Source organism: Candidatus Methanoplasma cognatum (assembly GCA_009777615.1).
Lineage (GTDB): Archaea > Thermoplasmatota > Thermoplasmata > Methanomassiliicoccales > Methanomethylophilaceae > Methanoplasma > Methanoplasma cognatum.
This window is the reverse complement of the sequence record WRLM01000001.1, coordinates 478984-594326: the sequence shown is the minus strand read 5'-3', so window position 1 is coordinate 594326 and position 115343 is coordinate 478984. Positions and strand designations below refer to the sequence as shown.

Below are 115343 nucleotides of genomic sequence, written 5' to 3'. Positions count from 1 at the left end.
TATCGCTTCGGCATGGGGCGACCCCAGGCTGCCGGTCACAAAATCTGTCTGATAATCGACGACCACCAAAGCGCGGGGCATGAAGATGGATATGATAGGTCCGTATCTAAAAGTTGTGAAACGGCGACCGTGTTCCGATAATAAAGAAAATGATAAGGGTACGGCTTCACATGAAGCAGTACCGTTCTGTTTGCCTTTTGTTCTATCTTGCGATCACTCGACCGCTCACGCATCGGACAGTTTCTTCTCGGCCTCGAATTCCTTTGAGATTATCCTTATGATGAGGACCGCCCATATGGCGACGAACAGGGACCCTGTGATCTCCGAAAATGTGGAGCCCCACCATATATAGGTCAGGCCGGATGTGGTCAGCATTGCTACGTAACACACCGGTACCAGAAGGAAGTTCCTGAACAACGTCGATATCAGAGCTCTCGTTCCCATACCGAGGGCCTGGAACAGGGACTCCGCCGCGGCTCCCACCGCCACGAACGGCAGGAACAGCACCGATATCCGGAGGAACTCCGTCATCCCCTCCCTGAGATACTCCGTGCCGGAGTCATAAGTGAACACAACGAGAATGTTCGGCGCGAATATCATCGTGGCGGCGGCCACCGCGATCATCAGGATCACAGAGATCCTTATTCCGTACATGTAAGCGATCCTGACCTTGTCATACCGCCTCGCACCGTAAGCCGCCGCACAGACAGGCACGATGCCTGAAGCTATGCCCATCGTCGGTATCATCAACATGCTCAGTATCCTCCAGTCCGACGAATAGATGGCGACCCCGTCGTCACCGGCGGCTTGCAGCAGTATCATGTTCATGAACACCACCACAACGGATATGACCATCATCTGAAAAGCCGCAGGGATGCCTACTTTGAATATGTCCTTTATGATCGGGGATTCGAATCTGAATCCTTTGAACCTGAACTTCAGGTACAGATCCTTCTTGACGAAATACCAATAGAAAATGAAGACCAGTGCCACGCCCTCTGCCAGCACGGTCGCGAGGGCCGCGCCGGTCATCCCCAGCCCGAGCCCGTAATCATAGATGAAGAAGGGGTCCAGCACCAGGTTTATCACAGCCGCGATGATCAGTATGTACATAGAGCGTTTGGCCGCGCCCTCTGACCTCAGTATGCTCGACATGACGCCTACCAGCATGAAAACGGCTACGAACACCACTAAGGGAAACGCATAATTGATGCATTCTTGTATCGTACCCTCATCGGCCCCCGCCCCGATCAGCCTTATAATGGGCTCCAGTAACAGAAGGAACAGCACCATCATTATCACGCTTGCGATAAGTATGAGGACCATCGCATGAGCGGCCGTCCTGTCCGCCTCGGCCTTGTTCTCAGCGCCTATCCTCTTCGCTATGGCGGACGCGGCTCCGATGCCGATACCGTTGCTTATCCCTATGACTATGAAGAACAGGGGGAACACTATCCCGACCGCGGCGAGAGCGTCCCTGCCCAGCCCGGACACCCACATGGCATCCACGAGGTTGTTCACAGACTGCGCCACAAGCGCGATCGTTGTGGGAATGGCCATTGCGAGTATCGCCTTCTTGGGGTCCCCCAATAAGGTCTCCACGTCCTTGGTCTTCTCGAACTCCTCCACGGCATCCCCTTCGACCCGTCTATCTCTATAAACTATTTGACCCTTTCAGTATGTCAAAAGATAGCATGCATACTTTTCCCAAAGACGGACAGAACGGGGCACGGACCTTTTCAGACAGCCTTCCCGCCGCCTGTGAGAAAACTCAAAACGAACACCGGACGCCCTGCGCTCCCGGACGAGTGAGGAACTGTAACTTGGAATGATGGGGATCCCGCGATGCGGTCTGCCCAAATTCAAATACGGCCAGATCATTCCATACTGAGGTAACATGGAAAAGATCAGGTCTTTCATCTCATTCGATATACCTATGATGCCGGCGGTCGAGGATGCCAGGGTAAGGCTCAGAGGCATACCTGGGGTCAGCGTCCCTAAGGAAGTGCATCTGACCCTGAGATTCCTGGGGGACGTGGAAGCAAAGAAGATCGAAGAATTATCATCAGGGATGAGGTCCTTGGAAAGGTACCGTTCCTTCAGCGTGTCCCTGAAAGGGCTGGGGGCGTTCCCCAATAATAAGGATCCCCGCGTAATATGGATCGGCGCGGAACCCGGAGCTCCTTTCTACGATATCCTTTCCGACCTTGACGGGATACTCAGCGGCTCGTCCGTTGACTATGACAAGAAACCGTTCAAAGCGCACGTCACCGTAGGCAGGGTGAAGAGACCGTCGGCCGGCCTCACGGCCCTTCTCAATGAATGCCGGGACATGGAGGCCGGGTCCTTTGAATGCCGGCAGATATTCCTGATGAGCAGTCTGCTCACATCGGGCGGCGCGGAACATTCTGTGATCGACACGTTCCGTCTCGCCGACGGTTAAGGCTGCGTGGGAACGTCTGTTAAAGAAATGTCCCCAGCAATGCTTCGAAGCGATCCCTGGACCGCTCTTTTTTGTAGTCTGTCAGTATCTCTCTGATCCGGCCGTTATCTTCTCTCCCCAAGACCTCGCTGATCAGCATCCGCGCGTCGCTGTTCCCGAGGAAAAGATACTGACATACCGACGTGACATTCGAAGTTCTGCGCCTGACGCTTGCGGTCTCGAAGTCCACTATGAACGGCTTTCCCGATCCGTCCGCAAGGATGTGCCGCGGCGCGTTGCTAAGCTCGCCGTGGTCCAGGCCGGCCTCGTCGAGGCGCCAGCACTGCTCCAGAAGGTCCTCCAGGACCCTGCGGAAGGCGGCTTTTTCCATGTTGCACTCCATCCATTCGGCCAGCCTGCCGCCGTCGATCAGCTGGGAGAGAAGGAAGTTCCCGGTGACCGCTTTGAACCTCGGCCCCACGCCTATGCCGTTCGCTTTCCGCAGCATCTCCGCTTCATGAAAAGGGTCGCGTCTGATGCTGTCGGCCCTGCGCACCTTCAGCGCCAGCCGCTCTCCGTCCGCATACGCCGTAACCACGACGCCCTCGTGGCCTTTGCCCACCACGGGCAGGCCGGCGGCCAAAACGTTACCTTTGAACTCCACCGCCGTGACCCCTATCCCTCTTAACTCCGCGATCCTCCTGTCCGCTTCCTGCGGATCGGCATACGGATAGCAGAGGAGCGAGACGTACGGTTCCCTGTTCAGGTCTTCGATTGGCAATTTTACCGCTTGATTCACCCTTCTACCTCTTTTCCCGACACGATAAAATGGCTACCAGATATTAAGTTTTAACAGACGCTCCATTTCCGAGGGGCCGTAACGCAAACCGGAGCCTTTCGCCATATCTCAGGGGTCCGGCGACGGAGAGGATTTCGCTCCTGGGAATAGAGACGGGCCGGTCATTATTTCCAAAACTAATAAACGGATATATTGGTATTAACGTAGTGTGTTCGAAGCCAGGAAGATCAAGAAACTTGCGCAGAGCGGAAACCCGGGTGCACAGTTCGAACTAGGTTCGATGTACGAAACCGGGAAGGGGCTCCCAATTGATCATTCGAGAGCGGCGAAGTGGTTCGGGCTCTCTGCGGCACAGGGACACTCAGAAGCGCAGTATAAACTGGGTTCGATGTATGACAGCGGGAAAGGCGTCCCTCAGAGCGGCGAAGAGGCGGCGATGCTGTACAGGCTTGCCGCCAACGGGGGAAACGCCGACGCGCAAAGAAGCCTGGGTCTGATGTATTATTATGGAAGATGTGTGCCGCAAAGCGATGCGGAGGCGGCGAAGTGGTTCGGTCTCTCCGCCAGCCAGGGAGACGCATGTGCGCAAAGGGATCTGGGCTGGATGTACCGGAACGGAAAGGGCGTCCCCCAGAACGACGAAGAAGCGGCGAAGTGGTACAGGCTTTCCGCCGAACAGGGAGATGCATACGCGCAGAACAATCTGGGCTGGATGTACCGGAACGGAAAGGGCGTCCCTCAGAGCGATGAGGAAGCTGTCAGGTGGTGCAGGCTTGCCGCGGAACAGGGGAATGCGTACGCGCAGAATAATCTGGGCTGGATGTACAGGTATGGGAAAGGGGTTCCCCAGAGCGAGGAGGAAGCTGCGAAGTGGTTCAGACTTTCTGCTGAAAAGGGATACATCGAGGCAGGGTCCGACCTGGATGAGATGCGCCAGAATGAAGGGAACGCTCCTCATGACGATGCGGATACTCTGAAACGCTACGATCTTTCCAATGACCAAGAGGATGAGGACATACAGTATGAACAGGACGACATGCCGCACCAGCGCGATGATGTTCCTCAGAGCGAAGGTGAAGCTGCAATACAGCGGGGGTCTCCCGCCGGCGAGGGAGACGCATACCCTGATCCTGACATGATGTACCGGAACGGAATTGACATACCCTTAAACGAGGATGAAGCTGCAAAGTGGTACGAACCTCCCGCCGGCGAGGGAGACGCATACCCTGATCCTGACATGATGTACCAGAACGGAATGGACGTCCATCTGGACGAGGAGGGGCCAGCAACATGGCAGGGGCCTTCCGCCGATGAAGGAGACGCATACACACAGTATAATCTGGGCGTGATGTACCGGAACGGAACAGGCGTGCCGCAGAGCAATGAGGAGGCGGCGAGTTGGTTCCTGCTTTCCGCAGAACAGGGATATGCGGACGCGCAGAACAACCTGGGCGTGATGTACCAGAATGGGATGGGTGTTCCTCAGAGCGATGAGGAGGCGGTGAGATGGTTCCGGCTTGCTGCGGAACAAGGATGTGCAAAAGCACAATACAATCTGGGCAGGATGCACAGAAAGGGAAGAGGCATCCCGCAGAGCAACGAGGAGGCGGTGAGATGGTACAGGCTTTCCGCCGAGCAGGGGAACGCATACGCGCAGAACAATCTGGGCGTGATGTATCAGAACGGGATGGGCGTTCCTCAGAACGACGAGGAGGCGGTTAGATGGTACAGGCTTTCCGCCGAGCAGGGGAACACCGACGCTCAATACAATCTGGGCGGGATGTACAGAAGGGGGAAAGGCGTGCCGCAGAGCAATGAGGAGGCGGTGAGATGGTACAGGCTTTCCGCTGATCAGGGGAACGCGGACGCGCAGAGGGACCTGGGCTGGATGTACAGACACGGAAAGAGCGTGCCGCAGAGCAATGAGGAGGCGGTTAGATGGTACAGGCTTTCCGCCGAGCAAGGCAATGACGATGCGATAAAGGCCCTTGCAGAGATATTGGAAGAATAAAGATAGGGTGCGGTGAGCCATCGGCTCACCAGCTTCCCCTTTGCATTTATGATTTACTTTTTGATCTTCTTCACGAAATCATCCAGTATGCTCTCCAGGTCCGGTTTGCCGATCTCCTGCAGATCGTACCCCACACGGGTGCAGGGTTTACTGATCTTGATCACACGCTGCAGATCTATCGGAGTAGCAATGACAACGGAATCACAATCGGTCTTGTCAATGGTGGCCGACAGGTCCTTCATCTGCTGTTCGCCATAGCCCATCGCGGGGAGGAGCTTGCCGATGCCCGGATATATCCTGTAGGTTTCCGCAAGTTTCCCGACCGCATACTGACGGGGGTCGATGATCTCTGCGGCTCCGAACTTGTGGGCCGCGACCACCCCCGCGCCGATCTTCATTTCACCGTGCGTGAGAGTCGGACCGTCTTCGATCACCAGAACCCGCTTGCCTTTGATCAGTTTAGGGTCCGTGACGTTCAGCGTGGAGGCGGCGTCCACTACGATGGCCTTAGGGTTCACGCTTTCGATGTTCTTCCGCACGGTCTGGATGTTCTCAAAATCAGAGCTGTCGATCTTGTTTATCACAACTACGTCGGCCATGCGCAGCGTTACCTCGCCGGGGTAATATGAGAGTTCATGTCCGGGGCGGTGCGGGTCAACGATCGTCACCATCAGATCCGGCTGGTAGAACGAGAAATCGTTGTTCCCTCCGTCCCACAGTATCACGTCGCAACCGTCAGGGTCGTTCTCGGCTGCTCTGAGGATGGCCTCGTAGTCGACCCCGGCGTAGATGACGTTCCCCCTTACTATGTGGGGCTCATACTCTTCCATTTCCTCAATGGTGCATTTATGCTTGGTAAGGTCTTCGATAGTGGCGAACCGCTGAACCTTTTGAGCAACGAGGTCTCCGTAAGGCATCGGGTGGCGTATAGCGATCACTTTGAGGCCTTTCTTCATCAGGATCTCTGCGATCCTGCGGCTCGTCTGGCTTTTTCCGCAGCCAGTTCGTATTGCGCCTACTGCGATGACCGGCTTCGTACTCTTGAGCGCGGTGTTCTTGTGACCCATCATTGAGAAGTCTGCCCCGGCCGCGTTAATTTTTGCACCCATTCTCATCACGAACGGATACGGGACGTCGCTGTACGAGAACACACATTCATCAACATCTAACTTTTTGATCAGAGCTTCCAGCTCATCCTGGGCGTGTATGGGTATCCCGTCCGGATACAACGAACCCGCCAAAGCGGCCGGATATTTTCTGTCCGCGATATCCGGTATCTGTGCGGCGGTGAACGCCACGACCTTGTACAGGGGGTTGTCGCGGTAGAACGTGTTGAAATTATGAAAATCGCGCCCAGCTGCACCGATTATTATAATTTTTCTCTGTTTTTCTTCTTTCATTTTCCTGGTCTCCTTTCCCTTTATGGTATAGCTTAGGCTCCGTTTCGCCCTATGCTCTCTATCCATTATCAAATTTTCTGTTTGCGCCTATTTCACCTTTGATCTTCTGGGCTGGGGCCTCGTCTTATAAAACCATAACGTCGAGCAGGGGCGCCGACACAATATGTCCTGACGGCCTGTTTCCTGAATCTTACAAATTCGGGGAGTTATGTTCGATGTGCGGCGGATGACCAAGGTATCTGTATCCCAAAGATGCCGGTTACGTCATAAAACTGCGATATCCGTTGGAAAGAAGATGCTAAGAGGTGCCCGGTTACATCCAGCATAACCTATATATATTATACAGGTGGTTGTTAAAAAGACAAACTTTTTAAACAAAGGAGGAGGATTCTTAATGAAAAAAAGTGTTATGATAATTATCGCAGTGGTAGTGGTAGCCGCCGTAGTTTTAGTCGCGGCCTACTTCACCCTGTGGAATGATAAAGATGAGAATAATAACGTCCTTAGCAGCACTTCGCCCGGACACTATACCTACACATATGATGGGATCGCATATGATCTGGAGATCCCCAATGAGATAAAAGGGTTGGTCCTGGACGTGCATGGCATGACGATGGACGCCGATCAGGAGAACGACGGGACCAACCTGCGCGAGATCGGACCGAAATACGGATATGTCATACTTCAACCCTCGACACCTACAAGGTCGATCCTTACTGACTATGATGCGCGCTTGTTCGAGATGGTCAACATCGTCGTCGACGAGCTCGGCGTTGATACGGACCGCATACACGTGACCGGCTTCTCCAACGGAGGAAGGTACACGTGGCGCACCGTACTCGACCATTCCGACTTCTATGCGTCGGCGGCACCGGCGGCCAGCGGCATCGGCACCCTCCCGGACGGATGCACATTCTCGGGGGATGAGATGCCCGAGTATGAGATCCCGATCCTGTACATGTACGGAACGCAGGATTCAGGCTACCCGACGGGAATAGTCCAGAGGGATGCCGTAATTGCCGCATGGAACATGGGAGCAGGAGTGAACATCGCAACAGACAGCACATATACGCACACCCGATATACAAATGCGAACGGAACTGTATTCGAGTTCATATCTCACGACTACGCGTCCAACGCTCCCTTTGAGCTGACCGGAGGACTTGTCGGAGGACACTGCTTCCCCGGAAGCACGGTCTACTACGACCCGGCGGACCCGAAGCAGACCTTCGCTTGTGAGGGTGCCAATTCGTTCATCTGGGGTGAGGAGCTGATGAAGTTCTTCATTGCGCATCCAAAATCCTGAGGCAAAGCAAAGCTAGATGAACAAACAACATTAACAACGATAGTGATGTTCGCAATCGGACTCACTGTCAAATTTTTATATTATGTTTCGCTGGCGCGCCTATGTTTCATAATTCATCCTTTCACAATCATTATATACTATATAGGCAAATATTTAAATACAAACTTTAAAAGGAGGAGTTTTATTGAAAACAAGTTTTATGATTATTGGTGCAGTGGTGGTAGTGGCCGCCATAGTTTTAGTCGCGGCCTATTTTATCATATGGGATGATAAAGATGGAAATGATACCGTCCTTAGCGACACTTCCCCGGGGCACTATGTTTACACGTATAATGGGTTCACTTACGACTTAGAGATCCCTGAACAAATTCTGGATGGTCCGGTTGGATTGGTCGTTGATATGCATGGCGCAACCATGGATGCTAAACAAGAGAATGACGGGACCAACCTGCGCGAACTTGGACAGCAGTACGGATATGCCATACTTCAGCCTACTACTCCGACCAATAGGGTCCCCCCTGAGTTCGACGATCCGTTGTTTGAGATGATCAGTATCGTTATCGACGAGCTTGACATAGATCCGGACCGCATACATGTGACCGGCTTCTCCAACGGGGGAAGATACACGTGGCGCACCATACGCGACCACTCTGACCTCTTTGCATCAGCGGCCCCGGCTTCCGCCGGTATTGGCGGCACCGGATACCCAGGATGCACTTTCACCGAAGGAGACATGCCCGAATATGAGATCCCGATCATATATATATTTGGAATACAGGATACTGTAGCACTTTACGAATGGGGAATAGCCCAGAGGGATGCTGTGATATCCGCATGGAACATGGGAGCAGGAGTGGTCATCGCGCAAGACAGCACATACACGCACACCCGGTATACAAACGCGAACGGGACCGTGTTCGAGTTCATATCGCATAACTATTATTCCAGCGCTCCCTTTGGAGATAGGCCTGTCACTGGTCATTGTTTCCCGGGAAGCACAGTTTACTACGACCCGGAGAATCCGTTCCAGACCTTCGCTTGCGAACCCCCCAACTCATTCAACTGGGGCGAGGAGATGATGAAGTTCTTCATTGCGCATCCGAAATCCTGAGATCAAAGAGCAATATTAACAAACATCTTCCATAAACTTCTTACAAAGATCGGAGAATCATAGTGAACAAGAAGGTCGTAGTAGCCACCTTAGCAGTGCTTGTCATTAATACGGAGGTTCTGACCCCCTTCCCGGGTGGGGACTCTAGGAAAGACTATCATTCTGATCTCCTTTGTAGGTAAGGTTTAATAATCATATCATGATATGACATATCATAATATGAATTGGAGTGCTCAAGATGTTCATCGGAAGAGAACAGGAGATTCAGGCATTGAATGAGATGTATGAAAGCAGCAAACTCGAAGTTGCCGTGATATACGGCCGCAGGCGTGTCGGTAAAACAGAACTCATAAACCATTTCTGCAGAGATAAGAGAACAATCTTCTTCACCGGAGTGGAAAACTCCGCATCATATAATCTGAATGCGTTCACCGAATCTGTATACAAATTTCGATCAGAATCCAATAAAGGAATAACCGCAAAGATGGTACCGAGGGATTTTATGCAATTGTTAGATATGATCTCTGAAACAGCACAGCGTGAGAGGGTTGTTCTGGTGATCGATGAGTACCCCTATCTGGCGAAAGCGGAAAAAGCGTTCTCGTCACTTTTACAAAAATACATCGATGCAGATTTTAAGAACACAGACATGATGATGATCCTCTGCGGATCGTCCATGAGCTTCATGGAACGCCAGGTCCTCAGTTCAAAAAGTCCGTTGTACGGAAGACGCACCGCCCAGTTCAAGATCGAACCGTTCAATTATTACGACGCGATAAAATTTGTTCCGAATTATTCTAAAGAGGATAAACTGTTAACATACGGCATTTTCGGCGGAACTCCGTTCTACCTTGCACAGATAGACGATGAAAAAAGTCTGAGTGATAATGTAAGGAATTTATTCTTTAAACAGAACGGACTGTTGTTTGAGGAACCCAGCAATCTGATTAAACAGGAATTGAGGGAGCCGCAGATATATAACGCAATAATCACGGCGATAGCGAACGGCAGTACGAAAATGTCGGAGATCGCGAGCAAAGTGAATAAACCCTCGAACTTGTGCGATATCTATATTAAAAAACTCATAAGCCTAAGCCTGGTCGCTAAGGAAAAACCGCTTGGTGAAAAGACCGGCACAAAGAGCATCTACGTTCTGGATGACGAAATGTTCAAATTTTGGTTCAGATACGTTCAGGATAATCTGACGCTTGTCGCAAAGGGACAGGGACAAAGGGTCATTGATAACATATGGCCCGCGATAAACAATTTCATGGGAAGGGCGTTCGAAAGTGTCTGCACCCAATACCTGTGGGAACATTACGATTCATTACCTATTTCTCCGAAGGAAATAGGCAGATGGTGGGGCAGCAACCCTGCAGAAAAGCAGGAAGAGGAGATCGACATTCTTGCATTGGATAAAAATTCTGCCATTTTCGGCGAGTGTAAATTCAGGAATGAAAAGATGGGAACAGAAAGCTTTACGGACCTTAAGCGTAAAAGCATGCTCTTCCCCAAACAAACGACAAAATACTATTATTTTTTTAGTAAAGGGGGGTTCACGGGAGAGATGCAAAGACTTGCAAAAGAGAACGATAAGATAAGACTCATCGGACTTACCGATCTGATTCCGGAAGAGGCATGCTGAGGAAGAATAAGCGAACTTGGGCATGAATTATGGGCGGGAGGTTTGACCTTTCCTTATGATTTCACCAGAGCAGGAAGATGGTAAACTATCTATCTCTTGTGAGTTGGTGAATCACGAGTTGGTGAATCACGATTCAGGAAAGCAATGCAAGATGCCGAAAGCTACCCAGAAAAGACCCGGTGATGTGAACACTGTTCCTGTGAACGATCCGCCATAGGTTATTTAATTGACCCGGCGCGGCTGGAAAAGATTCGATCTTTCTCTGCTGAATTTTCAACGGTCTTCCTTCGGCGGTCTTTCTATCGACTGTATGCCGCCATCCTCAATTATCTTTCGGTAGAGCATCTCTACGGCCTCGGAAGGAGACAGATTCAGCTGCTGCAATATTCTCTCCGCCTCCACCTTGACGATAGAATCGACGCGTGCGTTTATGACTGAACCTCTGCCCTTTTTCTGCTCGGGGAAGAGTACCTCTTCGCACAGAGACGCGATATACTCATTGTAGTACAATCCCTTCTCCCTTGCCAGCACACGGACGATATCGGTTGTCCCGGAACCGTATTGTGAGGACTTCTTCTTCCTTGCGGCAATATACGGATATCCCAGGTCCTCTGCGATATCCCTCAGGATGGATTTCCTGGAGTCCATATCCTTTGGTCTCAGCTCATCCTGACCGAGCCCCCTGACGCCGGAGATGACATCTTCCGACATATACGGGTAGAGGAGCTCTTTTCCGAAGTGTTTGGCGATAGATAACTCGCACGGGATCGATACCTTGAGAAGTCTCTCCACAGCCGCATCCCTGTGCATCTCATAGTCATTGTCTGTCTGATCAACGAATTTTGCACAGCCCATGAAATACTCATCCGCACCTTGGCCTGTTACCACGATGTTCTCTTTCGCTTCCCTGCACACACAGAACAGCTGCAGCTCATAAGAGATCGTGAACGGGTCCGTTGTGCCTGTGGCGGAGATCATTTCCTTTATCAGCGGTTCGACATTCCTTTTTGATATCTCGGCCTGCGTCCACGGCAGTTCCAGCTTTTCGGAAAGATCCTTTGCCATGATCACATCATGCGCCTTGTTCGTTCCGCAGGTGTACAGATGAACGGAATTGGCATACTTTTTAGCAATTGCCGACATCAATCCGGAGTCCAATCCGCCCGAGAAGGCAACGGCGACATCCTTTCCTTCAACAGAATCCCTTACGGCGTTGATTATCGTTTTTTCCAATTCTGCATATTTGAAGGACATATGCGCCGATATTGCTCTTCAAATATAACACTTCAGCACAACGGAGATCCGCTGTCCCCGCTCTGATCTCATAATAGAAGTATTCCCGCATTCGAGTTTGCAACTCACCTTTAAAAGCAGCGATCCATGGTAATGGCAAGCGGGAGAGGATTCGAACACCGACGCTTATAGTTATTATTACGGCCCCAAACAGTCTATTGGCGCTTCCACTATCCCGTCTGGTCTGGTGTGCGCCACCCTGCCTGTCGCACTTATTATCATCAAAAAAGAGGGTTCTTCTGCACCAGCCGCCACCATTTTGTCCTTCACACGGGTCAGATTCGACGCCGCCTTTTCAAACTCAAAGGTTCCGAGTTTGACCTCCGCCGCGCCCCACCTGCCATCTTCCGTCTGAACGATCGCATCTACTTCAAGATCTGCGCCGTCTCTGTAGTGAAATACTCGTCCTCTTGATGCCAATGCATAAGCAGAAAGATCCCTATAACACAGCGATTCGAATAAGAATCCGGCTGTTTTTGTGTCTTTCAAAAGAATGTTTGGGCTTGCCCCGAGGGCGGCGGCGGCCAAAGACGGATCGATGAAGTGCCTTACCCCCGTCTTTCGAATACGCGTCTTTGAACGCACATAAGGGTGCCACGCCTCTTGCTCCTCGATAACGAATAATTTTTTGAGAACTTCTATGTAACTGCGTACTGTCTGTTCAGATATATCCTCCCCTGCACTGCGGATGTCCGCTGCAATAGTAGGTACGCTCGCTGATGTTGCATTGTTCCTTGCCAATGACCTCAGGACAAGTCCCATAACCGTGGAACTTCTCCTTACCCCGTCAACGCGGGAAGTGTCTACTTTTTTCAACGATTCGATGTAATCATACGACGTGCGGAACGCCTCTTTTTCATCGACCTCGAGCGCCCCTGGCCACCCACCTCTGCATATCAGATTGACGGCTTTTTTGAAGTCTAGATTTGAGCTGGCAACATCCGTCCTCCCAGAATCAAAAAGTTTTGACAGACTTACCGCACCGTTGCTGTCCCCCGACTCAAAAAGGGACATTGTCCTCATTTGAAGGCGGGCAAACCTGCCTATGCCGGTATGGAACGTTTTTTCATATGGAATCTGGGTCGATCCCGTGAAAATGTACATGCCTTTCTTGTTTTTGAAGTCAATATTCCTTCGCGCGATGTCCCATAGTTTAGGTATATCCTGCCACTCATCTACAAGATGGGGATATTCTCCTTCCAATGCGGCCTGCGGATTTAGTTCAACAGAGTTGTTTATTTCCTCTTCTCCCAAGAACATGTATGAATTTGAATGGAAAACCCCTGTCCACGATTTACCGCATGATTTAGGGCCGGTTATCTGTACTCCGCCAAACGCAGAAAGCTTTTCCTTTATCAGCTGATCTATGATCCTCGGACGGTAAAAATTGCGCACTTCTCCTATCATTTCCAAGTATTCTTCTGTCACGATATAAGATATGCCATGTAAATATTATAACGTTTGCAATGAAAATAATATAACGTTTGCAATGAAAATAATATAACGTTTGCAATGAAAATAATATAACGTTTGCAAAGAAAGAAACATTATATTTCAAAAACCCGCGAAGAGTTATGAATTAAAATTCGCCATTCGGATAAGAAAGCAACGAACCGCCGCCGCACACCATAATGCGCAACCTTGATTATACAGACCAACTTTTTGGAATAAGAGAGTGAAAGGGGGCGTATTTCCTGTGAGCCGTCCAGACAGCAGTCTTCGAAATCTTAAATGCCTGGTTTTTCGTCATATAGATATGGCGCCTTTTCAGCCGGAAAGTGGCATGTGTTATGAATATCCTTAATGAAGATGTGCCAACATCTCTCATCAACAAATAGTAAGTTTCGGTTGAAGACCTAAACTTCAATATGATTTCCTGAAAGCCTAGATGTTAATCAACTATTTATCTCAAGAAAACTATGAGTTCGTTATGAAAAAGAGGCTAAGTAGGGCGATTACTTGGCACATCGTTGTGTTTGCCACAATTACTGTGTCAGTTCTAGCCGCCTCTTAGTTTACAAAGCTCTCAGAAGAATTTATCATAGGCGTAATAGGTATAATTCTGGCGATTGCCGGCGCATCATCCGTTTACGTCATAATTTGGGTTGATTGCTGTATTAAAAAAGAAGATTGTATTAAAAACAAAAATAGACCGTTTTTTAATGAAAATCATACCTTTTTATCTAGTGACGGTGAATTTTACAAAGGAGAAAAAGAGCTCGTTGGAGGAAGGATAATCTGTATAGAAAATGTAGGCGGCAGATCTGCAAAGGTGATAAGCATTCGTCTATATCCTTTCGATGAGGAAAATGAGTTGATTCCTGTAAAACTCGATGCTATTAATGAAAAATACTCCAAATATCCTAAAGAGAGTTATATAGATGTATTCCCGGGAGGCTTCCTCTATTATTTGTCCGCTGGAGGATCTATAGGGATAGATGTAGAAAATTTGCAGATAAGAGTGGAGTATATAGATGCCGATGCTGAGAAGGATTTAGTGCAACCATATGTCCAACGCTTATCATTGATTGAGAAAAAATTTGAAATAGACATATGCGGAGTGGAGATTAAGGATTCAGTAAAAAGGCCGTTAATTCCCTAAATAAAAACATAAACAATGGTGTTCGCTATTGTCATTTTTTGGCGCAAACGTAAAATATAGACTCTGAAACGACTGACTGTTAAGAGTAACGTGCCGACTTTGGAATGGATTGGAAAAGTATTCGGTTCTTGTATTTTTCATTAATTTTTAGAATACGCCCCGCTGTTTTCTCTCCCTCGGATACATGCAGAATATGCTGTGTCAAAACAATTGGCAAGAGAATCCAGAACAGGCTTCATGGCTTGAACAATATCATTTCCTTCGTCCCATATACCTTCCTGAGAATGAATCATGTTACGATCCAATCGCCCCATGTACCTCATGTCATGCCTATTTTCATTTAAATAATCTTTTGCCCCTTGGATCGTGACCTGTATCAACCAAGGTTTCGGAACGGGTCCGTCCAAAATTTTTGTATTTTTCTCTACGATTTCGAAAAGCATCTCTTCAAATCTATCCCAGTTACATATGTATTTGTTAGGCGGGTTGTATAACAGATCTGCATTGTAGTATTCGATTATCCCATTTCTGAATAGTTGAATGTATTCTGAGTACCTCGGAGAGCATGGAATAACCTCTGAACATCCCTCCTTTCATGGCGGCGTTGGCGCCATGAGCGACAAGAACACCCGTAAACTGAAAGATTACGTCTGCACGGATGTTGGATTCAGATTCAATCTCCGCATTCTCCGGAGGACGTATGCGCAGTATCTTGTGGATGCCGACGTTACGCTTGATGTTGTTCAAGTTGCGCTCGGACACAGCAATCCGGAGCGCATAACATCACATATTTTCGAGAAAATAGGCAAAAGGAGGTCATGTAAACGAGACAGTCTAAAAAATTTAAGATTTTGAAAACGAAGTACTGGCTGGGGGAAGGAAGCGAACGGGAGGGGATTCGAACCCCCGACCTGCAGCTTAGGAGGCTGCTGCCATATCCAGACTAGGCCACCCGTCCAAGATTAATAAGTTTGGAAATAAGATGTTTCTTTATTCTTCTTTCTGGTCCTCTTCGTCCTGATCCTTCTTGCCGAGGGACCAGGTCTCGACGAACTCTACGGTGTCTACGCCGAACACATCCCTGAGATCTGATACGACCTTGAATCTGGCCGAGGACCATTCCGGGTGGAACTTTGTTATGTCCGGTAGGGATACCGTCACTTTGTCACCGGGGAATACGAATTCGAACCCTTCATTGGTGCCGAAGTTCACCTCAAGAATGGCCTTCGCCTTCTCGACGGGATCTTCGATCTCCTCGGTGACCGTGAATTTATACAGAAGGTCGAATCCCGCCAGAGAGCTGTTGAAATCCACCTTAACACGCCCGGCGCCTACGGACATGACATGTCCCGTGCGGTTCCCGAGAGTTACCTGAAGCCCGGGATGCGGGTTGATGTCCTGCTTGTAGAATTCCCTTATGGGATAGATCTCGATGAGCTTGGGGTCCCTTGCGCCCGCGGCGTCCTCCGCCGGGATGAGTATCTCTGTTTCTTTGCCCACTTCCGCATTCGATATTGCATCCTCGAGGGCGGCGAAGAGTTTACCGGACCCTATGATATATGCCATGGGCTCATAGGTGTACTTGTCATTGTAGATGTCTGCCTCTTTGGCGACGGCCTCGTTCGTTGTATCATAAAGTCTGCCGCTGTCCGCCAGGTATGCCTTGTAATCAAGGCGGATCATCTTTTTAGCGTCATTGTCTGCCATTTTCAATCACCATGACCTTGTCTCTGTTCCAATAGAAGGCGCGATTATCTCAAACCTATTAAAAGTGTCGGTCGTTTTTCTACAATAGCCACATGTCCTAGTGCATGAAAAGTAATAAAAGGAATGCCTACATACGGCAGATTCAAGCCACCTTTGCATAGCCCGGTAGTGCGGCTGACTTGTAATCAGCAGGTCCGGAGTTCGAATCTCCGAGGTGGCTCCACTTGACTTTGAAAAATGCAGAAGAACCCTTTAATCCCCTATTTCGATATATCGCCATGTGGATCAGTCGAGATCATCTCAACATCGGCCTCATGTTTGAGCGCTCCGTATACGATCTGATGGTCAAACACGGGTTCTTTCCTGCGCTGGACCCCAAGAGTTCGACCCAAAAACTGGATGAGAAAATAAAAGGAGTTCAGGAGCCGGACCTCATGCTGGAGTACAAAGGCATTCAGTTCTGGGTGGATTGCCTCTACCGGACCAGTTTCTCCGGGAACAGCCTGAGCCTTTACGACAAGCAGGAATATCAGGAAAGAGAGGCCACATATGCTGTGCTGACCGACCCTCTTTTCATCGCCGTGGGCATTGGGGGGACGCCTGAATGTCCCGATACCTTCCTTTTTGACTATCACACATATTTCAACATGACCCGCATGAGCAGGGACCAGTGCAGAAGAGTCACTACGCACTTCAGAGGCGATTTTATAGAGTATAAGGTCCGGGAAACCTTTCTGAAAAAGAAACTTCTCTGAGGGCGCCGTTACATTTCCCTTAAAAGTTTCTCTTTATTGGGAACATTGTCCCTCAATAAGAACTCCGCCCACGGCGTTTGAACAGTGTCAACGTTTGTTTCCCAGAACAATAACCGCTCGCATAATTTACCGCATTCCGCTTCGACCGCCGCTTGCGCATTATTTTGACCGCGCTCGTACACAATCGCCGTGAGAGCATAGATGGGTCCGCCGATGGCGTGGGTTTCCACATGTACTGTTGCGCAGCAATGTCCGACGGCGCGGACCATGGAGCAATAAACGATATCGTCGGATATCTCCGTTGCGGCATTGTGCGCCGCAAGGATGGCCTTCTTGGCGACCGGCATCTTGATCTCGCCGCGGGCCCATGACCTGCTGATCTCAACGGCCTCGCGCGGTCTGGTCTCGTCCGGGTATTTCGTTTCAAATTTATTCGTCAATTCCCCGGCATATTCGAGCGCCCACAATACCAATGTTCTATGCTTTTGCTTTTCGATCAGAGCCAATAGCGGCTGTAAACATTCGCTGTCTCTGCTGAACAGGATCCTTTTCATTTTTGATCTCCGGTCTTCTGTGCCTTTGCCGCAGCCTCCGTATCTTCCTTGGCTTGGTTGATCACGGTCATTACTCGATCAAGATCTTTTGAGCGATTCCTTTCGCTTTATCGTATCCTTCGTTCAAATATACGGCCGCGATCAGAGCCTCGAACACCGAAGACGTTATGCCTGCTCGATTTTTCTCGCTGACTTCGAGGCCGCTGCTAAAGGTACATAGTGAGAACAGATCGATCCTTTTCTCTTCCAGACGTTTCGCTATGGGTTCATTGCCGACTATTTTCTCCTTTTCTTTACTCATCTCGCCTTCTTCTGGCTTTTGGAGAAGATGGTACAGATATTCGGAGGCCACCAGACCAACAACGGCGTCGCCAAGGAATTCGAGACGTTCATACGGCTCATCGTCCTTTTTCACGCCGCCTCTTTCCAGTTCGTTGGAATAGCTGTCATGCGTGAAAGCCACTTTGTACAATTTCATATGTTCTTCATTGCATTCGAGGTCAAACGGCGCTTTGCTTAACAGAGCCTTGATGGCCTTCTCTTTCTCCGCATAACTCATTCACATCACCTCCCTGAGCCAATGAGGTCATATCATCTACGCGGATCAGTTGCTGACCATGTTCTCGGCTGAATGTATGCACTTGGTCAGCACGGAATATGCGTTGATCATGTCCCTCTCGCCTACGATGAAGATTGTGTCGGTGTGACAGCTCACGGTCTCCTCGATATTGATGCCCGCGTCGGAGAGGTTGGTTATCAGGTAAGCGATCACGCCGCTGGTGTCCACTATCTTTTCCGGGGACTTGACTGCTATCTCGACGAGATTCTCTCTTATCTTAATGATATTGAACCTTCCGACGGTGTCGATGATCCTCTCCTTCAGCATGCTGTCCGCGATGATCGTTACCGCTGAAGCGGACTGCACGCACTGCATTATGGAGTTCTCGTTCCAGAGGTCTTTGAAAAGGTTGTCCATTTTATGAAGGACCGTCCAATCGTTCTTCGCCGTAACTATGCAGGTCTTTGTCCTCATCTCAAGCCTGCTGTCCCTCAGTATCCTCAGTATGCTCAACTCGTGATCGCTGGTGGTGTTGAGCCTGCTTGCGTAGCGGCGGCATGCTATCATCACCGCTTCCTCGTTGTCGACGCCCAGGTCCTTCATGATCATCCTTGCAAGGGAAGAATAATTTATCAGGCCTTTTGCTACGCAGTCCTTTATGCTCGGGTGAGCATCGATATATGCTCTGGTCCTTTCAGCGAGACTTTCTTTTGAGATACCGTTGGACATGCGTTCGTATCTCATTCCAAGTATTTATGTCCTATTCTGAACATTAAGTCTGAAAAAGTTTGGAAAAAGATGCGCCTGTGTCCGATATCAGATAATACTTTTGAAAGCTGACATGAACGCATCTTTTTGCTCAGAGTTTAGTATCAGAGGCGGGATCAGCCGCAGCACGTTGCCGTGGCAGATGTTTACGAGTATCCCCTTCTCCAGCATTGATCTCTGGACGGCGGCGGCCGTCTCCTTCGAATCGAGCTCCGCGCCGATGATGAACCCGTACCCGCGGACGTCTTTGATCTTCTCCGAACCGACGGATCTCAATTCGTCCATCCACTCTCTGCCGATCTTGTCTGCGTTTTCGACGAGGCCTTCCTTCTTGATTATGTCCAATACGGCGCATGCGGATCTTGTCACCAGAGGATTCCCTCCGAAGGTCGTCCCGTGGCTGCCGGGCGTCAGGACCTTTGAAATCTCGTCTGTCGTGACCACGGCTCCGATGGGCACTCCTCCGCCAAGGCCTTTCGCAAGCGTCACTATGTCCGGGACCACGCCGAAGTTATCCATACCGAACCACTTGCCCGTGCGTCCGACGCCGGTCTGGACCTCGTCGGCCACCATCAGCACCCCTTTGTCCGAACAGAGGTCGCGGACGCCCTTGAAGAATTCTTTACCTGCGGTGACGACGCCGCCCTCCCCCTGGACAGGTTCGACCAGAAGGGCAGCGGTGTCTTTGTCTATCATATCTTTGACGGACTCCAGGTTCCCGAACTCATAATAGCGGTATGCGTTGCTTATCAGAGGTTCGAACGTTTCCTGATATTTGGTCTGGCCGGTCGCGCCGAGCGACGCAGAGGTGCGCCCGTGGAACCCGTTGTATGCGGACATTATCTTGCCGCGCTTTGTGTAGCGGACCGCGAGCTTCATCGCCCCTTCGTTGGCCTCCGCGCCGCTGTTGACGAACAGCGAGCGCTTAAGGCCGCCTGGGGATATCGACGCCAGTTTCTCTCCGAGTTCCGCCTGCTCGCCCACATGGTACAGGTTCGAGACGTGTATCAGTTTGGATATCTGCTCCTGCATTGTCTTTACCCACTCGGGATGCGCGTGGCCGACGGAGTTGACCGCTATCCCGGCCACCAGATCGAGGTACTCTCTTCCTTCCGCATCATACAGGTATGCTCCCTTTCCGTGAGTGAATGCTATGTCCATGCGCCCGTAGTTCTGGAACAGATATTCAGAACTGAGGTCCTTTATCTCTTTGAAATTCATCTTCATCCCTTCGTTATTATTGTTCCGTGGGGTACGTTCTTCATCAGCTCGGTCAGGATGCTGCACGGGTCCTTGCCGTTCACCATGCGTACCGTCCCGGCGCCGGCATCCAGGGCGCTGCGGCAGGCGTCCACTTTTGGGATCATGCCTCCGGATATCACCCCTTTTGATATCAGTTCGTCAACTTCCTTCAGGGTGAGCTTGTTCACCAGCGAGGACGGATCGTTCACGTCCAGAAGTATTCCCGGAACATCGGTTATCATTATCAGTTCCTCGCAGCCGACGCCGGCCGCTATCCCCGCGGCCATCGTGTCCGCGTTAACGTTAAGACGGGTGCCTTCCCCGTCCTCTCCGATGGGGCATATCACCGGCGTTACGCCTCCTCCCAGAAGGTCCAGAAGGGTATCGGAGCGGACGTCTATGACCTCCCCCACAAGCCCCAGGTCCACCGTTATCTCCTTTCCTTCCTCGGTGATCGTGTACGGCTCCTTCTTCTTGCAAAGGGTGCACATATAGCCCGGCATGCCGATCGCGTCAACGGACGCCTCTTTCAGACGATCCGCCACGTCTTTGTTGATCGCCCCCAATACCTCCTCGGCGACCTTCAGAACTCTGTCGTCCGTTATTCTGAGCCCGGCCGCTTTTTTCGGGATGAGACCTCTTTTCTCCATCTCGGCCGAGATCTCGGGACCTCCGCCGTGCACCAGTATGACCTTTATATCATTGCGGATGAGCTCTGCCACTTCTCCGGACAGACGCATCATGTCCTCCTTGCCGCGGATCGCGTTGCCGCCGAATTTCACAACGAATATCTTCATTTCCATCACGAAGCGTATTCGGCGTTGATGCGCACATAATCGTACGTTAGGTCGCATCCCCAGCCTGTCGCCGATTCCTTACCGGAGGCGAGGTCCACTGCTATTATTACCTCTTTGTTGTCCATGGCCATCCGGACCACCTCCACCGCGCGCTCCTCCTGGAACACCGGCGCTCCGGAATCGAGTATGGGGACCTCCATGTCCCCTCCCTTTATCGTAAGGCGTACGTCCTCGACATTGAACTTGCATCCGCTGTTGCCCAGGGCCATCATTATGCGTCCGTAGTTGGGGTCCGATCCGAATATGGCTGACTTCACGAGGGGCGAGTTCATTATCTTATGAACGGCCTTCCGGGCGTCCTCCTTCGTATCGGCGCCCGTCACCTGTACCTCAATGAGTTTTGTCGCGCCTTCCCCGTCCAGTGCGATAGTTTTTGCGATCTTCATCATCACCGTTTCCAGAGCGGCGATGAATTCTTTGTCTTCATCCGCAAAGGAACCGCCGGCCTTGCCGTTCGCCATGAGTAACGCCGTGTCGTTCGTCGATTGGTCCCCGTCCACCGACACCATGTTCAGGGTGTCGTCGAGGATCTCCTGCCATTTGGCTTTGAAGGCGGGCGACAGCGAAGCGTCGGTCGTCACGATCGTCAGAGTGGTGCCGTGGATCGTCTTGAGATGCGGGGCTATCATGCCGCTGCCTTTCGAGGTCGCCGATATGTACACCAGCGTTCCGTCCTCCTGGCGGACGCGGACGGAGAATTCTTTTTTTATCGTGTCCGTGGTCATGATCGATTCCGCGAAGAGGCCGTCGGCCTCGCGTCCCTGGTCGAGATCGCGCGCGGCGCGGCTTATACCGTAGCGAACCTTATGCATGTCTACGAAACGCCCTATCAGGCCGGTGGACATTATCCCGACCTCGATCGGGTCGATGTTGAGCTCCAGCGCGGCGGTCTGTTTCATTGCCATGACATCCTCGATCCCGCGGCGCCCCGTCAGCGCGTTGGCGTTGCCGCTGTTTATGACCACCGCCGAAAACTTCGGCGAGTTCTCTTTTATCATCACCTGCACCGGCGCGGCCTTCACTTCGTTGCTGGTGTAACCGACGAACGCAGATGCCGGCACCTCGGAGAACACCATCCCCAGGTCCAGCGCGCGATATTTGACGCCGCTGTGCACTCCCGCGGCCTTGAACCCCTGAGGGGTCGTTATGCCTCCTTCTATCTCTTCTATCATTTCACACACCCAATCCCGGAGTGTCTATTCCTGCTGTTTCTTTTATGCCGAGCATCAGGTTCATGCACTGTACGGCCTGACCCGACGCGCCTTTGACAAGGTTGTCCAGAACTCCGAACGCCGCGACCTTGCCGCCGAGGACATTGGATGAAACGTGCGCGTGATTGGATCCGACCACCGCGCGTATAGAGGGCTCTTTGACATAGTGGACAAAGCGCTCTCCGCCGTACTGTTTCTCGTATATCTTTGCTATCTCCTCATCGGACATGCCCTTCTTCAGGTTCATGTAACAGGAGGAAAGTATCCCGCGCACGATAGGAATCAGCTGGGGCACCATCGTCACGCTGGTCTCGGCGCCGGCGAACATTCCGATGGCATCCTCGACCTCCGGCGCATGGCGGTGCGTTCCTACGCTGTACGGGATCACGGATTCTCCGCAGAAAGGATGGTGAAGGCGGGGGGACGGCACCATTCCGGCGCCGGACGTCCCGCTCTTCGCATCCGCTATGATATCATTATCAACTACGCCCGCTTTCACCAGCGGAGCGCACGCCAGTATGATGGACGTGGCATAGCAGCCGGGGTTAGCTACGAGGTCTGCGCCCTTTATATTTCCGCGGAACAGTTCCGGGAGTCCGTAGACCGAGCGCTTGAGGTTCTCCGTATCGGTGTGGTCGTGCCCGTACCATTTGGAGTATTTTGCCGCGTCATGCAGACGGTAGTCCCCGGAAAGATCGATCACCTTTATCCCGGCCTCGGCGAGCGGGGGGACCTCTCCCATCGCCACGCCGTGAGGAGTGGCAACGAACACCAGGTCCAGATCCTTTGCGTCGCCGATCTTCTCAGTGAAAATAAGATCGGAATAACCTTTTAGGAACATTTGAGAATCTGATACCTTCTTGCCTGCGTTCTGACGGGAAGTGAGCGCTGCCAGCTCTACCTCCGGGTGAGTGCAGAGCAAACGTGACAGTTCGCTTCCCGTATATCCTGTGCCTCCGATTATGCCGACTTTGTACATATGCGTACTTCCGATGATACAAGGGCAGAATAGTTTAGTATTTAACCATGATAGATAAGTGTTGTCTGAAACAAGACAGTCAATGTCGGGAAAGTTGCCCAAGTGACAGAAAAGGCGATGTGAAAACGTAATGTGGGTGCGGTGACAATACTGTCGAAACATAAATCCGGAAAGAATGGGACAAGCGAGAGTAAGACTTCTTCAAGAAAAATAATAAGACGGAGGTCCGCTGCGCTCCGTCTGAAAAAGGTTTGAAGGGAGGAGAAACTGTTTTCTGTTCAGCGGACCTCGATGGTAAGCGTGTCGGTCACATCGTTCTTGGGTATGACGTACTCTCCGCCCGGCCCGGACGGGACGGGCTTCCACACGCCGTCCTCTCCGACGCGGTAGGCCGCCTGCCCTGAGCCTTCCACGGTGAACTCGTATGGCTTATTCCTGCGGGCCTTGTCCTTGCCGATTATGCTGGCCGAGGACTGCACCTTGATGACATCATATGCCCTCCTCCAGAAAAAGAGGAACCAGAACAGGGCGCCGGCCGCCAGCAGCAGGATCGCTGCCGCGGCGATCCACCAGAGAGCGCTGTCCGCGCCGCCGAAGAGGCCGCCACCTGCGGAGCCTCCGCTCCCATCTTTCTCAAAGATCAGATAGACAACCATGGATTCCATTACGTTATCGAAGGATATCGTCGAATCGGGCGACTCCTGCGACCCGACCTTCCATCCAATGAATTTGTACCCCTCGACGGGATACGCCGTCAGGGTCAGGTCGGAGAATTGAGTAAGGAAGACGGGCTGGCCGTATACTGCGAACGGCGCTCCGTTCACGCTGTATTCGGCATGGCCGCTGCCTGTTATGCGTATTTCCAGAGTGATCCCGCCTTCGGCGCTCCTCACTTCTATGGAGTGGCTCATGTTCACATTGCGGAAGGTATAGTATCCGAGATCTATCTCAGCCTGAGAGAGACCCATACCATCCACTATGACCTCACTTATGTGGTATCCGGCGGCGGCAGCGAAATGGAAGGTCTGGCTCGCCCCCCGCGTCACCGCCACAGTACCCGACGGAGATATTGTAGATCCGGCGTCGGAGGTCGCTTTGATGTTGTAGCTGCTGGTCGAAGGCGGTACCGGCGGCGCATAGGTGAACACTGCGGTCACGCTCATGTCGCCGGTTATGGAGACATTGGCTGGGTTCAGCAGATTATCTGCCGAATCGATGACGTACTTCTCGAACTCGTATCCGATTCCGGGGAACGCTTCAATTGAGATGGATAGTACAGACTGCGGTATATTGATGATGGTCGACGGAACGTTCACCGTATGGGCATTTGTCCCGTCGTCTATCTCCACTATGCCGTTGCCAGCAACGGTCACGTCCACCGCATAATAATTGAACAGGGCCCCGTTGAGGAAGTTAGCATCAACTGTCATATCTGCCGATATGGGCCACTTCACTGAACTTACAAAGATGACATTCCCTGAGTCGATATCAGAGTACTCGAACACGTCGGTCCCGGTGACCGCAGTGATCGTTATCTCGCCGACGGTGTCTGGAACAAACACAATGGTACTCCCTGGCCCTGTCACTACATGGGTTGTGGTTCCGTCGTATATCTCCACATCTCCGCTGCCAATTATAGTGACGAACACATCATAATAGCCAGCGGAGCTGACGAACGCCGCCGCGACGGTGAGATCCGAGGATGCGGAATGTGTGTATGTGTCGCTTGCTTCGACTACGCCTATCCAGTACGAGAATGTCCATCCGCTGTTGGGGGCCGCCTTGAGGTAGACAGATGTAAGTACAGGGAAGGTCTTGCCGCCTGCCGGTATGTCGTAGTATGCGGTTCCGTCGATCGACCATTGGACCTTTCCGTCACCAATATTGGTTCCTTCTGTGATAGTGAAGTGCGCTCCGGTGAAGAACCTGACCTCGATCTCCATGTCGGAACTTATCGAGGCGGTCAGCACATCGCTGTAGTATGTGGACGGCGTTCCGCCATCCGGAGTGATGATGAACTTCTCAAACCAATACGCTCCTGCGGAAACCGCCGTGAATGTCACGGATGTGGTCGTGGTGGGCACGAATATACTGTCGGATGCTGTGAACGGCCCATACATGGTCGTTCCGTCATTGACAGTGACTGAACCTGTGCCCGTCACAATTATATCGATCGCATAGCCCGGAGTGATCGTAAGGGTAACCGTTACAACAGGCGCCCAATAGCCCGTAAGATCCAATACAACTTCAACGCTGTATGTTCCGATATCTGTAGGGGGGGTTATGCTCGGGCCGTATGTGGTCGCACCTGTTCCGGTGTATGTGATCACGATATCGGAAGATGTTACGCTCAGAGGAAGGCTTGTTTCATCATCCGTTACCGTCGGCGTGTCTATTGCCTGCGGGGAGCCGTTCCAATCTACTACCTTATTAGAAGCATTTATCGTAGCGGTGTCAAAGAAAAGGAATTTCATGATGATCGCGTCACCGCTGCCATTGTTGCCGACAGACCAGCCGGGGCCGCTGAATGCTGACGTAGAATGACCGATCACTATACAGCCGCCGTCGGTTGTCGCCGTTACGCGACCGAAGGAATCCCCATTTGTTCCGCCGTAATTGCTTGCCCACTGCACGTTCCCTGCGCTGTCGAATTTGAAGATGATTAAATCAGCCAAACCATTGTTGCCGACAGACCAGCCGGAGCCGCTGAATGTTGAGTTTGAATTACCGACCGCTACACAGCCCCCGTCGGTTGTCGCAGTTACGCCACTGAACTCATCCCCATCTGTTCCGCCGTAATTGCTTGCCCACTGCACGTTCCCTGCGCTGTCGAATTTGAAGATGATTAAATCAGCCCAGCCATTGTTGCCGACAGACCAGCCGGAGCCGCTGAATGTTGAGTCTGAACTACCGACCGCTACACAGCCCCCGTCGGCTGTCGCCGTTACGTCAGAGAAGTAATCCGAATTTGTTCCACCATAATTGTTTGCCCACAGCACGTTCCCTGCGCTGTCGAATTTGAAGATGATTAAATCAGCCCAACCATTGTTGCCGACAGACCATCCGGAACCGCTGAATGGTGATTGAGAATTACCGACCGCTACAAAGCCCCCATCGATTGTCGCCGTTACGCTGGCGAAAGTATCCGTACCTGTTCCGCCGTAATTGCTTGCCCACAGCACGTTCCCTGCGCTGTCGAATTTCATGATAAGCGCGTCTATGCTGCCATTGTTGCCGACAGACCAGCCGGGGCCGCTTAATGCTGACGAAGAATAACCGACCGCTATACAGCCGCCGTCGGTTGTCGCCGTTACGTCACTGAAGATATCAAGATTTGTTCCGCCATAGTTGCTTGCCCATGATACATCACCTATCATTTCCCCTGAGCTGTCTGTGTCCGTGTGCAGGAGCGGCAGCGCGGCGACCATAACCATGATGGCGACCGCAATTATCATCATAGGTTTTGCGGCGCGTTTAGAAAGGATGCGTTTCGTCTCGGACGATGTGCCCTTCTTCTTTTCGGACGCCGTTTCATATTTCATTTTACTTTTAGGTCTCATTTTAATTACCTGCCTTATTTTATTCATTGAGATTGCTTCCGCCCGCCGTCCGCGGCGGGCGGAAGATTGACTGTGAATAGACGGAGGTCCGCTGCGCTCCGTCTGAAAAAGGTTTGAAGGGAGGAGAAACTGTTTTCTGTTCAGCGGACCTCGATGGTAAGCGTGTCGGTCACATCGTTCTTAGGTATGACGTACTCTCCGCCCGGCCCGGACGGGACGGGCTTCCATACGCCGTCCTCTCCGACGCGGTAGGCCGCCTGCCCTGAACCTTCCACGGTGAACTCGTAAGGCTTCTTCCTGCGGGCCTTGTCCTTACCGATTATGCTGGCCGAGGACTGCACCTTGATGACATCGTATGCCCTCCTCCAGAAAAAGAGGAACCAGAACAGGGCGCCGGCCGCCAGCAGCAGGATCGCTGCCGCGACGACCCACCAAAGGGCGCTATCCGCGCCGCCGAAGAGGCCGCCGCCTGCGGAGCCTCCGCTCCCCTCTTTCTCAAAGATCAGATAGACAACCATGGATTCCGTTACGTTATCGAAGGATGTCGTCGAATCGGGTAGCTCACGCAACCCAGTATTCCATCCTACAAGCTTGTACCCCTCGCCGGGATGCGCCGTAAGGGTCAGGTCGGAGAATTCAGAGAGGAAGACGGGCCGGTCGTATACTGCGAACGGCTCCCCGTTCACGCTGTATTCGGCATGGCCGCTACCTGTTATGCGTATTTCCAGAGTGATCCCGCCTTCGGCGCTCCTCACTTCTATGGAATGGTTCATGTTCACATTGCGGAAGGTATAGTATCCGAGATCTATCTCAGCCTGAGAGAGACCTATACCATCCACTATGACCTCGCTTATGTGGTATCCGGCGGCGACAGCGAAATGGAAGGTCTGGCTTGTCCCCCCTGTCACCGCCACAGTACCTGACGGAGATATTGTCGATCCGGCGTCGGAGGTCGCTTTGATGTTATAGCTCTTGGTCGAAGGCGGTACCGGCGGGGCATAGGTGAACACTGCGGTTACGCTCATGTCGCCGGCTATGGGGGTGTTGGTCGGATTCAGGATACTGTCTGCCGAATCGATGACGTACTTCTCGAACTCATATCCTGTTCCCCGGAACGCTTCAATTGAGATGGACAGTACGGACTGTGGTATATTGACCACTGCCGACGGAACGTTCACTGCATGAACATTTGTCCCGTCATCTACCTCCACTATGCCGTTGCCGATAACGGTCACGTCCACCACGTAATAATTGAACAGGGCTCCGTTGAGGAAGTTAGAATGAACTGTCATATCTGCCGATATGGGCCACTTCACTGAACTTACATAGATGACGTTCCCTGAGTCGATGTCGGAGTACTCGAACATGTCAGTTCCGTTGACCGCAGTGATCGTTATCTCGCTGACGGTGTTCGGAACATATACGATGGTGCTTCCCGGTCCTGTCACTACATGGGTTGTAGTTCCGTCATAGATCTCCACATCTCCGCTGCCGATTATAGTGACGAACACGTTATAATAACCGGCGGAGCTGACGAACGCCGCCGCGACGGTGAGATCCGAGGATGCGGAATGTGTGTATGTGTCGCTTGCTTCGACAACGCCTATCCAGTACGAGAATGTCCATCCGCTGCCCGGAACCGCCTTGATGTAGACAGACGTGGGTACAGGGAAGGTCTTGCCGCCTGCGGGTATGTCATAGTATGCGGTCCCGTCGATCGACCACCGGACCTTTCCGCTGCCGATGTTCATTCCTTCGGCAACGGTGAAGAAGTCCACTCCCGTGGTTCCGGTGCTGTCGTAGAATGCGGCAGCGATCGTCAGGTCTGCAGGTGTTGCATAAGCATAGGGATTGGATTCGCCTGCGCCTATTCCGATCCAGTAGGAGAATTCCCAGTCAGTGTCGGGTACCGCCTTGAGGTAGACCGTCGTCGGTACGGGGAAGGTCTTGCCGCCTGCGGGTATGTCATAATAGTAGGTGTTGTCCACAGACCACTGGATCTTTCCGTTGCCGATGTGGGTTCCTTCGGTTATCGTGAAGAATTCCACTCCCGTGGTTCCGGTGCTGTCGTAGAATGCGGCTGCGATCGTCAGGTCTGCAGATGCCGTATGTGTGTGCGGGTTCGCCTCGCCAGCACCAATTCCGATCCAGTATGAGAATGCCCATCCGGTATCGGGGACTGCCTTGAGGTAGACAGATGTAGGTACAGGGAAGGTCTTGCCGCCTGCGGGTATTCCGTAGTAGTCCACATCGTTGATAGACCACTGTACCGTTCCGTTACCGATGTTGGTTCCTTCGGTTATGGTGAAGAATTCCACTCCCGTGGTTCCGGTGCTGTCATAGAAGGCTGCCGCAATTGTCAGGTCGGTTGATGCCGCATAGGTATACGGGTTGGCCTCGCCTGCGCCTATTCCGATCCAGTAGGAGAATGCCCATCCGGTATCAGGGACTGCCTTGAGGTAGACAGATGTAGGTACAGGGAAGGTCTTGCCGCCTGCGGGTATGCCGTAATAGTGGGTGTTGTCCACAGACCACTGGATCTTTCCGTTGCCGATGTGGGTTCCTTCGGTAATTGTGAAGAATTCCACTCCCGTGGTTCCGGTGCTGTCATATAAGGCTGCCGCAATTGTCAGGTCGGTTGATGCCGCATAGGTATACGGGTTGGCCTCGCCTGCGCCTATTCCGATCCAGTAGGAGAATGCCCATCCGGTATCAGGGACTGCCTTGAGGTAGATGGTCGTTGGTGCTGGGAAGGTCTTGCCGCCTGCGGGTATGTCATAGTAGTCCACATCATCGATCGACCATTGGACCTTTCCGTCGCCGATGTTGGTCCCTTCGGTAATTGTGAAGAAGTCCACTCCTGTGGTTCCGGTGCTGTCGTAGAAGGCTGCCGCAATTGTCAGGTCGGTTGATGCCGCATATGTGTACGGATTGACTTCGCCTGCGGGTATTCCAATCCAGTAGGAGAATTCCCAGTCCGTGTCGGGGACCGCCTTTAGGTAGATGGTCGTTGGTGCTGGGAAGGTCTTGCCGCCTGCGGGTATGTCGTAGTAGTCCACATTGTTAATGGACCACTGGACCTTTCCGTTGCCGATGTTTGTTCCTTCAGTTACCGTGAAGAAGTCGGTACCGGAAGTTCCTGTGCTGTCATAGAAGGCAGCTGCAATTGTCAGGTCGGTTGATGCCGCATAGGTGTATGGGTTCATCTCGCCTGCACCAATTCCGATCCAGTAGGAGAATTCCCAGTCAGTATCGGGTACCGCCTTGAGGTATACAGACGTTGGTACAGGGAATGTCTTGCCGCCTGCGGGTATGTCGTAGTAGTCCACATTGTTAATGGACCACTGCACATTTCCGTTGCCGATGTGGGTTCCTTCAGTTACCGTGAAGAAGTCAGTGCCGGAAGTTCCGGTGCTGTCGTAGAATGCGGCAACAATCGTCAGGTCTGCAGATGCCGTGTGCGTGTATGGATTCGCCTCGCCTGCACCTATTCCGATCCAGTACGAGAACGCCCATCCCGGGTCCGGTACCGCTTCCAAGTAGACGGTTGTCGGTACAGGGAATGTCTTGCCGCCTGCGGGTATGTCGTAATAGTCCACGTCGTTGATGGACCACTGGACCTTTCCGTCACCGATGTTTGTTCCTTCGGTAATGGTGAAGAAGTCGGTACCGGAAGTTCCGGTGCTGTCGTAGAATGCGGCAGCGACCGTCAGATCTGCGGATGCCGTGTGCGTGTATGGATTCGCCTCGCCTGCGCCTATTCCAATCCAGTACGAGAATTCCCAGTCCACATCGGGTACCGCCTTGAGGTATACAGACGTTGGTACCGGGAAGGTCTTACCGCCTGCGGGTATGTCGTAGTATGCGGTTCCGTCGATCGACCACCGGACCTTTCCGTTACCGGTGTTGGTCCCTTCGGTTATCGTAAAGAAGTCCACTCCTGTGGTTCCGGTGTCGTCATAGAATGCCGCCGCTATTGTGAGGTCTGCGGATGCCGCATAAGCGTAGGGGTTAGATTCGCCTGCGCCTATTCCGATCCAGTAGGAGAATTCCCATCCCAGATCCGGTACCGCTTCCAAGTAGACGGTAGTCGGTACAGGGAATGTCTTACCGCCTGCGGGTATGTCGTAGTAGTCCACATCGTTGATGGACCACTGGACCTTTCCATCACCGATGTTGGCTCCTTCGGTTATAGTGAAGAAGTCCACTCCTGTGGTCCCGGTGCTGTCGTAGAATGCGGCAGCGACCGTCAGGTCTGCGGATACTGAATAAGTGTAGGGATTAGATTCCCCTGCGCCTATTCCGATCCAATATGAGAACGCCCATCCCGGATTCGGTACCGCTTCCAAGTATACGGTAGTCGGTACAGGGAATGTCTTGCCGCCTGACGGTATGTCGTAATATGCGGTTCCGTCGATCGACCAACGGACCTTTCCGTCGCCGATGTTGGTCCCTTCGGTAATTGTGAAGAAGTCCACTCCTGTGGTTCCGGTGCTGTCGTAGAAGGCAGCCGCAATTGTCAGGTCGGTTGATGCCGTATAGGTATACGGGTTAGCCCCGCCTGCGCCTATTCCGATCCAATACGAGAATTCCCAGTCTGTATCGGGTACCGCCTTGAGGTAGATAGAGGACGGTACGGGGAAGGTCTTGCCGCCTGTCGGTATGTCGTAATACGTAATTCCGTCAGTCGACCATTGTATCTTTCCATTGCCGATGTTGGTTCCTTCAGTAATAGTGAAATCTGTACTGTTGGTGTCATAGAAGGCTGCCGCTATAGTAAGATCTACAGATAGCACATGCGTGTATGTGTCGCTTGCTTCGACAACACCGATCCAATAGAAGAACGCCCAGTCAGTGCCGGGGACCGCCTTGAGGTAGACATCAGTCGGCACGGGGAAGGTCTTGCCGCCTGAGGGTATGTCATAGTAGTCCACATCATCGATCGACCACTGGACCTTTCCGTTGCCGATGTTCATTCCTTCGGTTATCGTGAAGAAGTCGGTTCCGGAGGTTCCGGTGCTGTCGTAGAATGCGGCAGCAATTGTCAGGTCGGTTGATGCCGTATAGGCATATGGGTTGGTCTCGCCCGCGGGTATTCCTATCCAGTAGGAGAATGCCCATCCTGGGTCCGGTACCGCCTTGAGGTATACAGACGTTGGTACCGGGAAGGTCTTGCCGCCTACGGGTATTCTATAGTATTCCACATTGTTGATGGACCACTGTATATTTCCGTCTCCGATGTGAGTTCCTTCGGTTATCGTAAAGAATTCAACACCGGTGGTTCCGGTGCTGTCGTAGAATGCGGCGGCGATCGTCAGGTCTGCGGATGCCATGTGCGTGTGCGGGTTGTCTTCTCCCGCGCCTATTCCGATCCAATATGAGAACTCCCAGCCTGTGTCGGGAACGGCTTTCAGGTAAACCGAGGTCGGTACCGGGAAGGTCTTGCCGCCTGTCGGTATGTCGTAGTATGCGGTTCCGTCGATAGACCACTGAACCTTTCCGTCGCCGATATTGGTTCCTTCGGTTATCGTGAAGAAGTCCACTCCTGTGGTTCCGGTGTCGTCATAGAATGCCGCCGCAATCGTCAGGTCTACGGATACTGAATAAGTGTAGGGATTAGATTCGCCTGCGCCTATTCCGATCCAATATGAGAACTCCCAGCCTGTGTCGGGAACGGCTTTCAGGTAAACCGAGGTCGGTACAGGGAATACCTTGCCGCCTGTCGGTATGTCATAGTATGCGGTTCCATCGATGGACCACTGGACCTTTCCGTCGCCGATATTGGTTCCTTCGGTTATCGTGAAGAAATCGGTACCGGAGGTTCCGGTGCTGTCGTAGAATGCTGCCGCGATGGTAAGGTCTGCGGATGCTGCATAAGTGTACGGGTTCGCCTCGCCTGCACCTATTCCGATCCAGTACGAGAATTCCCAGTCCGTGTCGGGTACCGCCTTTAGGTAGATGGTCGTTGGTGCGGGGAAGGTCTTGCCGCCTGTCGGTATGTCATAGTATGCGGTTCCGTCGATGGACCACTGGACCTTTCCGTCGCCGATATTGGTTCCTTCGGTTATCGTGAAGAAATCGGTACCGGAGGTTCCGGTGCTGTCGTAGAAGGCAGCCGCTATTGTGAGGTCTGTTGAAAGCGAATATGTGTAGGGGTTAGATTCGCCTGCACCTATTCCGATCCAATATGAGAACTCCCATCCTGCGTCAGGCACTGCTTTCAGGTAAACCGAGGTCGGTACCGGGAAGGTCTTGCCGCCTGTCGGTATGTCGTAGTATGCGGTTCCGTCAATAGACCACTGAACCTTTCCGTCACCGATGTTGGTCCCTTCAGTTATCGTGAAGAAATCGGTACCGGAGGTTCCGGTGTCGTCATAGAATGCAGCCGCAATCGTCAGATCGGTTGATGCCGCATAAGTATATGGGTTCGCCTCGCCTGCGCCTATTCCGATCCAGTATGAGAATTCCCAGTCCGTGTCGGGTACCGCCTTGAGGTATACGGACGTTGGTACCGGGAATACCTTGCCGCCTGTCGGTATGTCGTAGTAGTCCACATCGTCGATAGACCACTGAACCTTTCCGTCACCGACGTTGGTCCCTTCAGTTATCGTGAAGAAATCGGTACCGGAGGTTCCGGTGCTGTCATAGAATGCCGCCGCAATTGTCAGGTCTGTTGAAAGCGAATGTGTGTAGGGGTTAGATTCGCCTGCGGGTATTCCGATCCAGTACGAGAATTCCCAACCTGCATCAGGCACTGCCTTCAGGTAAACCGAGGTCGGTACCGGGAAGGTCTTGCCACTGGTGGGTACATCATAGTATGCGGTTCCGTCAATCGACCACTGAACCTTTCCGTCACCGATATTGGTTCCTTCGGTTATCGTGAAGAAGTCCACTCCTGTGGTTCCTGTGTCGTCATAGAATGCCGCCGCAATCGTCAGGTCTGCTGAAAGCGAATATGTGTAGGAGTTAGATTCGCCTGCACCTATTCCGATCCAATATGAGAATTCCCATCCCGTGTCGGGTACCGCCTTGAGATATACAGACGTTGGTACGGGGAAGGTCTTGCCGCCTGTCGGTATGTCATAGTATGCGGTTCCGTCAATCGACCACTGGACCTTTCCATCGCCGATATTGGTTCCTTCGGTTATCGTGAAGAAGTCGGTTCCGGAGGTTCCGGTGCTGTCGTAGAATGCGGCAGCAATTGTCAGGTCTACGGATGCTGCGTAAGTGTACGGGTTCGCCTCGCCTGCACCTATTCCGATCCAGTATGAGAATTCCCAGTCCGTGTCGGGTACCGCCTTGAGGTATACGGACGTTGGTACCGGGAAGGTCTTGCCGCTTATCGGTATGTCGTAGTATGCGGTTCCGTCGATAGACCACTGGACCTTTCCGTCGCCGATGTTCGTTCCTTCAGTAATGGTGAAGAAGTCGGTTCCGGAGGTTCCGGTGCTGTCGTAGAATGCGGCAGCAATTGTAAGATCTGTGGATGCGGCATGAGTATACGGGTTCGCCTCGCCTGCGGGTATTCCAATCCAATATGAGAATTCCCATCCTGCATCAGGCACTGCTTTCAGGTAAACCGAGGTCGGTACCGGGAAGGTCTTGCCGCCTGTCGGTATGTCATAGTATGCGGTTCCGTCAATCGACCACTGGACCTTTCCATCGCCGATATTGGTTCCTTCTGTTATCGTGAAGAAGTCGGTACCGGCGGTTCCGGTGCTGTCGTAGAATGCGGCAGCAATTGTCAGGTCTACGGATGCTGCGTAAGTGTAGGGGTTAGATTCGCCTGCACCTATTCCGATCCAGTACGAGAATTCCCATCCCGTGTCGGGTACCGCCTTGAGGTATACGGATGTCGGTGCCGGGAATGTCTTGCCGCCTGTCGGTATGTCGTAGTATGCGGTTCCGCCGATAGACCACTGGACCTTTCCGTCGCCGACATTCGTTCCTTCGGTAATTGTGAAGAAGTCAGTGCCGGCGGTTCCGGTGCCGTCGTAGAAGGCTGCCGCAATTGTCAGGTCTGTTGAAAGCGAATGTGTGTAGGGGTTAGATTCGCCTGCACCTATTCCAGTCCAGTACGAGAATTCCCAGTCCGTGTCGGGTACCGCTTCCAAGTAGACGGTAGTCGATGCGGGGAAGGTCTTGCCGCCTGTCGGTATGTCGTAGTATGCGGTTCCGTCGATAGACCACTGGACCTTTCCGTCACCGATGTTTGTTCCTTCTGTTATCGTGAAGAAGTCGGTACCGGCGGTTCCGGTGCTGTCGTAGAACACTGCCGCTATTGTAAGATCTGTGGATGCGGCATGAGTATACGGGTTGTCTTCTCCCGCGCCTATTCCGATCCAGTACGAGAATTCCCAGTCCGTGTCGGGAACGGCCTTCAGGTAAACAGATGTTGGTACAGGGAATACCTTGCCGCCTGTCGGTATGTCGTAGTAGTCCGCATCATCGATCGACCATTGGACCTTTCCGTCGCCGACATTCGTTCCTTCGGTAATTGTGAAGAAGTCTGTGCCAGCGGTTCCGCCGTCGTCATAGAATGCCGCCGCAATTGTCAGATCAGTTGATGCCGCATAAGTATACGGATTCGTCTCGCCTGCACCTATTCCGATCCAATATGAGAATTCCCATCCGCTGTCGGGTACCGCCTTGAGATATACAGACGTTGGTACAGGGAATACCTTGCCGGCTGCGGGTATGTCAAAGTAGATGATGTTGTCCGCAGACCACTGTACCTTTCCGTCGCCGATGTTGTTCCCTTCGGTAATGGTGAAGTGCGCTCCGGTGAAGAAACGTGCCTCGACCTCCATGTCAGAGCTTATCGGGACTGTCAGTACTTCACCGTAATATGCGGACGGTGTTCCGCCCTTCGGAGTGATGATTAACTTCTCAAACCAATACGTTCCTGCGGAAACGGCCGTGAACGTCACAGATGTGGCCGTGAACGGCACGAATATCTTATCATCTGCTGTGAACGGCCCGTACGTGGTCGTTCCGTCATTGACAGTGACAGAACCTGTGCCCGTCACGATTATATCGATCGCATAGCCAGGATCGATCAGATATGCATCCATGCCTGATCCGTTCTCTACTACCACTAAGAAGTAGTATGTTGTCGCACTAAGGCCTTCGATAAGGTAGTTGGTGAAACCTGTGTGATCGTACTCTGTCGAAAGGAGTGTCTTGCTTGAGCCGGAGAGACCCGCCCAGGATGGCGGGTCTTCCGGATCTATCGGCGATGTATCCCAGTATATCTTCACGCTCGTTATCGTCTCGTCGCCGCCTGTGAGTCCTGCTGTTATCAGGTAGTTGCCTGAAGTGGCTGTCTCGATTGCGGTGCCCGATGTTATGTTTGGTAACGTTACGAGCTCAAATACTGCGCTTTCGACCAAATCACTCGCAGGAATGCCGAACCAAATGACATCCAAGTCTTCGACCTCGAACATAGATATCACATAATATTTTGTGTTAGGTGTCAGTCCGTTTGCTGTCCCTGTTACCGGGTTCGCGAAAGACGACCACGGTACCGAGGACGGAGTGTCGGGTCTGCCGTCGATATCCAGAGATTCAGAATACAGGAAGGCGCCGGAACCACTCACATAGGTGTATGTGCTCAGCGATTGTCCTGTGCTTACGAGATCCGCCGAATCTTTGTTGATGTCCGATGCCGTGACAGTACCTGGAGTGGGCGCCGCCCTCAGCTGTACACTATTGGCGGTGCTGCCTTTCTGCGAAGGTATCTCCCTTATGCCGCCGCTCACCAGCTCTATCACTCGTATGTCGCTTGATGAAAGATACGCATACAGATGATCGTTCTGGGTCGAGGTTGAACCGGTGGTGTAAGCAAAGCTCACATAATCGCCGGGAAGCGTAAGCTTCACTGTGCAGTCGCCGAGGTCGTTGCCAGAATAGCCGCTAGAGAACACATATATGTCAATGTCCGCAGAGGATATCGGTGTGCCGAAGTCAGCGTTCACATAGAAGCCGTCGCCGGTGTTGCCTGTGCCATGTATGGCGGGCAGGAATCCGAAGGAATATGCCATAACTGTCGCGGTGTTACCGATGACAATATTAGCCGGGGATCCTGATAAACCTGCACCGCCGCTGCCGGCGCCTATGCCGCTGCTGCCGCTGCCACCGCCGGCGTCGGCACCGCCAATCGCGATCACAACCGCATCATTGGTGATGGTTATGTTGCCGCCGTTGCCGCCGTTGCCGCCGAGGGCGCCGCCACCGCCGATGCCTGCGGCCCCGACGCCTCCCTTTGCTACCACTGTGCCACCGGTGATAGTGGTCGTACCGCCGCCATTGCGGTCACCGCCGCCGATGCCTGCCCCTCTGTTGCCGCCGGTCGCGTTCACTGTGCCGCCGGTGATGGTTATGTTGCCGCCGTTGCCGTCGCCTCCGCCGCCGATGCCTGCCCCTCTGTTGTCACCAATTGCGTTCACTGTGCCGCCGTCGATAGTTATGTTGCCGGCGCTTTGGTTGCCGCCGGGGCCGCCGCTGTTGCCGCCGCCGATGCCTGCGCCGCCGTTGCCGTACGCGGTCAGAGTTCCGTTGCTGCTCCCAGAGTTCGTCGCGCTATCAATTGTTATTGATGCGGGGCCCATCATGCCGTTGGGGACGACGATACCGCTATGTACAAAGTTATTACCTGCGATCTGCAGAGTTACCTCGGCCTCCGACTCTAGGGTGATGCGTCCGATGAGGTCTATGTCCTCAATGATAAGGGTGACCTTCACACCTTCCCTTACAATGATCTCCTTGAATATGGATGTCCCATGCTTCGGTTCATCCGGATCGTGACCGGAGAAGGAGCTGCTCACATCACCGCTCTGTTCGATATGATAGATCATGTTGTCCGCGCCCGATCCGAATGTCAGTACGCCGTTCGGAGAGGTGATGACGCCGTTGCCCGTGGAGTACAATGTGCCGTACTCGCTTACCCCTGTGGTCACTCCGCTGACGGTGTAGCCGACACCGTTAGTGGTCGTTTCGGAGAGATCAATGGGCAGCGTCTCGTAGACGAAGAACACGAACATATCGGATGACACCGGGATCGTGGGCGTGGCCGAAGGGCTGTAGCTCCTGAGATCGGGGGACCCGCTTGTCTCCGCTACATACCCTAAGTACGCAAAGCCCGTGATGCTTGGTGCGGTCACGCCGTAAGAATCGGCAGGCCAGAAGTACAGTGTGTCATCGCTTTTGAGCTGAACGCCGTTCTCGTTCACATACTTCTCGATCACTGTGAAAGAGAACAGCATTACGGGAAGGCTTCCAGCGAAGTCGCCGGTGTCTTCGCCGCCGTCGCCGTCATAGCCGTCGAGGGCGTTCACCGAGTATATCTCCGGCTGATTATCCTCCGAACGTACGACCGGCCTCGGCTCGCTCGCTGTCACTAAGTATATGTTATAATCTTCCGATTGTGAGGCACCGCGTATCTGGAAGGCGAATGCCATGTAGTCTGTGGGGAGGGTGAGTGTTCCCAAGAGGTTGGTAGTATCGCCATCGGCGTAGATCAGCAGTACTTCGTCGGAAGATGATATTGCTTCTTCAAAGTATGCGTTGACGTAGAAACCACTGCCGTTGTTATCATCATCGGCGTGCATCGCCGGTAATTCCCCGTCCGAATATGCAATGACCGCCGCTGTGCTGTCGATGGTCAGCGAGGCGCCTGTGTAGCTGCCCGCGCCGCCGCCTATTCCGGCGCCGCCTGCGCCGCCGACAGCTTTCACATATGCGCCTTCAATGATGGCTATGTCGCCGCCGTTCCCCATGTAGCCGCCGCCTATGCCTGCCGCAAGGTCGCCTCCGTATGCATTCACAAGCGCGTCGCCGCCTATTGTTATGAGAATGCCGGCGCTGGCCATGTTGCCGCCGCCTATGCCTGACGCGAATTCGCCGCCGTATGCGTTCACAAGTGCGTCGCCGTTTATCGTTATGCTGCCGCCGTGGCCGGCGTCGCCACCGCCTATGCCTGCGCCGCTGAGGCCGCCGTATGCGTTGATGATCGCGTCGCCGCCTATTACAATGGTGCCACCGACGCCGGACATGCTGCCGCCTATGCCTGCGGCGTAGTCGCCGCCGTATGCGTTGATAGTGCCGCCGTTTATCGTTACGGAACCGCCCATGGATGAGACGTCATTCACGCCTTTTCCTATCCCGGCGCCTCCGAATCCCCCTTGTGCATCCACAATGCCGCCGTTGATGGTAATGGTACCGGAGAAGGCATACTCGCCTCCGCCGATGCCTGCGGCACCGTTGCCTCCGGTCACATCAAGAGTGCCGCCGTTTATCGTGATCGTGCCGCCGTTCTCGTGGTCGCCGCCGCCTATTCCGGCAAAGCTGGCATCCAGAGCGGTTATTACAAGAGAGCCGCGGGTGCTGTTAGGCTGCGAAGCGGTGCTTGATGCACTGTCTATCGTTAATGTTGTTCCGGCGGGAGCATGTATCCCTCCGTCGACAGTGCTGCTGCCTGAAAGATACAGACTGAGATCGGCGCCGTCCTCCAGCATTATGCTGCCGGATATCGCGATGCCGTCTATGGTCACGCTTGTGGTAACATCAGCATCTATCACAATATTCGCCACACTGTGCGCGCCCGATGACTGATAGATGCGGTATGCGTACCCGCTCCAGTCAGGAGCATCCGAGTAGATGTACAGCGTATATGTCGCCGGATCATATTCATAATACTGCAGCCAATCGGTAGTTGTGAGTGAGCCGTCCGCATCGTCGAGGTCGATCTCCATCCAATACGGTGACCTCTCATATACGAAGTAGACGGTCGTCGGGCTGACCGAGAGGTTCAGAATGGTCACGGATGTGCCTTCTTCATATGTGTTCGGGTCGAAAGTATCGCCTATGTGATATCCTCTGACGATCCAGCCCTGCAACTTGGGTATCTCTCTGCTGTAGTCGCTCCCCAGGTCGACGAACGAGAACCCGTCCGTCTTGGATATGGGATCGCCATTGATGTCGACATGCTTCTCGACAACCCCGAGGTAGTATACGGAGCCCGTGTTCACCCAAAGGGCATTTGTCGAGCTCGAGTCATACATGACATAACCGCTCATGTAGTTCACGGAGTATATCTCCGCGCCGCCGTCGACTCTGCGCACGACGGACCTTAGGCCGTCCTCGTCGAGAAGATACACGTTATATGTCTGCGCCCACGGGGCCATAGGTCTCTGGAATGCGAACCCTTTGCATGCAGGGGGGATATCTATCCCTGTGAGCTCTGTGCTTCTGTCGCCGTCCTCGTAGACCAGCAGGGTACCGTCGAGTTCTGTTTCGGATATTGCGCTCACAATGAACCCTGTGGAATAAAACATAACAACACGGATCGCGGGGAGGCTTCCGGTCGAATATGCGTATATTTCGGCCGGTATGCTTGTGACAAGCACCGAGTTGGATAAACTGAGACCGGCGCCTGTGCCGATGCCTGCCGCATCGTAGCCGCCGGTAGCGGTCACCACTCCATGATTGATCGTTATATTGCCGCCGTCGCCGCCTGCGCCGCCGCCGATCCCCGCGCCGCCGGTCCCGCCAAAGGCGTTCACTATCGTGTATTCGCTGCCGCTGATCGTGATGGCATCGCCTGCGCCGCCTGCGCCGCCGCCGATCCCCGCGCCGCCGGTCCCGCCGTATGTGTTCACGATCCCGCCGTCTATCTCTAATTTGCCGCTGCCGCCGCCTGCGCCGCCGCCTATGCCTGCGCCGCCGTCGGTCCCGGTTGTGGTCACGATCCCGTTGTTGATAATAATGTTGCCACCGCCGCCTATGCCTGCGCCGCCTTCTCCATCTTTGCCGCCGCCGATGCCCGCACCACCGCCGGTGCCGCCCGTTATGTTCAGAGTGCCGCCGTTTATCTCTATGTAGCCGCCGTCTCCTGCATCGCCGCCGCCTATGCCGGCGCCGTATGCGCCGCCCTCTGCGGTCACTGTTCCGCCATTGATAAATATGTAACCTCCCTCGGCGCCACCGGCGCCCCCTATGCCTGCGCCGTATGCGCCGCCTGTTACGTCCAGGGTACCGCCGTTGATGATGATCGTACCTTCGCCGCCGCCGATGCCCGCATAGAAATCATCGGTCACACTGCGTGGGGTGACCGTCAGCGAACCATTGGTGCTGCCCGTGTTGGGAGCGGCTGCGCTGTCTATCGTCAGCACGGCGTCTGCCAGAGTATGGATGACCCCATCTATCACGTTGTCATCCTTCAGTAAAAGCGTGACTTCAGATGAATTCCCTAATGTGATGCGGCCGCTGATATCGATGCCGTCGATCATTACTGCGGTGTTCACGCCGCCGTTGATCCATATGCTGTTCGCAAGAGGATCATCCGTCTGATATATGCGGTATCCTTTGGATCCTGCGGGCGCGTCCTGTTTTATCGTGAGGACGCCCGCGCTGTACGTATAATAATCTGACCAGTCGGCCGCCGTCGCGCCCGTCAAAGAGCCGTCGCCGTCCGCCAAATCGATCGCAATCCATTCTATCGGAGCGATCGTAAGCGTCACCGTCACATCGGGCGCCCAATAGCCCAGAAGTTCCAACGCAATTTCAACGCTGTATGTTCCGGCTTCTGTCGGAGGGGTGGTGCTTGGGCCATATGTGGTCGCGCCTGTTCCGGTGTATGTAATCACGAAATCGGAAGATGTTACGCCCAGAGGAAGGCCTGTTGTATCATCCGTTACTGTAGGTATGCCTATTGCCTGTGAGGCGTTATTCCATTCTGCAGTTTTGTTTGAAGCACTAATTGTGGCAGGGTCCCGTTCGCGGAATTTCACGATTATGGCATCTATATATCCTTTCCCATCGAAACCTGACCAATCGCCATCGTTTAATACTTCAGAATAACCCACTGCAACAAAGCCGCCGTCCTGCGTTCCCGTCACACTTTGGAAGACATCACTGCTCGACCCGCCGAAATTCTTCTTCCATAGCAAATTACCGCTGCCATCGTACTTCACGACGATCGCATCTTCAGCGCCGTTCCCCGGAACGCCTGACCAGAGGTCATTATCGAATGCTTCTGAATAACCTACTGCGATTATGTCGCCATCGGATGTTTCCATTACGTCATAAAAAATGTCATTTTCCGGTCCGCCGAAGGTCTTCTTCCACAGCATATTACCGCCGCTGTCGTACTTCACTATAATTGCTTCTTCATAGCCGTTTCCTATAATATCCGGCCAGTCACCGCCCCCAAATGTGGTTGAACGACCCACTGCAACAACGCCGCCATCAGATGTTGCTGTTACATTTTCGAAGTCATTAGCGCCTGGCCCGCCGAAGTTCTTATTCCACAGCAGATTGCCGCTGCTGTCGAATCTTACAACGGTTGCGTCGAGGCCGCCCTTCCCTGTGACACCCAACCAGTCGCCGCCAATTACGACTGAAGCACCTACTGCTACGATGTCGCCGTCAGATGTTTCTGTTACTTTCAAGAGATAATCAAAATTCGATCCGCCGAAGCTCTTTTTCCATTGTAAATCTCCGCCGCTATCGTACTTCACTATTATCCCGTCTTGTCCGCCGTTCCCAGTATAGCCCGACCAGTCACCATTTCCAAATGTGTTAGAGTTACCCACTGCGACGAGGCCATTGTCAAATGTTTCCGTCACACCGACAAATGAATCGGTCCCTGATCCGCCGAAGCTCTTATCCCATAGCAGATTACCGTCGCTGTCGTACTTCACAATGATCGCGTCGCTTCTTGCATAATAACCTACGGCGACGAACCCGCCGTCGTTTGTTTCCGTCACTTCTTGGAAGGAGTCGGCTTGTGGTCCGCCATAGTTCTTCCTCCATTGCACAACGCCATTGCTGTCGTACTTCACGATGGTCGCATCATCATTGCCGTACCCTGTAACGCCTGACCAGTCGCCGTTCCCGAACGAGTCTGCGTATGAGTAACCTGCCGCTACGAAGCCGCCGTCGGATGTTGCCGTAACACCCATAAAGTAATTACCATAAACGCCGCCGAAGTTATCTTTCCATAATGCATCCGTCCCGGGTCCCTGGCCGGTCGTGTCCGTGGACACTAAGGGCAGCGCGGCGACCATAACCATGATGGCGGCCGCTATGATGATCACAGGTTTTACGGCGCCTTTGAAGATTGTATGTTTCGTCTCCGCCGATGCGCCCTTCTTCCTCTCGGACGCTGTTTCATATTTCATTTTATTTTTAGGTCTCATTTGGATTGCCTGCCTTATTTTCTTCATATTGACTGCTTCAGCCCGCCGCGGACGGCGGTGCGGAAGATCGACTGTGAATATCTTTCGGAAAATGCTCCGCGCTTTTCTGCGGAGGAGTTTTGAGAAGCAACGCACGCGTACGTTCCGAAGGATACGGCGCCAGCGCAAGGCGGGTGCCGAGACGGAAACGTGTTGAATAAATGAATGCCGGAAACTTTGCCAGGCGGGATGCGCGCGGCGATCTCTTTAAGAGATTTTCTGCGGAGGCCGCGGCTTCCGCCGGCGGCCCCGTATATGGAGGTGTCGCATTCCCCGCCGCATGGTGATGAAAAAGTCTGAAAGCACCATGTCCGCGGAGAAATTGTTCTTAGCCCTGACAAAAACGACCTTAACGGTGACCCTATACGGCTGCAAGAGGACCAACGGCCTCTCTCTGCTCCCCCGCATATTCCTATATTTCCATTTGGGGCTGCTTCCTCTCCCATAAGCATTCACCATCAGGTAGTTCGTTATGCGAGCGCCGTTTTTCTCTCAGCCCCCCTGCGTCCGCAAGTATATAGAAATAGGTACATAAATATATTTAATGTATCCATCTACTATATATTGCGTACTGTCAATAAATATTTTATAGATGCTTCTACATGTAAATATGCCAGGCGCAACCGGATCGTATATATATAGGCCGCCGGAGCGCGGGGGTTCCCCGCCCGCTCACACTTTGTCAAAAGCCTGTTCGAGATCGGCGATTATGTCCTTGATGTTCTCGGTCCCGATGGAAAGACGGACGGTGCCGCGGTTGATCTTCTGCTCTTTCAGCTCACGGTCGTTGAGCTGAGAGTGAATTGTGGTCGCCGGGTGTATCACCAGAGATTTCATATCCGCAACATTCGCGAGCAGAGAGAAGAGCTTCAGACTGTCTATGAACCTTATCGCCTCTTTCTCTCCGCCTTTGATGTCAAAAGTGAATATCGAACCTGCCCCGTCGGGGAAGTTCTTCTCATACAGATCGTGGCAGGGATGATCCTCAAGCGAAGGGTGGTTCACCTTCAGGACCTTTGGATGGCCGCTCAGGTACCTTACCACTTCCAGCGCGTTCTGTACGTGCCTCTCTACTCTGAGAGAGAGCGTCTCAAGACCCTGCAGAAGGATGAATGCGGTTATCGGGGAGATCACTGCCCCCGTGTCCCTGAGAAGCACCGCCCTTATCCTTGTGACGAAGGCCGCCGGCCCCGCCGCTTTGAAGAAGCTTATTCCGTGATAGCTTGCGTCAGGTTCCACCAGCTGCGGATATTTGCCGCTGGCCGCCCAGTCGAATTTTCCCCCTTCGATTATCAGGCCGCCGAGCACTGTCCCGTGCCCCCCTATGAACTTGGTCGCAGACTCCACCACGATATCGGCGCCGTGCTCCAGAGGCCTATAGAGGAAAGGAGTGGCGAACGTGTTGTCCACGATCAGTATTATCCCGTGCTTATGTGCTATCTCCGCCACCTTCTCCACATCGATGAAATCGGAGTTGGGGTTCCCTAAGGTCTCTATGTACACCGCTTTAGTGTTCTTCTGCATGGCCTTCTCGAAATTGTTCAGGTCGCCCGGGTCCACGAACGTGGTCTTCACGCCGAACCTCGAGAAGGTGTGCTCAAGGTAATTGTACGTACCGCCGTAGAGGTTGTTGGCCGCAACGATATGGTCTCCCGCCGAGGTTATGTTCTGCAAAGTGTACATTATTGCCGCCGCGCCGGACGCCGTGGCGAGCGCGGCGGATCCCCCCTCCAGCGCCGCTATGCGGTCCTCGAGGATCGCCTGAGTATTGTTCGTAAGGCGGCCGTATATGTTCCCCGGATCCGTGAGAGCGAACCTTTCCGAGGCGGCCTTGCAGTCTTTGAAAACATATGCCGCCGTGAGGTAGATCGGCACGGCCCTTGCGCCGGACACCGGGTCCGGGACCTCCTGCCCTTTGTGCAGCTGGAGCGTCTCGAATCTTAGTTTCTTATCGTTGTTCGGGCCCGAAGGGACGTTGTCTTTTTTCGATCTGCTCATGGGAAAACCTCAATATTAGCATTAATAACGGCTTATATTAATGTATCCAGCGGTATTTCTTACGTCCAGTATCAATCAAAATCGGTCCTGTCGTTGTGAAGTATCTCAAACTTCACGTTGGCCGTGTTAAGAAGGCCGCTTATCAGGTCCGCCATCCTGGACATGTCGGTGGACTTGTTGTAGGTCTTTAAGTAAAACTCCTTCCGGTCGATCGGAAAGATCAGCCTCATCTTTCCCTTCCTGTTGTATCCCTCGGGCTTGCGGTTGCGCTCGAGATCGACCATGTTCATCTCAATGAACATCTGCAGGATCTCTTCCTCTTCCGGCATCTGCCCTATCTCCGACAGCAGAGCTTTCAGGATATCCGGGAATACGGGTGCGAGATCCTTGTAATCCGATTTACCTTTGAGAACGAAATGGGTGCTGAAGACCTTCATCTTATGACACTAAGCATAGCATTTATTTATGTGTTCTTAATGCAAGCCGATTTTCGGCATATTCCGCCGAAAACCGACGGGTTGTTCACCGGGGTCCTATGTTTCAGAACGGCGGGTCCGGTGAGCATCACGGCCCGAGGCAGTCGATCGGCACTTCGGCGACGCCGTCGGGCCTTGTGTGAGCCGCGCCTCCTGTGGCGTTGAGTATCATAAGGAACGACGGTTCCGGGGCGCCGGCCATGGTCATCTTTTTCCCGAATGCAGTAAGCTTGGAGGCGGCCTTGTCGAACTCGGACGCGCCCAATTTGACCTCTGCGGCGCCCCATCTGCCGTCGCTGAGCTGTACCACAGCGTCCACTTCAAGATCCGAGTTGTCCCGATAGTGGAACACGCTTCCTCCCATTGACGAAGCATAAACAGAGAGGTCCCTGTAACACAGCGACTCGAACAGGAAACCGGCGGCGTTGGGGTCCCTGTAAAGGATGTCCGGCCTTGCTCCGAGAACGGCCGCCGCCAAAGACGGGTCTGTGAAGTGTCTTTTAGGGGATGTGTATATCCGGATCCTGGAGCGCAGCGACGGGTGCCATGCGGCCTGTTCATCGATGATGTATAGCTTTTTCAGGGCATCCACATAGTTGGCCGTTGTAGGATAAGATATAGCTGTTCCGGTGTTCCGGATATCTGTGGCGAGCGTTGAATCGCCTGCGAGCGTCGCATTGTTTCTTGCGAGGGACATCAGGACCGTTTTTGCGGTCGTCGTGCTCCGCCTTTTACCGTCGAACTGCAGCATATCCGTGCTCGTTACTGATTTCATATATTGATACGGGATGCTCATTGCCGCCTCATCGTCAAGTCCTAGTGCGCCGGGCCATCCGCCTTTGCATATAAGGTTAACGATCTTCCGATAATCCATGCCGGACCGCGCAATCTCTGCCTTTCCTGTGTCAAAGACCTCCGATAACTTTACCGTGCCGCTGCTGCTCCCCGATTCGAAAAGGGACATTGTGCGCATCTCCACACGGGCGAACCTGCCGATTCCCGTATGGCGTGTCTTTTCCAGCTGAGGCACCGATGATCCGGTGAATATGTACATGCCTTTTCTGTTCCCAAAATCGATGTTCCTCCTTGCGGTGTCCCATAGTTCGGGTACGTCCTGCCATTCATCCACAAGGTGGGGATATTCTCCCTCCAGCGCAGATTGCGGCTCCAGCATCGCCAGCTTGTTGATGTTGCCATAGCCCATGAACGTCGCTGACCTTGAGTGCATAAGGCCGGTCCATGACTTCCCGCAAGACCTTGGGCCGGTTATCAGCACCCCTCCGAAAGCTGAGAGTTCTCTGGAAATGGCCGCATCGATGATCCTCGGACGGTAGATGCTGCGTATGTCCTCGGGAAGCGGCGGCCGTTTAGTCTCCATGACGTTGATGAGCCCGTGTATATATTTTAACTTTTGCAAATAAAACTTTTTAACTTTTGCAAATAAAACTTTTTAACTTTTACAAATAAAATTTTTTAACTTTTGCAAATGCGATACTGTCAGACGACCGTCTGTAAAGGGACAGGCGCACAGGGCTGTACGCCATTCCCCGCACCGGCCCGGCTGACGGAAGTGCTCTGCGCCGCCGGATGGGTAGGCGGCTTCGGACCATTTCCAGTCATGGTCCCGGCCCGATCGGGATCGCAAATTCTGTCACAAAGGCCCTCCTGGCCTGGAACGTAATCCTAAAGATTATATCCGCGAACCCCGTGTATGACCTGTGGATGCACAACGGGGGATGTTTCTCTTAAAAAGATAAGCATTCCTCAATCGGAGAATTAAGATGACTTTATCAAAGCACGGCCATAGCGCCGTAATGAAGACCGCGCTGACCATTGCCGGGTCCGACTCCGTAGGCGGAGCGGGCATACAAGCGGATGTCAAAGCTATGGCTTCGGCGGGAGTACATGCCGTGACAGTCGTCACCGCTGTGACGGTACAGAACACAAAAAGAGTCAGCAATATCCACCCAGTGCCGGAGGAGATCGTCAGAGAACAGCTGGAGTCCGTCCTTGCGGACTGCAGGGTAGAGGCTGTGAAGACCGGGATGCTGTACAGCGCGGATATCGTGAGAGTGGTCGCGGATGTTCTTGAGAACAGCGACATTCCTCTGGTGGTCGATCCTGTTATGGTTGCTACCGTGGGGGACACTCTATCAAAGGACGATCTGGCAAGGTCTCTTAAGAATGATCTTATTCCCATCTGCGGGCTGGTGACGCCCAACAAACACGAAGCGGAGGTCCTTTCGGGCATCAAGATAACCACCGAGGACGACGCGATGCTGGCGTGCGAGATAATAGGGAAACAGGGATCCTCCGTTCTGCTGAAAGGCGGGCACATCGACTCAAAGAAAGTTACAGATTACCTATATCTCTCGTCAGAGTTCACCATAATGCGCAAACCGCGGCTCGACAGGGCCGGCCACGGGAGCGGATGCATCCTGTCATCGTACATCACAGCTAACCTTGCGAAGGGTCTTGATATCGTCAATTCGGTCCTCCGTGCGAGGGATATGATCCAAAGATCGATCGAAACGCAGTATGCCGTCGGGCAGGGGGAACTCGTGGTCAATCCCATTTCGGTCGTAACCTTCCCGAAAGAGGACTCCGACAGGTTCAGCGTGCTGAATTCGCTGGATGCGGCGGCGGAAAGGATCCTGAACGGATTGCCGAACAGTCTCATCCCCAGAAACGGAGTGAACATCGCATATGCCGCGAAGGATGCGGACGGACCCGAGGATATCGCGGCCATAGAGGGGAAGATCGCTTTCAGGAACGGAAAACTTGTGAAGAACGGGCCTGCGAAGTTCGGCACCGCCGGACATCTCTCGTTCATTCTGTTAGAGGTTATGAAAAAGGACCCTGAGATAAGATGCGTGATCAGCATAGCGCCGGCGGAGGATACTTTAGACCTTCTTGAGGAGATAGGCATGGACACGATGCGGTCCGGAAGGAAGGGCAACCCCCTCTGGAGCTCCGCGACAAAGAGTCTCTTGGAAAAGACCAAAGGCGTTCCTGACGCCATATCGGACAACGATCAAAAGAACGGTAAGACCGTCAAAATATTGGGCAGGGACCCTTCCGAAGTGCTTTCGAAACTAAGTTCGATATTAAATTGAGAAAAAAGGCCGAGGGACTCAGCCTATTGTTACTATCTCGATCTCGAAGTACAGGTCCTGGTTGTACCTTTCGCCAGTCGTTCTGTAGGTGAAGGAATCCGCGGTCCCCGTGCCGTGATCGGTCACCGAGACGATGTACCACTTCTCGGTTCCGAAATCAAGCATTATCATCTGTATCTCTTTGTCGCTTCCCTGGGTTGAGACGGTTGTGTAGTCTGAGACCACATACCTGTACGAGATTGTGGTCCCGCTGACCGCCGTTACGTTAAGAGATACGGTCCCGAAGTCGCTGTCGGTCATCGTGTAGGTCGTTCCCGTCTGGGGCATATATCTCATCGTCACCGTGTTGTTGGCCGAGTTATAAGACGCGGATGCGGGCCAGCCGTACGCCGATTTCTCTATGTCCTCATATCCTTTGAGCTCATGGCCGTAGATCGCGCTGAACTGCGTTAATGTCAGGACCTCGGTCGACGGTATGGTAATGACAGTCGCTGTGGACATAGTGGCATCCGTCGAAGCCGCGTTGTATCCTTCTCCCGCCGGGATCATGACTCTGATCTTTTCCCCGATCTTATGGCCTATCACGGCATTGTTGAATCCGGAGAGGAGAGACCCATCCCCGATGGTGAAACTGAGCGGCCTGTGGGCGGACTCGGGGTTCGGCGTGAAGTCGTTGCCTTTCGTGATGTCATCATTGTTCGTGACGTTCCACCGGCTCGTATCGAAAACGGCGTAGTTGCCTTCGCCGTAGTAGTCATAGTATGTGCCTATGTAGTTCACAGATACCGCGCTTCCGCTGACGGCGATGCTGTCATCTGCTTTCAGATAGTTGTTGTAGACCGTAGCGCCTGTAATGACACACACGGTCAGCATGAACACAACAAAACAGACCGTCATGATCGGGTCTCTTTCTTTTTTGACCTTGAACTCCTCGTCAGCCATTCTACCAATTCTTGCAATGTGTGTTCTCTATAAAAATATATGCGGTCGGCTTTGGGAAAATCCCGCGTGTTCGGAGTTTCTTTCCCTCCAAGCCCGCAGAACGTTTCATTTTGACATAGGCATCCGACGCGGCTGCCTCTAGCTCGGATGCGGCGCAGGGTGAAGGCATCCCGCATTCCCATTCATACGTGTTTATATATTACTCTCAGTATCCGAGACACATATTCAGCTCTCTTTCTGTGGAGAAGCCGGAGAACAAAAAGGAAAATGGTCTCATGAGAGCACTGTACATTCACGCCGACTCGATGGAATTCGAAGCAAAAGATAAGACAAAGGTCGCCGAAGACATACCCGATGACCTCCACAACGGAAGGATGGATGAGGTCCTGGTCGTTTTCATAACCGTGGAGAGCGAAGACGAAGGTAAGGTCCGGCAGGTAGCGGCGGAGGCGTCGAAGGATATCCTGGCCGTAAAAGAAAGGGTCGGCGCTGAACGCATAATGCTCTATCCGTATGCGCACCTAAGCAGCGATCTTGCTAAACCGAAGGCAAGCGTAGAGATGCTTGATGTTCTGAAAGAGATGATCGTGTCGTCCGGAGCGGAAGTATCCCGCGCGCCTTTCGGATGGTACAAAGCGTTCGACATCAAATGTAAGGGGCACCCGCTCTCCGAACTGTCCAGGGATTTCAAGGGCAAGGAAGAGAAGACCGCGCCCAAAGGAAAGGATACGTATTTTATCCTAAAGACCGACGGAAAGGAGATGTCCATAGAGGACTACAAAGGCGGATCCGACTGCATGAGATATATGATCGACAAGGAGGCTCTGGGAAAAGAGGCTCCCGCCGGCGGAGAACCGGAGTACCTCAGGCTATGCAGGAAGTTCGGCATCCAGTGGGAGACCATGTCGGACGTGGGGCACATGAACCTCGCCCCTCACGGGGCGATGATGTTCGACCTCATCTCCGATTATTCCACGGACATAGTCAACAGTACCGGGATCAGCGTGTACCACGTGAAGGGAACGAACATGTTCTCCCTTGACGAACCTGCCGTCAAAGAACACGCAGACCTCTTCGGAGACAGGCTATACACCATCAGCACCGGGAAGAAGAGCTTCATCCTGAGGTATGCGGCCTGCCACCAGCAGTTCGCCATGATCAGGAACTGGAACGTAAGTTACAAACAGATGCCCTTCGGCGCCTTCGAGGTCGCGGACTCCTACAGGCTAGAACAGTCCGGGGAGACCATGCTCTGTTTCAGAACCAGGAGACTGAACATGCCCGACTTCCACGTAATATGCTCGACCGTTCCTGAAGCCCAGGAGTATTTCACGCTCCTTGACGGCAGGATATACGACGAGATAGAGAACATCGGAAGGGATTACGACATGCTCGTGAACTTCTCTTCCAGGAAAGCGTTCGAGGACAACAAGGAAATGGTCAGGAAGCTCTGCGAGAAACACGGCAGGGACGCTCTTATCCACATATACCCCGAAGGGATCAACTACTACTGGACGGTCAACATCGAATACCACATGATAGATCAGATGAAAAGGCCCAGGGAGATCGGCACGGTCCAGATCGACATCGGCAACGCAAAGAGGTTCGGCATCACCTATACCGATGAAAAGGGAGAGAAACAGTACCCCGTCATCCTGCATTGCGCGGTCATCGGTTCCATCGAGAGGTACATGTACGCCCTCCTGGACACCGCAGTTCAAATAGAGAAGACCGGCGTCCCCGGATACCTGCCGGTATGGGTAACCCCGGAGCAGGTGCGCCTTATGCCGATGTCCGAGGACTACGTCCAGGCGGCCAAGGAGATAGCCGCCGGCCTCAGATCGAAGAGGATCAGGGTATCCGTCGACGACACCGACGCGACCGTCGGAAAGAAAGTGAGGCGGGCTAAGCAGGATTGGTGCTCATACAGCGCGGTCATCGGCGAGAACGAGCTGAAGAGCGGAAAGCTGAAGGTCTATGTCAGATCCGAGAACAAAGATATCGACGTGACCGCAGATGAGCTCATATCGAGGATCAGGAGCGAGACCGAAGGCTATCCGGTACGCCCCATGTACCTTCCAGCGGAACTCAGCAAGCGCTGCGAGTTCTGAACCAAACCAAGGCGGCGTTCCCGCCTTTAACGATCTTTTGAACATGACCGGAGCCTAGGCTTGACAGCTGACCGACGATATTCATGCGTTTTGTCCTTTCATTTCCGGCCAGGCAGGCGTTCAAGCCCCGGCCCGGATATATACCGTAATTTCCAATATCGGAGACCCGATGGAGAAAAAATGAATCTTTTCTCACCGCGCTTGGTTAATTAAATAAACTAGGGCATATGATACACCTCAGGTGAAATCTTAATGACTTCAAATGAAATAGCAAACCCCATCACATTAGGCCTTTACGGGTTTGCCTTGGCAGTAATTCTGCTCTCAGTACACAACCTCGGATTTTTTGAAATGGATGCGACAATAATCGCGGCCGCCATATTCATGGGCGGTTTCGCACAGATCATCGCGGGAGCGATCGAGTTCAAGAGGAACAGTATGTTCACAGCGACAGTATTCACACTGTTGGGCCTTTTCTGGGTAGCTTTCGGCCTACTGCATGCAGAGACATTAGGCACGCCGGACCATACCTCGATGTCGACCTTCTTCCTCATATTCACCATACTGGTCATATGTATGACGTTCGGTACGCTCAAGAGCCCTAAGTCTTTCATCATAACCTTCGTGCTCATCGACCTGACATTGATCCTGCTGACCAGCGGTGCGTTTCTGGAAATTGATATACTCACAAAGTTGGGCGGAGCGGCTGGCATCATAGCCGCAGCGGCGGCGATATACATCGCATCTGCCGAAATGTACGCCGAACAGTATAAGAAGCAGATACTGCCCCTTTGATAACAGACTTTAATAAAGTATCCTGGACACAGGATACACTTTATCTTTTTAAGTCGGGCGGGGGGCGCCATAGAGCAGACGATTTTGAACACTATTAATAGGGGTCCGACAATCGGATATCATGTTCGAACTCTGCGTGATAACGGACCGCTCTCTTTCCAACGGCCGATCCGAGGCCGAGGTCGCCGGGCTTGCGTATTCCGGCGGGGCCGATATAGTTCAATTAAGGATGAAGGGGTCCGACGGAAAAGAGATGCTCGAGCAGGCCAGAATGATCAGGTCCCTGTCGGACGAGTATGCGAAGTTCTTCATCGTTAACGACCGGGTGGACATTGCGATACTGTCCGACGCCGACGGAGTGCATCTCGGCCAGTCTGACATACCCGTCGGGGACGCCAGGGAACTGCTCGGTGAGGACAAGATCATAGGAGTGAGCGTCCACAACGCCGAAGAGGCGGCCGACGCCGAGTCTGGGGGGGCCGATTATGTAAGCGTGGGCTCGATATTCAGGACGTCCACCAAACATGATGCGCAGCACGGCCGCGGCCTAGACGCCGTTTTCACGGTCAGACAGGCTGTGGACATACCGGTGATGGCCATCGGCGGGATCAACAGAGGAAATATCCAAGACGTCATCCGCGCGGGCGCGGACGGCGCCGCCGTGGTCTCCGCGGTGGTGTCACAGAAGGATATCCCCGCTGCCGCTCATGAGCTGAGAGATATGATACTGAAAGTAAGACCTAATATCTGAGAAGACCGATAGAGATAGCATGAACGTCAACGGAAAGTATCTGGAGCTGGTTTCGCCGATGACACTGGAAAGCCTTATATTAAGCACCGGCTACAGACAGGACCGGGTGGCCGTCGAACTGAACGGGAAGATCGTTCCCAGATCGGAATACGCCGGCGTCGTTCTGAAGAGTGAAGACTCCGTTGAGATAGTGGGATTCGTCGGAGGGGGATGATGACGCTCCCAAGCAAGGAAGATCTTGACGAGGCCTTGTGTGCCAGACATTCGCCGGAGATCCACAACGTAATAAGAAAAGCAAAGATAGGCATAGCGGGGCTGGGAGGCCTCGGATCCAACATAGCCTCAATGCTTGCCCGGGCCGGAGTATCGTACCTGACCATAGTCGATTTTGACTTCGTCGACATTACCAATATAAACAGACAGAACTATTATCTTGATCAGGTAGGGCGCGCGAAGGTCGACATGACCGAAGAACAACTGAAAAGGATCAACCCTTACATGACGATAAAGAAGCATCAAATGAAACTGAGCCCGTCCAACATCCCTGATATTTTCGGAGGGTGCTGCATTGTCTGCGAAGCTTTCGACGTTCCGTCCGAGAAGGCGATGCTCATCAACACGCTGCTGGAAAAATGTCCGGGGATCAAAGTGGTATCCGGCTCCGGAATGGCGGGATTCGGAAGGTCCAATGAGATAAGAACAGAAAAACTATTCTCGGACCTTTACATCTGCGGCGACGGCGTTGACATGGAGGGTATGAAAGGAGGCCTTATGTCGCCAAGGGTGAACATCTGCGCCGGACATATGGCAAACATGGTCGTATCATTATTGATGAAGGAGGATTTGTGAAATGACTGACGAACTCAAGATAGGCAACAAGAGATTCAATTCCAGATTCATACTCGGCTCGGGGAAGTTCTCCCTCGAGATGACGAAGATGGTCATGGAGAACGGGGGCGTGGAGGTGGCCACGCTTGCGGTTAGGAGGGCTAACGCCGGAGGAGAAGATAACATACTCGACTACATCCCCGAAGGGCTGACGCTGCTGCCTAACACTTCCGGCGCGAGGAACGCGGAAGAGGCCATGCGCATCGCTATGCTGTCCAGAGAACTCGGGTGCGGAGATATGATCAAGATCGAGATAATCAAGGATTCGAGGTATCTACTTCCGGACAACTGCGAGACCATAAGGGCCACGAAGATGCTTGCCGAAGAGGGGTTCATAGTTATGCCCTATATGATGCCGGACCTTTCCGCCGCGCGTTCGATGGCGGATGCGGGAGCGTCCGCGATAATGCCGCTCGGCGCACCGATAGGGAGCAACAAAGGGTTGCTGACGAAGGATTTCATAAAAATATTGATAGACGAGCTGGACCTTCCGGTGATAGTCGATGCCGGCATCGGCAGGCCGTCGCAGGCGTGCGAAGCGATGGAGATGGGCTGCGCGGCGGTGATGGCGAACACCGCCATCGCAACGGCGACCGACATACCGCTGATGGCAAAAGCATTCAAAATGGCGATCGAAGCCGGACGCATGGCATTCCTGTCGAAGCCCGGCAGAGTACTTCAGAACAGAGGGGAAGCATCCAGCCCGCTCAGGGGATTCTTGGGAGCATGGAATGACCAGAGAACCCACTGATGCCGAAGATTACCATCAGCACATGGAATCGATATCGTCGAACGTGATGGCAGACACTTTATCCAAGGTCTCCAAAGTGGACCTGTCCTCATTCACCGTTGCGGACGTGGAGGAAGCCCTGGGCAAAGAGCGCTTGGATGTCAGGGATTTTGCATCCCTCCTCTCACCTTCCGCCGAAGCGCGTCTGGAGGATATGGCGGTAAGAGCCAGCGAAGAGACGAGGAGGTTCTTCGGGAACTCGGTGACGCTGTTCACCCCGCTTTACGTATCGAATCACTGCGACAACGGCTGCATCTACTGCGGCTTCAGCAGAGACAACAGGATCAACCGGGCGAAGCTTTCTTTAGAGGAGATAGAATCGGAGATGTTGAAGATCGCAGAGTCCGGTCTTGCGGAGATCCTCCTTCTGGCAGGCGATTCGAGAAAGATGTCCGGAGTGGAATTCATAGGCGACTGCGTGAAGATGGCGGCGAAGCACTTCAGAAATGTCGGGGTCGAGATCTATCCTCTGAATGTCGACGAATACAGGTACCTCCGCCAATGCGGCGCCGATTACGTCACGGTCTTCCAAGAGACCTACGATCCGGCGAGATATGCCGAACTTCATCTCTTCGGTCCGAAGAGGGTGTTCTCATACAGGTTCAACGCACAGGAAAGAGCGCTGATGGGAGGTATGAGAGGCGTCGCCTTCGGCGCCTTGCTGGGACTCGGCGATTTCAGGAAGGATGCCTTGGCATGCGGCGTGCACGCACATCAGCTGCAGAGGAAATATCCTCACGCTGAGATATCATTCTCCCTTCCGAGACTGAGGCCGTTCATTAACGGGAAATATACCGCTGAAACGGTGTCTGAGAGGAACCTCTACCAGCTGGCAATGGCATACCGCATCTTCATGCCATTCTCCGGGCAGACCATATCGTCAAGGGAAAGCCCCAATTTCAGAGACACCATCGTCATGCTGTGCGCCAACAGGATGTCCGCCGGTGTGTCGGTGGGGATCGGCGGGCATGCGGAGGAGAAGAAGGGCGACGAGCAATTCGATATCTCGGACTCAAGGAACGTGCAGCAGATAAGGAAGGCTTTGATCGAAAGAGGTCTGCAGCCGGTGTTCAATGATTACGTGAGAGTATGATCATCGCAATAACCGACAGAAAGATCAGCGCCGCGCACGATTTCCTGGAGCAGGTGGAGGCGGTCGCCGCTTCGTCCCCGGATATGATAATACTCAGGGAGAAGGACATCTCCGAAGGAGAATACAGATATCTTGCCATAGAATGTGCCAGGATCTGCAGCAACCACCGTGTGGATTTCTGCGTCAACTCATTCATAAAGATCGCCTCGGCCATCAACAACGGGCGCGTGCAGGTGTCCTTCGACACACTGAAGACCGAGAAAGAAAAGCTGGAGAAGTTCAAGGAGATATGGGTTTCCGTCCACTCTTTGACCGAGGCTGTAGAGGCGGAAGCCGCGGGCGCGACCCACCTGATCTACGGCAACGTTTTCGAGACCTCCTGCAAGCCGGGCGTCATAGGCAGGGGGATCCATGATCTGAGGGCGGTGTGCGACGCTGTGAACGTGCCTGTTTTCGCCGTCGGAGGGATAGATATCAACACGACGGGAAGGGCCATGGATGCGGGATGCAGAGGGGTCTGTTTAAGAAGCCCCTTGATGGCAAAGAAGGACCCTTCCGAAGTGATGAACAGATTAAGGGAAATAATCAAAGGGGATTGAGTGCCCGATCACTCGGGCGGTTTTGGTGTTTTCTTGTGCAGGAACTTGGGACCTTTCCAGTTCCAGTCGCCCAGAAGGTGCATCGCCGCCGGCACGATATACGTGCGCACAAGCAGCGCGTCCACCAGTATCGCGAAGCTCAAAGCGAAACCGAACTCCTGAAGCATGGTGGTGCTTGAGAGCATCAGCGTGCCGAACGCTCCTCCCATTATCAGACCGCATATCGTTATGACGGAACCGGAGTGGGTGACCGCGTAGGTTATTGCCTCGTCGTTGCTCTTTCCTCTGTACAGACGGTTCTCTTTGATGCGCGTTGTCAGCAGGATGTCGTAATCCATGCCCAGACCGAGGCACACCACGATCAGGATAATGGGTATCATCCACATCACCCCCTCTCCCAGAAGGTTGCCGAAGATCAGGTGGGTCATCGCCACTGTCCAGACTACGCTCATGAGGATCGTCAGTATCGAACGTATCGGCGTAACATAAGATTTCATCACAAAGAACAGCAGGATGAATATCAGGGCCACCGCAAGCACCTCGACCTTCAGGAACTCGCTGCCTACCAGTTCGGACACCTCGTACATGACGACGGCGCTTCCGGTGAGCCATTTGTTTGCTACCAGGTCGGGATTGTCCTCGGCGAACTTAGACATCGTCCTGTCCATGAATTTGATCGTCTCCATGGAACGGTCGGCCATCGCCTCATCCTTGGTTATGAGGGTGTATTTCACATAGGTGATGTCAAATGATGTTCCGCTTCCGCTCACACCGCCAACGGAGGCCGCGAGCTTGTAGTTCAGAACATAATCAACGGCGGCGATCATGTTCGGGTCGTCATATTGCGCCCCGGCGCCGCCGAGCATGAGCATTTCGTACCCTGACACCAGACTCCCCAGCGTATTCTGGCCGGACCCGGGGTCCGGAGTAAGCATCTGTTTCGACAGGGTGTCCGGCAGTTCGGACGCTGCCTTCGAATACACCGCTATTGTGTAGTCGTGATCGGACATCCCTCCTCTCGGGACCTCCAGCGCAGCCTTTCCGACCAGCGCGGGCCATGCGTAAACTCCCCATACCTCTCCGGCATTATCATCCTCTGATAACGAAGACGACAACGTCGACAGCCTATTCAGATAATCTGGAACGTTCGGGTTGCCCATATCCCAGTAAAGCAGGCCGAACACCGTGCCGAAGTAGGTCATCTCGGTTATGTTCCCCAACGGTTCGGCCGTTTCAAAGATGACATAGTTCGGCATCATCATGCCGCCGTTGGAGTATTCCTGCACCTCGTTCAGGCCGTCTATCCCCTCTCCGGTCGACATCGCTCCGATCATGTTGTAGGACGATGGGGAGGTTGCCATTATGAATGCGGCAGGTATTGTGAGCAGCACCGCCACCGCTATGATCGCTTTTGAATACTTTAACGAAAATTTGACCGACCTGGTGAAATATCCGTGTCCGGCGCGGGACAGTTTTCCGTGCCATCCCTTATGCGCTTTTCCCCCCTCCATGAGCGACGCCGCTTTAGTCGGCCAGAACAGTTTCTCTCCGAATATTGCAAGTATTGATGATATCAGAGTAAGCGCCGCCACGAGCGCTACGACTATGCCGATGGCGAGCATCACTCCCATCGAGCTTATCATCGAGAAAGAGCAGATGGACATGGCGCCGAACCCTATCATCACCGCGAGGCCGGAGGTCGTTATCGACTCCCCCGCCCAGGTCACCGCTCTTTTGAGTGCGGTCTCGTGATCCGCCCCATGGACCCGCTCTTCCCTATACCTCGCCAGAATGAAGATGCAATAGTCGCTCCCGGCGCCCAGCATGGACACAAGCAGAAGCATCTCTGTCATGTAGATTATGTCAAGGAACGAGCCTACGATGAACATCAGGGCGAGAACGGCGCCGAAGGCCACACCGATGGTCATCGGCGGCATCGCCGACGTCACGAAGGACCTGAAGAAGAGTCCCACCAGTATCAGGATCATCAATATGGAGAACACATCGATCCTTGAGAGGTCCTGGGATGCATTCTTCTCCGTATCATAGGATATCGCGGGTGTCCCCGAGACATATGCCGTGACCCCGGAATCAGCGGGCAGGACCCCGCTGACTAAGTCCCTGAAGCTCGGCGTATCGCCTATCACCAGGTTATCGTCGGTCATCCGCTGACTATAAATGACGGCATATATCACGACCCCTTTGTATTCGTCATCTTCATCGGTGAATACTCCGTTTATCAGGAACAGCGATATCTTCGGGTCGCCGTATTCGTCGACATAATCGGGGAGCTCATCGGAGATCGACTGATACAGGCCCAGCGCGTTCAGCTTTCCCGCTGGCGTATCGAAACTCGCCACGAGAAGGGCCGCGCTCTCTATCTGAACATCCGAGCTGTAGAAATATTCCCCTATCATCTCGGCGCCTTTGATGGACTCAGCGTCCGGCCCGGCCATGTTGTTGGTATCATAATCAAGCACGCTTCCCGCTTTGAGGGCAAGAGGCACTGCGCAGATCAGAGCCACTATCCATATCACGACGATCAGTTTTGAACGCCTGAAGACCAGGTCCGCGAGCTTTTCGAATATCATTAACGGGGAGATTGCATCGACCTATATAATCTTCTCAAAGGGCGGCCGGCGTACCATTATTTTTATTACGGTGATTCCGATTCCGAGATGATATTAATGGCAGATGAAGCATCCATAAAGGCCGCACAGGAAAGGTACGGCGAACTGCTAAGACAACAGCTCAAAAGGGTCGAGGACCTCAAGAAAGAGGGAGACTGGACCGATTATTCCAAACTTGACAAACTTATAATAGGGGTTTGCGGCGGTGATGGCATAGGGCCGTATATCTGCGCGTCCGCCCAGAAAGTGATGGAGTTCCTGCTTGCCGATAAGATAAAAGCGGGAAAGGCGGAGGTCAGGATCATCGACGGACTCACCATCGAGAGAAGGGCTGCGGTCCTGAAGGCTATACCCGACGACACTCTTGAAGAACTGAAGAAGTGCCATGTGATACTCAAAGGGCCTACGACAACCCCCAGCAAAGGGGATCCCTGGCCGAACATCGAGAGCGCTAACGTCGCGATGAGGAAGCAACTCGACCTCTTTGCCAACGTGAGGCCTGTCTCGGTCCCGGAGCTTGGGATCAACTGGACATTCTTCAGGGAGAACACCGAGGGAAGCTACGCCCTCGGAAGCGACGGGATAGACGTCACCGATGACCTTGCCATGGACTTCTGCGTGGCGACCACCCAGGGCACGGACAGGATTGTCAGGGCCGGCTTCGATTTCGCCAAAAAGAGCGGGCTTAATTATCTCTCTCTTGTGACAAAGGCCAACATCGTCAAGACCACCGACGGAAAGTTCCTTTCCACCATGGAGAGGATCGGCAAAGAATACCCCGAGGTGAAATGGGACAGCTGGTTCATCGATATCATGACGGCGAAGCTCATAGACCCCGCAAGAAGGTCCGATTTCAAGGTTATGGTACTGCCCAATCTGTACGGAGATATACTCACGGATGAGGCGGCGCAGATACAAGGGGGCGTCGGAACCGCTGGAAGCGCCAACATCGGCAAGAGATACGCCATGTTCGAAGCAATACACGGATCTGCTCCGAGGATGGTGGATGAAGGCAGGGGACAATATGCCGACCCGTGCAGCATGATCAAAGCGGTGGCCCTGATGATGGACCACATCGGCGAGGCGGAGAAAGGAAAGAAACTGAACATGGCGCTAGACGTCTGCGTCCAGTTCGAAAGGAAGCTCGTGATGACCGGAAGGAACACGGGTGCCACCGGGGACGAATTCGCACAGTACATTATGGAGACTGTGCAGAGGCCAGACCTTGAGAAGGTCTGGAACGGCTACATAGAAAAGGCAAAGGCTTCCGTGAAGAGTGCTTGAACTTTATACCCACGGGCCTCCCGGCCCATCCTTTTTTATTCCGAGCCGGATCGGGCGGGAGGGCGGTCGTTTGTCGGCCGCCCGTCCTCTCAACCCATTCACTATACCATTCGGCGATAGTTGATTCAAATATCTTTGCTGTACTTCTTCCCAACAATCCATTAAAAAATACATCCCTAGCTTGTCGTGCATATATGTATTGGTCCTTGGCGCACATGGGGAGGTACCGCCGCTGGGACCCCTCATTCAACTGCAGAATGAAAAGTGTTAAAGTTTGAGAGCGCAATTGCTGCGATGTGAGGCCTGTGCCGTCAGAAACAAATAAAATGGTCGGGAGCGGAGGAAGAAATGGGGCCCAGTGATTTTTTTGAAACATTAAAAAACAAATCAAATATAAAATTCAAGTTTTATGATTCTGTGGAAGAGATGGAAAAATCTCCCTTTCCATTTAAAGCGGTTATTAAAGGGAATGAGATCATATGTCTGGTTATAAGAGAGTGCCCCTTTTTGTTGAAAGAACTGCCGGCGTTCATAGGGGAACTGAAAAACCTCACTTCGCTTGATATAAGTTACAACGGGCTGGAAGAACTGCCGGCGTTCATAGGAGGACTGAAAAACCTCACTTCGCTTAATATAAGTGACAACGATCTGAAAGAACTGCCGGCGTTCATAGGAGGACTGAAAAACCTCACTTCGCTTGATATAAGTGACAACTTTCTGAAAGAACTGCCGGCGTTCATAGGAGGACTAAAAAACCTCACTTCGCTTGATATAGGCGGCAACGATCTGAAAGAACTGCCGGCGTTCATAGGAGGACTAAAAAACCTCACGTCGCTTGATATAAGCGGCAACGGGCTGAAAGAATTGCCGGCGTTCATAGGAGGACTGAAAAACCTCACTTCGCTTAATATAAGTTACAACGGGCTGAAAGAACTGCCGGCGTTCATAGGGGAACTGAAAAACCTCACTTCGCTTGATATAAGTTACAACGGGCTGGAAGAACTGCCGGCGTTCATAGGGGAACTGAAAAACCTCACTTCGCTTAGTATGTGGAGGAACGATCTGACAGAACTGCCGGCGTTCATAGGGGAACTGAAAAACCTCACTTCGCTTAGTATATGGGGCAACCATCTGACAGAACTGCCGGCGTTCATAGGAGGACTGAAAAACCTCACTTCGCTTAATATAAGTGACAACGATCTGAAAGAACTGCCGGCATCCATAGGGGAACTGAAAAACCTCACTTCGCTTGGTATAGGCCGCAACAGGCTGATAGAACTGCCGGCATCCATAGGGGAACTGAAAAACCTCACTTCGCTTAGTATGTGGAGCAACCATCGGATAGAACTGCCGGCATCCATAGGGGAACTGAAAAACCTCACTTCGCTTAATATAAGTAACAACTTTCTGAAAGAACTGCCGGCATCCATAGGGGAACTGAAAAACCTCACTTCGCTTGATATAAGTTACAACTTTCTGAAAGAACTGCCGGCGTTCATAGGGGAACTGAAAAACCTCACTTCGCTTGATATAAGTAACAACTTTCTGGAAGAACTGCCGGCGTTCATAGGAGGACTGAAAAACCTCACTTCGCTTGATATAAGTGACAACTTTCTGAAAGAACTGCCGGCGTTCATAGGAGGACTGAAAAACCTCACTTCGCTTGATATAAGTGACAACGAGCTGAAAGAGATACCAGAGGAGCTTGGAGGTTTAAGCAACTTACATCGTCTGAATTTATCCGGCCTTACTGTGCCTATTATTCCAAAGTCAATAGCTTTCCTGGGGTTGAGTTTCGAGTATGATCAGTTTTCCTCTCATGGAATTGCCCTATTTGATACAAAGCTGCTGAAAATGCCCATAAGTCTTTTCGAGATGCCGTTGGATTTCATACAGGAATTCTATAAAAACATAACAAACATCAATGAATGCAAGATCATCTTTTTAGGGGACGGAGAGGTCGGAAAGACATCTCTTATCGAACGAATTGTAAAACATGATGAATATATACCAGACAGACCTCCCACGGACGGCATTTTAATAAAAAAGCATAAAAGAAACATTTTGGGAAAAGATGTCACGCTTCGGATATGGGATTTTGGCGGACAGGAGGTTATGCACACCATGCATAAATGCTTTTTAACGTCGAGAACAGTATATGTCATCGTTCTAGATGCCCGCGAAAACCAGTTCTTCAATAGAACCGCCACACACTGGCTTAAGACCGTGGAAGCATTCGCGCCGGATTGTCCGGCTATTCTCGTCATCAATAAAATTGACCACTCAGAAGATGCGGCCGTAAATGAAGCCGATTTGAAAAAACTGTATCCTAATTTACAACTGCCAGTGGTAAGAACATCCGCTAAAAAAAACATCGGCATTGAGGACCTGAAAACTTGTATAGACAAGGCTGTTGAAAAAGGTGAGATGTTCACGAGCATCTTCAATAGTAAATGGTTTCCAATCAAAGAAGCATTGGAAGCAATGAGCAGTCCATATATCAAACAGGAGGATTACGTTGAAATATGTAAGAGAGCGAACGAGACAAACGTTGATATTCAGAGTTGGCTACTGCGCTGGTTCAAAGATCTGGGCATATCGTACTACTATGAAGGGCAGGATATCGGTTACGCTGCTCAAAATATAACGGTGTTGAATCCCAATTGGATCACCGGCGGCATATACAGACTAATCACCAAGACGGAGAAGAACAATGCCTTTATTGAACATAGCACTGTCAAAAAGGTTATAGAAAAAGCTCATCCCAATGACATAACTAAATATACATACAAAGGTGAGGAGATAGATTTCGTACTTGATGTAATGGCGCAATTTGAAATTTCCCTCAAGTGTGGCGACGTTGTGTTCGTCCCACTTAAATTGAACAAAACCACCCCAGATGCTGCTAAAGGCTTTGTTGACGAAGAACAATCGTTGCATCTTTCATGGGAGGCCGAGTATATGCCATATAATGCCATACATCGCCTGATGATAAAAATGTTTGATGATTTAGACAAGGACTGCGTTTGGTTGAACGGCGCAGGATTCATAAGCAGAGATGGAAAAAGGAGAGTGCTTATGCGTATGGATCTTGAAGAAAAGAAGATCCACGCCTTTGTAGGCTCAACGGAACAGGATGGAGAAAAAGAATATTTGAGCCATATCAGGGATAAGCTTAATGACATATTGAAGCAGCTGAACCTTAAATTTGATGAATATATCCACTACCGCATTGACGGAAAAAGTGGAAAAATAAAATATTCCGTAGTTTTGGACCAATATCACGATGGTGCAAACAGAATATATTTAGAAGAGACGAAACAATATGCAGACCCAAGAGTATTGTTGCGTCTAATACACACCGATGATGAAATAGAAAACGACAGAATGGGAGGTGCGACTGTGAATGTCTATAAGGACAGTAACGTAGTCTATGGCAGGGACGGTAACGTAAACGTTAATACGGGGAAACAAAGGGGAGTAAGCACATTTCAGGAAACACATACGACGAACTATGTAAACTGGGTAGATAACCTGCCATCCGAAGCAACCTCCGCACAGATGGATGAATTTTTGAAGGCTATAGAAGCGTTCTTAAATTCCAAAGAATATGGTAAAATGACACTTGACGAAGCCAAGCAGCTGGAATCAGCGTTAGAAGAATATAAAAATCCTATTCAAGATAAAAAGAAAAGGTGGGGTACGGTTAGAGATTTCTTCATGAAAGCCGGAAAGGAAATGCCGGGACTTGTTTCTAAATTTTCAAAGTTTGTTCAGGACAATCCCGCCATATTCACATGGTTAAAATCGCTCATCGGCCAGTAACTCATAGGTCTCAAATGTTCAGGCCATACCTCATAAACACAGAAAAAAGGGCCATAGAAGTTTATGTGATATGAAGATACAGGCCATAAATGTCACTGTAAATGTCACTGTAAATGTCACTGTAAATGTCACTCTTTTAAATATTCACCACTTCTATCTCAACAACAGGCCATGTATGGGCCCAATTTTGCCATAGACGATCATAGACACTGGGAGATCATCCGACAGTGAGGCCACTCGCTTTCCTTTGGCGTTTTAGCCTGGCCCGCCCTCATCCAGAGGGGGCGGGGTGTCGTGCCCGGTCGGCAGTCTGACATCAGGCCATGGGGTCCGGCTCTGCCTTCTCAAAATACCTTTTGTAGGCGGGGATCGCCAGGCAGCCTATCCCGTTACCCAATATCACCATCAGAAGGAAAACGAGCGAATCCAGGTCGAACATTCCAGCCGAAGCGATGTAGAACATATCCGCGATGGAGTGCTCGAACCCTGCCAGTATGAACGCGGGTATGCAGATGAAAAGGGCAAGATAGCTTTTCTTCGTTTTGTATTGGTCCACGGCGATGAAGACCAGCAGACCGCAGCATATCGATTTGAAGAACACCGCAAGTTCATCGGCCGCCAGCCTTACTTCGCAGGAAGTCACGGCCTGGTCCAGGGGGAAGGCCAATCCCATCATCAGGCATCCTATGAAATTGCCGATTAGGGTAAGGGCTACATCCGCCAGGAATATCGGCGGATTCTCAAGTGCGTAGCCGACCTTTCCGGTGTACAGCCCGAACTTATACGTCAATATCCCGAAGAGACCTACGGTGAAGATCAGCGCCCCGATGAGCTTATCATCCGACAGAAGGCAGGCTATCCCGCCTATGCTGATCATAATGCCGCCGAGGATGGAACTCACAATTATCTTCAGAACATCCACTGCACCACCCCATCCACTGCCCGGAGTATTGTTCAGTATAGTATAAGAAGATTAACGACATGAACTATATGCTTACGGCGGAGGCGGGTCGATTGATATATGATGTTATCGTGAGAACTGAGCCCGAAGAGTCGCTGCATGCGGATCTGTCATATGAGGATGTCCTGACGATCTTCATAGACAGACTGCTTTCCGATGAACAGCTGCCTTTGACAATAAGAAGGCGCTGCTGCAGCTCTGTTCACGAACATACCATGTCCGTCGAGACCTGCAATGAGATCCGGGAACTGGCTGGCGTGATGGGAAGATCGGAGAATAAGAAGGAAGACCCGGCGGATATCCGGACAAAACTGGACATCGCTGTTAACAATTGGTATCTGAGAGGAAAGATATCCCTTTCAGACGAGAATATCATAAAACCGCTCGACAGCCGCCAGGTCGGCTGAGCGGCCTGCGGTCATCCCCTTACGAAGCTTACGTATGCTTTCAAAGTCCTTTCCAGATACGCGTCGATGTTCTCATCAACCTTGTACGGCGGGTCCATCCACTTCTTGACAAACTCTATCATCTCCGCATTCGTGCACCCGTCTGGGTGGCATCCCACAAGCTCATTCCACCGCGCATCCGTCAGCCTGAAACCCATCGTCTGTTTGAGTTCCGCCATCTCTTTGTTCGTTATCCTGTATTCTTCCATGCATTATGTACCGATAGGAGCCTATATCAAATTACCTAGGGGCGGCTCACAGGGCTTGCAGACGCGCAAGACATTCCTTCGCGGCGGCATGTCCCCGACCGGCTGCGAGCCCATACAGCCCGGCGGCCTTCCGGACATCCGGAGCCACACCCAGCCCTTCTTCGTACAGACGGCCGAGGTGATATTGTGCTGCTGGATCCCCCTGCTCGGCCGCAAGACCGTACCACTTCGCCGCTTCTTTGTAATCTTTATTCACGCCCAGCCCTTCTTCGTACATATTACCGATGCCGAATTGTGCATGCGAGGACCCTCCTTCCGCCGCAAGAGTGTACCATTTTGCTGCCTCTTTGTAATCCCGGGGCACACCCCGCCCCATATAAAATCTCAGGCCGAGTTTGAATTGGGAATCCGGGGTCCCTCGTTCCGCGGATAGTCCATACCACTTCACGGCTTCTTTCTGATCCACAGGTATGTCCTGGCCGTTTTCGTATATGCGGCTGAGACTGTCCTGGGCGGAATAGTCTCCCTGCTCCGCCGCGGCCGTGTACCATTTTGCGGCTTCCCTATAATTCTTCGGCACCCCGAGGCCGTTCTCATACAGGTACCCGAGGTTGCATTGAGCGAGCGGGTCCCCGTGCTCCGCCGCGAGTCTTACCCATTTGGAAGATTCTTCATAGTCCTGAGGTACGCCGCTGCCTTCCTGATACATCAATCCGAGACTGAACTGAGCGTGAACGTTCCCGTGCTCCGCCCCGAGCTTCATCCAAAATGCTGTCTCCTCTTCCGCCTGAGCCCAGCTCACAGCATTATCTGAGAGGCCTAATTCCGCCACCCGTCTGAACCATTTGGCCGCTTCTTCATAGTCCTGGGGATCGTTCAGCCCCATGTCGTACAACAGGATGTCAATACAGAACGGAATGAAATCGTCGCTGTTTCTTACCCCCTCCGCCGCGAGCCTTAACCACTTTGCCGCTTTTTCATGATCCTGAGGCACGCCTCGGCCCTCCTGATACATAATGCCGGCCTCATATTGGGCCCTGACATCACCCCTCTCCGCCTTAGCAAGACGTTTCCTTATATCCTTCGGCTTATCGATCCTTGTTTCATCCCGGTCCTTCCGATGTTTTTCCCGAGATCTGAAAATTTCCATGTCCAAGTCACCGTGTTATGGATATTTGAAGCGACCTGATTTACAAAAACGGCTCCGTTCAGAATATATAATAGTGCAGAGGAAGGGATTTGAACCCTCGGACCACTAAGGACAAGGCCCTCAACCTTGCGTCGTTGGCCAGACTTGACTACCTCTGCGTAATGTGCGTTGAATGTGCATTCAATAAATAAGCTTTGTTATGGGCCTTTGAGTGTTGTTTACTGTTCCAAAGAATAATGAACAAAGGCAGTTCCCGCCCTCCGCTTTTGGCTTGATGCCCCCTACGGCGAGACGACGGGACTGATCTGTTTTGTAATTATAAAGCTCGATAAAAAAAAGAATATGCCGGCCGACGCTCATGCGCCGGCCGGGTTTGTGTTTGGTTCCCTCGTTTTTTCTTCCGCTCAGACGTCGCCGGTGTTCCCTCCGTCGCCGTTCTCGCGGTCGAGCTCCTCTTCGTTCATGCTCAGGACAGAACCGCTCGGCACGGACTTGCCGTCCACTGTGACCGTGAAGTCCGTTGTGCAGAACATCCCGTCCTCAATGTATGCGACCGTTACGGTCTGTGTTCCGATCGAATCCAGGACCGCGCCCTTTGAAGGAACGGTACCGTAACCGGTGACGACCTTGGTGCTTCCGTCGCTGTATACGGCAGTTACAACAAGGCCGGTCAGGTCAAGGAGATCGCCGACGATATACCCGGTCTTCACCGGGTACTCGCTCACGATGATGCACTCCAGGACCGGCGGGAGATCCACCGTGACCGTGAAGTTCGTCATATAGAGGGTTCCGTCCTCTATGTAAGCGATCGTTACGGTCTGTGTTCCGACCGAGTCCAAGACTGTGCCCGCCGACGGGTATGCGGCGTAGCCCTTTATGGCCTTGGTGCTTCCGTCGCTGTATACGGCGGTAACTACCAGGCCGGTAAGGTCAAGGGACTCGCCGACGATATACCCGGCCTTCACCGGGTACTTGCTCACGACGATGCATTCCAGAACCACCGGGATGGGGACCACCGTGACGTCGAACCATGCCAGCATGGTGACGCTGTCCTCTGCGTATGCTATCAGAACGACCTGCGTGCCGATATCATCCAGGACCGTGCCCTCCGCCGGGTATGCGATGTAGTCCGTTACGATCTCTGTGCTTCCGTCGCTGTACGCGGCGGTCACAACAAGACCGGTAAGATCAAGGGACTCGCCGACGAAATATTCCGTCTTTACCGGATACTCGCTCACGACGATGCACTCCAGAACCACCGGGAGGCCGACGGTGATCGTGAAGTTCGTTGTGTAAAGCATTCCGTCCTCGATGTACGCTACGGTGACGGTCTGTGTCCCGATCGTGTCCAAGGTCTTGCCTTTCACCGGGTCCGTACCGTAACCTGTAACGGTCTTGGTGCTTCCGTCGCTGTATACGGCGTTGACGACCATGCCGGTCAGGTCAAGGGACTCGCCGATGATATACTCGGTCTTCGCCGGGTACTCGCTCACACTGATGCTCTCCAGAACCGCCGGGGCGGTCGTCTTGAACACAGTGTACTTGTCGATTACCGCCATGGTGTCCGTGCGGTAGGTTGTAACCGTCACGCTGTCCGCGGTGACGTCCACTACCGTGAACTGGGGCACCTTCACCTGAATGCCGATGTTGGTGTACCACGGTTTCCCGGTGATGCCGCTGAGGTCCCTGACTCCGTTCTTGTCCTCGAAGTACAGACCGTCGTTCCCGCTGACCCATGCAGGGTTTCCGGGGGCGGTCGTGCGGAAGTCGTAGTATTTCAGGCCGCTGGCGGTGCTGAGGGTGAAGTATATCGTTCCGGCAGGGTTGGTCACATTGTCAAGGGAATAATCGATTCCCTCCACCTTCTCGCCGCCGAGTATGGACCAGCTCCTTGAGTAAACATGGTCGTGTCCGGCGAAGACGAAGTCCACGCCGTACTTGTCCATCAGGGCGTTGAATGCCGGGGTCCAGACCAGAACGTCGGCGTCGGTCTGGTGCGAGGCCGGCGACGCCGTGGACTTGTGGTGCTGCACGAAGATCCATGCGGCGTCGGGGTTGGCATCCGTCGCCGCCTTCAGGGTCGCGTCCATCACCGGGATGTACTGGTTCAGGTCATTCTGGTTCGCCGGGTAAGGCGCAGTGTTGAGGACAACGAACAAAGCGTTGTTGTATGTGTACCAATAGTTGCCGAAGTAGCTGCCGGAGGTCTCGTTAGGCAGGTTGTAATGCCATCCGAAGTTGCCGGCGGTGCCCTCGTGGTTGCCCACCGACGGCGCCACGGGCAGGCTGCGCAGCTGCTCGGGTGCGAAGTAGTTGGTGTACTGCGATTCATTGGTGGCCGTATCGACCTGGTCTCCGGTGCCCGCCATGAAGCGTGCGTCGGGGAAGTATTGGCTGATAAGGCTCAGGGTGTTCTGCCAGCCCGCCGCCGTGGTGGTCACGGGGTTGATGCTGTCGGAATCCTGGTTGTTGGCCAGCTGCGGGTCGCCTACCGCGATGAACTGGAAGTTCCCTGCGGAGGCGGTCCTGAATGTGTAGATCTCGCTGAAGTATGTCCCGTCGTTGGAAACACGGTACGCATATTCGGTGTCAAGCTCGAGTGCGGTGACCCCGGCCTTATGCCAGCTCTTTCCGCTGGAAGCGTCGCCGAAGGTGCCGGTGACCGTTATAACACCGTCAGCCGGGAACTGTCCGTTCACCAGGCTTGAGGTCTTCGTTATCTGGACCGCCGACGCGGATGCGTCCTCCCTGTCGCTGTACCATGTGAAGTTCATGTCGCGCTCGGTGGAACCGGGCGTCAGGGTCAGGGTCTCTGCGGCGAATGTTCCCGCGATCGTTCCGGACTCTCCCCATGCCCCGTCTTCGATGCTGCGCGGAATGCGTGTGGGGTCCGTCAGGTCCGAACTTCTGAAGTCAACCTGCTGGAAGTCTCGCAGGTTGTTGTCAGTATCCTGATATTTGATCCCGCTGTCTTTGTTTATGCGGGCAAACCCTTTCTGTTTGGATTGCGCCTCATTGTCGTTCGCAAGTAAGCGCTCGGTCTCATAACCGTCGACCGAAGGAGATGTGTTATCGTTGCCGGATACGCCGAACATGTCCACGTAGCCATTGATCTGCCCTGCGCCGTCGCCGTCGAAGGGATTTGCCAAAGTGTTCGGAAGCTGGTCCTGGTTGGATGTGAGGACGAACTTCACGCCCTTGTTGTAGCCTTTAATGCCGTTTGGCCAGACAAAACTCTGGTCAAAGGTCTTGTCTCTAAGGTCAAGACGGCCCACTTGGGCATTCCCGCCCGGGAGGGAACCGGTCTCGCCAAGGTTCACCAGGAAGGAATGTTCCGCAGGTATCTCGCCTGCGAGATCCAATTTGATCCAGTCTGGTGTGAAATATTTCATTTCGCTGGAACCGGCCATGCTCTTGTAGTGGAGTGCATACGTTCCTGTCAGCCCGACAGCAAAGTCATTCGGGTTGTATATCTCTACAAAACTATGAGTGCCGGAGGAAGCATTGTCGATACCAATGTATACAAAGCTGATAAGAAGTTCTGCCGGAGCAGGCTGCATCTTCTTCGGCAGTCCCGCGCCGATGGCGATGGTGCTTACGCCATTATTAGTATAATCATCAAAATAGAAAGGTCCGTTGTAAGATGGTTGTAGACTGTCCGCGTCCCGCGCATTGTGTGATCCCGCATTGTTGGAATGCTGTCCTCCCCCTGCCTCTACCCCGATGTACAAGCAAGGAAGCAACACTGCCATGACCAGAAGCACCACGATTGCGCTCTGTTTCGTTATTGTCTGCATTTTTTCGCTCCTTTTCGGCCTGTGCCCGTGTTTCCGCTGGAACCCGAACCCATACCGTGAGGAAAAATACGAATCAATGTATATTAAAACTCTCGGCATACAAATAAATGTGTATTTCAAAAAATTATATTCGTAAATTACGAATAAATGTGTAATGAATGCTGCCTTTTTTCTGCGTTCGAAGCGCGCAAACGGACCGGCGGCGGCGAATGGCATAATGGATTACCAAAAAACTCAAAAAAAATTATCCAACAAAATATAGGTTCCAAAAAAAAATATGTATAGGTACCGATCATTTCCGCCATATGGACGATATCAGTAAACTGAAGAAGCTCGCGGAGAGCGGAGATGCCAAGGCGGGATGCGAACTCGGACTGATGTATGAGAACGGAGAAGGCGTACGTCAGGACTACAAAAAAGCGGAGAAATGGTATAGGCTTTTCGCCGAGAGGGGTGACCCTGTAGCACAGCTTTACTTGGGCGGACTGTACTATGATGACGAAGATTATGAGAAAGCGGAGAAATGGTTCAGGCTTTCCGCGGAACAGGGGAATATGAACGCACAGTTCCTCATGGGCGGATTGTACTATGACGGAGAAAGCGTGCCTCAGGATTACGGAGAGGCGGCAAGATGGTACCGGCTATCCGCGGAACAGGGGGATCCTGTCGCGCAGTTCAATCTGGGCATAATGTGCGAGGCCGGAACAGGCGTGCCTCAGAGCGACGAGGAAGCGGTGAAATGGTTCAGACTTTCCGCGGAACAGGGGGATGCGGCGGGGCAGAACGCTTTGGGGTTCATGCACCAGACGGGAAGGGGCGGGTGCTATCAGAGCCATGAGGAGGCCGTAAGATTGTTCCTGCTTGCCGCTGAACAGGAGGACGAGAACGCACAGTACAACCTGGGAGAGGTGTATGAGAAGGGCTGGGGGGTGCCTCAGGATTATGAGGAAGCGGCGGAATGGTACATGCTCTCTGCCGAACAGGGCTGCGAAGAGGCGGAAGAGGCCCTTGAGAGGCTGGTCGACGAAGGGATACTCGTCTTTGAGCCGGACTGACAGCACGTTTTTCTTTGGCAGGGGGAGACAGCCTGTGAGAAAACTGTCTCGATCTGCCACACAGCCCCTCCGGCACGGCGTATAACAAAAAATTATATATTGTGAGATTCACTCCTTCCATTAATTCATATCAAAATAGTATGAAATCTGACATGAAAACATGGTGAAACGAATGCCGAAGATCATTTATCTGGATGATGCCGCCACGACAAGATTGAATCCCGAGGTCCTTGATGCGATGATGCCGTATCTCACGGAGATGTACGGCAACCCCTCCAGCATCCACTCCTTCGGCGCCGAATGCAGCGCGGCCTGCGAGAAGGCAAGGAAGATAATAGCGAACCTGATCAACGCAAAGGATAACGAGATCTATTTCACATCCGGCGGCAGCGAGTCCGACAACTGGGCCATCAAATCCGTAGCGTATATGAAAAAAGACAAGGGGAAGCATATCATTACATCGGCGATCGAGCACCATGCCGTGATGGAAACGTGCGAGTTCCTCGCAAGGGAAGGTTACGATGTCACTTTCGTAGGCGTGGACGACAAAGGAATAATAAAAATTGATGAGCTCAAGGCCGCCATCCGCCCGGATACGATATTGATATCCGTGATATACGCTAACAATGAGATCGGCACCATACAGCCCATAAAGGAAATCGGAGAGATCGCACGCTCCAAGGGAATACTGTTCCATACCGACGCCGTGCAGGCCTTCGGACACATCCCCATAGATGTGGAGAAAGAGAATATCGATCTGCTGAGCGCCAGCGCGCACAAGGTCAACGGGCCCAAAGGCGTCGGCATGCTTTACATGAAGAACAGCGTGAAGCTCGCACCAATGATGCACGGCGGACCCCATGAGAGGAAAAGAAGGGCCGGAACGCTGAATGTTCCGGGAATAGTAGGGTTCGGAAAAGCGGCGGAGATTTCCAAAGGAACAATGGCCGAGAATATTGTCAAGGTGACCGAGATGAGGAACTACCTGATCGACAGATTGCTGAAGGAGATACCGCACTCAAGACTCAACGGCGACAGGGAAAGAAGGCTTCCCGGGAATGCCAACATCAGCTTCAGATACATAGAGGGAGAGTCGATGCTCATGATGGTCGACATGAAAGGGATCGCGGCCTCAACGGGATCTGCATGCGCGTCCGGCTCGCTTGACCCGTCGCATGTGCTCCTGGCGATAGGGCTGCCGCATGAGATCGCCCACGGGTCCCTGAGAATGACCATGTCCGAACACACCACAAAGGAAGAACTCGACTATACGGTCGAGGCTTTGAAGGAAGTGGTGGCTAAACTAAGATCAATGTCCCCGTTGTACGAGGACGCCATTAAGAACAAGGAGGCATGAAATGCAATACAGCGCAAAGGTGATGGACCATTTTACAAACCCCAGGAATGTGGGGGAGATAGAGAACGCAAGCGGCGTCGGCACGGTTGGCAACGCAAAATGCGGGGACATCATGAGGGTGTACCTCGACATAGACGAAGGCGGCTTCATCAAAGACGTTAAATTCAAGACCTTCGGCTGCGGCGCGGCAGTGGCCACCAGCAGCATGGCGACCGAGCTCATAAAAGGAAAGCACATAAACGAGGCACTCAAACTTACCAACAGAAGCGTCATGGACGCTCTGGACGGCCTGCCCTCGATCAAAGTTCACTGCTCCGTCCTTGCGGAAGAGGCGGTGCGTGCCGCCCTGTGGGACTACGCCGACAAGAATGGCATAAAGATAGACGGGCTCGAAAAACCCGCCGACGACATACACGACAGCCATCACGAAGATCTGCATGAAGAAGATTGATGGATATGATACATGAGAATCTTACAGACCTTATTGGCAGAACGCCTTTGTTGAGGCTTAAGAACATCGAGAAAGAACACGGCCTGAACGCAAAGATCATCGCCAAGCTGGAATCCAGGAACCCCACGGGCAGTGTGAAGGACAGGGCGTCGTTCGCGATGATAGACGACGCCGAAAGAAGGGGCTTAATCAAAAAAGGCGCGGTCATCATAGAGCCGACGTCCGGCAACACGGGCATCGGGCTGGCGGCGATAGCCGCTTCCAAAGGATACAGGCTCATCCTGACCATGCCTGAAACGATGAGCATGGAGCGCCGTAACCTTCTGAGCGCGTACGGCGCCGAACTCGTCCTCACGCCCGGCAAGGACGGTATGAAGGGCGCGATCGCCAGATCCAATGAGCTTGCGAAAGAGATCTCTGGCAGCGTAATACTGAGCCAGTTCACGAACCCGGCGAACCCGAAATTCCATGAGCTCACGACCGGGCCGGAGATATGGGACGACACCTGCGGAAAGACAGACATCTTTGTCGCAGGGGTCGGCACCGGAGGAACCATCGTCGGAGCCGGAAAGTACCTTAAGTCCAAGAACCCGAATATCAAAAACGTGGCAGTCGAGCCCGCGGAGTCGGATGTCCTCTCCGGCGGGAACCCGGGGCCTCACAAGATACAGGGGATAGGGGCGGGGTTCGTCCCGGCGATCCTCGATATGTCCGTGATAGACGAGATTGTCAGGATCTCCGGAGAAGAGGCATTAGCGTTCGGCAGAGAAACCGCGAAGAAAGAGGGTCTGCTTGTGGGAATATCATCAGGGGCGGCGCTCGCCGCATCTGTGAAGCTTGCAAAATTGCCGGAGAATAAGGGTAAGACAATAGTGTTCATAGCCCCTGACACCGGAGAGAGATATCTTTCAACGGAGATGTTTCAGTAATCCGGGATCTCTATCTCGATGAATCTGCCCTTGGAGCTCCAATCTATCATATCAGCGAGAGTGGTACCTTCGAGGACAGAGTTCACGGCCTCATTGAGCTTTTTCCACAATATCATTGACACACAACGATCCGACCTCTCGCAGTCCTCGGAAAAACACGAGACAGGTGCGGTATCTCCCTCTATCAGTTTCACTATCATCCCCACTGTGTACTCTTCGGGAGCCTTCGAAAGGCGGTAGCCGCCTTTGGGCCCCCTCTCGCTTATGACAAAGCCTGCCTTATTGAGGGAAGAGACGATCTGCTCAAGATATTTTATCGGGATATCCTGCCTGTCAGCGATATCCTTCAGCTTCACGTTCTCCTCCAGGCCGTTCAGCGAGATATCTAGCATGCATCTGAGCGCGTAACGTCCCTTTGAGGATATGAGCATAAGACATATAATCAGATAAAGCGGTAAAATATTTCCTACTGTTCTAGTGGTGATTTCTTACAGGGAATCCCCAAGCAGGATATCAAGCTGACCCGATACCGATGATCTTAACTCACTCTTCACGCGGATGTCAGTCCCGGAGCATTCTGCGAATCCTTCCGGATCCAAGGATGCTGCCATAAGGAAGCACACTGTCCTGAATATCCGGGCCGCATCCTCTTTATCGGGTTTCTTGCCGTCGTGGGATCCCTTCATCTCAAAAAGGACCGAGGATGCCTTCTTGACATCGTTCGAAAAAGAAACAGTGTCCCTGCTCAGTCCGAATCCGGCGTATTGCATGTTCGTTTCACATATTCCTACAAGATAATCGAACATCGCCTTCCTGGAACCGCCGCCGCTTTGGGGCGTTTCCGTCCGGCGGTCTCCGTTCATCGCCGATATCGCTTCTTTCAGGAGGTTCTCTTTGGAGCCGAAGTAATAGTTCACCATCGCGGGATTTATTCCGGCATTCTCGGCGATCCTTCTTGTAGTAATATCAGATGCGCCGTCCGCCGAAGACAGCAGCTCGGCGGTCCTGTGGATTATCTCTCCCTTCTTGTCCTTTGAATTCATGATTGCTTACTAAACATGTTTTGAATGTATTTAATATATTTCTAAAAGTACAATGCGGGATGCGAAATGGAGCCGGAACAAGAGGGATGGAAACAATCTTGGAAACCAAAATAAGTAGCCTGCTTTGCCGTTCTCGTCTTCATCTTAGGGACAGTCTGCGATAGTTTTTATTGTATCATTTCCCATATGTTCTTTAGGTGGCACTATGGAAACGATATCAAACAATCCGCGCCGTATGTTTGGAAAAATGATGATGGCGGGCGGAATCGGAATTCTGCTGTTTGCTGTGATAACATTATTCATACCTATATTGTCTAACGTATCATGGGTACTATTCATCCTTGGCGGGATAGACCTGTCGGTGGGAATTTGGTTCTTCTTATCAAGCAGAACCGTTAAGGTTTAATGAGGACAAAATAAAACCGGCGGCTCTATAATGGCCGCCATTATGCTTTTATTCAGTGTTGTATCAGGTAGCGGTTTTTCAGTGAGGCGCTGGGTATGAACGACGAAAGAAAAGAAAAGACCCTGATATGTTCAATAATTGGATTCAGTGCTTTAACTTTTGTTTCTGCATTGCTTAGCGCCTCGATCATTTTTGTATATCTGGCATCATTTTTTTCAACATTGGTTGTTATAATTGGATTATGCGCTGAAATAATGGCTAAATTGGGTAAATGGAAATGGGCAACAGCAACCGAACGGTTCGATGACGGGAGTTCTCTTACATCCGTAAAGCTAGCCGTCGTAGGGGCATGGGGCATGGGAGTTGTCATATGTGTTCTTTGTTTGTTTGTAATAATTGCCATGGCATAAAGGATGTTCGAGAGCCATACACAACTGACAGCGCTCTATCGATGAATTATTTGATCTAGGTCGGGTATAATGAATGGGCAACACTGCCGACATTATTGATTCTGTCTGACCGTTAAAGAAAAATACCGATTTTGTATACTATTGGCGTCAAGAGATGAAGGGCAGCCGACGGTAGGATTCGATCCAGCTGAGGAACTTCCCTCCTCCACAGGGCAAGATGAACCGGGAAATCCGGTAAGGCGAGAGCTTTGGCAAGGGCCCAGAAACGACACAGCCTTGGTTAAGGATGATCTGCGGACAGTGACGTTCCCAAGGATATGGTGAAACGGCGACACCTCATCGGAGCAAACTCATACAGCCGGGATGACCGCCCGAGACCGGCGGGTAGAGCGCGTAGTTGAATGCTGCCTGAAACAGAAGGGGGGGTACTATCATGACTTGACGCCCTTTCAACCGGGGAACACGCGGAGCAGAGTTAACGCTCCGGTATTCGGGGATCAGCGGAACCTCTCTCCGGTTATTCTCTCGAACATGCCCGCATAGAGGTCGGTCACTCTTCTCACTATGTCTTCCGGAAGCGGCGGTATGGGTATGTCGGGCAGCCCCTTCTCCCGGAGAGCGCTCAGTTCGGCGTGATACCCTGTCTCGCGGTAGTGCTGGCGTACGAATTCTTTGCTCAGTTCGACCACCTCCCCGTCTTTATATGATCCCAGGTCCCACCAGCGGTCCTCGTCGCAGGTGCCGAAAGTATCAATGACGACCAGGTTGCGGACCTCGTCGTATCCGAACTCTTTCTTTCCGTCCACATGTATGAGGCCGCGCTTCGCCGCCTCCTCTTCGATCATCTTATCGATGGCAAGGATAGTGTCCAGTATGCCTTTGTAATCCTCATCGGTAAGTCCGGCGATCTTCTTGGCCTCCTCTTCGTCCAACTCTCTGTCATGTTCTTCCAGTTTCGTTGTTGTTTCTAAATACGGGCGGGGAAGCTTCTCCCCGTACTTCACCTCATGGCCTTTTGGGAATCCGAGCGCCTCCGGAGAGACCTTGCCAGAGCTTATGCGGTCCATGAGGGATCCGGCCACATAATGTCTGCATATGAACTCCAGCGGAATGAGATAATTGGTTGTGTCCGTGTTTATTTTATCGTAATCCTCAATGATGCTGAATCTCTTCACCCTCATCCCGTTCGGCGGCAGATACTCGATCAGGTGCCCCTTTATCCCGATCTTCTCCAGCAAACTGAACCAATGCAGCGCTGTTCTGCAGAGCGTCTCTCCTTTGTGGGGGATGGAGGATGGAATGATCTTATCAAAAACGGAAATATTGTCGCTGAAAACAAACTCCAGCGTATCGCCGTCCGCCTGGTAGACTTCTTTGACCTTACCCTTGCGGATGAGCTTCATACCGGGGGTTAACAGCAAGGGATATTAAATCTTCTCACTGCTGGTCCCATTTCATGAATAGGTCCGAGTTTTTCTAATAAGAAAGATTTATTAGCAATGAAAAATAACTCCGCCCTATGCTGTTTACCCGGTTTTATGCGGTCGGTCGGGCTTTAAGAAAAGAACTGACCGCCCGCACCCTCTTTTTCTGGGCCTCATCCGTTCCGTACTCAAGAGGGATTATGAACCGCATGGGAATCGAGGAATGGCAGGCGTCCTTCCCCCTGCGGAAGTTTTACCGCGGTGAGAGGATCGTCCCGGACCGGCCGGAACATAAGTTTGGCCCTCTGTGTGTCGGAGCCGCCGCGCGGCTCGTCCGCTCGGAGCCAGTTGGGGGCAAAAAGTATGCATATTTTGCAGATATAGGAAAGAGGCGGGGATGAATTTGAGATATAGGGCAGACATTGTTGTGACATTGAAAAATGGGATCCGCGACCCGCAGGGTTCCGCGATCGAGACCGTCCTGAAACGCACGGGGATTGAAGCGCAGCCGGGCGTGTCGGTCGGGAAATACTTTTCCGTGACCGTGAACGGAGCGGACGAGGGGGAAGCCAGAGCAAAGGTGGAGAACATCTGCCGAGAGGTGCTCTCCAATCCGGTCCTGGAAAAATATGATATTGAAAGATTTTGCGAGATGGACCTATGAGAGCGGCAGTGATAGTGTTTCCGGGAACGAACTGCGACAGGGACACTAAGGCCGCATGCGAGGGATTCGGCTGGGAAACGGACCTCGTCTGGCACTCCGAACGGTCTCTGGACGGATACGATGTCGTCCTCCTTCCGGGCGGCTTTTCGTACGGCGATTACATCCGTTCCGGGCGGCTGGCCAAATTCAGCCCCGTTATGGACGCCGTCAGAGAATATGTGAAGGCTGGACGCGGATTTGTCATAGGAATATGCAACGGTTTTCAGATATTATGCGAATCGGGCCTTCTTCCGGGGGTTCTTACCGATAACCGGGACATGCGGTTCATCTGCGGGGATGTCAGGCTGAGAACGGACGCGGGAACGGAGATCACCCTTCCGATCGCACACGGCGAAGGGCGATATCTGGCGGACAGCGTTCCCGAAGATATGATATTCCTTACGTACATCGGCAACCCCAACGGCTCCGTTCGGGACATAGCCGGACTTTATGACCGCGAGAACAACATAATCGGCATGATGCCGCACCCCGAGAGGGCGTTCTTTGAAGAGACAGGCAACACAGACGGGCGCGAGATCTTTAAGATCATCGAAACGGCGCTGAGGGAGAAGTGATGAAAATGGCGGAACTCCATTCGGCACTCGGCCTCACGGACCTTGAGTATAAAGAGATAGTAAAGCAGATTGGCCGCGTGCCGAACGATATCGAAACATACCTGTTCTCGGCGATGTGGTCGGAACACTGCGGCTACAGCCATTCGCGTAAATACCTTACAAGGTTCCCTAAGGAAGGGTCCCTGCACAGCGAAGAGAACGCCGGCGGAGTACAGATCGGAGACATGGTGATATTCTTCAAAGCGGAGTCGCACAACCATCCTTCGGCCGTGGAGCCGTTCCATGGCGCCGCGACAGGCATAGGCGGCATAATCAGAGATGTTCTTGCCCTCGGCGCCAGACCGGTCGCGCTGCTGGACTCGCTTAAGTTCGGCAGGATCGACGGGGGCCGGAACAGCAACCGCTCGAAACATCTGTTCAGCGGCGTGGTTAAAGGCATCAGCGCATACGGCAACTCGATCGGGGTGCCGACGGTCGGAGGAGAGGTCGGGTTCGACGCCTGTTATGAGACCTCGCCGCTCGTAAATGTCATGGCCGTAGGCATCGCCCGCAAAAAGGACATCAAGACATCATCCGCGCCGGCGGGGGGACATGTCGTCATCGTCGGTTCCCATACGGGACGCGACGGGATCCACGGAGCGTCGTTCGCATCAAAAGAGCTGAGCGAAAGTTCCAGAGACGACCGTCCCTCGGTCCAGATCGGCGACCCGTTCATTGAGAAGGTCCTTATCGAAGCTACACTTGAGATACTGGGCCTGGATGAGGTCCTGGCATGCCAGGATTGCGGCGCGGCGGGGCTTTTGAGCTCTACGTCAGAGATGGCATATAAAGGCGGCTGCGGAATGGAGCTTTACCTAGACAGGGTTCACCTCCGCGAAGACGGTATGGAACCGTGGGAGATAATGCTCTCCGAATCCCAGGAGCGCATGATCTTCGTCACAACGGCGGCGGGCGTGCGGAAGGTCCTGGACATAGCGGATAAATACGAGATACCGGCAAACGAGATCGGCAGGACCGTGCCGGAACCGGAGTACCGCCTGTTCATGCACGGAGTGATGGTTGCGAATGTGCCGCCCTCGGCGCTTAACAATGGCGTACTTTACGACCTGAGTGAAACAGAGCCAAGATACATCTCTGAATACCGGAACAGGACGCCGGACCGGACCATGAGCGTTGAAGAAGCTGTCAGAAAGGTCGCGGGGGATCCTAACTTTGCCTCGAAAAGCTGGATCTACACACAGTATGACCACACCGTCGGCGGCAGGACCGCCGTGACCCCCGGCAAAGCGGGTGCGGCCGGGATCTGGCTTCCGGAAGAAGGAGGGGTCCTGGGTCTGACGATGGATTCCAACGGCAGACAGGTGTTCCTTGATCCTTATAACGGGTCCAGAAACACCGTTTACGAATCATGGCGCAACCTAGTCTCATCAGGATACAGACCGCTCGGGGTGACCGACTGCCTTAATTACGGCAACCCCGAAAAAAAAGAGGTGGGGTACCAGCTGATAAGATCGATCGACGGTTTGGCGGACGGCTGCCGCGAACTGACGATACCCGTCGTATCGGGAAACGTCTCGCTGTATAACGAATGCGAAGACATCCGCGTCTATCCTACGCCGACTGTCGGCATGGTCGGATACGCCGAGTCCGCGAAGGACCTCCTGAGATCATGCTTCGGCGGCGGCGAGACGCTCTATCTGCTCGGCAGGGAGATGAGACAGGATTCGCACGTGGGCGCGTCGCTGTACCAGATGGCGTGTTTCGACTTCCTCGGCGGGGAGGTCGACAAGGCCGACGCGCGGCTGGAACACCTGCTTGCGGAAACGATATTCTGTCTGCGCGACAGAGGACTGATCTGCGGTGCGGCGGATGTCTCCGAAGGAGGTCTGCTGGGCGCGGTCTTGGAGGGGTCGTTCCTGGGGGACAGCGGGTTCACGGGGGACCTCATAGGCACCGTCGAACCGCTGAAGGCTTTGTTCGGAGAGATCACCGGAAGATACGTGGTTTCGACGGCCGATCCGGCGGAGTTCGAAAGACACTGTAAAGCTCCCTACAAACGCCTCGGTAAATGCGGAGGCAGCGACATAACCTTCAACGGGTTCAGTTTCGATCTGGAGGAGCTGAAACATCTGTATGAGAACTCGATTGAGGAAGAGATCGGGAACTGATCTCCGTCCGGCGCGCGGGTCGCACGGTCTCAGCGAACGATGTTTTATTAAGGGGGTCACCCTACACAGACAGTCCGCCCGTAACTGGGGCTGACCTGCCGGGGGAACTCCGCCTGCTGGCTCAAAGGATGAGGGTGATGCGATGACGGGTCCGAAGCACAGCTGCGGCGTCGTGGGGGTATGCCGCACGGCTGATGTTGCTGATGATATTTTCAAGGCCCTGATGATAATGCAGCACCGAGGCCAGGAAAGTGCAGGGATTTCTGTCTTTGACGGAAAGGACATCGTCACCGAGAAGGGTTCTGGGTCAGTGAGGGAGGCCATAAAGCACAATGCGGTCAAATCTCTGAGGGGGCATTGCGGCGTCGGCCATGTAAGGTACTCGACGGCCGGCTCCAAGGGCGTAATGAACGCACAGCCGCTTACCGTCGAGACCGGCTTTGGAACGGTGGCCATTGCGCACAACGGCGACATAACCAACTATGCGGAACTAAAGGAAAGGTACCTGATGTCAGGAGTGTCATTCCTTACGGACTCGGACACCGAGCTTGCGGTAAGGTCGCTTACCGAGCACATGACCCGGCGGCGCGACCCGATAGAGGCCATGAGGAGCATGATGAAAGAAATAGAGGGGGCTTATTCTTTTACGGTTCTAATCAACGGCAGACTGTTCGGCATCCGCGATCCGCACGGGATCAGGCCGTTATGCATAGGCAGGACGGGCGGAGGGCACATCATAGCATCCGAAAGTGCGGCGATAGACGCTCTGAACGGCACGTTCATAAGGGATGTCGCGCCGGGAGAGATCGTTGAAGCGGAACACGACCGTTTAATTTCTTATCCCGGTGTTTCCGACAGACGCAGGGCGCACTGCATGTTCGAATGGGTGTACTTCGCCAGACCGGATTCCGTTATCGACGGGAGAGAGGTCTACGACATAAGAAAGAGTATCGGAAAGATATTGGCGAGGGAGCATCCCGCTGACGCTGACGCGGTGATACCGATACCGGACTCCGGACGCGCGCAGGCCATAGGGTTCTCCATAGCGTCGGGGATGCGGTATGAGGAGGGATTCATGAAGAACCGCTTTGCAGAAAGGACCTTCATCCTCCCTGATCAAAGAGAGAGGGAGCTGGCGGTGTCGATGAAAATGAACCCCATAAAGAGCACTGTGTCCGGCAGACGCCTTGTCGTGGTCGATGACAGCGTCGTCAGGGGTACGACGCTTAAAAAACTGATCAAGATGCTCAGGGGAGCGGGAGCGAAAGAAGTGCATGTAAGGATCGGATGCCCGCCGGTCATCGCGCCCTGCCATTATGGAGTGGATATGAAATCCATGGACCAGTTCGTCGCGGCGGGACGCACCGAAGAAGAGATATGCAGAATGGTAGGGGCAGACAGCCTGGGGTACATAAGCATCGGGGGACTTGTGGAGGCCATCGGGAAACCAGAGGGCGATCTGTGCATGGCATGCCTTGACGGCAGATATCCTGTTAGAATACCTGGCGGAACGCATCTGTCCCAAATGACGCTTGAGAACGGCCGCTGAGCCGTTTGTCCGTGCTCGCCTCTGTTCCGGCCGCGCCCCCTGTATTCAGGCCGCGAGAATTTCCGCGGGTCCCCGTATATATTATATTCTCGGTGGTATTTGCCCTTCCATGCCGACCTTCGACACAGTAATGTGCTTGGATCCCTCATCACACGGGGGAAAGGCGCCGGACCGTCGCACGAATATCCTTGGGAGGGGGCGGGAATGAGCGAACTTGTGCTGATACTCGACTTCGGCGGCCAATATAAGGAACTGATCGCTAGCACTGTCAGAGGACTGTCCATTTACTCCGAGATAATGCCGGGAGACATCAATGCTGATGAGATCCGGCGCCTGGACCCTGTCGGTATCATTCTGACGGGCGGGCCGAAGAGTGCGTATGCGCCCGGTTCGCCTTTATGCGATCCAGAGCTTTTCGGCCTGGGTATACCCGTTCTCGGCATATGCTACGGCATGCAGATGATGTGCCGCATGCTAGGTGGCGAGGTCGCTCCCGGCGGTGCGGGGGAATACGGGCGGGCCGCTGTGACCGTCCTGAGACAGTCAGCGCTGTTCGGCCGCACTGACAAGCCCTTCGACGCACTGATGAGCCACGGGGACGTGGTGACACGCCTCCCGGAAGGTTTCGTTATGACGGCTGCCACATCCTCCTGTGCCGCCGCCTGTGAGGATGCGGGGAGGAAGCTCTACGGCGTGCAGTTCCATCCTGAGGCCAAACATACAGACGGGGGGCGGGAGATCATCCGAAGATTCCTGTACGACGTCTGCGGCGCCTCGGGGGACCACAGACTGGAAGACTTCATGGATGATCAGATCAGATGTATACGGGAAAAGGTCGGAACCGAACGGATACTTCTCGCCCTGTCCGGCGGCGTCGATTCGTCGGTATGCGCAGGTCTGCTTTCCAAGGCCGTACCGGGGCAGCTTATCTGCGTTTTCGTCGATCACGGCCTCATGCGGCTGAATGAGGGGGACGAAGTGGAAAGGTTGTTCTCAGACCGGCAGCTTTCCTTCATACGGGTCAACGCACAGAAAAGATTTATTTCCAAATTAAAGGGGATCACTGATCCGGAGACGAAGCGGAAGGTAATTGGGGAAGAGTTCGTCCGTGTTTTTGAAGAGGAGGCCGCAAAACTCGGAGATATCCGCTTTTTAGCACAAGGGACCATATACCCCGATATAGTCGAATCCGGCGGCGGACATGGCGCGACCATAAAGAGCCACCATAATGTCGGGGGACTTCCGGACAACCTTGCGTTCGCAGAGATCATTGAGCCGCTGTCAGGACTTTTCAAGGACGAGGTCAGGGCCATCGGCAAAAAATTAGGACTGCCCTCATCCTTTGTAAAGCGCCAGCCGTTCCCCGGACCGGGGCTTGCCGTCCGCGTTATGGGCGAGGTTTCCGAAGATAAACTGGATATCCTGAAAAAGGCCGACGCCATCCTTAGGGAAGAGATCGACGGCATGAGAAAACGGCCGGACCAATACTTCGCCGTTCTGACCGATACCCGTTCGGTGGGCGTCAAGGGCGATGACAGGACGTACGACCGGGTCATCGCGGTCCGGGCCGTTACGACCGATGATTTCATGACATGCGATTATTCTCCGCTGTCTCACAGAACGCTGAACAAAATATCGTCGCGCATCACGGCCGAGATACCGTCCGTAAGCCGCGTGGTCTATGATATAACATCGAAGCCTCCGGCCACGGTTGAATGGGAGTGAACGGGCATTTACGAACAAATACCAGGCCCGCCGGCGTCGGGGAGGCCTGCTGTCATCTGTACTTCGGTCGCCTTTATGTGCGCAAACAGGGACTCGGGCCGCAATAAGGACCAGATCTGCATGAGTTCCGGATATTGGCCTCGCTGACGGTCGTCCATCCCAAAGTTAATAAAAAGCATCGCAATCTATTCTCATGGCATTGGACCCCCGATACAAAGCTGTCGGCTTAGACATGGACGGAACATTCATGTGCACTAAAATAGACTATGTCAAGCTGGCCAATGCCGTTTTTGACGAGCTGATGGAGATCGGGGTCCCGGAGCACGCTGTCGTCAGAACGGAAGGTACGGCCGGCGAACTGGAAAGCGGCATAGATTGGCTGAAGAGGAACGGAAGGGGGAATGATGCCCTTTCACTGCGCAAACGCATCGCGGGCCGTTCTACGATGATAGAAATGGAACATGCGGATGTATCCAAACCGTTCGACGGAGCGGCGGAGGCGGTCGGCGATCTGCGTAAGAAAGGCTATAAGACCGGCATATTGACAAAAGGGGGGCATTCATATGCCGAGTTCATACTCAGAAAGAACAATGTGCTCGACCTCTTCGACGTGATAATTGCCCGGGATGATTTTCCTGATAACGAGGCGAAGCCTTCCCCCAAAGCGATGGTCAATCTTGGTAACGCATTGGGGGTCAGACCCGAAGAGATACTCTTCATCGGCGACAGCAAAATGGATTGGCTTACGGCCAGAGACTCCGGCGCCGGATTTTACGGAGTGCTCACGGGCGGAAACACTCTTGAAAGCTGGAAAAGGATCGATCCGGACATACCCGTCGTTGAGGGGGTCGCATCGATCCTTGAAATGATCAAGTAAAAAGTTTATTCGGTCCCGTCGCCGAGCTTGTGGGTCCTGTCCGCATCTTTGCGGCGTTCGAGCTCATTGTATCTGAACCTCTTCTTGTTGTCCGCAAAGGTGGTGTTCGCGGGCATGAGTTTCTTTACCGCCTGTATCATGGCGCTGCCGATCCCCATGAGCTGTTTGCCCATCTTTATGCCGAACCTTGTCGTACCGCAGACCAGGTGTCCGGGGTTTATCACGTCGCGCGGGTCGAACTGCGTCTTCATCTCTCTCATGTATCTTACGGTGGCTGCATCGTGTATATTGTCCAGGTTCCATGCGAAGAACACACCGAATCCGGTGGTCCTTCCCCCGTACTTCACAGCCCTGTCGCCAAGATAGAAGTTGAACGCAAAAGCCGTCATTCCCAGCATGGACTCGTCGTCCTTGAAGTAATAAGGCATGAACATGGTCGTGTTGCGGTCCACTATCACGCCGATGACCCCTCCGGGCTCCATCTTCATCTTCTTGAAGCCGTCGTAACACTCGTCCGTGAACTCTCCCCATATCGAGACCGGAACAATGATCTCAGCGGGTATCTCTCCGACGCCGACCTTCCTCGCTCTGAACTCATAGCATCTCTCTTCCCATTCGTGCTCGGCTATGGAGTCGGCGATCCTCACTCCTCCGAGCTCCGCCGCGATGACATCCAGTTCCGCTATGTCCCGCTCGACAAAGTCTTTATCCCCTTGCAGCGTGAGAAGGAGAAGGTTCTTCGTGTCAGGCGCATGCACGCCCGCCTTCCTTTGGTTGGCGAAGTGCATCTCATCCGAGAAGGCCACATGCAGCGGCCTGATGCTGGGATGGTTTACCAGTTTCTGTATGGTCTCGTGCATGTCCTTCAGGTTCTGATAGCAGTAAGCCGTCGGCCTGATGACTCCCATTGGATAGATCCTGAAAGTGACCGTTCCGAATACGCAAAGCGTTCCCTCGGAACCGGAGAATATCTGGTTAAGGTTGTATCCCGTGTTGTACGATCCCATGTGACTGTCGCCCGTCTCGAGTATCGTTCCGTCTGAGAGGACCACTTCCATGTTCAGTATATTGTCCTTCGCCCCTCCGTATTTGTACGATCCGATACCCATCCCGTTTGTGGCGATCCATGCGCCCAGGGTCGCCGAGGGGAAGCTTGACGGGTATGATCCTATGATGTAGCCTTTTTTCATGCACGTTTCGAGCAGATTTTTCCATGTGCATCCGGCCCCCGCTTTCACGTACAGTTCCTCGGTGTTTATCTCCATGACCTTGTTGAATTTCGAGGACATGTCCACGACGATGCCCGCGTTTGTAGGCATGCATCCTCCCAGCCCCCACGACGAATTGCCTCTGGGGATCACCGGTATGCCGTGCCTGTGGGCGATCTTCACCACTTCGGATATCTGGCGCACTGACGACGGCCTCACTACCACGTCCGGAATGTTCTTGAACGCTATGCCCGCCTCCTTCGGCAGCGGCGCCATGTCCTTGCTGTACAATATCATGTCAACGCCGTTGGTGGTGACATTGCTTTTTCCGACCGCCTCCTCCAGGGCCGATATTATCTTCGGAGTGACCTCCCTCTCAAGGTTTGTTTGCTCTTTTTCCTCAAGCGAGGAGGGGTTCCATTTGAACGAGTCGAACTCCGGGGCCCTGCCTCCGAGCTTTGCCGCCTTTTCGACAAGAAGGCCGTCCGACGATATCACAAAGGCTGTGCTGCTGTCGGCGATGGTGCCATATGCCCTCCCGCCGCATGCGGTGATGAGGTCCTTCAGGTTCTTTACCGGAACTATCGCTTTAGCCATAGCAGATTTGGAACCGCATATCGCGCTGCACATCTTGCACGCATCCTCCTTGGCCGCCTTTACGGCCTGGATGCTTTCCATGATCGAATCCAGAGACCTTTCTTCCAGATCGACGGAACCCTCAGCGCCGTCCAATTCGAGAGCGATCATTTTATCTTCCGCGCACCAGGCTATGCTGCGCGGCTTTATGCTGGGGTGCTGGATGATCTTCTTGACCGCATCCTGCAAGCCTTCAATGGCGGCGAAACCATATGCGGCGAACCTGCTGACCCCTTTGGGGACCAATTTCAGTGTTACTTCGGTCACAACCCCAAGGGTTCCCTGTGATCCGGAGAACATCTGCGTGAGGTTGTATCCCGACATGTAGTAGCCTATGTTGTCGTACCCCGTCTCTATTATCGATGCGTCCCCGACCACCGCCTGAAGGTTGACGACATTGTCCCTGGGGCCGCCATATTTGTATGATCCGTAGCCGATTTGGTTCGACACCGCCCATGTTCCGACGGCGGATGACCTGTCGAAGGGGTATGAACCGAGTGAGAAACCTTTCTTCGAACATTCTTCAATCAGGGATTCGAACGTGCATCCCGCTCCGGCCCTTACGGTCATCGCAACGGGATCGATGTTTATTATTTTGTTGAGCTTCGACAGATCGACGAGTACTCCGCCGGCGTTCTTTGTTCCGTCCAGTGACCAGGAAGGGTTGTTGCTTGAGGCCACGCTGACTCCGTATTTCCTCGCAACGGCGATCACCTTGGAGATGTCCTCCGTATTGTCCGGCATTACGCATATGTCTGCGCTTTCGCACCTGCTGTCGCATATCTTGACATTCTCGTTTCCGATCATCATTCTGGTCGCTTCGATAAAATCTGCGTTCGCTTCCGGTTTGTTCCCATTCGATGAATTCATGACTTGCCCCCGTGCCCTTAAAGCGCGGCTTTGATTAAAAGCGGGTAGCGAATGATATATTATAAGGGTTGTGCAGATGGCATAGCTCACTGGCATCAGCCGCGTACATGTTGCCTGACATGCCGTATCAAACGAGGGTCGGAACGAAGTCTTTCCTCCGATCCCCCCTCCAAAAAGAAGAGGTGCGTGACACATTTACAGTCCGAACACCCGAATCCTTTCACGGCGCCCGCTCCTCCGTTCTTCTCCACAATGCCGACGAGCGCACATTCCGTCATTCCCGGCTGTACGGCCTCATACGCCTCGATCCTGCAGCATTCTTTTGTCAGATGATCAATGTGCCAGTGTGTCTTCTTGTTCTCAGAGAGATGTCTGCTTATCCTCTGGTCGAGACCATTCATCGCGCTGCCCACATAACAATATGTCCCCCTTTTCAGATCGACCATACCCAGAGCTCCCACTTTTACCCGAATGTCGGGGAGGTCGAATATCAGGACATACGTTCCTTTACGGATCATCCGCACCCTTTCTCTTCGAGTCTTCCTGCAGGACCTCCGACCGCGTCTTTATCCTGATGATTATGCTGCTGTCGTTGATCTTGGAAGGGGACAGCCTGCATATGTCTCCGATCCTGCGGCCGTATATCTCCATTTTTTCTATATTCTTATGATGCTCGTCGTACCCTATCTTGACCCTCAGGCCGTCCAGATGCAGGACGACCGGCGCGGGCCTGAGGCACATGTCGACCGGTTCGTACTCTTCGAGAAGCCGCTTTATCTCCGCCGGGTGTATGAAGAGAGGATCCTCATCCAGAAGCCTTTTCTTATCCTTCAGGACCTTTTCCACATTGTCGGCGATCTCATCCAGCTTCTCCCTTTCCGGAGGGGTCCTCATTCTTGCCGCCTTCCTTCCGACCCCGTGCACGACCGCGTCGCACTTCCCCTCGGCGCCGTCCGGTTTCGGACCGGATACCAATATTGTCGGCACCTTCACGCCGCTGAGCAGGTCCATCTTCGCCTCTACGCACGCTTTGAAATTACCCAGCGAGAATATTGCGGCGTCGTACTCGTCGACGATCATCTTCTCTTCCATGCTTATCTGGGCGGTCAGTTTGCCTCTCCCTCTCGCAAGCCCCATGACAACGGTGATCGCGCCCTGTCTCCTGAGGTGCTCCGCGATGTCGCATATGGGATGCGGCATATGGTGCCGTCCGAGGGTCGGGCCCACGACCGCTATCTCGGTCCCCGCCAGCGGAACGGCCCTGACCTCTCCGCCTATCTCTTTGCAGAATTCCGTTATTGAATTCCGGTCCTCTTCCGGTATGGACATTGTGATCGTCATCATCTGTGAGGACCTTGTCTTCTGGATGATGACCCCTCCGACGTCCTCTACGAGTTCGATGAGCTCTTCCGCCCTGTATACTCCCCCGTCGTACATCAGGACCTCAAACATCTTTTCCACCTTCCGTCATTTTCCTGTGGAAGCCCATGCCTTCTTCCAGCATATGGGGCTCGAATACCTCTTCGGTGGCCACCACGGTTATCACCGGCCCGTCGATGTATGTTTGGCGGTTCCTGATGCCTTCCGGCATCGATCTCCATATCGATCCGACGATCTCCTTCATGTACTCCTCCCCTGACGCCACCACGATGGATCCCACCTCGTTCTCCGGCGCGCCGTCAACTTCCATGTCGAACCTTGTCTGCTGCCTCACGCTGTCCCTGCCGAATCTTGCCCACAGCTCCCTCAGGATGTCGGGGGCATATCTCTCGTCGGTGATGGTGATGTGGATCGTACCGCCCTCCGTCCGGATGTTGGAAACGTCGGCGACTGTTCTGCTGGCGGGCTCCGTCCTCAGCCTTATCGAAAAGATGAACAGAGGTATCTCCGGTCTGAGGACCAGCAGGGCCTTCTCCATCTGGAAGGCCTTGCCTATATCGGACATTATCTCCCTGAACAGGTTCTCGTACGACGCCGCTCCGAACTTGTCCTCCGCTACCGTCTCTATGTCCATCCGCACACCTCAAAGGAACCCTGAGCTGAGCAGCGCTCCGCCGAGCGCCCCTATATACTGGGAGTTGGGAGGAACGATCGGCCTCTCGCCGAGCACCTCGCCCACGGCGGTCACCAGCCCGGATATGAGGGATGTTCCGCCCACCTGTATTATCGGGCGGCGGACGTCTATCTCCTGCAGCTGCTGTTCATATACCTGTTCGGCGACCGAGTGACAGGCGGCGGCGGCCACGTCCTCAAAGGATTTCCCGTCGCTCAGAGTGGTCACCAGGTCCTGTATCCCGAACACTGAACAATATGAATTCATCTTCGCGTTGCGCCAGTTCCCTTTATCGGCGAGCTTGCCGAGGTCCTCGATCTCGATCCTCAGTCTCTTGCATGTCATCTCCAGGAAACGTCCGGATGCGCCGGCGCATATGCCTCCCATTGTGAAATTGTCAGGGACCCCGTCCCTTACGGTTATGGCCTTGTTGTCCATCCCTCCGATGTCCAGTATGGTGGCCTCCCCCCGCTGCCTGTCGGCAAGCCACACGGCGCCCTTCGAGTTCACTGTCAGTTCCTCTTGGATCAGCTTTGCGTTGAAGTGTTTGCCGAGGGTGTATCTCCCGTACCCGGTAACGCCCAGCGCCTCTATCTGTTTGAGCTCTACGCCAGCCTCCTTCATGGCATTCCCGAGGACGGCTGTCGCCGTCTGGACCACATCCCCCGACGGGGTCCAATCCTTCCCTATGATCTTGTTGTTCTCCATTACCACTGCCTTGGTGGTGCTCGATCCGGAGTCGACGCCCGCCGTCAGCCCGGTCTGCCTCTCTCTTGCCAGAACGTCCTTCCTTGTCACTATTGTGACCAGGGCCTCCATTCTGGTAAGCAGCTGCGCGGCTTTGAGCCTCTCGGTGAACGAGTATGTGACGACCGGAAGCTTCGTGTTCTCCTGGATGAACCGTCTAAGTTCATTCCTTACAAGCGCGGCCTCGGCGCATCTGAAGCATGTGGTTATGAATACCGCGTCGGCGTCATATCTCTCGTCGGCGAGACGGGCCGCCCTCGCTATCATCAGTTTCAGCTGCGGTGAGCGGGGGTTGAAGCCGAACCTTTTCACGGCCTCGTTCACATCCGCATAGGACACATCGGGATAGACCACTTTGGCCCCGACCGAACGCGCCGCCTTCTCCACCTCATACTGGACGCTGCTGTACTCGGTCCCGCATGACAGTTGTGCGATCTTTATCATTTGAGTCCCTCCAGGAATTCCTTCATGAGGCCGACGGCGGCCTTAGCTTCTTCCTCGTTCTCGGGGTATTTGATAGTCAGATACGGGATCCCCCTCCGGCGTATCAGATATTTCACCATCTCGTTGGACCTCTCGCACCCGACGCATCCGAAGTTGAAGGCCGGCTCCAGCATTGACACCGCGGCGTCCGCCTCGTCGATCAGCGGGCCCCAGAGCGCGAGCCTCCCTCTTATTCCGGAGGGGACCTCGATCCCCGCATACTTGAGGCCTCTGACCACATCGTCCAGGGTGACGTTCATCGGCGGCATGTCCAGTTCGGCCATGTCTATCCTTTCTTGGATCGGGGCCATCGCGGCCAAGGGCTCATGCCCGAATCTCTCTACCAGATCGAACAGGATAAGGCTGTTCGGCGGATCTATGAATACTTTCATCGGCTTGCCTCACATATCTTTTTGAATTCTTCTGCTGGAAATTTCTCTTTTTCCTTTGGGACCTCGAAACCGTCTCCTCTGTCGCAGCTCTGTAAACCATGCTGTATCATGGGAAGGGCCTCCCATTCCGCTTCCAGCTGTGCGAACCCGGGCCTTGTGCCGTGCTGCGCGCGGCACCTCCTCGGGTCCCCTGCGGGGTACGCCCTTACTTTTGAATAGACATCATAGGGATACTTTTCCCTTATTGCCGCCAGCACTTCCCTGACGGGCGCTCTGGGGCCCTCCAGGACCGTTCCGTAGCATGTCTCTTTAGCCGTCACTTCCTTCCCCATCGCATGCATCTCCCTGACCAGCTGGTCAGGCGTTATCATTGAATTGGGGGATATCATGATTATCCTGGTCTCCCTTTCCTCGCTCATCGTTTCTCCTCCACTATGTAGATGATCTCTTCTTCCTCTGTCTCACCCAATTTGGCGAGATCGCCGAGGAACCTGCCGACAAGGTTCGTTCCGTACGGCTCTTCTCCCGTAGGGCCGTATTCTTTGCTGTCCCCGAGCCTGACCCCGATGAGTCCGTGGTGCGGCCTCGACTGGTTCGTTATCCCGATGTCTCCTTTTTTGCATTTTTTGAACGGTTCCTGGGGGAAAAGGTTCTTCGATCTTTCCTCGTCCCCGTAGAACGTTACCATCGGCATCCCGGGGAACGAGAACTGCGTCTTGAGCGTGCCGACCGGCTTATGGCTGAGGCCGGTGACCTTTCTGAAATAATAGACGTCGCTTTGGCGGGACTCGTCCAGCTGTATCCTGAACACCTTCTCCTTCGGAACGCCGAACGTCTCTACAAGCCCGTCCGATATCGCCTTGAGCGTTGCCTCCGGGGCCTGGTCAACTATGACCGCATCGTCGGATGCGTTACCGGTCCTCTTCTGTTTCAGACCAAGCTCCAAAAGGAATTTTTCCCCCTCCGACTGCGTCATGCCCACCGAGAGGGCCCTCACCGGCTCCGTGACCACCGTGACCTTGTCTCCCTTGGCGGCCTCGGATATTATCCCTATCCCCCTCGCTACCGTCCCCGCGCTGTTATGCGCCGGACTGGACTGCCTCCTTTCTTTGTAGAAGAGTATGTGTCCTGTGCCGTGTCCCGTGTTCCTTACCGCTACGCTCCCTTTCTCCCTGGTGGAGTGGCTCTCGTCCGGTATCTTCACATCCAGATCGTCGCTGCATCCCGTCAGCGTTCCGGACGAGTGCGTGATGTTGACATACCCTTTCGAAGCTATCGCCAATATCTGCTCTGCGGATGCCGGGGACCCTGCGTCAAGCTTTATCAGAACGTTCGTGTCTATCGAATAACCGGCCTCCAGGGGATGTTCCGGATCTTTGGTGACGATTATGTTCTCGCTGCTTGCCTCGGAGACTATCGGCCGGATCCCGATCAGTTCCTCCCCCTCGGCCATCGCCTCCAGTACATGTCTCCCGAGGGTCACCCTCCCTATGTTGCCGATATTGGCGCCGTAGGATCTGACATGGTCCTTCTTTGCGATCATCATATAAGTGGTGTGATTATCGAACCCGCCGAGCGTGAAGAAGCAGTCATATCTCCTGTACTGCCTTTCCGCCCTGTCCATGGGGATGTCCGTCGGGAAAGAGCCAAAGGCCACTATCTCCCTGGTGGACCATCTTGTGGTCGCGCCTTTTATCTTTGATATCGAGGACTTCCAAAGTTTCGCGCCGTCGGTATCGTCAAGGTGGATGACCATCGATCCTTTCGACGTCAAAAGCTCGAAGTCGTCCGTCTCCTCGACCAGCCTCTCGGTGGAGAGGCGGATCGATATGATAGAATCGGGATAATGGGCCTCGCCCTTCACGGCGTCCTTGAGCACCGCGCCGTCCTTCAGGTCCTTGTCCTTCCCGTTCACGATGACCTTCATGTCACTCATCACCCCGGGGCGGCAGCGCTTTCTGCACCTTAGAAACTATCTCGTCCAGCTTATCCTGCGGCGCGGTCACTCCTCTGATGACTCCCGTCACGATCTCTTTTATCTCCCCGCGGGTTTTGATATCCTCATCGGAAGGCATGACCCTCTTCGTCCTTATGCCGATGGCCGCAAAGTCCTCATAATCCACCGGCGCCTGCGCTACCACCACCGCCGGGATGTCCACATTCCTCAGGATCAGTCTTGCTTTGTATATTATGTGCTGCCTTACGTTGCCGAGGTGTATTATCGCAAGCTTGTATTGCTGTATCCTCTCGACCTCTATCGGATCAAGACCGAAGTAAGAGGTCGTGGTCATGTCGGGCGCATCGGCCGGCACCCCGGAACCGGCGTTCACGACAAGGACGCTCGTGTCTATGCCTTCTTCTCTCAGAGCGTAGGTTATCTCGCAGACCGGCTTGGTTATATGCCTCCTTCCGGGGCCCATCGCCACCACCACGACGTCCATGCCGCTTTCGGATATCGTCGCCCTCTGCGCCATTCCCCCGCCGACGCCCAGGCCCATCGACTCCCTGCACTCAACGAAACTTAGGTGCCTGCCGATCTGTTTTTTCATAGGATCAACTCACTGCTGCCTGTCGAACTCGCTGATTATCTTGTCCGGCGAGCCTATGTCGACGATCTTGCCGTTCTTGATGAATGCGGCGCGGTCGCAGCAGTTCGTGATGAAATCCATGTCGTGGCTCACGACGACGAACGTCTCGTCCAGCGTATCCCTGGCTTTGAGCACGGACTTCGCGATTATGACCTTGGTGATCGGATCCATGGTGCCGGTCGGCTCGTCCAGGATTATTATCTTCGGCTCTTTGATGAGCACCTGGGCGAAGGCTATCCTCTGACATTCGCCGACGCTCAGCGAATCAGGGTATGCGTAAAGTATCTTCTCCATGTCCTTTTTCGGGAAACCCACGCTGAAGAGCACCTGTATGGCCTTCATCTTCGCAAGTTCGGCGGGCATCTTCATCCCAATGGATGTGGAAAGATTCTGAAGCACCGTGTCAAATGGATAGAGGGTATACTCCTGGTGCAGGAACCCTATGTACGGCGTGGCCCTTCCTTTGCCGGCGAGCCCGGCCTCCGACATGTCCACCCAGTCGTCCCCTATCCTTACTTTCACTTTGCCGGAGGTTGCGGGTGTCATTCCCGCTATCATCCTTGACGTGGTGGTCTTACCTGCTCCGGACAGCCCCACCAGCGCGAATATCTCCTTTTCTTTGATATCGAGGCTTATGCCGTCGACCGCTTTGACCACTCCTCTCGAAACGGAGAAGTAATGCTTTATAGCGTTCTCCAGAACGATGAGGGGTTCGCCCACTTCCTTTCCGGCGGACTTTTCGAAGCGGTATTCTTCCATGAACTTATCCGTTACTTCCCTCGGGTTCCCTTCCATAATGACATTGCCCGCATCCAGCCACAAGGCGTGGTCGGACATCTCAACGACCGCTTCCGGCCAGTGCGACGCCAGGACCATGCATATGTTGTGTTTCCTCACATACTCCACGAGTCTTTCGTGGATAAGCGCCGAGGTGTAGGGGTCCAATGTTCCGGTCGGCTCGTCCGCCAAGAAGAACAGCGGCTCTTTGGCCAGTTGTCTGGCCATCACGATCCTCTGCTTCTCCCCTCCGGACAGGTCCCTGGCTATGTGCGTCGCGCGGTGGGTCATGTTGACAAATTCCAGCAGCGCGACCGCCTTGTCCACGCGTTTCGGGTCGTTTGCGTCCAACGCCTCCAAGATGTTCTCCACCACGGATTTGTCTCCGAACAATGCGAATGTCCTCTGTATCATTATCGCTATGTGGCCTTTGAGCTCATCCCTGACCGGGTCATGTTCTTTCAGGCCCCAGAAATCTATGCTCTCGGCTTTGGTCTCTGCGCCGCATTTCGAGCATTTGGCGCCGGAAACGGGAAGGTCCATGTTACCGCATTTGGGGCAGCGGTTCACGTGATACAGTATGCGTCCGGAGTCCGGACCGTATCCCTCGCTGCCGCGGATCATGTGGATGAGTACGCTTTTTCCCGCCGCGCTCTTCCCTATTAGTCCCAGCACCTTCCCTGTCGAGATCTTTGCGCTTACGTTGTTAAGGACGGTTCTTCCGTTGAAGGTCTTGGTCACATTCTCAATGGTCAAAAGATCGACCGGCTCTACCATGCACTGACAAAGCCTACAAAAGATATAAAGTGTGGTGAGACGCGGTCTCTCATCCGCATGCGTGTGCGCGTGTACATTCCGCATCCTTTCCGCTCAACTCATAGAAAAGTGATAATGTCCCACAGCACAGGTCGTTTAAAGCTGTGGGTCTACTGCAGATAACAACTCCATCCGCAACGGGATCCTAACACGACAGCGGAACGACCATACAAAACGGATCGACGGAGCAGGGTCGGGAATATGGTGTTTTCCGGTGATCACAGAGACCGGGGAAACCGAATTACCCAATGTAGTTCTTGGTGCGGCCGAGGTCTGTGACGAAAAAAGGATCGTCCTTACGCATATTCTCCGTCAGCGTCCTGGCTTGGTCTGGGTCTGCGATTACCGCATCCAGCTCCGGCTGCGTTATGCCGACCAGCTGCAGGAAGTCCAGCCGCCCGTACAGAGTATCCGTTCCCGACAGTTCCGGATCATTGATCACTAGCAGCCCGGTCAGCTTGGTGTCTGATTCCGCTTTGATGGGGTTGCCGCCGCCGGATATGTACTGCATAGGCTCCAGGAACCTTTTTGACGTGTAGGTATAACGGGCCAGTTTCGACAGCACATCGATGGCCCACATGAAGTCCGCTTCTCCGCAGGACGGCAGCCGGATCGTCATCTCATATCCCCATTTGCTCCATTCTCCGCCAAAGGACTCCTCATTCGTATAGAGTTCCGACATGCCGTAGGTCACTATGTGCACATGCCCGTGCGGCGATTCGTACACGCTGTACCCGTCCAGGTACTGGTCGCCGCCCATGATGGCCCTGGCGTGGAAGTGCGTACCGAAGTGCCGCGGCTTTTGATCCCGATAGATCGGTTCAAGACACGCGTCGATGGCTTCCCAGCCTGGAGCCCAGTCGTCCTGCTCAGCCGCTTTTTTCTTATATTCTTCCAGATCCATGGCCTTTCCCCCTAGTATGTTCTTTTCAGATGCGCCGTTATACATATGCACGATTAAATAGAATCGACTGTCGGCGGAATATATTACTAGCCGTGTTAGGCGGCGTCTCCGGAGACCGGCGCGCCGGCATCATGTTCTTTATTGTTTTTCTTAAAAACGCAAGCGTTATTCTCAAGGTCCGGAAGAAAGGGCTGTGCGTCTCCATATATTCCGTAATCTGCGGGACGTTACCTTTTTTAGGTTGGATGTTATATACAACCATGATGGCATACAGGAATGCTTCCAGGCTGGGGGGGCCGATACCAAAGTTCGGAGATTACCATGTATGGAAGACACTATACTGCATAAGCCGGGAGAGCCCGCTGGGCAGGAAGAGCCTTGCATCCTTTTTGGATATAGGAGAAGGGAGCACAAGGACGATATTGAACATGTTGCATGAGGACGGGCTGATCGCCATCAACAAAAACGGCGTCTCCCTCACCAAAGAAGGCATGGATACTTGGAAGGCTATCCGGATGGATGTGCACAGTGTCAGCCTCCCCGAGCTGACCATCGGCAAGAAGGATTGTGCGGTCAGGGTCCCCGGCGCCGCCGTGAATGTCAAGTTCGGATGCGAGGAGAGGGACGCTGCTATAAAGAAGGGGGCGGTAGGTGCGACCACGCTTGTCTGCTCCAAAGGCGTGCTGATATTCCCCGGCTCATACTATCCGGTGGACAAGGCCGTGGAGGCCGCTCTCAGGGGCTGTTTCGACATCAGCGACGGGGATGTGGTGATCATCGGCACAGCCTCCAGTACAGAGGCGGCGGAGCTGGGCGCGGTGACCGCCGGCCTGGATCTCATGGGCGGGCTGCATATACGGCGCGAGCTTGACGACGTCCTCACGCAGAGGAGCACGGGGAGCGAGCTTCTTTCCCTTGCCTTCGCGATACACGATTTGGTGGGAGGCCTTCCCGTCTGTGCGAAGAGCAGGGACAACCTGGGTATAAGGATAGAGAACGAAAAGGTCATCGACAACGCATACACCGGCGCGGTCCTTGAGGAAGTAATTAATGCAGGTACCACTATAAGGAAGGTCGCAATATCCGGACCTTATAAAGGAATAAGGGTCATCGTGACGCCGATAGAGCTCGACAACAGAGTGATAGCGGCGATAGGTGTCGTTGACATCAGGAGCATGGCCGGAACAAACAATTTGATCAGATTAAGGAGTGATGAAGAATGAGCGATGAGTGCAAGGTCACTGTGGACGCAGGCGTATGCAAGATGAAAACTGTCATTACGGCAAAGGCGAACCCCGACACAGGGATGGTCGATATCGACATACAAAGCGACTGCCCCAATATACTAAAGATGTCCTGGACCCTCAAGTCCGTATGCCCCTATACCGAGGTAGAAGAAGAGATGAACAAGACCGAGGTCTACAAGCATGCGAGCGACTGCATACCGCACGCCGCCTGCCCCGTGCCCTGCGGCGTCATAAAGGCCATCGAGGTCGCCGGTGATCTAGGTCTGAAAAGGGACGTCACGATAAAAGTAGAATGAACGGCGTCTCCCACAACAGCGGTGGCGATGCCGTCCCATTATCGGTCTCTCATCGTTAACTGTTTATAATTATTTTCCATCCTATTATTTATGAAGGAAGAAACCACCTGTAAACCTTTGGAAATAATAAGGAATATGAGGGGCGTCGTGAACGCGTTCTACCTTAACAAAGAGATCCTTGACCAGATGAAAAAAGAAGAGGAGAAGGTCACGGCCATGGGCAGCATAGCCGTGCGCAACGAAGGGTTCAGCGAGGCGCTCGGAAAAGAGCACGTCATCGCGATAATAAAGGACCCCCGTTTCAGGCCTCCTCCCGAGCCCACGGTGGTCCTGATATCCGACAAAGGAGAGGTCATGGGGCTGGAGGTATTTCCCTTCAATGCGAAAGAATATCTGGGCAGAGAGGATGTCGTATGGCTTTCGGATGCATTTGTCCTGTTCCCGAACGTCAAAGGGATGGGCGGGGAGAACTTCATCATGCCTCCCGTATCGTTCCCGGAGCTGAACGAGGGCAACGGCTGCAAGGATGTAATCTCATGCAGCCCCGCGCCGACCTGCGATCTGATGATGAGAACATACTACAAACTTCAGGACGATCCCAGGCTGGCAAGCGTGCTTGTGGGGTATAACGACCTCTGATACCCTATGCGGTTAAATCAGATGACAGTAATCCTGCCGCACTCATGATGCTGAACAGATGCCCCAAATATTCGCCAGAGACGGGGATTAGGATAATCCCTCCCGAAAAGACCCTGGAAAGAGTTCTCCCTATACTTCCGCAGGTGGGAATATGCGATCCTGAAGACATCACTCCCCTTGACAATATTGGGATCCCGGTGTTCGCGGTGGACCGCCCAGGAGCCTCAGCGGGGGCGGTCAAGAACTACAACGGCAAAGGTGCTACCCCGGAGCAGGCGAAGGCGTCTGCCGCGATGGAGGCCATGGAGAGATACAGCGCTGAGCAGCGGGATACTGACGAACTTGTATACGGGACATTTGAACAGGCCAAGAAAGTGGGCCTTACGGTGGACCCGAAGGACCTTATCCTTCCAAACAGGACGCTTGACATATATGACACGGCAGAGATAGCCTGGGTCGAGGGGTTCGAGATGTTCAGGGGATCGCCCATATGGGTCCCCGCGTGCGGCGTTTTCCATCCCTATTTCCCCGACGGTGACCTTCCGCTGTTCAGGTACCACACCAACGGCATCGCCGCAGGTAACACCATCGAAGAAGCGATACTGCATGCACTGTTCGAACTTATCGAAAGGGACGCCTGGTCAATGGCGGAGGAGCGGGGCAGGGCATTTGCCGACGTCGTTTTGGAAGAGGATTCCCTGCCGGGAAGACTTCTGAAGAAGATGGAAGATAAAGGCATAAAGATCCATCTCAAAGACCTTACACATGATATAGGGATCCCGACCATCGGCGCGGCCGCTGATGACACCGTTACAAAGGACCCGGAGCTTCTTACGATCGGCGTCGGAACCCACCTGTCCCCTGAGATAGCCTGCATAAGGGCCATCACCGAAGTAGCGCAAAGCAGGACTACCCACAAACACGGCGTGAAGGGCAACGCGAGGCTGCTGAAGATAGCGAAGGACATGGGATACGAGAAGGTCAAGACCGTGAACACGGTCTGGTATACGGATCTTGAGGAGAAGGTCCGCCTGAAGGACATGAAGGACCTTTCCACCCCTTATGTTCTGGACGACATAGAGGTCGTCCTCGACAGGCTTGTGAAAACAGGGTTCGACATGGTCATCGTTTCCAACCTTACCAGACCTGAGGCGGGAGTACCTGTGGTAAGAATGACCGTTCCGGGCCTTGAGGTGTCGACCATGGACCCGGAGAGAGAAGGCGCCAGGCTCCGCGGCATGTGGCCTTCGTGAGCGGTGTCCCGAGACCTACGATCTGCGTAAACCATCGCGGCATAACCGCCGCGTCTTCACGTGGATCTTTCACAGTTCCCGGAAAAACCGGGGGCCTATAAAGCTGATTTCGCGACCGGGGACTTGTTTATTAGTCATGAGGAAAAAGACATCTTTGCAAGCTCGCGGAAGGAATTCTTTTCAGAAGTAATAAAGCGACCCCCATATATCCAAAAATAAGTAGGAAAGCATATATTATATATATTTTAAAGGGGTATCAAACTGTCATAAAGCCAATCGTCGCGTCCGGCAGACATTTTCTGGACCCAGTCCGCGAACGGCTCGATCATGGAGGGTAAATATGCACAGTAATTCAAAAAATAAGAAGGGCATGTATGTCCTGCTGGCGGCGGTAATGGTCCTTGCCGCCGTGCCCGTTGCCGCGGTTTCGGCGGCTGAGGAGGACATTTCGTTTGTAAACAACTTCGGAGGCTCTGGCGGCGATTACATTAACGCGGCGGCGGCTGCACTAGACGGCGGCTTCATCGTCGTCGGGACTTCCGACAACAGCTCCCTCGGCAACGGCGACTGGTCAAGCACAACCGGAAAAGGCGGCAATGACGCCACCATAGTGAAGTACGACAAGGACGGTGCAATAGAGTGGCAGGATAACTTCGGCGGCTCGGGTGCCGATTACTTTTACGGGGCGACGGCTGCACTAGACGGCGGCTTCGTTGCTGTCGGGTATTCCGCCACTGGCTCCTTCAGCGGCACTGGCGACTGGCCGGCCGGGAGCGGAAAAGGCGGCAATGACGCAATCATAGTAAAGTATGACGAGAACGGCACAGTGGAATGGCAGAAGAACTTCGGCGGCTCGGGTAACGATGTCTTTCGCGAAGTGACGGCTGCACTAGACGGCGGCTTCGTTGTTGTAGGGTATTCTGTCAGCGCCTCCTTCAGCGGCACGGGCGACTGGCCGGCCGGGAGCGGTAAGGGGGGCGATGACGCCATCATAGTAAAGTACGACGAGAACGGCATAATCGAATGGCAGAAGAACTTCGGCGGCGCCGGTAGTGATTTCTTTTATGGAGTGGTGGCTGCACCCGACGGCGGCTTCGTTGCTGCCGGGAGTTCCGCCGCCGGCTCCTTCAGCGGCACTGGCGACTGGCCGGCCGGGAGCGGTAAGGGGGGCGATGACGCCATCATAGTGAAGTACGACGAGGACGGCATAGTCGAATGGCAGAAGAACTTCGGCGGCACTGGCGGCGATTACTTTTATGGATTAGCGGCTGCACCCGGCGGCAGCTTCGTCGCCGCCGGGTATTCCGCCGGCACCTCCTTCGACGGCACGGGCGACTGGCCGGCCGGGAGCGGAAAAGGCGGCAATGACGCCATCATAGTGAAGTACGACGAGGACGGCGTAGTCGAATGGCAGAATAACTTCGGCAGCACGGGCGCCGATTACTTCCAAGATGTGGCAGTCGCGACCGACGGCGGCATAGCCGCCGCCGGGAGTTCCGCCAGCACCTCCTTCGACGGCACGGGCGACTGGTCAGGTGTGACCGGAAAAGGCGGCAGTGACGCCATCATAGTGAAGTATGACAAGGATGGCGCAGTAGAGTGGAAGGACAACTTCGGCGGCTCCGGCAGCGATGGCTTCTATGGTGTGGCGGCGGTGTCCGGCGGCGGTTTCGCCGCCGCGGGGTATTCTCCCAACGCCTCCTTCGGCAATGGCGATTGGTCAGGCGTGGCCGGGAAAGGCACCATTGATGCCATAGTTGTGAAATATGGAACTGAACCCTTCGTCCCCGTCACAGACATATCAGGATTGCCGTCCTCGATGGCGGCGGGGGCCACCATTGCTCTCACAGGCACCGTGGTGCCCTCCGATGCCACCAACACGGTCATCTCGTGGTCCGTGAAGAGCGCTGGTTCGACAGGAGCGACGCTCGCCGGCGCAAATCTCACAGCCTCCCACTCAGGAACTATAGTCGTCACCGCCGAGATAACAGACGGCACGGCTCCGGGCGTGCCTTTCGTGAAGGACTTCACCATCACAGTGACGGCTCCTGTTACACCACCATCGGATCCCTTTATTCCGGTGACTAACATAATAGGGGTGCCTTCTTATTTAACGGTGGGGACGTCGATCACCCTGACGGGGATAGTGACCCCTTCCAACGCAACAAACCAGACGATCAAATGGTCGCTTAAGAGCGACGGGGGCACCGGTGCCTCCCTCAATGGCAACACGCTGACGACCAATAAGGCCGGCGTTGTGGTGGTCACCGCCACGATAGCGGACGGCAAGGCGCCGGGCACTCCCTTCGTGAAGGACTTCTCCATCACGGTGAGTAGCCCTGTTGATTCCAAGCCCGGCTCCACAGGCATCTCGATCCCCGACGCGTGCATCTGGTTGGTAGCAATTCTTGCAGTGATCGCCCTCATCGGGATATTCTTCATAATTCTTTTTGCCAAGAGGAGAAAGGATGAGGAGGAAGAGAATCCCTGATCATCCGTCAAACATATTGATACCGCCGGCGGGCATCCGCCGGCGGCATTTTCTTACTATCGGAAGACACGTCAACATGCGTCCCGAACCCACCGCACGGTCAGTGTTCATACGGGCTTTGCAGAAAGCATGTCAAAAATAAAAGGGAAATGGAAATGGTTTAGCCGCCGCCGCTGGGTGTGAAGCGCCTTATGTCCACCTCTTCCTCCGTCCTGCGGAGTTCTTCGATGGCGGCCTCGGCGCCTTCCCGGCCTGCGGGGCCTTTCTCGCGTTCTTTGTAGGACACCTCAACATACTCCGACGGGTCTGCGGTCTTAAGGTACTCGGCGTCATAGTACAGTCCGGTCAGGTCCAGTTTTACCCAGGCCCTTCCGTCTCTTTCCCTGATGTCCGTTACCTTTCCGACCGTTGACGTCGGGATGTATTTGAGTATGTCCCCCACCATCATCGGGATCAGCCTTTGATGACCGCGGTCCTCTCGCCGGCCGGGACGAACTCTCTGAGTCCGCCTCTTCCGATCTCCTTCGTCACGTTGGCGAAGTCGAAGATCAGGCTGGGGTCGGCGAATGCGACACGTATGTACGGGTTTGCAGTGAACGCGTCTCCGCGAGCGACGTGGGGCGCCTTTGCGATACCTGCGTATCCGCAGAGGTGACCGACGTTCATCGCGTAGTTGGGGTAGTTGGGGCCTCTGAGCTCAGCAGGCAGACCCTCGTCGGATCTGTATGCGAAGGAGTTGGCGGAACCGCACTGGTCCTGCAGGTCGTACCCGTAGAATCCGAGCCTTCCGGTCCTCTCCTTGTGCTGGAGCATTGAAAGGTACCACATGTTCAGACCGCAGTCCGCGATACCGGTCGCCATCGCTCCGGCGATACCGGTCGTCGCAGCGGCGACTGTTGCCCTCTGGGATCCGCCGAAGTGCGTCTCCATGATGGCCGGGTATCTCTCGTACATCTCCAATGCATACGCGTTGATCTCGTCTCCGAGCTTCATGAGCTCGTCGTATTTCGTGGGGTCGAGCTTGCAGAATCCGCCGTACTTGTCCTTGATCACATCTATCGCGTGGTAAACGTAGTCGTCGAGGATGTTGTCGGTGTATGCAGCAGTTGCGTACTGCGTGAAACCGACACCGCCGGACATGTATCCGCCGAGATATATCTGGTCGAATATGGCCGCGCCGAGACCTACCGTCTCCAGGACCGCTCTTCCGGGGTCGTCCGGGTAGACACGGTCAGACTGTATCATGTCAGCGAAGAATCCGAAGGGTATTCCGCCGGGTTCGTTGGGTCCCCTTGCGCGCCTTGCGGGCATCATCGTACCCATGTTGATCGACTGGTGTTTCGCGGAGTACGCGAAGTCTGCGATCGCTGCCTCTCCCGCCGCGAGTTTGTAGGACGAGATGAAAGCCATAGAGATCTGCATGGCCGCGTGCCTCGAAACAGTTGCGCCGTCCATGAGCCTTCCGACGATGGTCGGAACGCGGACCGCCTGCATCAGGGTCTTTCCGATGGCCTTCTTCAGCTGTTCTGCCTGGGCCTTGGGGAAGAGCTTGTTGATGTCGATGACGAACCTCTTGTCGATCTCGTCGATGAGCTCGTCGTCTCCGGAGTACACTTTAACGTACGAGTCGTACACCAGTGCGGGGTTGACCTCCGCCATGTGCTCCTGAACGATCGCTCCTCCGGGCATCGTGTGGTTGACCGCCTCGAGATAGTTGTTGATCGTCTCGGGGGTGACTTCCTTTCCGAGCCTCTTCTCGATGGTGTTGTGCGGGGAATCCAGTCCCACGAGTATGGTCCTCCTGATGTCGTCCCATGCCTGCTGGATCGCGGCGTTGTTGACGCAGTGGAGGTCGTCCGCCTCTACGTATATGTCGGTGTGCGACAGCTGGTAGGGCATCCATGCTCTCTGTCCGAGCGGGACACCGATGTCCTCGTTCATCATCGGGAAGCCGCGCTTCTTGGCGATCGCCTGGGCCGACTTCTGGAATTCGACCTTGCTCTTGGACTGTTTCCATCCTCCGTAGATGTAGTATTTTGTCTCCATGTCGGTCGGGTCTTCTTTGAATTTCTTCTTGACCGCGTCCATGAAAAGCTTCTCTTTCTGTTTGGCTGCCATGTTTACACATCCTTTACATTGAAGGGCTGGTAACCGCCGAGCGTCCTGAGTTTGTGGATCCTGAGCCCGTATGCGGTGACCTCTTTGTCATCCCTCATGTCTACCCCGTCTGCCCTGAAGATTGTCGTCCTCTTCTTGAGGTCGGCCATCGATGCCGGCTTGCCGAGGGATATCTTTCTGTCGAGGGGTACTGCGACCTGGTCTTTAACGTACACAACCTCTTTCTTGTCCTTGTCCCAAACATATCTCTGCCAGGCGTCGAACATCAGTCCGTTCTCGTCGAGACGGCACGCGTGTCCGTGGACGGTTGCGCCTCTGATACCTGTCAGTGCGGGGTCGAAGGTCTCGTTGTCGATCATCTCTTTGGCGAGTTTCTCAAGGTCCCTCTCCCTCATTTCAATGATCTGCCTTCCGGACAGTGTTCCGGTGTCAAGGCCTCTGTACCTCGAAAGGTACATCCATGCCCTCTGGTACGGGGATATGGGTGCGAAGTAGACCGAGTCAGTGAACTGTATGTACCTGATCCTGTCTCCTTTCTTTGCTCCATCTATCGGCACGACGAGCTTCCTTATCGGGCAGTCGGGCTCCTTTCCCTCCTCGAGCGGGGGGTGGATGGATTTGTAGTCCTCTCCTGGCTGGCGGTGTCCCATGATCCTGACAACGTCGTCCATGGAGATATCGCGAAGTTTCTTCAATTTTACCTTAGGGTCCATCACTTTCTTCCTGTTCTTGGCAGGGGATGTTGTTCCGGGGTAGAACTGTCTTTTATATGTTGACATATTTTTCACCTTTATTTGTAATCTCTGAGTGTCTTTCTGTATTTTGAGTATCTTCCTACTGTGATGTCGAACCCGCGCGGCATGTTCGCCTCGCATGCGGCCCTTATTTTCTCCACTGCTTCCTCCAGCATCTCCTCGTTCTCCACATCCAGTTCGATGTAGAATGCTCCGACCTGATACTTCAGCTCAACTTCGCGTCCGCCGACCATTATCACCTTGCGCTCGGAGTGGTTGTTGGGAAGCCCTTTGCCAGGCCCGCTGCCCAGGACCTTCGATATGCTCTCTCCGGTCATGTTTATCTGCCTGATGTGGTCAATAGGGTCGAGCGCGTTCAACACTTTCTCGGTTGTGTCCGCGCTCAGCAGCACGTGGGAGAATACCTCCACTTCAGGAAGCGGAATTCCTGCATATTCTACAGTTGGTTCACTCAACATAATGACCTCAGATCTTCTTTGCGATCTTCTTCGCCTCGGCACCTACTACCTGCATAGGTGTGCGGAATTCGATCATGTCTCCGAACACTTCTTTGATGAGTCCGGATGTTGCTTCAGGCGAGAATGTCTGTGTTCCTCCGTCAAGACAGTTGGCTGCGGTGACGGCGGGGATCAGGACACCCTTTGAGTGCTTTGTAACGACGTGGTTGCCGTGGAACAGACCCGGGCCTCCTCCTCCATAGATGGAGTGAGAGAAGAACGACATACCGACACCGACACCTGCGGATCTTCCGTAGTCGGTTCCGGGCAGTCCGGTCTCGTGCTCGAGCAGGTCGTTCCAGTACAGGACCGTTCCGGGAACTCCCTGTGCCGCTCTTGCCGCACCGATGTTCACCATGACAGCCGCTACCTGACCGACAGCCGCGTACGCGTTCCAGAGAGGGAGGTCCTTTGTCGAATATACTTTGTATCCCGACGGGAGCGTCTCTTTTACGTATATCACTTTGTCGTCTATCGCCCTCTCTACGAGCGACTCGACGACCGAACCGACCGTTCCGGTCTTTCCGTTCTTTTTGACAATTGAGTAAAGCATGTTGTTTGCGTTAAGTCCCTGGTAAGCAAGGCCCAAAAGGTGGCTTCTCTCGAAGTTCCCTATCGCGTCGCCCATCTCGAAGGCGCCGCACTGCTCGAATATGGACGAGAGTGCAACGCCCTGCATCGCGTTCTTGTTGACAAGCGCAACCACGTGGTTTGCCATGATGTTCCTGAGCGCGTATCCTGCTCCTTCGTTGTTCTGCGGGACGTCGAGGATCGACTTCACGTTCGCTCCGTCGAATGTCACGGTCTGCGGGTATCTTCCCCAGACCGCTCCCTTGACCATGTTGGCCTTGTGCATCGGGACCTTGAACTCGTCAATGATCGCCTCGGTGACTGCAGATGCCACAGATGTGAATCCGGTGGTGTACTCCACGCCGGCGTTCATCCTTGCCTCCGGCACTATGACGACCAGGCTCTTCCCGTCCGCTTTTATGGCGATGGATGTGCCGTCGTCCGGTGTTACCTGGACCTTCTCTTTGACTGCTGCAGCGATCTTTTTCGCATTGTCGACCAATTTTATGTCGATCTCCTTACCTTTGATCTGTGCCTCACCCATGTTGCCGGTCTTCAGAGCTTTCTCGATACCGGCGAGGTTGACTGCAACAGTTCTCTTGGTCAGAGATGCGATCTTCTTGATCGCATTGTTGCGCAACGGACTGATGGCTTCCAACGGTACTTCTTTCGCAATGCGTTTACCGTTGTCGTCATACAGGTCGATTACGTCCTTGTATTTTGGCATTTTATACCTCCTTTTTCGAATAATTCGCGAAAAACGGTGATTTTTTTCGCACACCCCTTGCAAAAACAAGTAACGTGTTATTCAATATAAAACCATGTGAAAAAGCGCCTCTTTCCGATAAAGTTTGACCTTTTTCGGCCATTTGAACAGTGCGTAAAACTTCGGGTTCGGACGTTTTTGTTCTATCTCTTATATTTATATGTTCTTAAGAGTAACATCATGTCGTACGTATGAACATATTTTGATGTTAACAAAATCAAAAAAGATAACACTGACGTGCTCAGTCTCTTTTCGCCTTTGCGATCGGACCCTCCGAATATTTTTCCAGCCTGGAAACGTATTCCGGGATCAGGCTGTAAGGGATCCCGCAGACCAGCTCGTCGGCGGCCAGATCCGTCCTCTTCCTGCACCCGAAGCACCCCAGCGATATGTTGGGGGAGCCGGTCATCATCGGAACGGCGGTAGCGTCCTCGCACGCAGACTGGAACGGAGCCGTGCTGAACGCGGCGCGGCCTCCCTCCTCCGCTTTCATCAGGGAGACCACCCAATATATCCTTTCGACGATGTCGATCAATATCACCACGTCAGGAACGAAGTCCGCCTTTCCCAGCGGACACACCGCCGCCCCCGACGTTTTGTAAGGGATAATCAGCCTTTCGTCTATCATCCTCTTGGCCGCATCAACGGAATCATGTATCCCGACGCCGGCGTGGAATTCGCCGGACGCCACTTTGCCCGGTGTCTCGGTCATACCGAGCACTGCCGCCCCCACGTGGCAGTTCGTCATCTCAAAAGGTACTTTGAGGCATTCTCCGCCCTTTGCTCGGAAAACCGCTTGGCAGTAACTCAGCTGAGATCCGGGCATCTCCGACCCGTCCGGATATGATTCCCCTTCTTTGATCAGCTTTACTGCCACCGGCTCCGACCTGAGTTTAAGGATCGATCTAAGTTTCTCAGCGTGTTCGGCGTTCGTTCTCAGAATCTCGGACATAACGGGATATCGGTCTGCGGGAGAATAAACATTGCGGAAGGATATTTCAATGTAATAAAGATGGAAAATGTTTGTGAAGGGCTTTGATTCAGAATCAGCGTTTGAATGCCTTTACTGTCTCTGCGAGCGCCAGCATGTTGGCGTCAGGCGTCGCGGTTGCGATACCGCATCCGGACGAGATCACGTTGAATCCTGCCTTTGCGCAGTTCGTTGCGGCTGCTTTGACCTCATCCGCCGTCCCCTGGAAGAGGGGCCTGACCGATCCTACGTTTCCGATGAGCGCGGCCCTCTTCGCCACTTTCTCCGTCGCTTTGAGGGGGTCGACCTTCTCCTCGATCGAAAGTCCGGTGACGCCGGTGGCGATCATACCATCCAGTATGGGGTACGTGTCGCCGCAGATGTGGAGGGACGAGAACGCGTCCTTCACTTTCCCAAGGCTTTCCCTTACGAACTTACCGGATGCCGGCTCGAACATGTCGGGCGCGAGCATGTCGGTGGATGCGGAGGGCTCGGACATTTGGATCACGTCCGCGCCTGCGTCTGCGAGCGCCTGTGTGTACGCTTTCACCACGGGGTTGATCGCAGCGGTCCATTTTTCGACCTCTTCAGGGGCCATCATCATTCCGAACACAAGGTTCTCAGTGCTGACCATGTGGCCTGCAAGCGTGAACGGACCGGTGTTTCCTGCTACCAGGGCGTAGTTGTCGCCGTGGGATTTTTTCATGAGGGCCATCGCTTTGATGGCCTCGGCGGGCCTTCCGCCCTTTATGAATTCCTCAGGGGCCATGAGCTTTGCCGGGTCGTCATACTCCCCCATCATGGGGTCGAAGTGGAACGGGTGCTCCTTTATCATAGGCGCGGCGTCCTTCTTATCTACCTGCACTTTGCAACCGAGCCTCTCGGCCTCTGCTGTGAGACAGAACGGCGCCCTTACGCACTCGAACCCGAAGATATCCGCCTGCGCGGTCCCGAGTTTTGCCATAAGTTCTGCGTTCTTGTGGGCCTCCGGCCAAGCGGCGCCGACTTTGTCCATCTGGGTGATCGTGGCGGCCTGGGTGAAAATAGCAACAGGAGGCCTGTCGAGCTCTTCCACTCTCATTGCTGAGAGCACTCTTTCTTTTGGAGTCATTGACATATGAACTATCTCCTGAAAAACCTAAATAGAGTACTGTTATTTAACTGGGTGGGGTTGTGTTCTTCATAGCTTTATAGTGGCTGACGGAGAAGCGGTATCAGACCGTTATATCCATGACATCCTTCAATTTCCCCAGTTTGATTATCCCCACGTCAGATACGCCGTATAGGTCCGCGTCCGGGTAATCGGAGCCGCCGAGTGCGGGCGCCATGATGCATTTCCCGTCAAGCACCAGATCATTGCCTGCCGAGAACGGGCTGAATGGAGGAAGGACGATCACGCCGTCCTTTCTCTGGTGGACGAAACAGTGTATCTTCATGCCTCCGCTCATGGCGCCCGGTATCCTCACTGAAGGGTGTTCGTGCCCTATTATTACCGGCCTGACCCCCGAATCCACATGCCCGTGCTCCATTCTGAACCCTGCCAGATCGATATAGTCGGCAGCCATCAGCCCTACGTCGGAAAGGATGTTCTGCAGGAAATTGTCGTGGTTCCCTTTTATGACGATCACGTCCGAGGCCTCTGTCAAAAGCCCCACTATCCGCTTCACCTCCGCGCTCGCCTCGCGCCTGGATCTTTTGAAGTCATGCTTGATATCTCCGAGGAGCACCACTCGTTCCGGCTCATATTCCGAAAGGATATTGTTCAGCGCGTCCCTTATGGATTCAGTGTTCATCCTGGGGATGTACATGCCCTCTTCCTCAAGAGCGCTCTCATAGCCCAGATGGAGGTCCCCGAGAACAGCGGTCGGCCCGTCGTCCAATATCAGGCACCTGTCGTTGGTGACCTTTACGCCGGGAAGTATCTCGAATGACCGCATACTCTCATGATGCAGTTGCTTGATTTTAACAATTCTGAATTTGAAGGCAAGGCCGCAGAGGATAGATGAATACGCAAAACGGAACGATCTGTTGGACGAATGACATCAGGAGCATTACTGCATCTTGAACTTCTGCCCGATCTGGTCCCATACAATAGTATTTCTTATGGTTCTGTTATGCTGATGCGGTCAAGGAACATGGATGCAGACAGCGTTTACTGTGAGAAACTGATAAGGGATCTGGAGAAGGCGGCCGACGCCGTCCGGTCCGCCGGGAGCGTCCTCGTCATAACCCATATCGACGCTGACGGCATAGCTGCCGGTGGTATCGCCGCCGCTACCCTGGAAAGGCTCGGCAAGAGCTACACGCTTTTGTTCGAGAAGAAGATCACCGAGGAAACCATCTCCATGATAAACGGGTCTGAACAAGATATCGTGTGGATCTGCGACCTCGGCAGCGCTTATCTTTCGGGATTCAAAAGGTCGGGCATAGTGGTCACGGACCATCATGTCCCTGACCCGAAATGGAGGATCGACCAGACATCCTTGGATGACTTCGGCGGCATCCACCATCTGAACCCCCATATGTACGGCGTATCCGGTTCGTACGAGGTCAGCGGCGCGGGTATGACCTATCTGCTTTCGAAGACCATAGACCCTAAAAACAAGGACCAGGCATACCTTGCCATAATAGGTGCGGTCGGCGATCTTCAGGACAACCGGGAATCCAAACTCGTCGGATACAACAGGGCCATCTTGGACGAAGCGGTCTCCGCCGGAGATGTTGCCGTAGAAAAGGATGTGCGTTACTTCGGGCGGGATTACAGGCCCCTCGTACAATTCCTTCAATACAGCAGCGACCCTCCGATACCGGGGATCAGCGACAACGGCCCCGGAAGCGCGGCGTTCTTCTCCGACCTTAAAATACCCCTTAAAAGCGGGGACAGGCAAAGGGCTTGGAGGGACCTTACCGATGACGAAAGGAAGAGGGCTTCGGACCGTCTGCTGTCTTACATCGAAGACGGCGATCTGAAGAAAAGGCTGATCGGCGAGATATACACGATCACAAGATACGGATCATGCACCGGTCTGAGGGATGTGAAAGAATTCGCTACGGTGCTGAACTCATGCGGAAGATACGACGACGCCGTGACCGGCCTGAGGATCTGCCGCGGCGACCTTACGGCGCTGGAGGATGCGGAAAGGAACCGCGCGGACCACAGGAAACACATCTCTTCCGCTATCAGCTACATAAAAGAGAACCGGCTCCTGAAAGAGCGCAGGTTCCTACAATATTTCGATGCCGGACCAGAGGTCAGGGAGACGGTCGTCGGCATAGTCGCAGGCATGCTGCTCAATTCCGGGGAAGCTAAAAGAGACTTTCCCATCTTCGCGTTCGCGGAGGCTGAGGACGGGATAAAGGTGTCGGCAAGAGCCAACCGGGCCCTTACGGACCGCGGGCTGGACCTTTCTTTCATAATGAAGACCGCGTCTGAGATGGTGGGCGGTTACGGCGGCGGCCATAAGGTCGCGGCCGGAGCAACGATACCCAAAGGTAAGGAAGAGGAGTTCCTGGATATCGTGGAAGACCTCGTCTCCTCCCAGATCATTTGAGGAGTGTGTAAAGCACCGCTTTCTGAGCGTGCAGACGGTTCTCTGCCTGATCTATCACGACGCTCTGCGGGCCGTCGATGACCTCGGCCGTTATCTCATACCCTCTGTGGGCGGGCAGACAGTGCATGACGATGCAGTCCTTCTTCGCTATCGAAAGCATCTCCTTGTTTATCTGATACATACTGAATATCTTGACGGCTTTATCGACGGGAGTGTCGTCTCCCATTGAGACCCATGTGTCTGTATAGAGTATGTCCGCATCCTTACATGCCTCCCGCGGATCGTGGGAAGCGGTTATCTTGCTTCCGTTCGCATCTGCGATGCGCGCTGCGCCCAGCATTATCTCCGCATTCGGCATCCTTGTTGCCGGACAGCACGCCACCATGTCCAATCCCATTATGGCGCAGGAATAGAGGAGGGAGTTACATACGTTGTTCCCGTCCCCCAGATACACAAGCTTCTTGCCGCGGAAGGACCCTTTCCGTTCTTTTATGGTCGCCATGTCCGCAAGAGCCTGGCAGGGATGCTCCAGATTGTCGAGTCCGCTTATGACTGGTATCGTCGCGGCATCTCCGAACGTGTCCATTACTTTGTAGTCGTAAGCGCGGTACATTATGCCGTGCGCCATACTGCTCATGACCTTAGCGGTATCCTCGACCGTCTCACCGTGGCCCATGTGCAGCTTCGATGCGTCGATGTACAGCGCATGGCCTCCGAGCTCGGTTATGGCTACATCAAAAGAGATCCTCGTCCTGGTGCTGGGTTTCTCAAATATCATTATCAGTGTCTTGCCCTTGAGGGGGGCATTGTGACTGCCGCGTTCTTTCTTGAGTTTTATGGCTAATTCCACAAGATCGGGCCATTCGTCCTTCATATCCAATACCGATATCAGATTTCTCTTTGCCATAGGACAGTGATTGGTCCTGTCCGTAATAACATTTTTGCTGAAAGTGATGTGCTTTTGATGAGTGTATGTGTGTCCCTTCGGCGCAGATTTGACTAGAAAAATGTAAAAAAAATTGTTTGAAAGAGGTTAAAAAGGGTTTTGGAATCAGCGATGTTCTATCGTCAGCTTGTCAATGACATCCTCCTTCGGTATGACATATTCCCCTCCGGAGTCGGGAGTGATCGTCTTCCACATTCCATCCTCTCCGACACGGTAGGACACAGTTCCGGACGGGGCCCCTTCTATTGAGAAACGGTACGCCTTCTTTCTCCGCGCTTTGTCCTTACCGATTATGGCTTCCGAATGACCCACCTTGATGACATCGTACGACCTTCTGTAGAAGATAACAAATATCAGCAAGCCTGCGGCCAGCAGTACGATCAGCAGTATGATGATGAACATCTCTGAGATCGAGATGGCGGGATCAGAAGATGATCCCGACCCGGAGAAATACAGCTCAAGATGCAGAGGTCCGAAGACATTCTGGAAGGATATCTGCGGCGTGGTCTCTACATACGGCGTTACCCACCTGCTGAACTCATATCCTTTGTCCGCAACTGCTCTTACGACTATGTCAGAGCCTCCCGGCAAAGTGATAACATCGTAATACCTCACAAATTCTGAACCGTCCACGCTGTATTCAGCGTATCCCTTTCCTTCCATCAGGTCTATTATCAGAGTTATGTCTGCGGTCTCGCTCTTCACTTCGATGGAGTGGTTCGCGGCCACGTTATTGAAAGTGTAGTATCCGAGATCCACCCTTTCCTGCGAAAGGTATACTCCGTCCACTATCACTGCGGTTATCACATATCCGTCGGCAGCTGAGAACGAGAACATCTGATCCGACCCCCTCTGGACATTTACCTGTCCGCTCGGAGAGATCGTAGATCCTGCGTCTGATGTCGCGGTGATACGATATTGCCTGACAGAGAACTCTACGCGGATCGTATGATCTCCGTTGACGTTCTGGAAGGTATAGCTGTTCGGCGTTCCGGATATCCTTATGCCGTCAATGTACACAGCGTTCACTGTGTATCCTGAATCGGGAACGAAATTGAACATCTGAGACCCTCCCGGCAGAACACTGATCACTCCGGACGGAGATATCGATCCGTGCGGACCTGAGTCGGCAGTTATCTGGTACTCCGCTGATGTGGTGAAATATGCTGTGAATGTCTCCGTATTTCCTGATAGCGGCAGAGAGAGACCGGTCACGACGGGAATCGTTCCTACTATCGTCCCGCCGGAATCCTCCCATTGCTGGAAATCGTACACGCCCGCGGTTGCGGACGTCCTGACGCTCAGGGTCTCGCTCCTGCTCATGGGGATCGGTACTGTGTACTGTGTCTCACTCAGCCCGGGTATGGTGTAGAAGAGGACCGCTACTGCGGGCTCGGACGCCAGGGTGACGATTATCCTGTCACCGGGTGCGACATAGACGGCCTTGTAGGTTGCAGTCGTGCCTGTAGAGGGTAGGGACATACTGGTCACAACCTCGCTTGTGCCGACTATCGACCCGCCTGGGATCTCCCATCTGAGGAAGTCGTATGTGCCGTTGGTCGCGGACGCCCTGACGCTCAGGGTCTCGCTCCTGCTCATCGGGAACGATGTTGTGTACTGGACCTCGTTAAGTCCGGATATTGTGTAGAAGAGGACCGCTCCCGCAGGCTCGGACGACAGAGTGACGATCACTCTGTCGCCGGGTGCGGCGAAGACCGCAGTTATCGTGACAGCGGAACCGTATACCGACAGGTTCAGGTTCCCGGACACCGGGGTCAGGGACAGTATGTTGCCAATATCGTCCTGCCATCTCACGCCGTCGAAGCTTCCGTATGATGAAGCAGAGATAGATACGCTGTCAGCGCTCTTGCGGACCGTGAAGGGTGCCGAGTACAGATAATCGACGCCATTCAGGATGTACGAGAGCGTCGCTCCCGCTCCTCCGGTCTGCGTCATCGTTATGGTGAGAAGGTCTCCTGTTGCGGCGTAGACAGCATTGTATGCCGCTGTTGCACCTGTGGAAGGCAAAGACATGCCTGTAACTGTCTCATTGGTACCGATTATCCCGTCCGGACCTTCCCATCTCAGGAAGCCGTATGTGCCGATGGCAGGAGACGCCCTGATGCTGAGGGTCTCGTCCCTGCTCATGGGGAACGATGCCGTGTATTGTACCTCGTTCAGTCCGGGTATGGTGTAGAAGAGTATCGCTCCGGTCGGT

89 protein-coding genes, 3 tRNA genes, 1 other RNA gene and 5 pseudogenes (1 of these 98 running past the window's edge) are annotated in these 115343 nt (G+C 53.5%); 43 read left to right on the top strand and 55 right to left on the bottom strand.

All coding sequences use genetic code 11. The features are described from left to right. A protein-coding gene (locus FWG96_02605) for a cysteine hydrolase (GenBank protein ID MCL2032145.1) crosses the window boundary here: on the bottom strand, window positions 1-81 show its 5' portion. It extends 435 nt beyond the left edge of the window; 81 of the gene's 516 nt are visible here — the first part of the coding sequence; its start codon is at window positions 79-81; the stop codon falls past the left edge of the window. A 144-nt stretch (window positions 82-225) separates the two neighbouring features. After that, window positions 226-1629, bottom strand: a complete 1404-nt coding sequence (locus tag FWG96_02600; protein MCL2032144.1) for an MATE family efflux transporter — start codon at window positions 1627-1629, stop codon at window positions 226-228. A gap of 268 nt (window positions 1630-1897) precedes the next feature. Between FWG96_02600 and thpR the strand changes: the two genes are divergently transcribed. After that, window positions 1898-2443: an RNA 2',3'-cyclic phosphodiesterase gene (gene thpR / locus FWG96_02595; GenBank protein ID MCL2032143.1), complete on the top strand. Its 546-nt coding sequence runs from the start codon at window positions 1898-1900 to the stop codon at window positions 2441-2443. Between the two features lie 19 nt (window positions 2444-2462). Here the strand turns inward: thpR and FWG96_02590 are convergent, their stop codons facing one another. Further along, entirely contained in the window at window positions 2463-3221 is a 759-nt protein-coding gene (locus FWG96_02590; protein MCL2032142.1) for a hypothetical protein, read from the bottom strand. A 280-nt stretch (window positions 3222-3501) separates the two neighbouring features. Between FWG96_02590 and FWG96_02585 the strand changes: the two are divergent. The 3 genes and pseudogenes from FWG96_02585 to FWG96_02575 all read left to right on the top strand — a co-directional run bounded on the left by FWG96_02585 (window position 3502) and on the right by FWG96_02575 (window position 5232). Continuing rightward, window positions 3502-4706: pseudogene (locus tag FWG96_02585) on the top strand (SEL1-like repeat protein). A gap of 34 nt (window positions 4707-4740) precedes the next feature. Next, window positions 4741-5115: pseudogene (locus FWG96_02580) on the top strand (sel1 repeat family protein). Continuing rightward, on the top strand, window positions 5110-5232 hold the full coding sequence (locus FWG96_02575; GenBank protein MCL2032141.1) for an SEL1-like repeat protein: 123 nt from the start codon (window positions 5110-5112) through the stop codon (window positions 5230-5232). Before FWG96_02580 ends, FWG96_02575 begins: the two are co-directional and overlap by 6 nt. A 53-nt stretch (window positions 5233-5285) precedes the next feature. Here FWG96_02575 and FWG96_02570 read toward each other — a convergent pair whose 3' ends face one another. Further along, on the bottom strand, window positions 5286-6698 hold the full coding sequence (locus FWG96_02570; protein MCL2032140.1) for a cyclic 2,3-diphosphoglycerate synthase: 1413 nt from the start codon (window positions 6696-6698) through the stop codon (window positions 5286-5288). 328 nt (window positions 6699-7026) lie between these two features. Here FWG96_02570 and FWG96_02565 point away from each other — a divergent pair, with 328 nt between their 5' ends. The 3 genes from FWG96_02565 to FWG96_02555 all read left to right on the top strand — a co-directional run bounded on the left by FWG96_02565 (window position 7027) and on the right by FWG96_02555 (window position 10694). Beyond that, entirely contained in the window at window positions 7027-7938 is a 912-nt protein-coding gene (locus FWG96_02565) for a hypothetical protein (protein MCL2032139.1), read from the top strand. Window positions 7939-8353: 415 nt separating this feature from the next. Next, on the top strand, window positions 8354-9049 hold the full coding sequence (locus tag FWG96_02560; GenBank protein MCL2032138.1) for a hypothetical protein: 696 nt from the start codon (window positions 8354-8356) through the stop codon (window positions 9047-9049). Window positions 9050-9287: 238 nt separating this feature from the next. Beyond that, a complete protein-coding gene (locus tag FWG96_02555; GenBank protein ID MCL2032137.1) occupies window positions 9288-10694 on the top strand; it encodes an ATP-binding protein in 1407 nt (468 codons plus the stop codon). Between the two features lie 273 nt (window positions 10695-10967). Here FWG96_02555 and FWG96_02550 read toward each other — a convergent pair whose 3' ends face one another. Continuing rightward, a complete protein-coding gene (locus tag FWG96_02550) occupies window positions 10968-11948 on the bottom strand; it encodes an asparagine synthase-related protein (GenBank protein MCL2032136.1) in 981 nt (326 codons plus the stop codon). Between the two features lie 177 nt (window positions 11949-12125). After that, a complete protein-coding gene (locus FWG96_02545) occupies window positions 12126-13394 on the bottom strand; it encodes a DUF4143 domain-containing protein (GenBank protein ID MCL2032135.1) in 1269 nt (422 codons plus the stop codon). A gap of 865 nt (window positions 13395-14259) precedes the next feature. Between FWG96_02545 and FWG96_02540 the strand changes: the two genes are divergently transcribed. Continuing rightward, a complete protein-coding gene (locus FWG96_02540; protein MCL2032134.1) occupies window positions 14260-14589 on the top strand; it encodes a hypothetical protein in 330 nt (109 codons plus the stop codon). A 140-nt stretch (window positions 14590-14729) separates the two neighbouring features. On the opposite strand, the gene FWG96_02535 is transcribed toward FWG96_02540, so the two are convergent. From FWG96_02535 to FWG96_02525, 3 genes are all read right to left on the bottom strand, one after another. Then, window positions 14730-15032 carry a hypothetical protein gene (locus tag FWG96_02535; protein MCL2032133.1) on the bottom strand — a complete coding sequence of 101 codons (303 nt, stop codon included), beginning with the start codon at window positions 15030-15032 and terminating at the stop codon, window positions 14730-14732. Window positions 15033-15472: 440 nt separating this feature from the next. Beyond that, window positions 15473-15547, bottom strand: a tRNA-Arg gene (locus FWG96_02530). Window positions 15548-15579: 32 nt separating this feature from the next. Next, window positions 15580-16296 carry a peptidylprolyl isomerase gene (locus FWG96_02525; protein MCL2032132.1) on the bottom strand — a complete coding sequence of 239 codons (717 nt, stop codon included), beginning with the start codon at window positions 16294-16296 and terminating at the stop codon, window positions 15580-15582. Window positions 16297-16442: 146 nt separating this feature from the next. Between FWG96_02525 and FWG96_02520 the strand changes: the two genes are divergently transcribed. Further along, window positions 16443-16519, top strand: a tRNA-Thr gene (locus FWG96_02520). A gap of 55 nt (window positions 16520-16574) precedes the next feature. Further along, entirely contained in the window at window positions 16575-17051 is a 477-nt protein-coding gene (locus tag FWG96_02515) for a hypothetical protein (GenBank protein ID MCL2032131.1), read from the top strand. Window positions 17052-17059: 8 nt separating this feature from the next. On the opposite strand, the gene FWG96_02510 is transcribed toward FWG96_02515, so the two are convergent. From FWG96_02510 to FWG96_02455, 12 genes and pseudogenes are all read right to left on the bottom strand, one after another. Continuing rightward, window positions 17060-17605, bottom strand: coding sequence for a hypothetical protein (locus tag FWG96_02510; protein ID MCL2032130.1), 546 nt, complete (start codon window positions 17603-17605; stop codon window positions 17060-17062). 70 nt (window positions 17606-17675) lie between these two features. Beyond that, window positions 17676-18164, bottom strand: a complete 489-nt coding sequence (locus FWG96_02505) for a hypothetical protein (protein ID MCL2032129.1) — start codon at window positions 18162-18164, stop codon at window positions 17676-17678. A gap of 45 nt (window positions 18165-18209) precedes the next feature. Beyond that, window positions 18210-18893 carry an ACT domain-containing protein gene (locus tag FWG96_02500; protein ID MCL2032128.1) on the bottom strand — a complete coding sequence of 228 codons (684 nt, stop codon included), beginning with the start codon at window positions 18891-18893 and terminating at the stop codon, window positions 18210-18212. 87 nt (window positions 18894-18980) lie between these two features. Further along, window positions 18981-20153 carry an aspartate aminotransferase family protein gene (locus FWG96_02495; GenBank protein ID MCL2032127.1) on the bottom strand — a complete coding sequence of 391 codons (1173 nt, stop codon included), beginning with the start codon at window positions 20151-20153 and terminating at the stop codon, window positions 18981-18983. 2 nt (window positions 20154-20155) lie between these two features. Next, window positions 20156-20977 carry an acetylglutamate kinase gene (gene argB / locus FWG96_02490; GenBank protein ID MCL2032126.1) on the bottom strand — a complete coding sequence of 274 codons (822 nt, stop codon included), beginning with the start codon at window positions 20975-20977 and terminating at the stop codon, window positions 20156-20158. Continuing rightward, complete coding sequence (gene argJ / locus FWG96_02485) at window positions 20977-22203, bottom strand: bifunctional glutamate N-acetyltransferase/amino-acid acetyltransferase ArgJ (protein MCL2032125.1); 1227 nt, start codon at window positions 22201-22203, stop codon at window positions 20977-20979. Before argJ ends, argB begins: the two co-directional genes overlap by 1 nt. Before the next feature lies 1 nt (window position 22204). Beyond that, entirely contained in the window at window positions 22205-23221 is a 1017-nt protein-coding gene (argC, locus tag FWG96_02480) for an N-acetyl-gamma-glutamyl-phosphate reductase (protein MCL2032124.1), read from the bottom strand. Between the two features lie 278 nt (window positions 23222-23499). Continuing rightward, the gene (locus tag FWG96_02475) at window positions 23500-26763 is read right to left on the bottom strand and encodes a hypothetical protein (GenBank protein ID MCL2032123.1); all 3264 of its coding nucleotides are present in this window, start codon (window positions 26761-26763) and stop codon (window positions 23500-23502) included. A 158-nt stretch (window positions 26764-26921) separates the two neighbouring features. Then, window positions 26922-35591, bottom strand: coding sequence for a hypothetical protein (locus tag FWG96_02470; protein ID MCL2032122.1), 8670 nt, complete (start codon window positions 35589-35591; stop codon window positions 26922-26924). Window positions 35592-37097: 1506 nt separating this feature from the next. Then, a pseudogene (locus FWG96_02465) lies at window positions 37098-37346 on the bottom strand (hypothetical protein). A 1513-nt stretch (window positions 37347-38859) separates the two neighbouring features. Further along, window positions 38860-40256: pseudogene (locus FWG96_02460) on the bottom strand (hypothetical protein). Window positions 40257-40701: 445 nt separating this feature from the next. Then, window positions 40702-41069, bottom strand: a pseudogene (locus tag FWG96_02455) (hypothetical protein). A gap of 2230 nt (window positions 41070-43299) precedes the next feature. Here FWG96_02455 and FWG96_02450 point away from each other — a divergent pair. Continuing rightward, on the top strand, window positions 43300-43467 hold the full coding sequence (locus FWG96_02450) for a hypothetical protein (GenBank protein ID MCL2032121.1): 168 nt from the start codon (window positions 43300-43302) through the stop codon (window positions 43465-43467). Between the two features lie 224 nt (window positions 43468-43691). Here the strand turns inward: FWG96_02450 and FWG96_02445 are convergent, their stop codons facing one another. The 3 genes from FWG96_02445 to FWG96_02435 all read right to left on the bottom strand — a co-directional run bounded on the left by FWG96_02445 (window position 43692) and on the right by FWG96_02435 (window position 46871). After that, window positions 43692-45017 (bottom strand): O-acetylhomoserine aminocarboxypropyltransferase/cysteine synthase, encoded by a 1326-nt coding sequence (locus FWG96_02445; GenBank protein MCL2032120.1) that lies wholly within the window; start codon window positions 45015-45017, stop codon window positions 43692-43694. A 71-nt stretch (window positions 45018-45088) separates the two neighbouring features. Next, window positions 45089-45454, bottom strand: coding sequence for a hypothetical protein (locus FWG96_02440; GenBank protein MCL2032119.1), 366 nt, complete (start codon window positions 45452-45454; stop codon window positions 45089-45091). Window positions 45455-45581: 127 nt separating this feature from the next. After that, complete coding sequence (locus FWG96_02435) at window positions 45582-46871, bottom strand: DUF4143 domain-containing protein (GenBank protein MCL2032118.1); 1290 nt, start codon at window positions 46869-46871, stop codon at window positions 45582-45584. Between the two features lie 436 nt (window positions 46872-47307). Between FWG96_02435 and thiD the strand changes: the two genes are divergently transcribed. After that, window positions 47308-48609, top strand: a complete 1302-nt coding sequence (thiD, locus tag FWG96_02430) for a bifunctional hydroxymethylpyrimidine kinase/phosphomethylpyrimidine kinase (protein MCL2032117.1) — start codon at window positions 47308-47310, stop codon at window positions 48607-48609. 18 nt (window positions 48610-48627) lie between these two features. On the opposite strand, the gene FWG96_02425 is transcribed toward thiD, so the two are convergent. Continuing rightward, window positions 48628-49551, bottom strand: a complete 924-nt coding sequence (locus tag FWG96_02425) for an FKBP-type peptidyl-prolyl cis-trans isomerase (GenBank protein ID MCL2032116.1) — start codon at window positions 49549-49551, stop codon at window positions 48628-48630. A 239-nt stretch (window positions 49552-49790) separates the two neighbouring features. On the opposite strand from FWG96_02425, the gene FWG96_02420 reads away from it, so the two are divergent. From FWG96_02420 to FWG96_02385, 8 genes are all read left to right on the top strand, one after another. After that, window positions 49791-51662 (top strand): threonine--tRNA ligase, encoded by a 1872-nt coding sequence (locus FWG96_02420; GenBank protein ID MCL2032115.1) that lies wholly within the window; start codon window positions 49791-49793, stop codon window positions 51660-51662. A gap of 252 nt (window positions 51663-51914) precedes the next feature. After that, window positions 51915-52457 carry an acetate uptake transporter gene (locus tag FWG96_02415; GenBank protein MCL2032114.1) on the top strand — a complete coding sequence of 181 codons (543 nt, stop codon included), beginning with the start codon at window positions 51915-51917 and terminating at the stop codon, window positions 52455-52457. A 121-nt stretch (window positions 52458-52578) separates the two neighbouring features. Further along, window positions 52579-53208: a thiamine phosphate synthase gene (gene thiE / locus FWG96_02410; protein MCL2032113.1), complete on the top strand. Its 630-nt coding sequence runs from the start codon at window positions 52579-52581 to the stop codon at window positions 53206-53208. Between the two features lie 19 nt (window positions 53209-53227). Beyond that, window positions 53228-53422 (top strand): sulfur carrier protein ThiS, encoded by a 195-nt coding sequence (gene thiS, locus FWG96_02405; protein MCL2032112.1) that lies wholly within the window; start codon window positions 53228-53230, stop codon window positions 53420-53422. Further along, on the top strand, window positions 53419-54057 hold the full coding sequence (gene thiF, locus FWG96_02400; protein ID MCL2032111.1) for a sulfur carrier protein ThiS adenylyltransferase ThiF: 639 nt from the start codon (window positions 53419-53421) through the stop codon (window positions 54055-54057). The genes thiS and thiF overlap by 4 nt, the downstream gene beginning before the upstream one ends. Window position 54058: 1 nt before the next feature. Continuing rightward, entirely contained in the window at window positions 54059-54847 is a 789-nt protein-coding gene (locus FWG96_02395) for a thiazole synthase (protein MCL2032110.1), read from the top strand. After that, on the top strand, window positions 54828-55979 hold the full coding sequence (thiH, locus tag FWG96_02390; protein ID MCL2032109.1) for a 2-iminoacetate synthase ThiH: 1152 nt from the start codon (window positions 54828-54830) through the stop codon (window positions 55977-55979). The genes FWG96_02395 and thiH overlap by 20 nt, the downstream gene beginning before the upstream one ends. Further along, a complete protein-coding gene (locus FWG96_02385; protein MCL2032108.1) occupies window positions 55976-56578 on the top strand; it encodes a thiamine phosphate synthase in 603 nt (200 codons plus the stop codon). Before thiH ends, FWG96_02385 begins: the two co-directional genes overlap by 4 nt. Before the next feature lie 8 nt (window positions 56579-56586). On the opposite strand, the gene FWG96_02380 is transcribed toward FWG96_02385, so the two are convergent. Then, a complete protein-coding gene (locus FWG96_02380; protein ID MCL2032107.1) occupies window positions 56587-59169 on the bottom strand; it encodes an MMPL family transporter in 2583 nt (860 codons plus the stop codon). Window positions 59170-59265: 96 nt separating this feature from the next. Between FWG96_02380 and FWG96_02375 the strand changes: the two genes are divergently transcribed. Both FWG96_02375 and FWG96_02370 read left to right on the top strand, forming a co-directional pair. Further along, entirely contained in the window at window positions 59266-60492 is a 1227-nt protein-coding gene (locus FWG96_02375; GenBank protein ID MCL2032106.1) for an isocitrate/isopropylmalate family dehydrogenase, read from the top strand. 348 nt (window positions 60493-60840) lie between these two features. Then, on the top strand, window positions 60841-64317 hold the full coding sequence (locus FWG96_02370) for a leucine-rich repeat domain-containing protein (protein ID MCL2032105.1): 3477 nt from the start codon (window positions 60841-60843) through the stop codon (window positions 64315-64317). A gap of 316 nt (window positions 64318-64633) precedes the next feature. Here the strand turns inward: FWG96_02370 and FWG96_02365 are convergent, their stop codons facing one another. Then, window positions 64634-65239 (bottom strand): formate/nitrite transporter family protein, encoded by a 606-nt coding sequence (locus tag FWG96_02365; GenBank protein ID MCL2032104.1) that lies wholly within the window; start codon window positions 65237-65239, stop codon window positions 64634-64636. Between the two features lie 92 nt (window positions 65240-65331). On the opposite strand from FWG96_02365, the gene FWG96_02360 reads away from it, so the two are divergent. Further along, window positions 65332-65685, top strand: a complete 354-nt coding sequence (locus FWG96_02360; protein MCL2032103.1) for a hypothetical protein — start codon at window positions 65332-65334, stop codon at window positions 65683-65685. 11 nt (window positions 65686-65696) lie between these two features. Here FWG96_02360 and FWG96_02355 read toward each other — a convergent pair whose 3' ends face one another. The 4 genes from FWG96_02355 to FWG96_02340 form a co-directional block, all read right to left on the bottom strand. Beyond that, a complete protein-coding gene (locus FWG96_02355) occupies window positions 65697-65933 on the bottom strand; it encodes a hypothetical protein (GenBank protein ID MCL2032102.1) in 237 nt (78 codons plus the stop codon). Between the two features lie 46 nt (window positions 65934-65979). After that, window positions 65980-67083, bottom strand: coding sequence for an SEL1-like repeat protein (locus FWG96_02350; protein ID MCL2032101.1), 1104 nt, complete (start codon window positions 67081-67083; stop codon window positions 65980-65982). A 74-nt stretch (window positions 67084-67157) separates the two neighbouring features. Then, window positions 67158-67241 (bottom strand) — tRNA-Leu (locus FWG96_02345). Between the two features lie 246 nt (window positions 67242-67487). Continuing rightward, window positions 67488-70880, bottom strand: coding sequence for a bacterial Ig-like domain-containing protein (locus FWG96_02340; GenBank protein MCL2032100.1), 3393 nt, complete (start codon window positions 70878-70880; stop codon window positions 67488-67490). Between the two features lie 305 nt (window positions 70881-71185). On the opposite strand from FWG96_02340, the gene FWG96_02335 reads away from it, so the two are divergent. The 4 genes from FWG96_02335 to cysK all read left to right on the top strand — a co-directional run bounded on the left by FWG96_02335 (window position 71186) and on the right by cysK (window position 74672). Continuing rightward, the gene (locus FWG96_02335) at window positions 71186-71935 is read left to right on the top strand and encodes a sel1 repeat family protein (GenBank protein MCL2032099.1); all 750 of its coding nucleotides are present in this window, start codon (window positions 71186-71188) and stop codon (window positions 71933-71935) included. Window positions 71936-72107: 172 nt separating this feature from the next. After that, on the top strand, window positions 72108-73292 hold the full coding sequence (gene nifS, locus FWG96_02330) for a cysteine desulfurase NifS (protein MCL2032098.1): 1185 nt from the start codon (window positions 72108-72110) through the stop codon (window positions 73290-73292). A gap of 1 nt (window position 73293) precedes the next feature. After that, window positions 73294-73743 (top strand): Fe-S cluster assembly scaffold protein NifU, encoded by a 450-nt coding sequence (gene nifU, locus FWG96_02325; GenBank protein ID MCL2032097.1) that lies wholly within the window; start codon window positions 73294-73296, stop codon window positions 73741-73743. A 5-nt stretch (window positions 73744-73748) separates the two neighbouring features. Further along, on the top strand, window positions 73749-74672 hold the full coding sequence (gene cysK, locus FWG96_02320) for a cysteine synthase A (protein MCL2032096.1): 924 nt from the start codon (window positions 73749-73751) through the stop codon (window positions 74670-74672). On the opposite strand, the gene FWG96_02315 is transcribed toward cysK, so the two are convergent. Both FWG96_02315 and FWG96_02310 read right to left on the bottom strand, forming a co-directional pair. After that, entirely contained in the window at window positions 74666-75064 is a 399-nt protein-coding gene (locus FWG96_02315; GenBank protein ID MCL2032095.1) for an Rrf2 family transcriptional regulator, read from the bottom strand. The genes cysK and FWG96_02315 overlap by 7 nt on opposite strands. Before the next feature lie 96 nt (window positions 75065-75160). After that, window positions 75161-75715, bottom strand: a complete 555-nt coding sequence (locus tag FWG96_02310) for a TetR/AcrR family transcriptional regulator (protein MCL2032094.1) — start codon at window positions 75713-75715, stop codon at window positions 75161-75163. A gap of 205 nt (window positions 75716-75920) precedes the next feature. Between FWG96_02310 and FWG96_02305 the strand changes: the two genes are divergently transcribed. The 3 genes from FWG96_02305 to rnpB all read left to right on the top strand — a co-directional run bounded on the left by FWG96_02305 (window position 75921) and on the right by rnpB (window position 76971). Then, window positions 75921-76121 carry a hypothetical protein gene (locus FWG96_02305; protein ID MCL2032093.1) on the top strand — a complete coding sequence of 67 codons (201 nt, stop codon included), beginning with the start codon at window positions 75921-75923 and terminating at the stop codon, window positions 76119-76121. Between the two features lie 95 nt (window positions 76122-76216). Then, a complete protein-coding gene (locus FWG96_02300) occupies window positions 76217-76531 on the top strand; it encodes a hypothetical protein (protein ID MCL2032092.1) in 315 nt (104 codons plus the stop codon). A 149-nt stretch (window positions 76532-76680) separates the two neighbouring features. Next, an RNA gene (rnpB, locus tag FWG96_02295) (RNase P RNA component) lies at window positions 76681-76971 on the top strand. 57 nt (window positions 76972-77028) lie between these two features. Here rnpB and FWG96_02290 read toward each other — a convergent pair. Next, window positions 77029-77934: a phosphoribosylaminoimidazolesuccinocarboxamide synthase gene (locus tag FWG96_02290; GenBank protein ID MCL2032091.1), complete on the bottom strand. Its 906-nt coding sequence runs from the start codon at window positions 77932-77934 to the stop codon at window positions 77029-77031. Window positions 77935-78155: 221 nt separating this feature from the next. Between FWG96_02290 and FWG96_02285 the strand changes: the two genes are divergently transcribed. The 7 genes from FWG96_02285 to FWG96_02255 all read left to right on the top strand — a co-directional run bounded on the left by FWG96_02285 (window position 78156) and on the right by FWG96_02255 (window position 85552). Beyond that, entirely contained in the window at window positions 78156-78356 is a 201-nt protein-coding gene (locus tag FWG96_02285) for a hypothetical protein (GenBank protein ID MCL2032090.1), read from the top strand. Then, complete coding sequence (gene purS / locus FWG96_02280) at window positions 78353-78619, top strand: phosphoribosylformylglycinamidine synthase subunit PurS (GenBank protein MCL2032089.1); 267 nt, start codon at window positions 78353-78355, stop codon at window positions 78617-78619. The genes FWG96_02285 and purS overlap by 4 nt, the downstream gene beginning before the upstream one ends. Beyond that, window positions 78616-79233: a phosphoribosylformylglycinamidine synthase subunit PurQ gene (purQ, locus tag FWG96_02275; GenBank protein MCL2032088.1), complete on the top strand. Its 618-nt coding sequence runs from the start codon at window positions 78616-78618 to the stop codon at window positions 79231-79233. The genes purS and purQ overlap by 4 nt, the downstream gene beginning before the upstream one ends. Further along, window positions 79233-81401, top strand: a complete 2169-nt coding sequence (gene purL, locus FWG96_02270; protein ID MCL2032087.1) for a phosphoribosylformylglycinamidine synthase subunit PurL — start codon at window positions 79233-79235, stop codon at window positions 81399-81401. The genes purQ and purL overlap by 1 nt, the downstream gene beginning before the upstream one ends. 142 nt (window positions 81402-81543) lie before the next feature. Next, window positions 81544-82950, top strand: a complete 1407-nt coding sequence (gene purF, locus FWG96_02265; GenBank protein MCL2032086.1) for an amidophosphoribosyltransferase — start codon at window positions 81544-81546, stop codon at window positions 82948-82950. A 204-nt stretch (window positions 82951-83154) separates the two neighbouring features. Then, the gene (guaA, locus tag FWG96_02260) at window positions 83155-84675 is read left to right on the top strand and encodes a glutamine-hydrolyzing GMP synthase (GenBank protein MCL2032085.1); all 1521 of its coding nucleotides are present in this window, start codon (window positions 83155-83157) and stop codon (window positions 84673-84675) included. A 193-nt stretch (window positions 84676-84868) separates the two neighbouring features. Next, on the top strand, window positions 84869-85552 hold the full coding sequence (locus FWG96_02255; GenBank protein MCL2032084.1) for an HAD family hydrolase: 684 nt from the start codon (window positions 84869-84871) through the stop codon (window positions 85550-85552). Window positions 85553-85557: 5 nt separating this feature from the next. Here FWG96_02255 and FWG96_02250 read toward each other — a convergent pair whose 3' ends face one another. From FWG96_02250 to FWG96_02200, 11 genes are all read right to left on the bottom strand, one after another. Next, a complete protein-coding gene (locus FWG96_02250; protein MCL2032083.1) occupies window positions 85558-88266 on the bottom strand; it encodes an FAD-binding oxidoreductase in 2709 nt (902 codons plus the stop codon). A gap of 95 nt (window positions 88267-88361) precedes the next feature. After that, window positions 88362-88784, bottom strand: coding sequence for a GIY-YIG nuclease family protein (locus FWG96_02245; protein MCL2032082.1), 423 nt, complete (start codon window positions 88782-88784; stop codon window positions 88362-88364). After that, window positions 88774-89718, bottom strand: coding sequence for a methanogenesis marker 7 protein (locus FWG96_02240; GenBank protein MCL2032081.1), 945 nt, complete (start codon window positions 89716-89718; stop codon window positions 88774-88776). The genes FWG96_02245 and FWG96_02240 overlap by 11 nt, the downstream gene beginning before the upstream one ends. Next, window positions 89711-90280: a methanogenesis marker 17 protein gene (locus tag FWG96_02235; GenBank protein MCL2032080.1), complete on the bottom strand. Its 570-nt coding sequence runs from the start codon at window positions 90278-90280 to the stop codon at window positions 89711-89713. Before FWG96_02235 ends, FWG96_02240 begins: the two co-directional genes overlap by 8 nt. A 9-nt stretch (window positions 90281-90289) precedes the next feature. Further along, a complete protein-coding gene (locus tag FWG96_02230; protein MCL2032079.1) occupies window positions 90290-91510 on the bottom strand; it encodes a methanogenesis marker 15 protein in 1221 nt (406 codons plus the stop codon). Continuing rightward, window positions 91507-91941: a methanogenesis marker 5 protein gene (locus FWG96_02225; GenBank protein ID MCL2032078.1), complete on the bottom strand. Its 435-nt coding sequence runs from the start codon at window positions 91939-91941 to the stop codon at window positions 91507-91509. The genes FWG96_02230 and FWG96_02225 overlap by 4 nt, the downstream gene beginning before the upstream one ends. Further along, window positions 91938-92360, bottom strand: coding sequence for a methanogenesis marker protein 6 (locus FWG96_02220; GenBank protein MCL2032077.1), 423 nt, complete (start codon window positions 92358-92360; stop codon window positions 91938-91940). The genes FWG96_02225 and FWG96_02220 overlap by 4 nt, the downstream gene beginning before the upstream one ends. After that, window positions 92357-93877, bottom strand: coding sequence for a methanogenesis marker 3 protein (locus FWG96_02215; GenBank protein ID MCL2032076.1), 1521 nt, complete (start codon window positions 93875-93877; stop codon window positions 92357-92359). Before FWG96_02215 ends, FWG96_02220 begins: the two co-directional genes overlap by 4 nt. Continuing rightward, window positions 93870-94490, bottom strand: a complete 621-nt coding sequence (gene mcrC / locus FWG96_02210) for a methyl-coenzyme M reductase I operon protein C (GenBank protein MCL2032075.1) — start codon at window positions 94488-94490, stop codon at window positions 93870-93872. Before mcrC ends, FWG96_02215 begins: the two co-directional genes overlap by 8 nt. A 9-nt stretch (window positions 94491-94499) precedes the next feature. Then, window positions 94500-96083: a methyl coenzyme M reductase system, component A2 gene (gene atwA / locus FWG96_02205; protein MCL2032074.1), complete on the bottom strand. Its 1584-nt coding sequence runs from the start codon at window positions 96081-96083 to the stop codon at window positions 94500-94502. A gap of 280 nt (window positions 96084-96363) precedes the next feature. Beyond that, window positions 96364-97071 carry a suppressor of fused domain protein gene (locus tag FWG96_02200; protein ID MCL2032073.1) on the bottom strand — a complete coding sequence of 236 codons (708 nt, stop codon included), beginning with the start codon at window positions 97069-97071 and terminating at the stop codon, window positions 96364-96366. A gap of 215 nt (window positions 97072-97286) precedes the next feature. On the opposite strand from FWG96_02200, the gene FWG96_02195 reads away from it, so the two are divergent. The 5 genes from FWG96_02195 (at window position 97287) to FWG96_02175 (ending at window position 102952) form a co-directional block, all read left to right on the top strand. Beyond that, window positions 97287-98249 (top strand): DUF2111 domain-containing protein, encoded by a 963-nt coding sequence (locus FWG96_02195; protein ID MCL2032072.1) that lies wholly within the window; start codon window positions 97287-97289, stop codon window positions 98247-98249. Then, complete coding sequence (locus FWG96_02190) at window positions 98246-98569, top strand: hypothetical protein (protein MCL2032071.1); 324 nt, start codon at window positions 98246-98248, stop codon at window positions 98567-98569. The genes FWG96_02195 and FWG96_02190 overlap by 4 nt, the downstream gene beginning before the upstream one ends. 90 nt (window positions 98570-98659) lie before the next feature. Then, window positions 98660-99208, top strand: a complete 549-nt coding sequence (locus tag FWG96_02185; protein MCL2032070.1) for a hypothetical protein — start codon at window positions 98660-98662, stop codon at window positions 99206-99208. A 44-nt stretch (window positions 99209-99252) separates the two neighbouring features. Continuing rightward, window positions 99253-100461 carry a YcaO-related McrA-glycine thioamidation protein gene (locus tag FWG96_02180; GenBank protein MCL2032069.1) on the top strand — a complete coding sequence of 403 codons (1209 nt, stop codon included), beginning with the start codon at window positions 99253-99255 and terminating at the stop codon, window positions 100459-100461. A 340-nt stretch (window positions 100462-100801) separates the two neighbouring features. Beyond that, window positions 100802-102952 carry a hypothetical protein gene (locus FWG96_02175; protein MCL2032068.1) on the top strand — a complete coding sequence of 717 codons (2151 nt, stop codon included), beginning with the start codon at window positions 100802-100804 and terminating at the stop codon, window positions 102950-102952. A gap of 160 nt (window positions 102953-103112) precedes the next feature. Here FWG96_02175 and FWG96_02170 read toward each other — a convergent pair whose 3' ends face one another. The 8 genes from FWG96_02170 to FWG96_02135 all read right to left on the bottom strand — a co-directional run bounded on the left by FWG96_02170 (window position 103113) and on the right by FWG96_02135 (window position 110565). Next, the gene (locus FWG96_02170) at window positions 103113-103400 is read right to left on the bottom strand and encodes a DUF2098 domain-containing protein (GenBank protein ID MCL2032067.1); all 288 of its coding nucleotides are present in this window, start codon (window positions 103398-103400) and stop codon (window positions 103113-103115) included. 5 nt (window positions 103401-103405) lie between these two features. Further along, window positions 103406-105070, bottom strand: coding sequence for a coenzyme-B sulfoethylthiotransferase subunit alpha (mcrA, locus tag FWG96_02165; GenBank protein ID MCL2032066.1), 1665 nt, complete (start codon window positions 105068-105070; stop codon window positions 103406-103408). 2 nt (window positions 105071-105072) lie between these two features. Continuing rightward, the gene (gene mcrG / locus FWG96_02160; GenBank protein MCL2032065.1) at window positions 105073-105849 is read right to left on the bottom strand and encodes a coenzyme-B sulfoethylthiotransferase subunit gamma; all 777 of its coding nucleotides are present in this window, start codon (window positions 105847-105849) and stop codon (window positions 105073-105075) included. A gap of 11 nt (window positions 105850-105860) precedes the next feature. Beyond that, window positions 105861-106280, bottom strand: coding sequence for a methyl-coenzyme M reductase operon protein D (gene mcrD / locus FWG96_02155; GenBank protein MCL2032064.1), 420 nt, complete (start codon window positions 106278-106280; stop codon window positions 105861-105863). Between the two features lie 10 nt (window positions 106281-106290). Beyond that, the gene (gene mcrB, locus FWG96_02150) at window positions 106291-107619 is read right to left on the bottom strand and encodes a coenzyme-B sulfoethylthiotransferase subunit beta (protein ID MCL2032063.1); all 1329 of its coding nucleotides are present in this window, start codon (window positions 107617-107619) and stop codon (window positions 106291-106293) included. A 280-nt stretch (window positions 107620-107899) separates the two neighbouring features. Further along, window positions 107900-108610, bottom strand: a complete 711-nt coding sequence (locus tag FWG96_02145; protein MCL2032062.1) for a DUF169 domain-containing protein — start codon at window positions 108608-108610, stop codon at window positions 107900-107902. 94 nt (window positions 108611-108704) lie between these two features. Continuing rightward, window positions 108705-109745 carry an MtaA/CmuA family methyltransferase gene (locus FWG96_02140; GenBank protein MCL2032061.1) on the bottom strand — a complete coding sequence of 347 codons (1041 nt, stop codon included), beginning with the start codon at window positions 109743-109745 and terminating at the stop codon, window positions 108705-108707. A 97-nt stretch (window positions 109746-109842) separates the two neighbouring features. Beyond that, window positions 109843-110565, bottom strand: coding sequence for a metallophosphoesterase (locus FWG96_02135; protein MCL2032060.1), 723 nt, complete (start codon window positions 110563-110565; stop codon window positions 109843-109845). Window positions 110566-110763: 198 nt separating this feature from the next. Between FWG96_02135 and FWG96_02130 the strand changes: the two genes are divergently transcribed. Then, window positions 110764-112179 carry a DHH family phosphoesterase gene (locus tag FWG96_02130; GenBank protein ID MCL2032059.1) on the top strand — a complete coding sequence of 472 codons (1416 nt, stop codon included), beginning with the start codon at window positions 110764-110766 and terminating at the stop codon, window positions 112177-112179. Here FWG96_02130 and argF read toward each other — a convergent pair. After that, a complete protein-coding gene (gene argF / locus FWG96_02125; protein ID MCL2032058.1) occupies window positions 112172-113086 on the bottom strand; it encodes an ornithine carbamoyltransferase in 915 nt (304 codons plus the stop codon). The genes FWG96_02130 and argF overlap by 8 nt on opposite strands. A gap of 144 nt (window positions 113087-113230) precedes the next feature. Then, the coding region (locus FWG96_02120) for a hypothetical protein (protein ID MCL2032057.1) at window positions 113231-115343 on the bottom strand (2113 nt) is incomplete at its 5' end.

Coding starts and splice junctions, on each gene's coding strand:
- thpR (MCL2032143.1), top strand. CDS start 1,898: ATGGAAAAGATCAGGTCTTTCATCTCATTCGATATACCTATGATGCCG.
- FWG96_02575 (MCL2032141.1), top strand. CDS start 5,110: ATGTACAGACACGGAAAGAGCGTGCCGCAGAGCAATGAGGAGGCGGTT.
- FWG96_02570 (MCL2032140.1), bottom strand. CDS start 6,698: ATGGATAGAGAGCATAGGGCGAAACGGAGCCTAAGCTATACCATAAAG.
- FWG96_02565 (MCL2032139.1), top strand. CDS start 7,027: ATGAAAAAAAGTGTTATGATAATTATCGCAGTGGTAGTGGTAGCCGCC.
- FWG96_02560 (MCL2032138.1), top strand. CDS start 8,354: ATGGATGCTAAACAAGAGAATGACGGGACCAACCTGCGCGAACTTGGA.
- FWG96_02555 (MCL2032137.1), top strand. CDS start 9,288: ATGTTCATCGGAAGAGAACAGGAGATTCAGGCATTGAATGAGATGTAT.
- FWG96_02550 (MCL2032136.1), bottom strand. CDS start 11,948: ATGTCCTTCAAATATGCAGAATTGGAAAAAACGATAATCAACGCCGTA.
- FWG96_02545 (MCL2032135.1), bottom strand. CDS start 13,394: ATGATAGGAGAAGTGCGCAATTTTTACCGTCCGAGGATCATAGATCAG.
- FWG96_02535 (MCL2032133.1), bottom strand. CDS start 15,032: ATGCTTTTCGAAATCGTAGAGAAAAATACAAAAATTTTGGACGGACCC.
- FWG96_02525 (MCL2032132.1), bottom strand. CDS start 16,296: ATGGCAGACAATGACGCTAAAAAGATGATCCGCCTTGATTACAAGGCA.
- FWG96_02515 (MCL2032131.1), top strand. CDS start 16,575: ATGTGGATCAGTCGAGATCATCTCAACATCGGCCTCATGTTTGAGCGC.
- FWG96_02510 (MCL2032130.1), bottom strand. CDS start 17,605: ATGAAAAGGATCCTGTTCAGCAGAGACAGCGAATGTTTACAGCCGCTA.
- FWG96_02505 (MCL2032129.1), bottom strand. CDS start 18,164: ATGAGTTATGCGGAGAAAGAGAAGGCCATCAAGGCTCTGTTAAGCAAA.
- FWG96_02500 (MCL2032128.1), bottom strand. CDS start 18,893: ATGTCCAACGGTATCTCAAAAGAAAGTCTCGCTGAAAGGACCAGAGCA.
- FWG96_02495 (MCL2032127.1), bottom strand. CDS start 20,153: ATGAATTTCAAAGAGATAAAGGACCTCAGTTCTGAATATCTGTTCCAG.
- argB (MCL2032126.1), bottom strand. CDS start 20,977: ATGGAAATGAAGATATTCGTTGTGAAATTCGGCGGCAACGCGATCCGC.
- argJ (MCL2032125.1), bottom strand. CDS start 22,203: ATGATAGAAGAGATAGAAGGAGGCATAACGACCCCTCAGGGGTTCAAG.
- argC (MCL2032124.1), bottom strand. CDS start 23,221: ATGTACAAAGTCGGCATAATCGGAGGCACAGGATATACGGGAAGCGAA.
- FWG96_02475 (MCL2032123.1), bottom strand. CDS start 26,763: ATGAAATATGAAACGGCGTCCGAAAAGAAGAAGGGCACATCGTCCGAG.
- FWG96_02470 (MCL2032122.1), bottom strand. CDS start 35,591: ATGGAGGTCGAGGCACGTTTCTTCACCGGAGCGCACTTCACCATTACC.
- FWG96_02450 (MCL2032121.1), top strand. CDS start 43,300: ATGGTGATGAAAAAGTCTGAAAGCACCATGTCCGCGGAGAAATTGTTC.
- FWG96_02445 (MCL2032120.1), bottom strand. CDS start 45,017: ATGAGCAGATCGAAAAAAGACAACGTCCCTTCGGGCCCGAACAACGAT.
- FWG96_02440 (MCL2032119.1), bottom strand. CDS start 45,454: ATGAAGGTCTTCAGCACCCATTTCGTTCTCAAAGGTAAATCGGATTAC.
- FWG96_02435 (MCL2032118.1), bottom strand. CDS start 46,871: ATGGAGACTAAACGGCCGCCGCTTCCCGAGGACATACGCAGCATCTAC.
- thiD (MCL2032117.1), top strand. CDS start 47,308: ATGAAGACCGCGCTGACCATTGCCGGGTCCGACTCCGTAGGCGGAGCG.
- FWG96_02425 (MCL2032116.1), bottom strand. CDS start 49,551: ATGGCTGACGAGGAGTTCAAGGTCAAAAAAGAAAGAGACCCGATCATG.
- FWG96_02415 (MCL2032114.1), top strand. CDS start 51,915: ATGACTTCAAATGAAATAGCAAACCCCATCACATTAGGCCTTTACGGG.
- thiE (MCL2032113.1), top strand. CDS start 52,579: ATGTTCGAACTCTGCGTGATAACGGACCGCTCTCTTTCCAACGGCCGA.
- thiS (MCL2032112.1), top strand. CDS start 53,228: ATGAACGTCAACGGAAAGTATCTGGAGCTGGTTTCGCCGATGACACTG.
- thiF (MCL2032111.1), top strand. CDS start 53,419: ATGATGACGCTCCCAAGCAAGGAAGATCTTGACGAGGCCTTGTGTGCC.
- FWG96_02395 (MCL2032110.1), top strand. CDS start 54,059: ATGACTGACGAACTCAAGATAGGCAACAAGAGATTCAATTCCAGATTC.
- thiH (MCL2032109.1), top strand. CDS start 54,828: ATGACCAGAGAACCCACTGATGCCGAAGATTACCATCAGCACATGGAA.
- FWG96_02385 (MCL2032108.1), top strand. CDS start 55,976: ATGATCATCGCAATAACCGACAGAAAGATCAGCGCCGCGCACGATTTC.
- FWG96_02380 (MCL2032107.1), bottom strand. CDS start 59,169: ATGATATTCGAAAAGCTCGCGGACCTGGTCTTCAGGCGTTCAAAACTG.
- FWG96_02375 (MCL2032106.1), top strand. CDS start 59,266: ATGGCAGATGAAGCATCCATAAAGGCCGCACAGGAAAGGTACGGCGAA.
- FWG96_02370 (MCL2032105.1), top strand. CDS start 60,841: ATGGGGCCCAGTGATTTTTTTGAAACATTAAAAAACAAATCAAATATA.
- FWG96_02355 (MCL2032102.1), bottom strand. CDS start 65,933: ATGGAAGAATACAGGATAACGAACAAAGAGATGGCGGAACTCAAACAG.
- FWG96_02350 (MCL2032101.1), bottom strand. CDS start 67,083: ATGGAAATTTTCAGATCTCGGGAAAAACATCGGAAGGACCGGGATGAA.
- FWG96_02340 (MCL2032100.1), bottom strand. CDS start 70,880: ATGCAGACAATAACGAAACAGAGCGCAATCGTGGTGCTTCTGGTCATG.
- FWG96_02335 (MCL2032099.1), top strand. CDS start 71,186: ATGGACGATATCAGTAAACTGAAGAAGCTCGCGGAGAGCGGAGATGCC.
- nifS (MCL2032098.1), top strand. CDS start 72,108: ATGCCGAAGATCATTTATCTGGATGATGCCGCCACGACAAGATTGAAT.
- nifU (MCL2032097.1), top strand. CDS start 73,294: ATGCAATACAGCGCAAAGGTGATGGACCATTTTACAAACCCCAGGAAT.
- cysK (MCL2032096.1), top strand. CDS start 73,749: ATGATACATGAGAATCTTACAGACCTTATTGGCAGAACGCCTTTGTTG.
- FWG96_02315 (MCL2032095.1), bottom strand. CDS start 75,064: ATGCTAGATATCTCGCTGAACGGCCTGGAGGAGAACGTGAAGCTGAAG.
- FWG96_02310 (MCL2032094.1), bottom strand. CDS start 75,715: ATGAATTCAAAGGACAAGAAGGGAGAGATAATCCACAGGACCGCCGAG.
- FWG96_02305 (MCL2032093.1), top strand. CDS start 75,921: ATGGAAACGATATCAAACAATCCGCGCCGTATGTTTGGAAAAATGATG.
- FWG96_02300 (MCL2032092.1), top strand. CDS start 76,217: ATGAACGACGAAAGAAAAGAAAAGACCCTGATATGTTCAATAATTGGA.
- FWG96_02290 (MCL2032091.1), bottom strand. CDS start 77,934: ATGAAGCTCATCCGCAAGGGTAAGGTCAAAGAAGTCTACCAGGCGGAC.
- FWG96_02285 (MCL2032090.1), top strand. CDS start 78,156: ATGAACCGCATGGGAATCGAGGAATGGCAGGCGTCCTTCCCCCTGCGG.
- purS (MCL2032089.1), top strand. CDS start 78,353: ATGAATTTGAGATATAGGGCAGACATTGTTGTGACATTGAAAAATGGG.
- purQ (MCL2032088.1), top strand. CDS start 78,616: ATGAGAGCGGCAGTGATAGTGTTTCCGGGAACGAACTGCGACAGGGAC.
- purL (MCL2032087.1), top strand. CDS start 79,233: ATGAAAATGGCGGAACTCCATTCGGCACTCGGCCTCACGGACCTTGAG.
- purF (MCL2032086.1), top strand. CDS start 81,544: ATGACGGGTCCGAAGCACAGCTGCGGCGTCGTGGGGGTATGCCGCACG.
- guaA (MCL2032085.1), top strand. CDS start 83,155: ATGAGCGAACTTGTGCTGATACTCGACTTCGGCGGCCAATATAAGGAA.
- FWG96_02255 (MCL2032084.1), top strand. CDS start 84,869: ATGGCATTGGACCCCCGATACAAAGCTGTCGGCTTAGACATGGACGGA.
- FWG96_02250 (MCL2032083.1), bottom strand. CDS start 88,266: ATGAATTCATCGAATGGGAACAAACCGGAAGCGAACGCAGATTTTATC.
- FWG96_02245 (MCL2032082.1), bottom strand. CDS start 88,784: ATGATCCGTAAAGGAACGTATGTCCTGATATTCGACCTCCCCGACATT.
- FWG96_02240 (MCL2032081.1), bottom strand. CDS start 89,718: ATGTTTGAGGTCCTGATGTACGACGGGGGAGTATACAGGGCGGAAGAG.
- FWG96_02235 (MCL2032080.1), bottom strand. CDS start 90,280: ATGGACATAGAGACGGTAGCGGAGGACAAGTTCGGAGCGGCGTCGTAC.
- FWG96_02230 (MCL2032079.1), bottom strand. CDS start 91,510: ATGATAAAGATCGCACAACTGTCATGCGGGACCGAGTACAGCAGCGTC.
- FWG96_02225 (MCL2032078.1), bottom strand. CDS start 91,941: ATGAAAGTATTCATAGATCCGCCGAACAGCCTTATCCTGTTCGATCTG.
- FWG96_02220 (MCL2032077.1), bottom strand. CDS start 92,360: ATGAGCGAGGAAAGGGAGACCAGGATAATCATGATATCCCCCAATTCA.
- FWG96_02215 (MCL2032076.1), bottom strand. CDS start 93,877: ATGAGTGACATGAAGGTCATCGTGAACGGGAAGGACAAGGACCTGAAG.
- mcrC (MCL2032075.1), bottom strand. CDS start 94,490: ATGAAAAAACAGATCGGCAGGCACCTAAGTTTCGTTGAGTGCAGGGAG.
- atwA (MCL2032074.1), bottom strand. CDS start 96,083: ATGGTAGAGCCGGTCGATCTTTTGACCATTGAGAATGTGACCAAGACC.
- FWG96_02200 (MCL2032073.1), bottom strand. CDS start 97,071: ATGTATAACGGCGCATCTGAAAAGAACATACTAGGGGGAAAGGCCATG.
- FWG96_02195 (MCL2032072.1), top strand. CDS start 97,287: ATGATGGCATACAGGAATGCTTCCAGGCTGGGGGGGCCGATACCAAAG.
- FWG96_02190 (MCL2032071.1), top strand. CDS start 98,246: ATGAGCGATGAGTGCAAGGTCACTGTGGACGCAGGCGTATGCAAGATG.
- FWG96_02185 (MCL2032070.1), top strand. CDS start 98,660: ATGAAGGAAGAAACCACCTGTAAACCTTTGGAAATAATAAGGAATATG.
- FWG96_02180 (MCL2032069.1), top strand. CDS start 99,253: ATGATGCTGAACAGATGCCCCAAATATTCGCCAGAGACGGGGATTAGG.
- FWG96_02175 (MCL2032068.1), top strand. CDS start 100,802: ATGCACAGTAATTCAAAAAATAAGAAGGGCATGTATGTCCTGCTGGCG.
- FWG96_02170 (MCL2032067.1), bottom strand. CDS start 103,400: ATGATGGTGGGGGACATACTCAAATACATCCCGACGTCAACGGTCGGA.
- mcrA (MCL2032066.1), bottom strand. CDS start 105,070: ATGGCAGCCAAACAGAAAGAGAAGCTTTTCATGGACGCGGTCAAGAAG.
- mcrG (MCL2032065.1), bottom strand. CDS start 105,849: ATGTCAACATATAAAAGACAGTTCTACCCCGGAACAACATCCCCTGCC.
- mcrB (MCL2032063.1), bottom strand. CDS start 107,619: ATGCCAAAATACAAGGACGTAATCGACCTGTATGACGACAACGGTAAA.
- FWG96_02145 (MCL2032062.1), bottom strand. CDS start 108,610: ATGTCCGAGATTCTGAGAACGAACGCCGAACACGCTGAGAAACTTAGA.
- FWG96_02140 (MCL2032061.1), bottom strand. CDS start 109,745: ATGTCAATGACTCCAAAAGAAAGAGTGCTCTCAGCAATGAGAGTGGAA.
- FWG96_02135 (MCL2032060.1), bottom strand. CDS start 110,565: ATGCGGTCATTCGAGATACTTCCCGGCGTAAAGGTCACCAACGACAGG.
- FWG96_02130 (MCL2032059.1), top strand. CDS start 110,764: ATGGATGCAGACAGCGTTTACTGTGAGAAACTGATAAGGGATCTGGAG.
- argF (MCL2032058.1), bottom strand. CDS start 113,086: ATGGCAAAGAGAAATCTGATATCGGTATTGGATATGAAGGACGAATGG.